Origin of the sequence: Candidatus Liberimonas magnetica, from assembly GCA_020523885.1 — a bacterium.
Classification (GTDB): Bacteria; Elusimicrobiota; Endomicrobiia; order Endomicrobiales; family JAFGIL01; genus Liberimonas; species Liberimonas magnetica.
In genome coordinates, this window is record JAJAPY010000001.1 from 230,687 (window position 1) to 346,029 (window position 115,343).

The following is a 115,343-nucleotide window of genomic DNA, read 5'->3' on the forward strand; positions in this document are numbered from 1 at the left end:
AATATTTATAGGAGATGGGGTTTCCGGGCAGGACAGGACATCTATCACGGTAACAAGAGATCAAAAGGAAAATGCGGTTTTGGCAGATCAACTTTGGTCCGCAGTGATAGATAACGGCCAAAGCCTGGCTGATGTATCTGCCGGTACGGGTGAACTTGCAGATTTTGCAAAATCGATTAAAACAATGAATATAAATGCAAAAAGAATAGGAGCGCTCACTGATGAACAGCTAATTAACCTTTTAGGCTGGAATGCGGACGCTCCTGATACACAGACATACATAACTGATGTCAGGGCAAGGGCAAAAAATGCCGGGGACAGCGGTACTGTTTCAATAACTTTTGGCCCTAATTCAGCCAATGACGGCAAAGTCTATGCCGCAGGCATTCAAGCCCAGGATGCCGATTTATTTGTTGTTGGCGGCACACGGGTTGATAAAATGTTGGACCTTACTTCTCTGCAAGCTGCTGCTGGTATAACCAGCGCCGGAGCTGTAAGTAACGTGAATACACCCGCGATTGATACAACTTTGACCGGCGATAATAATCAAACAAAAGAGGATTTATTTGTTTCTTATAAGAAACAGGCATCTTTTTCCAAAGAGGTTAATTCCGTTACCCGCTGGTATTCAGCAAACGGCAACGTTATTCTTGAAATAGATAAATCCCAAATCGCGGCTAATGGCGTAGTAACTAAAGTATATGACCAGGCCGGTAAAGTTACCGCTTTATACAAGGAAGATATACTTCAAAATGCTTACATATATAACACTGATGAAACAGTTCAAGTCATGAAATCCTTGGATAATTATAAAAACACTATTACAACTTTTTATGTCGGAGAAGGTACGGCAGGCCGGGATCAGACTGAAATAACCGTTGCAAAAGATCAGGTAGAAAATACGGCCCTTGCTCAAAAGTTTTGGAATGCCATTGCTAACGGAAACAGCATAGCGGATATCTCTTCCGGAAAAAGCCAATTTTCATCCGAACTGGCAAGCCTTGTAAAAACTATAGCCAGTATCAAAGTGAGCCCGAACTTGATTAATACCGGGGATGACCAGCAGTTATGCGCCCTTTTTGGATGGGATGTTTCAGGTACCGGTACTGCAGGATTTCTTAAAGACATCAGAAAAAAGATACAGGAGGCGGGAATACAAGGTTCTTTAATTATAAACTACAGCGTTAATCCAGGCGGCGCTATGGAACATACCTACGCCGCAAGTATAGACATAGTCTCAGGAAAGGGGCTTATCGGTACTGTAGACCTTACTACTGTGGCTTCCCATGATAAGGTTGTAGCAAAAGAATATAACAATGGGACATTCAGCGAGGCTCTTGATACACAAAAGAATATAGCTGTAAATTCATATAATATGCTTCAAGGTGCTATAGCTGATTTTTTAAATATCATGAAGTAAGATGTACAATCCAAAATTAAAGTTCACAAATATTTCACAACTTTTTCATTGATTTTTTACAAGTTTATGCTATAATGTAAGAGAAGCAAGGGAAATTCAATGAAATACTTTACAACAAAAAAACTATTTTCCATCTATTTGCCCTTGTTGTTGCTGCTCAACGCAGCGGCTCCTAAGCTAAACGCTCAGGCACTTTTTAGCGGTATGGACAGATGCCAGAAGTCACTGGTCTATTCCTATGTCTTTATACCGATTATGGAGATTAGTGTTTTGATAGCGCATTATATAATCCCTGTTCCAGATATTACAACCGCAAAAGATTCCCAAAAAAATAACGAGAGCCGCAATAAATCAGCTTCGACTGAATACCTGCTCAACCTGCCCAACAGAGTACCTATAGTATTGCGCACAATAAAAGACATAGAATTAAAATATTACTTAGATACGGTATTTAGCGACTATGACTTGCTTAAAGGTTTACTTTTTGCCCCTTCTACAGATTTTACGTTAACTATCCTTCCTTTAACTTCACTTATCTTTTTATTTAAACCTCTTATGCCGAGAAGCGACATACCTCTCCTCCTTGTCTCTGCCCTATAAGGGCCAGCGGACGGTTTTTTAGACAGCCGCAAAATGTCTATAACCAAATTTAAGGAGGAACAACAATGAAGACAATAATTAGTAAAATTTTGTGCGTTGCAATCTGCCTGATGACGTTTTCACAGGTTTCATTTACTTCCTACACAATCCAGGTAGGGGACATCACCAGAACGGTATCAGACAACGGTATTATGGTTCAGGATTTTGATGCTAAGAAAAATACAGTTACAAAATATGACGGCGTAGGCCGTTTATTTCAAATGTATGACGCTAACGGCATAATGGTGCGGCAGGACAATTACGACACCACTGGCACCAGGGTCAGCGTAATGCAGTATAACCCTACGGCAGATAAAGATAAAGCATACAGCCTGACAGTGTTTTGCGGGCCTGGCGGCCGTGACTCTATTACGGTAAGCGGTTTTTCAGCCGCAGATTTGTCTAATAATGCGGCTGTTGAAGCGAAAGTGCAGGCGGCTTACAGCGCTTTCCTTTCCGGCGGCCTGGATGCTTTAAACGCGTTGAGTGCAAGCAATGATATGGTCAAAAAAATATCCGGCCTTTCAATAAGTGTGAGCACCATGAACGGCATGAATGATGCTTCACTTGCTAAGATGCTGGGACTTAACTCCACAGCTGCAAATACTGCTGATATGAATAATCTAAGACGTGCTATGTCAGAAGCCGGTAATAATGGAAGTTTTACTCTGGGTTTTACAAGCTCAGGTGGCAAACTGGCAATCAGCACAGTTAATGTTACAGATGTAACAGGATTACCTCTATATACAAAGGATTATACCGCGCAGACAGTAGCCGATTATAATGCTACACATACTGATCAAATCAACGCACAATTGTCTGCACCGGCATCGTCCGTTATGAATGCTTCAGCTGCATTGTCTATCATAAACAATATGACTGCTGCACAGAAGCTTCTTTTTATGAATTATATTCAGGCTCTTGCATCTAACAGTGACAGTGTTACTACCAATGATACAACCTTCGCGAATATGACTAAAGAACAGCTTACAGGTGCTTTAACCGCGGCAGGTGTAACTATGCAGGACGCCGATAAAGACAAATTAATAGGTGCTATGAAAGTCGTTGGTGCGCAGGGCTGGGGCAATGCACTGGCTTACAAGGGCGGCGTAGATCTTTTCTTTGCTGGTTTTAAAGCCCTGGGAAGCTTAGCTCAAAGAGTCACAGATGCTGTCGCTAAAATACAAACAATGTCAACCGTAGCAGTGCAGGGAAATCAGATACAGCTTGATTTCTCCCAAGATGCCAGTGTTACCGGTCAGGTCGGAGGCAATAATGCTACTCAGAACGTAGTGACTATAATGCTGAGAACAACCGGTTCGACTACCGGCGGCGTTAATTTGGAAACATATAATGGTTCAACCATTATGGCTGGAGCCGCTGCCTGGAATGGTTTATCTCCCGATCTACAGACTATATTGAAGACCTGGATGACTAACAATAGAAAGACTATTGCAACCATTACCGCAGCTAATATTACTGCTGCTCTTGGTTCAGCTAATATCTCTTCCAGTCTGGCTGAATCATTAGCCAATGGACTGAATGGATTGGCGAAAATTGTAGGGACCGCAGGAACAGCATTAAAAGCTGCCGATTTAACTGATCTAAATAAGTGTTTTAACGAGGTGGCCAGATTAGGGTACCTTAATACAATTGCGAATTTGAGCACTGAGAGGATGACTGCTTTAGCCTCTTATATGATCGACCATCAGAAAACCTTTACGAACCTCTCTGTAGATGATATCGCTGCTGCTCTGACCGGGACTAATTCTATAGGAGATAAGGACGCTCAGGCTGTCAAGGACCTTTGCAAAGCAATAAATGAGCTTGGCAAACTTGGCGTAGGCAACAATTCTACAACCAAAGAAGCTTTAACCAAGGTATTCACTGACACAAAAGCCACTCTTTCATTGCTTAACGGGAGCTATGGCAATGCCCATAACCTGGGTTCCTATGACCCGCTTGTTGCAGGAAAGATACAGAGTGTTGTAAACATAAACGGCAAGAATTACGTTGTAGTAAAAGCTGACAAGATAGATATGTTTGACGGCAGAGGCTTTCAGGCTGCAGACGGCGAAGAGATCTATGTAGAAGTCGACGCTGCAACAGCTGCAAACATACAGTCTGGTTTAGCAAGCGGAAATAACGAGATAATTATTTCCGGCAACGTTCAGGCTGATGTTAACGGCCATCTCACTATGTCGATGAATGACGGCGGCTATAAGATAGGTACTAATGCAGAACAAGTAACCAGCGAATGGTTTGCCCAGAATTCCGAGTTCTATAAGAGCATGGTGAATTTTATGGCAGCAAACGTGTGGAGCCAGGTAGGTGTTCAAAGCGACTGGCGGACTGGATGGAACTTACTAAGAGGAATTGCCTCTGGACAGATCAATTTCTAAGAACCAGCCAGCGAGAAGAAGTCAAGATACATCATACTAACAAAAGCCCTGAGTTTAAAACCCAGGGCTTTTGTTTTTGTATAGGTTTTTTGATAAAAAATTTGACATATAAATTATAATTATGTAAAATAAAATAACTTTAATAAATATAAATGGGAGGAGCTAATAATGGAAGAAACAAAATCCAGGATGTTAAAGATTGTTTTATCAGGAGTAATAATAATTGCCCTTGTGGCTGGCTTAGGCCCGATATTTGTTAGTTATCTTGCAAAAAAAACTTTTAAACCCCGTAAATTATTAATTCAAGAAGCTCCTTTGAAAATAAAAGCTCACGGTACAATTTCAATTCTTGCGGACAAACTAGTTCTTACAACCCCAAACGGCATAAATAACTACATTATATATACCAAAGATAAAGATATGGATAGGCTAAAAAAATATGCGAACAAAAAAACTGAAGTCTATCTCTTTGGAAAACTTGTGAAGGCTGAAACAAATATGCTTAACAAGGTGAAAATCAGGGCAGATATTGAAGTAGAGAGTTTCGATACTAAAGATTTTAATGCCGGAGAAATAATGACTGCACAGGTTGCCCAGGCAATAAAAGAAAAGCTCAGGGAAAAGGCTGAAATAAAAGCAAAGGTGTTTGCTAAATTGGGATTGCCTAAAGATTCAATCCTGGAAGTTATAAGCGGCAAATTAAAAGTTGTGAATTGTATAGTTTTTCAGGGAGGGAGCAAACAAATTCGAGGCCTTAATCTATTGATACAGGATAAATACGGAGATTTATATGCTTTAAGAGCTGACGACCCAAAATACTCTGCAGAAAAATTTAAGAAGCTGGCAAGTGCAGATTTAGACGTAGTAGTTACGGGCCATTTAACTGTGCCTAATCCCAATTTGTTGATCCCGGGATTAAATAACTATATGATGTTTGTCGCAAAAGATATATATAATAATGATGATAAACTGAGCGAATTGAACCTCCAATAGTCCCAAAAAATAGTAATAGCAGGTATTGTGCTTTTTAAAAGGTTACCAGAAAGTTTCTTGTTATTTGTCGGTTTTCTTTCGTTCCTGTTTCCAATGGCTGGTTGTAAAGATAAGAAACCAATTATTGTAAAACCTGTTGATAAGTCTTTATTGTTTTCAAAAGTCCGAGGAGAACTTCTGATTTCAAAAGCCGGGCTATTGATAATTAATAATTTGTCTGGGAATTTTGTTTTAGAAGGAAATAAAGACGGGCTTAAGGAACTGGCAGGAAAAGATGTGTCAGTATTCGGAAAAATGAAAGTGAAAAACCCCGCATCTGTTGACGGGAAAGAGATAAAATATAACATTGAAATCTCTACATTTTCTACAGGTGAATTGAAAATAGGCGAAGACTTCAATAAAGATAACTAACATTATAAAAACTTCTTCGGAAAAAATAAATAGATATTTAATTACCCATCATTTCATTTCAATCCTGAACAATGACTCCATCTACCCTATTCCGCTCCAGGTAAATAGATCAAGCCAGAATAAGCAAAAAATGTTTATTCAATCATTTAAAGCCATATTTCGCCATTTATTACAAAACCTGCTGGCCGCATATGTTTCGAAAGCATTTTTCAAATATTTTACAGATTTCACATATTTTTCACAAATAATTTATTATTTGTTTACACGTTGTCAGTATAACTTTATCAAGACAAAAAGTCTATTTTTTATAACGCTTGGTGAATTTGGATTAAAGGTTTGATACTGTCAGAAAAAGGGGATGATATAAATGGGAACGATGGTATTGATAATTGAAGACGAGCAAGATATGGCGAACTTGATAAGGGACAGGCTTGAGAATGAGGGGTATCAGACAGATGTCGCTTATACGGGAGCAGATGCGATAAAGGAATTAAGAGAGAAAAAACCCGACATAGTGACCCTGGACCTTTACTTGCCCGATATAAACGGCCTTAACATTTTAAAAGAGCTGAAATCGAACCCCAATACCTACAAAATACCGGTTATCATAGTTTCATCGAGCGAAGAAGAAGATAATGCTATCGGCCTTGGAGCTGATAAATTCATAAAAAAGCCTATAAACTTTGTTAAACTATTTTCAGTCCTTAATGACGCAAAAACAAAAATCGCCCGGTCGAACAAAGAAAGCGCAGTAAAAAAATAAGAAATATTTTATGCATAAAATTTATTTAAAATCATTATTTAGAATATCAAAGAAAAGCCATAAGGTTACAACCTGGTTTGTTGTAGCCTTTTTACTGTTAGGATCTCTAGTGCCGGCCTATAACGCTGTAGAGATGAAGGCGTTAATGCTGAGCGCTCAAATCTTTACCGACAAACCGTTTATGGCGGAATATTATAATATATTAGAGTTCAGCCAGAATATTGTAAACGGCTTCTATATAGCGCAATGCATAGCAAAAGGAGTATCGCCGAAGGCGAGCAAGAAATCGCTGCCGAAAAAAGATATCAGAAATAATGACAGGGCGGCTGCTTCAGGTTCTATAACGCAGTATGAAAAGAATGAAAATCTAGGTTTTGCACAGGCTCAAGTTTCAGCTGCAAATCTTTTTTGTTATACAGAGGCACTGTGGCAGGGAGAGGTTTTTAAGTTAGGGGTAAGCCCCAGGGATAGTATCGAGTTTTATATATTAGTTTTATTTTTAATGTTATTTCTACTGCCCAGAGGCAGCCTTGATCCGAGTGTAATTAATTTAAATACAAATAATTTATGGATAGGAAACCCAGCTAAATAAAAAAGCTGGGTTTTTTATTTGTGGAGGGAAACATGTTTACCAGAATTAATTCGGCAAAAGAATCAATCAATGAAGGGATGAAAATCTTAAAACAAAAGTTACTTATGATCTGGGAGTACATAACTAAACTGCCCGCTTCAGCGGACCGGGCTCTGTACCGTTTTTTTGTTTCGAAATACCCGAAGCAGATAACTTCAATGGTAACGCTGGCATGTTTTATAATAAGCACAATGTGGTCAAGTGGTTATAGTACGTGGCAGGAAGACCGTGACCGTATAAAAAGACAAATGGCAAGCCAGCAGAATGTGATGGGTACACAGAGCTGGGGCTCAGTCAACCAGATGCAAAATAATAGCGGCATGACATCATATTTTGACCAGGCGAGCAACCAGGTATATAACTTCAACAAAGCCGGCCAGCTCGTAGAGATAATAGACAAAACAAAGAATTTAGTCACGACTTTTTCACCGAATTCTGAAGATCAAAATAAGACTGATACAAAGCTTTTTACCTTAAACCCCGACGGGACAAGAACGGAAATAAAAGCTCAGGGAGTAGGCGATGCTGTAGGCGCGGTTGGCCAGAACATAGGCGGCCGTTTTGCACAATGGCAAAATAATTTGAGCCGTATAATAAACACCATAACATCGCAGATGATCAATGCCTACCAATCGTGGCTGGCCAATGGCGGGCCAAATGAAGGGCAGTCCGTCCAGGGGACATCCGCAGCAGGGCCTCAGCAAAATGTGGCGTCAAACCAGAATAATACGCAGAGTGCACAAGGGTTTCAGCCCTTTGGATCCCGTATGCTTCAAGAAGCCTCAGCTTTAGTGGAAGGGTTCTCTAATTTTGGCAAGGCCGTATCCGGGCTTACAGACAAGGCAAAGGCCCAGATAACCTTATTCCTGTCGCGAATAGTAAATACAGTAATGAAGAACAAACAAAAAGACGGAGCAGACTCGCAGGTAAGCATGGAAGATATTATAAAGGCGGCGAAACATTACGGGATAGATTTAACTGCCGTAAAATCAGATATAGAAGGATTAAAGGCAGCGTTAAAGACAGGACCGGTAATAGCGCATTTGGATTTTGGAAATGGTAAAACTGAGTTTGCAATCGTCTTAAGCATAACAAACGGTAAAGTTGCCTATATAGGTGAAGACGGCAAGACTAGAAAAACCATGTCTTTAGATGAATTCAATAAATTGTGGACCAAAAAGATGCTTACGCAGGACGGGGCAGGTGTCGGCTTAGACGCTGATACGCGAAAAAATACAAAGGGCAGGTTCTATGTAGATTTATTTAAGAATATATGGTCATCTTTCACAGGCAGGCCGGACGGTTCAAGGTCCTCGCCTCAACCCGATGGTATGAGCAAGGCAGCCAAAGAAGTGATCGATCAGTATACGAAGGATGGCGTAATAGATTTTGCTGGTTTAGCGAAAGCATTACAAAGCAAAGGGGATGTGGATCTGTTTAAAGCAGTGATAAATCAGTTATCAAAGAGTAAGCCTCAACATGGTCCTGATATGGGGATTGCAAACTGGATGCCGTGGAATAGGGGAAATATGAAGGCTGTAGCGCAGCTCTTAGATAATATGACGGATGCAAGTTTTCTAAAGAAGGCCGTAGAGAGCGGCGGGTTGAGCAGAAGAGTAGAAAGAGCAATAAACAAGCGGATAGATGAGTTAGGCGGAGTAACACCTCCGATAAATGGTCCGGTTATGCCTGCGCCGATTCCGATGCCTGCACCGCAGCCTCCTACGGAACCCGGAGAGATAGGGCAGGCAGCGATAAATTTGATCAATCAGTTCACGAAGAACGGGGTGATAGATTATGCAGGATTAACGAAGGAGCTTAAGGCCAGTGGGAACACGGATCTTGCAATAGCGGTCATAAAGAGGATAGATAAGCCTGAGTGTCAGAGCCAGATGTGGGGTGACCTGTTAACAAATATTACCGATAGGATGAAAAATAATCCAGGCAGTGTTACGGCTGAAGAGCTTAACAAGGTATTAGGCGGAATAAAAGACTTCATGAATTCAGATAATTGGAAAGGGCTGCAGGGTGAAGAGAAAGGTAAGGTTATCGGCAGTTTGATCGGGGCGCTTAAAGCTGTTCTGGATAAGGGTATAAGCGTTGACAAGGAAGCATTCTGGAAGGCGTATGATGCCGTAGCAGGGTTCCTGGGCAAGAACTGGCAGAACGGGCTAGCAGGGGTGTCAAAGTCCTTGCGGGAGAATTTGCTTAAGTCATTCGTAGATTTTACCGAAAGCGTCTTGACTACTACATCTAACGTGGTGGATGGCGCGCAGCGTGCGAATGTCCTCAACCAGTCCGTGATGGTAGTTACCGTTCAGATGAGAGAGATGTATAAGGATAAAAATTACATAGGCTCTGATATACTAAAAGCCCTGGAAAACAAGATAGTTGACCTGACAGCCAATTTTATAAAGAGTGATTCCTATAAAGGGTTGAACGAGGGCCAGCAGAATGGTGTACTCTGGACATTTAACCGCTTGGCTATAGAACTATTTTGGCGTCCGCAAGATAATGATGCCAATAAAGCGTTGCAGGGGAAAGTAACGGACATATTTAAGAGTGCGATACAATCCGGGACTTTAAATCAAAAGGCATTTTTGATCAACGAGATAACGCATTTATTCCGGACAACGCAGATGCATAACGGCGCTGCAGCCGGAAAGGTAATGGATTCATTTAAAGGAATAAATGTCGGTGCTATTATAGATAACTTCATGGCAAAACTTGGTGATGGCTCTGTAAACGCGGATGAGAGGGGTAACATAGCTATAGCGTTAGGGAATCTATTGCTGCATAAGGGTGACATAGACTCGCACACAGGCACCAAAGATATTAGTTCCAGGACAAATACGATATTAACAGGATTGAACAGCTTCTTATCAGATGTCAATAATAACAAAATAAGTATTTCTTGGCAAAACCGCAACGGGCTTGTTCATATATTAGGCGGAGTACTTAACCAGATGATGAGCAATGGAACGCATAGGCAAGGGGTGGCTGCATCGCTGATGTCTCAATTTGTGACATTTGTAGATAAGAGTATGCATTTAAGCGATGCTGAAGGCGGCAATATAAACCTGCGTGTTTCTGCGGTAAATATGTTGTCCATATTTCACGATTCAGCAAAGCGGGCCGGGGATAACGCATTGGCAGGCACGATAAAAACAAAGTTATTAGGGTTGACCGGTACAGAGTTGAGAAACTTCATTTCAGATGTACAGAAGAACATGGCAGGTTTAACAGGCATAAATGCCGATGCCGGGGCCTGGTTCTTAAGTTCGCTAACAAATATAGCCAGGTTCCATATTGAATCAAAAACAGGCCAGATAACGAAGGATACTATAAGATCAATCGTAGGAACCATAAAGAACTGGGTAACAGACCCGAAGAATCTGGCTGATATGAGAAACATAGGCTATCAAATAGCTGTTTTTGCGGATCTTGATAAGTTAGTAAAAACTATGAAAGCAAGTAATATGGAGATAGGCAGAAATCTGCAGAAATCGTTGGATTCTATATTTGTCATGACAGAAAGTTTGGAGGACGGAGTCCGTGCAGAAATAGAAAAGCTGATAGGCAAACCTGACACAACAAAGGCAGCGGCTAATATAATAAGTCAATATACGAAGGACGGTGTTCTGGATTTTGCAGGATTGGCAAAGGCGTTAGAGGCCAAAGGTGACGTGGATTTGTTCAAGGCAGTGATAAACCAATTATCAGAAGGCAATAAAGTATTAAAGAGCGCGGTCCTGCGCGGCCCTGATATGGGGATACCTGATGGAGAAGTGTTTGTTGATAAAGTTGCAAACTGGATGCCGTGGAATAGGGGGAACATGAAGGCGGTATCGCAGTTATTGGAGAAAATGACCGATGTAAGTTTCCTTGAGAAGGCGGCTGAGAGCGGCGGGTTAAGCAGGCGTGTAGTAAGTGCAATAAACAAGCGGATAGAAGAGTTAGGCGGCAAGAAGGTATTTAGAACACAAACCAATGTTTCCGATAATGGTACCAAAATTGCTACAGGTGTCCAGGGCACTACCCAATCAGATGCTCAAAAGGTTATTTCAGCTATCAGCGAGTGGCTTAAAAAGTATGCTTCAGCAAGTGCTGAGGAACAGGCAAAAATGGCGGCAACTCTAGGGTTGTCTAAGGACCAGCTGGTTAAGCTTTCTGTTGATGGGGCGCAGGGGATAATCGATTACCTGCAAAAACAGGGCAAAGACATATTTAACTGTGCGATTGCGGCATTGAAAAACCTTGCTTCAGGCCAGGATATAGGCGATCTGGCGATGTCTGCTATTCTCGTAGATGTTTTAACAGGGAATTTTGGCAAAAACCTTGAAAACCCGGACCAGCAGATGCAGTTGAGCATGTTTGCAATACAGAAGACCGCAGAGAAAAACGGCATTAATTTAAGCGCCTACAATACAGATTTAAAGACAGCCCTGGATAATTTGAAGGCCGGCCAGAGTCTGGTTGTACATGTAGGTGGCGATCATTATATAACTCTTACCAGGAATGAAAAAGGAGAGCTTGTCTCTCAGGATTCAAGGGATAAAAGCACGAATACTTTCAAATCAATGGATGATCTTCAGGCCTGGATGAAAAGTAAAAACTATACGGGCGACGCAAACGGTAACTATAACGTCCTTACTTCAGGTAATTTAGACGGCAAAGCCACAAAACTTTCAACTGAACAGACAAAGTCTATCCGGGGAGCAAGAGAAGCATGTTGTTTTGCGGCAGGAACAAAGATTTTAATGGCAGACAACAGCCAAAAAAATATTGAGGAAGTAAAAGTCGGCGAGATGGTGCTTGGTTTTGACGGCACAAAGAATATGCCAGAGGAAGTGCTTGAACTAATACAGCCGGTAAGAGACCATATATATATATTAACATTTGATGAAGGGACTATCTTAAAACTTACAAATGACCATCCGCTTCGTACAGAAGAAGGCTGGAAATCACTCGACCCTAGTGCTACGAGGAGAAATTATGCCGGGTTGAGAGGAGAAGTTTTAAAAACATTGGCTATAGGAGACAGGGTACAAAAAAGCGATGGTTCATTTGGTAAATTAGTATCTATAGAATATAAACCTGGTTTAGTACAAACCTATAGTTTTAGTAAAGTCTCTGGATATAAAACTTTTTACGCAAATTTTATGCTGACTCATAACTGCGACGGCAGTAATGGGGGTAATAAGGATAAAGACAAAGACAAAGACAAAGACAAAGGCAATGGCAAAGACAAAGACAAAGACAAAGATAAAGATAAAGATAAAGATAAAGATAAGGACAAAGATAAAGGTGACGGTGGCGGCGGCGGTGGCCGCCGTAACAGTGATGATGTAGATGAAGATGCTGCAAGAAGATATGCAGCAGCAAACGGCGCAAAGGAAGGAAGCGATGAATATGAGCGAAGGAAGTGGGAGTCTATCACCTATCAACGCGACGGCAAAAATGCCGAGGGCGGACGTGGTGAAAGTAAATACAATACTACAGGCCGATTTAGTGCGGCTGCGCAGGCTGCTGTTACGGCTTTCGGCGCTGCGATGGGTAAGATCAATGATGCCTATAAGGCTTTGAAAAACCCGACGGCTTTCGGGTTCAAAGACTATAATCAGGCATACAAGGCGTATCAGGATCTGGTAAAGGAAACACAGAAACAAATATCCGAGAAATTTGGGGTAAAGGAAAAAGATGTCAAATTCAACAGTAAAGATAGAAGTTTTTCGTTTACGGCACAAGTTGACAAATTAAAACTTAATAACGACAAAGTGACTTTTGATGCTAATCAAAGCTTACATGTAACTATTGCTAATGACGGCAAAATTGAGGCCAGCGGAAAACTATACGGCTCTGCAAAGGACAGCCTCGGCAATGAACAGAAAAACTATTTTGACAATATTAAATTGGCAGTAACAAATGATGGAGTATCTTTAGCCAGGGCGGATTTCCATATACAGAAAGAGTTTTTTGTTCAAAAACCACCAGCAGCAGGCGGCGGTGGCGATGGTACCCCTTCTGAGGTAGGTACTGCAGGCAAGATTGTAAGCAAAACTATAGATGGCAAAGACGGTTGGCTTATAACCTCAGGAAAAAACATTAAAGATGCAGTTATTTCTTATATTAGTGATTCAAGCGGAGAAGGATGGAGGGTGCAGGGGCCTGGTACAAAGTATGACGAAGGCTCACAAGTGACTATCTCCGTGGGCGGCCATGACATAGACATAAAAGTCGAATCCGGCGTGCTTTTAAATGATCCTAATGGCAGCGGCTTTACGAGCGGCATTGCAGGAAGGACGGTTCAAGTATCAATGGCAGCCGGGAATTTGGACGCCTATACGGAAGGTTTTAAAGTTGACGGCCTTAAAATCGGTAAAGACGGCAGAATAAATTTTGCAATAAGCGACGGGTATGTGAATAACGCCGTAGGAATGCTTATGGCTGTTGCAAAGGCAAACACCAAATTTACCTTGACAGCCACAAAAGCAGGCTCGTTCTTCGGGCAGTTTGCCATAGATGCAGGATTTAAGGTTCAGGTAGGTGCAGACGGCATGCGTTCAATTGGGGTAAACACCGGGACATACAATAGCAATACGATAAACGGTGCCCAGATCGAACTTGGAAACGGCAAGGATGGAGCTTCCTATGCCTTAAAATTCAATGATAACCAGTTAATAGCTAATAATAAAGTAAACAGCGTTATTATAGGTATTTGTACAGCCAACAATATTAAAAGCTTTAACCTTAAACTTAAGAATGATGTTTCCTGGAGCGAGGCCGGCTGGACTATGAAGGCCGGAGAAAACTTTACTGCAAAGGCTGACGGAACTATTACTCTCTCAAAGAGTTACAACGTAAACTACAAAGGCATAAATCTTACAGTTGCCGCAGGTTCAGAGATCTCCTTAACAGAAAAAGGTTTTCAGTGCAATGCTCTTCTTAATGCCTATAACTCATACATGCAGGCCCAGCAGTTAAATGCAGCGTTTAACCAGGAAATTGATGTTGTGCCCAACGGTGTTAACTTACCTGTCGCAGGCCAGTCGGGTTTCAAATTAAATGCTACTAACGGCTGTATATATCAGCTGCAGAGCAACGGAAAATACAAAATGGTGGGAATGGTGTTTGCCGGGCAGGCGCAGATCTATGACCAGAAAACCGGCAAATGGGTTGCTGACAAGAATTTAACTGATTCATATACGGCAGCTGTTAAGAGCGCAGAAGTAGCAGCAGCAGGCCCGCACTACGCATATTCACCTGGTGTCCCGGATGCTGCTCAGGCTGCTGCCCAGGCTGCCACCAATGCAAATCCTCTATTGACCTTCTTTAAGAATGACAGCGCAAGACAGGCCTTATCCCTTGTTACGGGTGAAACGTCTGTTAAAAGCCTTTTTGGCACCATTGCCGATATCGCAGCAGGCAAGGGCATGTTTTCAGGCACTGCTACAGAAAAAATATTTATGCAGTCGTTCTTCCTTTCGCAGTCCCTGGGCATGGGTTTCAGCGTTGATGCAATTGCCAATATATCCGCGGATGTCTGGAGGAACGCAAGTGATTTTGTAAATGAGAATTTCAAGGCTCTCTCTAACCTGTTTTCCGGAGCCTCGAATATATTGTCCGGAGCAAGGGCCTTTGCCGCAGACATAGCCACCGGCAGGTTCGTTTCAAACATAAGTTCCTATAAGATAAGCCAGTGGGCTCAAAATGTAGCCACTGCATATCTGGGCGGAACCATTGCGGTTAGCGTTGTAAAAACAGCAGGAAGCCTAAAAGAAATCGCAGATTATATGGCTGTAGGTTTAGATGTCAAGTTTTCGGGTACAAACGAAACCTGGAGCTCAGGCCTTTATAATACTGTCAGGGCGCTTGAAAAATCCGGGACAATCAGCCTGCTTGACAAGGTCCTCGGGCCCGGCAGGAATTCGCTTGCCTATATTCATGTAAATGCTGACAGCAGGCTCGAACTTGATGCCAGCGCAGGTTTGACGTCAGCTATGCTTAGCACTATGCTGCCAAAAGATTCTCCCATGAAATTTGCTGCCGGCGCAGCCCTAGGCCTTGTTTTTAACAGTGACGGCTCAATGTCAGTAAAAGGAGCTGTCAGAGGCACTGCTGTTGTCCAGAGCGGGAAAGCCGGCACCGTCCCGGTTGAAGGCGATATAGATAATATTATTTTAAACGTAGCAAAAGGGGAGTTAGAGATAACCCAGCTTGATTTTCATGCAAAGCTGGGTAAAGAACAGGCTGTCAGGGTAGCGCTTGACAATAAAAACAGTGACGGTAATGCCCAGGGCCAGCCGCCTACTATAAGGACTCGCGGGGTTTATAACCAAGCGGAAGACGGCAGTTATATCGATATAAGCGGCGATGCAGCAGGTAATGTTACCATTACTATGTTAGGCGGAAAATGGGCGGCCATAGGCCTCGGAGCAGAAGCTTTAGCAGGCTCGCATTTAACTGTAGGAGGCAACAGGGTCAGTGTTGACAGCGGAAGTTTGGTTTATACATCATCCGGCTGGACAGCAGGAACACTTGGAGTTTCAGTGTCTGTCGGTTTAGATAAATTTAGCCTCGGCAATTATGAACTCTTTGATGCCAGCGGAAAAGCCGTTACTGATACTGCAATGAAAGGAAATGTTACGATTGTATTTAAGGCCGGGGAATTTATTGACCTGTACAAGGGTGTGATGAGCCATTTAGCCGGTTTAGGGGTTACAACGCTAAGAACGACTGTGGATATGAAATGGGGCGACCAGATAATTAAACAGGGCACAAAATTTAGCGTCTTTGCAGATGGATCGATAAGAACCACAGAGGAATGGAAAGGTACTACCAAAGACAAATCAAAATTCACTTTAGCAGCCGGGGCTCTAGTTACTTTCACGGAAAAGGGCATCGCAGTATTAGACGGCAATATGACTATTACCGATATGCACATAGCTAAACCCGGCGAGGGCGGCGGGGCCGGCGGTGCAGGACGCCCGAAGAGCTATCTCGTTAACGGTGTAGTCTCTAACCACAACGGAAAGAACGATTATGAAGGCTGGGACGTGTCAGGCACCATAATGCATTATAACGATGCCGAGGGTTTTTCTTCTTCGATATTTACTACTACCGGCGCAAGTTTCCAGGTAGCGATGGGAGGAAGTTTTACTTTAGGCGGGCAGACGTATGTATCTAACAGTGCTCTTGGTACAACAACGCTTCAAGCTAACTGCCTTGGCGAGCTGGATATTGTCGGGACAGGTTATGTGATGGATAACGGCAGCCTTGTCAGGGTAACTCAAACGGGCGGGGTAACAGGGAATTATGACGCCTCTGGTAATTTAACAGGATATGACGATAACAGGGTTATTACAAGAAGCAGGTTAGACTCATCGGCAGCAGTGACCCAGACAGAAACCATAACGCATGATATGCACGGCAAACTGACTTATGCCAACGGAAAGCTTGTGCAAAAAATTGAAACAGGCTCGGTCATATCCAGTGCGTCCGGCGTGCTTGAACAATACGCTGCGGCTAACGGCGGGAAAATAACTACTTATGAATATGACATCAAGGGAAGGCAGACGAAAGTCACGGTTAACATGAAAGAAGGTCTAGTTAACGGCCAGAGAATACAAATAGACAACGATACTACGGAATATACCTATAGGGATGACGGCCGTATAAGCACGATGACAAGAAACGGCACGCTGCGTAACCTGAACGACCAGACACAAACAGTAAAATATGTCAACTTTATGACCACGTATCTTGACTATGACAGCATGGGAAGAGCTACCAGGACCCTTACTACAGGGCAGCAAATAATAGGAGAGGAAAAAGCAGTCCTGAGAGTGCCTGTAACAAAAACTGATGAACACGGTGCGGTTATTTTGACCGGAGAATATAAAAATGTAAATTTTATTCCTGAAATTAAAACTTATAATGTTACTGCACAGATGAGCTATAACAGCCTGGGCCAGCTTGTTTCAAAAACCGAGGCAGGCTCTATAGATTCAAACAGGCCTGGCGGAGATGTCTTTTACGGAGGCTATGATTCAAGCGGCACTTTTATCCCAAAAACTACTACATATACATACAATACCGACGGTACGCTGGCCTCAAGCACAGAAAACGGCTTAATGACAGCCGGCGGCCATACATATCGTTTAGAAAATCATACGACAACTTATACCTACAATGACAAAGGGCTTCTTGCAAGCACGACTGAGAACGGGATTATAAGAGACCTGACTGACCCGACAAAAACTATACAATTCGTTAATTTCAAAAATACTTATTTATCTTATGACGCTCAGGGCAGGCCTACCTCCTGGACAACTACAGGGGTCAAGATAGTTGGAGAAGACACAACAGTCGTTCAAAAAACGCCTGCGGGTGGAACCGAGACAGTAACTGTAAGAGCTGTTACCTATACATATAACATCACGACAAGCGATGTAAAGTATGATGATTTGACCGGCAAGATGAAATCGAAGACAGAACTCGGATCTATAATGTCAAGCAAGCCGGGCGACAGCATTTTGTTCGGCCGTATAGGAGCGGACGGCAAATTGTCTGACGGAAAGGTGACCACCTATTTTTATGACCGTTCAACAGGAATGCTTTCCGGTGTAAAGGAAGCAGGCTACACTACTCTAGGCGCCTATCAGGACGCTTCCGGCAATTGGGCCGGCGGCCAGGTCATTCAAACCGACACTACCACAACATATTCCTATAATGCTGACGGAACGATAGCTCAGACTGTTCAGAACGGGACAGTAAAAAACCTCACCGATCAGACAAAAACAGTTACATACAAAGAGTTTACAACTACATTCCTGCATTACGATGAAAAAACCGGCCAGGCTGACGAATATATGACGACCGGAAAACAGCTCATAGGAGAACGTTCTGCGGTTGTAAATGTCCCGAAGGTTGATGAGAAAACAGGCGAACCTGTAATTGATGATAAAACCGGCCAGCCTGTAATGGTGCCGGTCGTATTTACGCCTCAGGAAAAAGTGTTTAATGTCACGACAAAACTTACTTTTGAGAACGGGCTGATAAAAACAAAGACAGAGTTCGGCTCTATAACATCGAACATCCCGGGTGAAAGCATAATGTATGACGCTGCAGGTAAAACTACGACATACAATTATGCCAATGGCGTGCTTTTAAGCACTGTTGAAAGCGGCAGGGTCTGGAAGGGCGACCTGGCTACAGGCCAAGGTCAATGGAGCGACTATCAGAACGTGACCACGGAGTATTCGTATTATGAGAACGGGCTGATAAAGTCGACTACAGTTAACGGCGTGGTTTATAACGAGTCTGACAAACGCCAGACTGTGCAGTATGAAAACTTTACGACTTATTATGCCGCGTATGATGCGTCCGGCAAACCTGTTGATGTAGTAGTAACAGGTGTCCAGTATATCGGTGTTGATGGCCAAGAGACGCGAGCTGGCAGGGAGCGGGAAGAAACAATTACGGTACAGCGCGAAAAAAAGACATACAATGTTTCAACTCATTATGAGTATTATACAGACGGGCGCATCTATAGTGAGACCAAGAGAGGCAGCATTACTTCAAGTATATCCGACAATACAGTAACTTACGGCGAAACTGTTAACGGCCGCTTGGGTGCATATAATAAAGGCTACACCACACTTTACGAATATTTTAGCAACGGCCTGGTAAAAAGAACGACCTCAAACGGTACAATCTTTGAGGGCGGCAAGTTAAGCGAGAAAGTAAATGTAACGAATGATTTTGCCTATGACGAATTCGGCAGGATGACAGCTTCCATACAGAACGGAAAAATTATATCCCTTGATTCGTCCGCAGGGGCTGAGATATATCATAACCTTACAACAGCATATACATACGGGCCGGAAGGCGGAGGAAGAGTTACCAAGATAACCGTAAAAGGAAAAGTTGATGTAGTGGTCTATGCAGGCACCAATGATGTAAGCGGCAAAAAGGCTGTAACTGAAACGCTTAATTACGATTCAATAACAACCTATACTTACGATCAAAAAGGAAGGATAAGTTCGGAACACGTGATGTCCAATACCTGGTCTTCTAATATGGTTGATGTGCTTGGAAGGTCTAGAAAAGTAGATGAAATAAATGTTTACACTTACAACGATAGTGACGGAAGGATAGCAAGCATTAACAAGACCCAGCTGGACTATGATTTAGACCATGATAAGGGTACAAGGCTGGTGTTAGCCGAATCAAAAATTGAGTATCACTACGGCCAAAATGGCAAGATCGCCTACGAGGTGAGAAACGATGCCAACGCTAACCTGCCCGGGTCAGTTGAAAACAGGCTTGACGGGACCGTTGTCGCTACGTATTACAAGAACCAGGTTACCAGGTATAACTATAATGAAAGCGGTGAACTTGTCGGCTATACAATCTCAGCCGGGGAATCCTATAGTGTCGAATTGGAAAAGATGAACGAGTATAACAATTCTGATATCAAGAATATGACAAAAGCTGAATGGGAAACGTTTGTGAGAGACAACCCGGAAGAAGCGGCCAGGCTGCAGAAAGACGGTAAAGTCTCTTATGTTGAATACAGCGATGACGGCATTTATATAGCAGAACCCTACTATAGGGTCTCTGTGGACAGAGAAGTCGTAACCAGAGGTGAAGTAAAATATGTGGTAAAAAGCAGAGAGAACCTCAAAGATCAAGTCTTTACCCGTGCAATAGTTACAGTGACAACGTTCGACAGAGGAGTAATAAATGAAAAGGTCTTCTTTGACCAGGACGGTAACAGCTCTCTTGCCTGCGGCGCAAGGATAACCAGGAGCCCTGCCACAGGAGATCTGAATTTCCAGAATATTACTATAAATTCGGACGGCAGCGTAACGGCCTTGTTGAAAGGCATTCCGGGTATGACGATTGATACTGCCGTAAAAATAGTGGATAACCAATGGGCAGAAGCAAATCCCGATTTCTTTGCAGGAGCAAGGATAGCTGTTACTAATCAAGAAACGGGCGCCTTATTAGGATTTAAGGATAGAAATGCCTTAGAAAGGGTCGGAAGCGCTTTCGGAGCGGTTGCCGGCGGTATTGGTACTGTATTAGACAGGGTCTTTACACTTGCTGCTGGTTTGGTAATGGGAATAATAGCAGTTTCGTTCGTACCTCTAACCGGTCTTGGATTAGGCATAGCAGCATTGACCGGGAATAGAGCTTTGTTAGATACCGGCTTAGGCTTATGGAGTATGTCCTGGAGCTATATTAAAGGGACAATTACAGGCGAAAATTACGGCGGCATGACAGTAAGCGGAATGATAAGCGGTTACAAACATATATCTGCCGTAGAAGACCAGATAGCGCGCGGGTTGATCGGCAATGCAGACGCCAATTTAAGAGCTATAGCCGGCAGGGCTTCATTTGGGACATCTATAGCAGCTACCGCAGGTGACATTGCTTTGTTTGCTGGTGAACAGGGTTTAATGATTCTTCTAACTGCGGGTATAGGGCAAATTGCTTCACTTCAAGCTGCTTGTGCATCAACTGCACGATCAATTGCCAGTCTTACAAGAGTAGCCGGGTTGTTTAGAGCTATGGCTATAGGCGGTTTCTCAACGGGGCTTATTGATGCTGCGCCGCAGATTATAGGTGAAGTTTTTGAAGGCTATACAAGCAAACAGGCAGGGACATACGGCCAGATGATAAACATGGGCAGCATGGCTAGGCAGGGTGTTTCAAGTTTCATGGTAGGTGCCGCTATCTCCGGTGCTTTGTTCGGGTTAGGGACTATCGTAAACGCCAGAGCAGCAGCGCAAGCAGCGGCAAAAGCAGCAAAAGCTGCACAAGCAGAAGCAAACGCAGCAAAAGGTTTACAAGCCGGAGCAAAAGCTGCCCAGGCTGCAAAACAGGCTTCTGTCCTTGCCCGGGCCGGGCAATGGGTTGGCGGAAAGCTGGCAGCACCGTTTCAAGGAATAGCCAGAGGGGTCCTTAACTTTGCCGGCAACGTTGCAGGAGGTTCTACTCTTGCGGCAGTACAGGTAGGGTTTTTAAGCGGGTTCGGAGGAGAATTTACAGGTGTTGCGTTTGCAGGAGCTACTGCAGCAGCTCAGATATTTGTCGGGGCTGTTGTTGGCCTTGTTTTTGGTATTGCATATTTAGTGACAGGGAATGTAAATAGCAGGAACAATATGTTCGTAGGCGCGCTTATGATGTCAACAGCAGTTAACAAGGTCCTGCAGAGCTCAGCTCAATTATTAAACTCATTGCATCTTTACGGATTGGCAAATTCCCTTAACAACCTTGCGCTCAGTGTTACTATGGTTACAATAAAGTTATTTAATCCTGAAATATTTAAGGCACTTTTAAGTCAATTTAAAGGGACCGATGAGGAGAAAGAAGCCCAGTTAAAGGCTGCCATACAAAAGCAGGCGAGCGGCGGGCATTTGAGTTTTCTAAACTTCGATCTTGCTGTCCTGGGAGGAGAGTTTGCAGGAATGGCCGTTGATTCCAATAACTTAGGAGACAGGCTCAAATACGGAGCCGCAGGGATATTCCTTGAAGCAAGCAGTGTTGGCATAGATATGGTCGGCATAAGCTTGTTAGGGAGAGTCCTTAATACCTCAAGGCCGGGTATGGCAGGTTTGGATTTTTTTGTAAACAGGCTGCCGATGGTATCCATGATATCAGGTATGGCTATGAACTGGGTTGATACTATAAAGGGATTCTGGGGAGACTCCAGTCTTGATAAGAAAATAGCTGTGCTTAAGAGCCTGGGCGGGCATGAAGAGGAAATAGCCGTACTGGAACATCAAAAGTCTCAGGCCGGCTGGAAAACTGTTTCCAGCTTTATAGGGTTTGCTATAGGCGCCGCATATTCAAGCGCGATGATGAAGGCGTTCGGCGAGGTAGCTCAGGAGAAGATAAAGGCAAAAGTAGAAGCTGCTGAGGCAGCCGGCACTAAAATGAGCGATGTTGAAATTAAGGAGGCCTCTAAAAATATTAAATTTAGTGCAGGCGACAGGATACAAGCTGTTATTAAAGGTATTGGATCCTTACCCGGCGGGATTCTAACTGAAATTTCAAAGCTTTTTACCCAGATTGCATTATCGGCTGTGTTAGGAGCTATTGGCGGGAAAGTCGGCTATACTCTGGGAGCTTTCTTGAGTATTGAAGGCGCTAATGTGCATGAAAAAGCTGAACAGGCCAAAAAGGTGGCAGAGGAAGCCAAAAAAGCAGAAGAAATAACCAAAGCTCAGGAAAAAGCCGCAGCTGAAGCAGCCGGCCAACACGACCAAACCCCTCAAGAAGTGACCACAAAAAGCGAACTTGAAAGCGCTTTTCAGAATATTAGAAAAATCTTCAAGGGAAAGGATAACGCTTTTGTTAAAGAGACGTTGGAAAGATACTTTACCTCCAAGGAACCAATAATCACCATAGGGGACAGGACAGTAACCCTGACTGAAGCAAGAGCGCTTGCTCTTGACTATGCTATGGAAAGAGGGATCAAGTTAGACAGGGCGCAGGGAGTTTCTCCTTTAGTTAAAAGTGAGAATAAAAAGAAGTATGAAACTTTAAGCACGCTGCTTAACAGCTTTGCAGAAAACAAATTATTGAGTGAGGAGACAAGAAGAGATGTTTTAAAATTGCTGACTGGAGCAGAAGGCCTGTCAAAAGAAAACCTGGCAGAAGCCCGGGCACTAATAGAGAAAGCTCTTGAAGGGGCGAGCGCCAGTAAAGCTGCTAAAGCCGCTATGGTTGAGGCCTATCTGGCTGACGCAAGGACATGCGCATTGCACCCTGAGGCTTCAAAAGAAGCCATATTTAGGTTTCTTGTTGCAGGAGCAGACGGCCCGACAGCAGCAAAAATGGCTGAAGTTAGAGCCAGAATAACTGCAGCAGTTGAGGGTATCCTTGGCGATACTGCCGATGCAGCTGTCAAAGCTGCCATGGTTGAGGCGTATATGGCAGATGCAAGGGCAATGTACAACGGTAAACTTGCTGCATTGGTGGTAATGGCTGAAAATAAGGGACTAAAAACCCCTGACGGCCGTTCAGGAATAACTGCAGAAGAAGCCAGACTGTTAAGTGAATATAATAAAAGAGTTGAAGGCAAAGACATAATGGAGATATCAAGGGAAGACATAATGAAACTTACCCCGGAACAACTCGGTGAGCTCTTGATAAAAAAGATGCTGCCTTCTTTTCTAGAAGATGCTAAAAATATCGCAGCCCAAGGGGCCGACTACAGGGTTAAAGAAGGCCAGCTCGGTCTTTGCGTAGCTCTGGCTGAGGCAACTATCTTAGATCAATTAAATATTAAAAGCGGAGGATCTACTATACCTACACTTCAGCTTATGGTATTGCGTACAGGCGAAGGCAAGGAATCGGCCATAGGCATAGCTGCAATGACAGCTTATGATGTATTAACAAAAAAACTAGGCAGCGCAAAGATAATAATTCTTACTTCTCAGGGCAGTCTTGTGAAGCAGTTGTTTGATAACTGTGTAAAATTAAGGCCGGACCTGGCAAAAGAAGAGATGCTTAACCTTGATGCTACAAGCGACCCGAACGCCAGAAAAATGAAAAAAGGCATAATATTCATGAGCGGCGAGACATTTGACAGGGAAATACTTGCCGGCGGAGAGGTTTTTGACGGAGCAAACTGCCTTTTTGCCGATGAAATCCATAAGCTTCTAGTCCAGACAGATACCGTGCTTGGCAAGTCCCAGGGGAAGTTTTCAAGGCTTCAGGAGGGCTACTCCAGAATTGCGGAAATGATAAGAAAATCCAATGATAACGGTGAAGCTGTATTAGAAGCCTTGGCAAAAGGTGAAATCCCTATAAACGGTTTAACTACCGAGGAAGCGCAGGGGATAGCTGTGAAATTTAAATCTAATATGACGAAATCAATGGAATTTGGCGATAGTTATAAAAAAGGCATGTCAGAGCTCGTAGAGCCGCTCTGCGACCTGTATGATTTTACCGTTGGCAAGGAAGAGATGATGCGTTCACCCCAGGATATGTTAGCCCTGGCAGAGAGGTTTTTGGAAGCTGTTCAACGGGGCGAAAAAGGCACCGAACGCTTCATGGCATTGCTTAAAGCAAAGGGCCTGTCATTGGACAACAACGCTGATTCTCAAACCCTTCTTGAAACCCTTGTTAATATATTTGGCGAGATAAAGAACATAAAAGATATGAAATTTGGCAGGGATATTTCGTTTAAACAGAACAAAGACGGGACTTATGACTATGAATTGATGAACGGCAGAGGAAGGACCCTTGAAAATACGATTCTCGGTGAAATGAATATGAGCGTGCTCGCAGTTAGGCGGGCAGCGGAAGTAGCAGGGCATATAACAACTGCTGACCACGCAACTGAACTTGCCATGCTTGACGCAGCTATGCGCTCGCAGAACAGCGCTTCTACAAACATAGCCAAAGGGCTTGCCTACTTAAGGCGCCAGGGCGTGTCAATCGCTGCAGCTACCGCAACTACGGATACGATAGACCAAAGCGCGGCTGCTCTCGGTGCTGAAACTACAAGGTTGACTCTTGAGACAAGGGCTGAGTTGAAAGACAGGGTTGGTGTAAGCCTTGTGGAGACAGTTGCAGAGAAATTTAGAGCTATTATTGACTTTGTCCTTGGTACTGAAACAGTGGACAATGTTATCGCATTTGACGACATCCAAAAAATGAAAGAGGCTTTTGATGTCTCAGTTAAAGAATTGGTGAAAAAATACAGCACGGGAGATTTTAGAGCCAAAGATATAAAGCCTGTGGACTTTGAAGTTAGAAAGACGGTAATTGTCGACGGAAAAGAGGTGGAAATTGTAATTAAAGGAGTCAGGATACAAGGTGTGAGAGACGGTAAGACCGTTGTGTTTGACGAACTGTTATTTATTGACGCTCCTAATAAAGCGACGAGGGACTTCGGCAGCCAGGTGCTTAGAGATTACATACAAAACAATAAACTTGAAACCGAAAAAGTAGTAGGCGAGGACGGGAAGATAACCTACAAGCTCAAGGAAAAGGCCAGGGGCGAAAAGCCTACTATAGGTGCTATCGAAGGCGACCCGGACGGCGGAGCTGTAAGGAAACATTATTTTGTGATAGATTTGATAGAGGGAGAAAACTTCGCTGCTAGTAAAGGAGCGGCAGAAGGCGTTGCGGAACGTGCCATTAGTTTCAGGGAAGCAGGCACTAACTCCAGGCTCCTTAACAGCGCTGACCTTGTTCAGCAGATAATGCGTATCCGCGCAACTGACGACGGGCCTATGGCAAGAAGAAAAGGAAATTATGAAATTATAGTTGCCAGAGAAGATTTGGCTGCAGATATACAGGCCAAACTTGAAAAAGGTGAAAGTTTCCTTGATATCACAAGGGACGTTTCAGGCGATGTTGACAAAAATAACCTTAAAAGGGTAGTCCAGGCTGCAAACAGCGAACAGCTCGGTGAAAGAGAGATGGATATGTATATACAAGCTATTGACGCCTTTTCATTACTCGGCGGTGAAAACGGGAGTATAGGAAAGCCCAGGGCGATGCTTGAAATTATGGCTGAGCTTGTTTCAAACGGCAGGTCTGCAGCCTGGGTAGAACAGGTTTATACCTGGGTGGGCAGCAATAAAGAATTTGCAGGCCAGACAAACCTTATTAATGCACTTACGCAGTTAAAGAATTACATTGAGAGCATGCCAGAACACCCTATGTCCATATTCGGGGATCAGGTTACGGCTTTTATTTCACAGTTGATAGCGGAAAATAAACTGACAGGAAACCAGGTGAATACTATTTATCTTGCCCTGAACCCGCAATGGCAGTCAGACAGGAAAACTCGGGCAAGTTATACGGATAACCTTATATTAGGCATGATAGCAAACCAGACCGGAATGCCTGCCCCTGTCATCACCCTTGTTAATACTGCGGAAAATGAAGCTCAACAAACAGATGTTACAGGGATAAGGCCTGTTATTTCTTCAGTTCTTGCAAATGCCGTAGGTGCAGCCGGAACCGTTGCACTACCAGGCGCTTTGAAAGGGAGAAATGAGGATGTAGTTGCCTATATTAAAGCTCATTTTGATGAGATTGTAGCATCTTTGCCCGGCGTCAGTATTTCCAGCTCTATGAAAGATTATCTTCTTTCTCTGGACTCGGGAATAATAAACTGCGCAATATCCTCTCTTGCGGAACTTTTCGGGGAAAGTAAGATCGAAGAGATAGGCGAAGGTGTCGGTATAGGCAAGCTGATTTCAGGTTTCGCAAAACTGATATTGTCTGCGTACGGCATTGATATAATGAGCGGTACTTTCCTGACCAATAATATGAATAAATCAATGCCGTCTTTAAGTATGGAGGCTATACTTGAGACAGCCGCAAGATATAACGTTAAACTTAAAGGTGTTGAAGGGATAACGGATATGTCAGTCCTTGCCGATTATGTGAACAACAACGGCAGCGCCATATTACTGCTAAACATCAACGGTGTCGGGCATTTTGTGAAAGTAGTATCCCTAGATATAAAAAATGGAACTATTACCTATAAAGATAACGGTAAAGAAGTAACAGAAACCCTGGAAGGGGAGAACGGATTTAAGTCTAAACTGTCAAAAGAGGGATTGGCTTTGTTAGGCCTGGATGCAGCTGTCGGCGGGACAGTGCTTGATTCACAAAAATTGAGGAAATATAAAGGAAGCGCTGTAGATCTTGAACCGGGTTTTGCGCAAGCGGCACAGCAGAACGCAGCAGAAACTATAACAGCCGACAAGGGCATAAATTTACATACAAAGCTAAGCGACATAGCAAAGCTCGGAGGCAGTGCGGAAGCTGTAGCAGCCAGGATAGCCGCTCTATCTGATTTTGGTTTTTTAACCGCTCAGGAACAGGGGTTGTTCAGGGCTGTCCTGACATCTTTATTAGTTACCAACGCTGAACTTGCCTCCAAAACTAAGAACAGAGGGACAATTGCCGATTCGATAAACAGCTTAACTTTAAACGATGTCTTAGACAAGATACAGGTGCAAAGTGCGATCCTTGAAGCCGTAACTGCTGTAAAAGCCGGCACAGTTATAGAAAGGTATCAGGCAGGCTCTATAACGGATTTGCCAGGGCTCCTTGCCACTATTGAACAGCTTACCGGAAATAATAAACTTGCTCTTGTTGACCGGTTTATAAATGCTGTGGAACTGCGTTCAGCAAGAGAAGGTTTCAGAGGGTTCAATCCAAAAGAGGTTCTTGCCATACAAAGCTGTTTAGCTCAGCTTGGCTCAGTGGATCTTACCGATCGGAATATAGATGTAGACAGGGTCGCAGCTTTGATCAACAGGATAACGTTATCCTGGAGTTATATCGCTTTAAAAGCGGTTAATGCAACCCAAACGCCTGCAGTCAGGACATCGGTTATTTCAGCTGATCAGCCGTTTTCAGAAGCCTCGAAATCAGGCATCGATGCCAGGCTGGCGATGGCTATATTCACCGGCAATGAAGCCCTGGATAAAGCTGTTGAAATAGTTGAAGTCAGAGCAAAGGCCGAAGGCAGGCCTGTTTCCAGGGATGAAGTAAAGAAGGATTTAAAGAGAAACCTTGCAGACATAATTATGACAGAGTGCAGAGGAGACTTAGCTAACCTTGATGTTGAGCAGAAACGGGCGATATTGTCAACAAAGGGCGTAGGTTTGCTCTACCAGCTGGCACTTATTAAAGCTTCATCATTAGCAATGGAAAGAGCAGCCAAAACAGGCGAAACCGTCAATGTTGATCAGCTGTTAATAGAGCAGTCTGTAGAAATTGTAAAAGCTCAATTAAACCTGGGCCTTGCAGATACAGCGGCTGGTGAACGTACGGGCAATATAAAAGCTGTTGATATGCCGGTCGCAGAAGTCAGTAAACGTCTTTCCCGTACGGTTGATTCTGGCATTAATGCCGGGCAGGCTATGGCTATATTTGCAGACAGGCAAGCCTTGAGTGACATAGTTGAAATCAGGGCAAAGGCCGAAGACCGGCCTGTTTCTATGGAAGTAAGGCAGGAAGTAAAGAGGAACCTTGCAGATATAATTATGGCCGAGTGTAACGGAGACTTAGCTAACCTTGATGTTGAAAAGAAACAGGCGATATTGTCAGCAAAGGGCGTAGGTTTGCTCTACCAGCTGGCTCTTATAAAATCCGCATCCTTACAAGTAGCTATCGATAAGTCGATAGAAATTGTAAGGACTGAATTAAATAAAGGCCTTGTAGATACAACCGCAGCCGCAGAAAAGAGACAGGTTTCTTCAGCTTTGCTGCAAACAGGGATTGAAGGTATCTCGTTTACCGATGCGGTAGAGTTACTTACAGAGGTGATCAGCTCTAATAAACACCCTTCAGCAGATATGCAGAGAGAAATGGCAAAGCTGGCAGAAATAATTATATCTGGGAACGGCGGTTTGCTTAACCTTACAAAAGAACAGGCGCAGGTATTACGTTCTGAACTGTCAAGTGAACAAGGTGAAGGTATATTGGAGGTGCTGGCTCTTGCAATGGCAAATAAAGGAGAAGCTGCTACAGCCAAAGCGGCTAAGGATAAAATATTGTTCCAGTTGGACGCCGCAGCTCTAAGGGTAGATTTTTACGGGGCAGCTGCCAGGGCTGAAGTTTTATCAGCCGAGAAACTGGCGGCAGATTTGGCTCTGCCTGAAGCTCAGAGACAGACGAATATTACCGCACAAACAGCTATAGATATCCTTGCAAGTAACGGGATGCTGGCTGTTGTGGCCCGGGCAAAAGCAAAAGCTGAAAGCATGACTTTTGAAGCAGCCCTAAGCGATGTAAAGGCAAAATTGGTGACAATAGTGCTTGCGGAAAATAAAGGCAATTTGTTAGGCCTTACCCCTCTTCAAGCTGCAGCGCTTAGGTCCTGCGAAAATGAGCTTGCAGATGCTGTTTTGGGCCGCGTCCCTTCACTTGAGACAAAAGCTCAAGCCAAAGAATGGATTGAAAAACAATTGAGCAAGGTAGCGGAAAGAACCGGGCTGGCTTATCAGTCAAATTTACTTATGAACGAAATACTTGCTTCGGAGCAGGTCGAGCAGACAGAGGCCAGGGATTTGTTGAGAGCAGATATTTTAAGAAGGGCGAATATAATTGCCTCTGATGTTTTAAAAGATGCCTCTAACCTTAATAATCTGATAAATTTACAAACTATTATAACGGCATTGATTAATTCGAAGTTAGCGGATACACAAACTATTTCTTCGCTCATGTCCGGATTTACTTCTGCAATGTCCAGGCATGAGGAATCCGGCGGCGCCAAGCTTATGAATCAGCTTGCCATGGTAAGTATGTTCATGAGCGACCAGCAATCCCAGACAAAAATTGAAGACTATGTGCTCTCGGTAAATAGGTTAAGCGCCGGTGTCCTGGCGCTTTCGCGGGCTGTGCTGCAAATGGGCAACAACGTGGAGTTAAAGGTTTTATTGCATAAACTCCTTGCCTCGGTTAATATAAGCAATTTAGGAATGCAATACTGGGAAGCAGTTTTTGCAAAGGAAGCCAGAAACGATTCGGAAAAAACAGCGTTGTTAGCGCTTCTTACAGAAGAAAACGCGGAGATTGCAAAAGAAAAAATGGAAGAAAAGAGGGTCAGGGAAGTTGAGGTTGCAGCAAATTTAGGCGCTGAGGCAAAAGGCAAAGCATACCAGGGCGATTATGCAAAGGCTATGATGGAAGACGCAGCACTCGCAGGGAATATAGTAGAAGCTACCGGGAAAGATCAAGTAAAGGCCCGGTTCATCCTGGTGGGCAGTAAATGGTTTAGAGTTGAGCAGGACAAAATCTCGGTTTTGAAATATAAGTTGGTTGAGGTAGCCGATAAGGGGTTGTCAAACGAGCTTGCTCAGTCCTTTGGCAGGGCCACTCTGGCTGCGGCAGAAGAGGCAAAACAAGCAGCAGAAAGAGCCTCAGCAACAGGGGTGCAGAAGGGAGCTGCCGTGTCAGAAGTTGCGGCAGGCGCAGAAGGACAAGTGGCAGGGGCGCGTGAAGAAATTGAGGCTGGCATAAAAGAAGAGGTAAAGCGCGCCAGGGAAGACGTACGGCGCTATAATCCTTCTCTTGAGTCTATTGATGATAAAACGTGGGCTTGGCTCGCAAGGACTCCCGTAGGCAGGTATGTGTTGGCTGTATTAATTGAAGCCAAGTGCAGGGCTCAATTCGATGAATTATACAAAGGGGCGCCAAGGGATGCAAACGGAAAGCGTGTATATAAAATGGATGACTACATGCCAGGCGGAAGCCAGGAGCATACGCCTCTGGGCAGGGCACTTGAAAAAATAAATGAAGCTGCCAAAGAAACAGAGGCTGTTTTGAAAATAGCTCAAGCAAGTTATCAGGATGGAAAGGCCCAGGGCCAGGAAAGAGTTGTGGAAATGGTAGTAGATTATTTTGTAGACGTATTGGAAAAAAATAAAGGCGCTGATGCTGCCGGCATAATTGAAAATATTAAGCGTGCGCCGGAAAAAACCGTAGAAGTTGAAAAAGATAAAAGGGAAGAAAAGAGGGTCAGGGAAGTTAGGGTTGCAGCAAATTTAGGCGCTGAGGTAAAAGGCAAAGCATACCAGGCTGATCATGCAAAGGCGATGGACGACGCCTTACTTAAGGGAAATATAGTAGAAGCTACCGGGAAAGACCAGGTAAAGGCGCGGTTCATCCTGGCCGGTAATAAATGGTACAGAGTCGAGCAGGACAAAACTTCAGTTTCAAAATATGAGTTGTTTGAAGTAGACGATATGGGGTTGTCAAACGAGCTTTCTCAGTCCTTAGGCAGGACCACGGTGGCTCAAGAAGAACTTGCAAAAAAAGCTCAGGAGGCGGCTCCTGTTCAGGCAGGCCAGACAGTTTTAAAAGCAGCTGACAGGGAAGCTGTCAGTGCCGTTGTCCAAACCCCTGAAGTTCAACAACAATTGGCTGCGAGAATAGAGTCTCTTGCAGGGCGTGCAGGCAAAAACAGCCTGGACACCTGGGACGCATCGAAATTAGACGATAAGAAGGCAGAGGCGCGTAAAAATAATTTAGAAATTCAACACGGCAAGTTTGATCTGATAGACTTGGCTTTAGGCGGGACTGCCCTGGCTGTGTTGCAGGCAGCTGCAAAACAGATAGCGGCAACCTATGATTTAAGAAAAGATTCCGTTGAAGGAGAAGCAACAGGCGCAGTAGCAGAAGTGCGTAAACGGCAGAAAGAGGTGGTTGGTTTAAGAAGCAAGGAAGAAATACAAGCTGAAGACTATATTACGCAATTAGCGAGAGCAGGAGAAAAAGGACAACCCACTTTGGAAGAGATGGCGCAGAAGGAGGAATTTTGGGACTTCATGGCAAATAACGAGATGAGTTTAGGGCTTTGGGCCAGTTTACGGACAGCTCTTCTTAAAAAGTATCAGTTGTCAGAAAATGATATTCCTAACGCGATAGCCTTAAACCTTGCAGCAAAATATGATGTAGCAGGAGACGTAACGGTTACGGCTAATGGAGACGGCACCTACAAAGCAAGTTATGTGAAAACAAATAGAGCCGGCACAAAGACTGTGGAATTAACACTGTTAGAAAAAGATGTCAAAGGCATAGTAGAGCAGAGAGAGCTTGAGCTAGCCTTAAAACCGGCTATTGATTCAATGGTAGAGATAGCTACGAAAAGGCTTGAGACCGAAGGGACATCCCCTGAAGACTTGACTATGTATTATATAGCTTTAATGGTGATGCTGGCTAATTTTATCACGGTAGACTATATGCAAAAAGGTTTGCTCTCTGAACAATCCTGGGGCGGCTCTGTAATGGCAAAGGACGGCGGCGCAACCATAATGTTCCGTGCAGGCGGCGGAAAAACAGCGACAGGGGAAATAGCTGTTGCCGCAAGAGCTCTTATGTGCAAGGCAAGGCACGAAGGCAATGTTATTTCATTAACCGCGATGAGCCCGCTGATCGACCAGGGAGTTGCGGATATAAAACCTGCTCTTTCGATGCTGGGCATACATGTAAAAGCCCTGCATAATGAAGGCGACGATGCCCCGCAGACGTCGAAAGAAAAACAGGAGTATTTCTCAGAGCCCGGAGAAGTTATTGTTACTGATGCCGCGGCTGTCATTTACACCCGTGAAGATGAAATGAGCGAAAACCTTGATATATTCCAAAAGCATATCCACGTTCTTATAGACGAAATAGATTTAAGCGCAAGAACGCCTACTTCTTATGTGCGCGCCATGGCCTCTGACCTTGTCTCGACCGGAAAAGAGGCAACGGGGGTATTTGCCGATATCATAGCCCAATGGCTGCTTGACGGCGGGATAGGAGATGTTTATAAACGTGCTGTAGAGCAGGGTAAGTTTACTGAAGAAGTAGAAAAATCCTTTGCTGAAGCCAGGGCCAGCCAGGAAAAGAAAGCAACGACCTTAATCGGGGAAGGGTGCCTTACTTTCGATGTGGCCGGCGCAGGCGAGTTAGGCGATGTCAGGCTTACAGATATGGGGAAACGGCGTATAAAGAGAATGTTTGAAGAAGGCAAGAAAGGAAGAGAGGCTGGGACGTGCATTATAGGCGAAGATGTCACTCTTGAAAAATTTGAAGAACAGGTACTTGAGCAATTAAGGGTTAACCTGGCTGTAAGGGCAAATAAAAATATAACGATTATTAAGGAAAACGGGAAGGATGTAGTTAAGCTTATAGACAAGACCGGCGCCATAACAAATCAGACTCCGGACTGGATGACCGCTAAGCAATTTAACCTTATGAGGACAAGTAACGGTTTAGTTACTCAGGCGTTTGAAAAAATGCGTACGACCCAGACAGGCACTTTTGACACATTTATGAAAAGAGTACGAGATGGCGGTAAAGAGTCTTCGGTCATGGGTATGACAGCCACTTATTCAAGACAGGCCTTGGATGAGCTTGCAACACTTACAGGTTATGATAAGTCGCGCATCGGCATAGCGCTTCCGACAACTTTCCCGAGCATAATAAACTTTGACGGGTATATAAGCGCAGCTGATTCGAAACGGCTTGCCCCTGCAATAGCTGGCTGGATCACACAAAAAGGCCGCAGAGACGGAAGGACTATGCTCATCCCTCTTTCTACCGTAGAGCAGGTTAACGGGCTAACAGATGATTTAAGGAAAGACCTGCCTAAAGGTTACAAAAAAATAAGGGTTATAACCGCAGACACAAAAATAAAAGACAGTATTGACCCTGTGACAGGCGAGAAAATACTCGGAGCAGACTCTATACTTGCCGAAGCAAGGGCAAACCCGGATATTCTTGTCATAGTACAGTTTACTTCTGCTCTTAAAGTAAACAACAGCGGTATTGTAGACGGGGAGTACTTAAGAAAAGTAGGTTCTTTCGGGACAGGGAACATCGTGGTTATAGGTGACGCAAGTTTGGGCAGAGGCATAGATATAAAATTGCTGAAACAAAATAGAAAGAGCCCTAATTTTATAGAGTTGGCCGCTCAGCTCAAAGCTGCAGGGTTTGTAGATACAGCCAAACTGGAAAAGCTTCAAGAAGCTGTTAAGGCAAAAGCCGGCAAAGATAAAATAGCAGAACTTCAGGCGGAAGTAGACGTACAGGCTTATGAATTTGTAGACCCACTGATAGATATGTTCAATATTGTTGACGATGACAGGAATGCCGCAAACCGTCAGAAAAAAGCTGAGAAAATAAGCGAGGCATTCAGCACCATGCAGTTAGCGATACTGAATAAGGCACTTAGAGCGGAAGGGATTACCCTAGATAGGTTGCTAGAAAGAGAAAGGGATCAAAAAAGGTTGGACCTTGCCGAAAGGCAGGCATTATTTGCTTATATTGACGCACTGCAAAAAGGGGAATCCCTTGAAGCCAAAGGTATTGATGTGCCGACCGCAACAAAAGCTCTGAAAAAGGTTTTAACGGATACCCGGGCACAGGCTATCGCAGAGGCGTCATTCAAGATAGATCTTACCAGAAGAATATTGTTTACTACAATTGTAAGCGGGTATGCCAACCTTGTGCTGCCGAGTTCTCTTTCCATCGGCGAATATATACAACAGGTATTCAGAATCGGACGCTTCGACAGGCCCGGAAGCTATTCAATATTAATTAATATGGCCGAGAATGAAGGTAAAGACGCTAAAATATCTCCTTACGCGTTTATACAGCAGAATTTAGAGGCCAGGATGCCGGGGGTATTCCAGGATAAAAAATTCGCAAACAGGACACTGAAGGAAGTCCAGGCTGTAAGAGACAGGTTCATGGCTTTATGCGATGCCTTTGATAATTTAAGAGCAGGCAAAGATTTGGAAGAATCAGCCGGACTATTGCTCGATAAATTAAGCGATGAAACGGAAAGTTTCGAACTGCTTGAAAAAGGCATAAGGTTGATGATCAAAAACAAGAGGGATGTCAATGTATCCCGCAACTTGACCAAAGAAGAGATCGAGGAATTAAATAGAGAGATAGAAGAACTTCAAGCTTTCAAGGATTTGCTTTTCTCTGAAGACACCGCAGAAAAAACTAAAAAGCTGCAGGAAATGAGGGAAGAAATACTTGGGATTGACGCTCAGCTGGCATCTGAACTGCAGGATCCAACTAAACCCTGGTCCGAGGATAATAACCCTTCTTTGTCGCTTGAAGATAAGGACCGTTTAAAAACTAGAAAGACATTACTTGAAATTTTAGCCAATGATTTAGACAGGAATATAAGGTTACAGGGGTTAAGAGACAGCTATGCAAGAACTGAAAATAAGAAGGGTTTTGCTGCTGATGCGGAACTTCAGGCTATCGTTCAAAACGAACTGACCAAACTTAATGCGGCGTTTTTTGAAGGATATAAGATCGCAGCTGACAGGCAGGATACCAGGGACACCGACTCAAGGCGGCAGGACGGGCCGCTTTCTTTTGTAATTGAAAGTTATGCAGCAACATTTAAACGGTTTGAAGACGCCATTCATTCCGGAAAGATCAAAGGTTTTGACGAACACAGCATCGCAGTGCGGATGGTCTCTGACATGCTTAAGAAATTTGCCGAAAAAGAGCTTACACTTGAACAATTAAAGATGTCGCTCTCTGTATTATTCGGCAATTTGAACCTGGAAGGTTTCACGAAAGAGATCCTGGATACAAAAACAGCGGAAGATCTGGTAGATACGTTTACACGGCAGCTTTCCAGGCAGGGCAGGAAAAACATCCTGGCAGAGGGCCTGCTTGACCTGATGAAGAGCTATAACGCTTCAAATTTTGTAAAGGGCGGCCAGGACTGGCAGCACAGGTTAGGTGCCATGCAATTGCCAAACGGGAATTTTAGTATTCCAAGTGTTAAGGCCGAGTCGACTATAGGAAAAACCGTAAGAGGTTTTATAGGTTTTGTGAGGGGGAAGAATAAGTTTAGAGATATACAAGCTCCAAGCCTCAATTTTAGTAAGAGCAGAATTGATGTTAAACTCAACCTTGGCCAGGGAATAAAGGTCTTTGTAATGGCAATTATAGGGAAAATATCGGCTGTATCTAAAACAGGAGAGCTGTTAAGCGGGTTCCGCATTGAATTTATTAGCAGGCGCTCTATAGATGGTGTATTAAAGAGTTACATAAAAGAACAAGTTGCAAATTTGAGCAGTACCGCGGGCGTTGTAAAGTCCTATAACGATAAAGCAGTACGCGAACTTGCTTATGATCTGGACTTTTTGGCACAAGCTATAGAGGAGGCGCAAAAACGGGAAGTAGGCTTGGCAAAAGACTTCCTTATCATGTGGGCTAGATTAAAACATATAAAATGGCTTGAAAAATACGCTAAAACGTTAAAAGCAGACGATAAAGTTGTGGACGTCCTGGTTGATTTAATAGAGAAGAAAAGAGAAGAAATTGCCCGCTTAAAAGTTGAGTCCATAGAAATGCTTGAAGGCAGCGTGGCTATAAAGAAGGGGAGAGACGGAAAATTGCATGCCGAGGAAATAGAGAAGGCGGTTGTACGCGAAATAGAAGCCGAGTCAAGCAAGAAGCAGTCAAGAACGGAAAAGTTTTCAATGTATGCTCAGATAGTATTTGATGTTTTAAGAATAAAATTATTCCGTTCAGGATTAAGTGTGGTTGAGGGTACAAACCTGAAGGGGCATACTTCAGAAGTTATAGATACTTCCCCTGCAGGGAATGTGAAAAGAGTTGAAAACGTTGAACAATCCGGAAAGCGTACGGCAGTGGCTGGTGATGGCGTTAAGTATGATTATAATGAGGAACTCCTCAATGCTGAAGCAAGGAGGCGTGCAGATGCTGAACTTACCATTGATCTAAGGGCCAAGGCTGAAGCCGCTAAGCCTGAAGAAGCTAAAGATAAAAAGAAAGAAGCTAAAGCAGTAAAATCAAAGGCCGAAAAGACGCGGCAAATGACTTTGCAGAGCGTTGAAGGACAAGCCGAAAATAAGATGAAAGCGCAGGCACAGGCACAAGCACAAGAGGAGGCACAGGTACAAGTGCCGCCGGAGCCGTCTAAAGAGCAAATCCTAGAGAATGCAGAAGTAAGAAGCCTGGCCAGAGGTGAAATTGTCCAGCTGCTTGCAAAAGTGAAAAACAATAATAACAGGCTCAGTGCATTAGATGCGGAACAACTTGAAAGGCTTACCAATTTGTACCCTGATCTGGTAAAGGAAGTTGCACAGGAACTTGGAAGAACCCAGTTTGAGACACATAAGGAAAAAGGCGGCCTTGCAGGTCTTATAAAGAAGGTTTCAGGGTTCTTAAAAAAGTTCTTTGATTTTTCAACTCCGGCTGCAGGCGTTAAGTCGGTGGCAACCATAGCTGGAGTTGGGTTATTGTTCGCTTTTGGAGGGCCTATAATAGGGTTATCCGGCCTGTTGATACTTGCTTTCTTGCAGGATACGCTAATGGGTTTATTCGGCGGAGGCAGTCTTAAGGACAAACTTCCGTTCGGCCTTGGTAAAAAGCTCGGAGGGCTGTTGCCTGGCGCTGATTCCGGGAAGCAGGTTACCTGGGGTGCGGCTATTGCTGCAGTAACGTTTACGACCATAATTTTGACATCTTTAATACTTACAGGCGGGCTTGGCCTTTTTGCAGTGCCGATACTTCCTGCAATCTTTGGGCCTGTACTGCATGTAGGCGCTGTATTATTAGGGCCTGTAGGGAATATAATTGCCGCATTCTTAGGGCATATACTAGGCGCCGGAACACTTGCATCTTTGGGTAATATACTGGGTGCCGGAGCGTTTGCATCCTTAGGCCATACGCTGAGCGGAGTGGTTGCAGGCATAACTGGCCAAACGCTTGCAAATATCGGTATGATGTTCCTTCCGAAAGTCCTTGATAAGGGATTGGAAATAGCGAAGTCGAAAGTTGGTGATCCTATTAATGCTAAAGTTATAACTCCTATAAAAAATAAGCTGGGTATAGAAGATAAAGCAGATACAAAGGGAGCAGACGAGGCGTTAAAGAACGGCGTTGTTTCAGCTTTAAAAGCTTTCGGTATAACAAAAGAAAGCACTCCTCAGTTGTTTGAGCAGTACACAAAAAATCCGGATCCGAGGATCCCTGCTTATCTTAACTGGTTAAAGAAACAGGGGCTTGAGCCGTCTATTATTTTGTTTAGCGAAAAAACACTAAAGGATTTTACTGAAGCAGCGAAAATTATTGGCTCTTTTAGATTAAATGTGACTGACCTGAACCTTGGCAGGTTTAAAAAGACATTGAAAACTAACGCTAAACTTAATGCGCTTATTATTGAAAAACTCGGCATTAAACCTGAACAACTTGATACACTTACAGAACAACAGCTGGTGGATGCCTTAAATGGCAAGATTGATACGCTTACAGACGAGCAGAAACAGCTGGTGCAGGTATTAAATAAAGCTATTGAGGGGCTTAAAAGGAAACAACTGGCGGATGCATTGAATGAAATGCTTTACCTGGATGATTTGTATACGAAGATTGGGCAAGATGCCGCATTGTCTGACGAAGAAGCAAATAAGATATTGATAAAAGCAAGGAACAATCAAGCGTTAACAAACGATGAGAGGCTATCATTGAACATGGCTATTTTATGCGAATTTTACCCGAAAGAAATTAAGAAGACCCAGACTAAATTGCTGAAAACCGAAGTTCCGGCAGATGAAACAGGCATTGTCTACGCCGATTATGCTGCAGAAAACATTCTTGAGCAGGCAGGCAGTTACGGCACGGTTTCACAAGCGTACATTGACCTTCTTATATCGTCGCTTGTAAGGCTTCAGGTTATAAGTGCGGAAGATGTAAAGAACAAAACGCTGCAGGAAATAATGTCAATTGCCAAGAACAAGATTGCGGAAGCGAAAGGTTCCATAAAATTATCCGGTACCACAGAAGCTCTTATAGCTCTGCTTGCAGACCCGGGTCAGGACAAGGCACAGGTGTTTAAGATCGCAAGAGAGCTTGCAAAGATAAAAGAAAAAGAAAAGGGCGGAGCCCTAGACCCGCAGATGTTGAAGCAATTTGGAAATAATCCTCAACTGATGCAGATGATGCAGCAGATGCAGCAGCAGCAGCCCTTTGAGTATACAATGGCGCATGTTGAACAGGTTATTGATGTTATGGACCGTAAAGGCGGGAAAGGCCCTGAGCCTGAGAAACGGCGCCTACAGTTGGAAAATACTGTCTTGCTTCTTATTTTAGGCAGCGGGCAGCGTTTGGTTGACCAGGCAAAGGAGATAATCGAAAGCGAAGGAAAAGAGGGCGGCCTTCTGGAAAACATGGCCAAGACAAGGGCTTATCTCTGGTATGAAGAATACAAACAAACAGGCAAGACTCTTGCTCCAAACCCTGAAGACAGCACAGCCCAGTATTTTGAAGCTTTGAGGCAAATCAAAGAAGAGCAGCAGAAGATCATTGATGATCAGGGAAAACATAGTGCGCAGGCTATGATAGAGACTCTGAAAAGAGAATTTATAACGGCCAGGAATGAATACACGGATTTCTATCAGAAATATTTTGATGCAAAACGCGACTGGAAAAAACAACCTTTCGGCAGCCTTGATACTGATAAAGAGTATTTAAACGGCATAAAATTGACACCCGGGTTTGATTTTGCGGAATATCTGAAGAAGTTCTTTGCAGGCCATCGTATGGACAAACCGGCAAAGGGCATAGCTAGTGTTGTTGACGCCATGTTTAAGGGGTTGGCTGAAAAGTTCGCTGGCTCCGCCGATATACTTGCGTCTCTTAATGCACTTATAGCATCGTTAAAATCCATGCCGTTTGAACTTAAAGAGCCGGCCCATTACGGCCAGGAACCCGCCAAAGACAGGAACTTCTTCCAGTTTATAGATGAAGACACACAGATACAGGCATTGATAGCTGCTGTGCAAAAAGACTTTAATCAGGCTAATGTAGAACAGCTGGTTAAACGTTTAAGCGATCTTATCCAGCAATACCCTCAGGATAAGTCCCAGTGGGACCCTGCAGAAGGTGTAAAAGACGGCTGTATTTCGGCTACCCTGCGCACATATCTTGCAGCTCTTATGCTTGAGACCTGGGCGGATAAATACAATTGGAAAAAGGTGAGTGTCGACACCGTTGAAGTTATGATGGCCGGTTCTGAAAAGGTCTCCAGAAAAGCCCTCACGGTTTCGGTCGGTAATGATACTACTGTTGTTGATTTTGGCAAGGCATTGCGTCTGGGCAGAGTAACGACAGCTAAAGCCTTTTACGGCAAAGAAATAGAGATAACTTTGTCGGTACCCGAAGAGGCCAAGTTCACTATCCTTTCAGGTAAGACTATTGGACAGAACCTGCTGTCTGCTCATTTAAACAATGTAGCCGTAAATCAATTATTTCTTCAAAAAAAGACACAAGAAGCTGAGACTATGTTAAATCTGGTTATAGGCATGGGCGGCGATATATCTTTGGCATTAGGAAACCTGTTTATAATGTTAGGAGAACAAGGGAAGTGGGATGAAGCGATGGAGTTGTGGGAACAGTATGAAAAAAAGATACCTCTTACGGCTCCGTATGCACAGCTCTATGAACAAGCAGCCAAGATCTATAACAGGCTGGCTGGTATAGCTGAAAGGAATGAAGATTATAAGGAAGTTTCTGCTTATTACGCTAAAGCCGAAAAATGTGCCAGTGCAGCTATCGCAAATGCTGCTGATAAGAAAATAAAATGTTTAGCCTTAAATGAATATGCAACTACGCTTCGCGGCCTGGGAAGGCTTGAAAGTAAGCCAGAGAAATATTCCGAATTATTCAAAAAAGCTAAGCAGGCTGCAGAGGAACTTATAGCGTTAGGAAAAGAAATACAAAATGAGGAGGCGGAGTTAAGTGGTTATGACTCAATGGTATATATATTTATCGATGAATATCATAAGACTGATGTCAGATTGCCGCAAGTAGAAAAAGAGATAATGAAATATATAAACCTGGCTACTCCGTTGTGTAAAAAGCTCAAGAGAAATGAAGACCTCGGCAGAATGGCGGCTTCTCTTGCGAGCATTTTGTTAGGGCAGGGAGATTATAAAGGAGCTGAACAACAGTACCGCAAGGCTTTGAAATTTGGGTATACGTCTGTTGAGATATGGAATAATTTGATTATCGTTATGCTGCTGCAGGACGAGAGCCGTTCCCGGGATATAAAAGATGTGGTAGCCCAGGCTTTTCAGGGCGGGTTCCTTACTGAAAAGCATTTATCTTTGCTTTTAAAGAGGATAGCTAATAGTGACCAAGCCACAAAGGACCACTTAGTAACAACGGCTCATTGGGGCGAAGATTATTTGAACGCTATTGCCTTATTGTTCGAAGAAGCCCAGGAGAGCGGTTTTGAACCTTCTAAATTGCAGCCTGTGCCGGCAAAGAAGCTCCAAAAGCCCGCAGAACCCGAGCCTACACTTAGGGAAAAGTTAGTTGATGCGTTTATTTATGCTGTATCTTTGCGGGATGAAGGAACCGAGGATAAGGAATTCCATAAAATTGTAGCAAAGTATTCCGGTGCGCCTGATATTATGAAAAATGCACAGGTACAAATGGCTTATTTAAGGTTCAGCAGGATAACGGATGCAATGAATAATGCTTCAAGTAGAACTGAACAGAATATGCTGCGGCCTCAATACGAGGCTGCACAACGTGCTTATTTTGGAGCTATTGCAGATGTTATGATCGCAGGAAAGAACGAAGGAATAAATAAAATTATACAGAAATATGAGCAACTCAGGCCTAAGGAAACCCCTACTGATGAAAAGCTGCGCGGTATCGCTGACAGGTGGATTGTTGAGGCAGTAGCGGATTATGGTTTCTCAACTATGTATTCAAAACAACGGCCGGAGGATATTCTAGATCAAATTTTTGATGCCATTAATGTGCAAAATGAATTTCCGGGTTACAGTGATTATGCCAAAAGAAATATTGCAAAAAGGCTTGCGGTAATTATAGCAGCTCAGGAAACAGAATATTTTAAAGAAAAGAGGCTTGATGCCAAAGGCCTGGATGAGATTCTTGGAAAAATCAAGGCTAAAATACCTCTTACTCGTGACAATGTTGAAAGCATGATATATCTGTTCATTGAGCAGATAGATTTTATAAGGAATGACGGCCATGTCATAGCTATGGAAGCATTAGAATTCTTTGTAAAACTTAAAGATGAATTAGACAAATTAGGGCCGCAAGACAAAAAATTATATACGGGTGCATTGGGCCAGTTTATTGCGGTTATGGAAGGATATCAATATTCAGAATGGGTAATTAATTTTAGGTCAGCGCTTGGTATCCCGACAGGCGAAAACATACCGGATGGTTTGGCTAATTTGCCCAACGTTGATTTTAGCAGTATAATGCAGGGTACTAGGGTCGCATTTATCGGAGAAAATGCTGCGGAGCTTTCAGATTTGTTTTATGTGATGAACATGGTTGAAAAATTGAAGGAAGCAGGCATAACACATCTGTTTTCTGGAGGCATAGCAGAAGGCGGTATACCTGCTTCAGACATACAGACTCCGGCCAAACCTTTACAATTGTTGTATAAAATTGCAGAAGAACAGGGTATAAAAGTCGTTAGCATAGAAATACCTATTGAGCAATATAGGGCTGCATTTAAAGAGGCTGCTCCGGACCTTTATGATGCGCTTGGAAATAACCCTACATTTAACCAGCTTACTAATGCTAGTCTTAGGATTAAAGCTCAGGATATGGCTCTAAGTTTTAGGATTCAGGCAAAACTTTTCATGCATCCAGTCTGGGCAGATGCGATCAAGGCTGAATTGGACCAGGACCCGAGGGCAAAAGCTGTTTGCTTCATAGGGGCAGGTCATAACATGAATCCCATAGAAGTTTTTGAACAACAACCTGTAGCCAAAGGGCAGGAAGCGGCAAAAGCCAAAGCTATAGCAAAATTAGAACAGGAAAAACTGCAGGCTCCTTTTGAGATATTAAATGGAAAAGGTATTCCTGTAGTAAGAATTAACTTAAAGGCAACAAGCAGCAATGAAGTTGGGAGTGAAGGTAAATATAAGGCTGCTACAGGTTCAGGTATCTCTACTATCTATGTGAATAGGCAGCTTTCAACGGATGATGCCACTATCCAGAAAGTAGTTGAAACCGCCAGAAAGCTTGCACAGGATAGAGTTAAGGCAAAAATAGTAAAAGCTGTTGCTAATGCGGTATCAGGCTCTGTTCCGGGTGCACCATCGACAGGCAAAAAGCCTGCAGTAGCTAAGACAGGGAAGCAGGCAGCGGATGCAGCTGCTGTTGCCGTTTTAGATACAGTTCCGGGCACAACCCTTGTTGAAGATGTTCAGGGCGCTACTATGCAGGTAGGAGAACTGATAATACCGGTTAGGTTCCTGCATAAAGAAATAGAGATTACAGCTATGATCATGAAATTAGCTTATAGGACTGATGATGAAGGGGTGAAGGGCCTTACAAATGATGAATTATTATACAAGTTTGACCAGGATAGGAGAAGGACGATAATCCGCGCATTCTTCGGAGTTACACAGCCTAAAGAAGTAAACTCGGTTTATTTAGAGCATATGACCAAGATATTTAGCACTCAAGATCAGCTGCTTAAAGAACTGGGAGCTGACTCTTTAAATGAAGATGAGATACTTACTAAATACATCCTGAGAACGCGGCTGGTGGAGACGATGCTTAAAGATGGCAAGTTTACCGCACAGGAAGCGTTTGTACAGATGGGTTACCTAAGGACCATAAGGAACCTCTTGTTAACTGACGGTGCGGTTGTTAAATTCTTTGCTGCGGGGACTGATATAACGGAATTAGCTGGAGAGATAAATAAAAATGATAGTAAACTTGAAACAAAGCTTGGAGCTATGGACGTAACAATACCTAAAGTCGTAGGCGCTGAAGTCCAGGAAGAAACATTTAATCTGGCGTCCCTGCAGGAAGCGTTGAGCAAGGATAAAACCATGTCTGAAAAATTACAAGATTTTATTTTTGATGCTATCGGGATGAGCGGTTCCGAAAGGATAGATGATGTAATTGAAGACAGGCTTAAAGACCTGGATAAAAAGTATGGCAAGCCTATGACGCCGTTTGGAGCTAAAGGCATAGTTGGTGCGGCATAAAACAGTGCACGGTGGCAGGTAACTAGTTGCAAAGGACAGGAATTTGTATATATTTGAAAGGTTTCTCAATGTGGGCATATAGGACAAGAAAACATGTTCTATGGAAAAGACTTTCATAAAGATAACATCCATTTGACTTAATATTTATGTTTTGTTAAAATAAAAACTGCATGGATAAAAAAAGAGTTTTAGCTATAGATGACGATGCAACGATAGGAGAACTGCTGAAAACAGGGCTTGAGGCATTAGAGTATGATGTAGATGCAGTATCAAATGAACCTGAGCTCTGGCAATCTATCGAAAAGAATAAGCCGGACGTAATTTTGATGGATATAGCTATGCCTGGAATTGACGGCATAAGGCTCTGCAGAAATATAAGGCTGCTGCCCGAACTAAGGAATATTCCTATCATTATGGTCAGCGCATTTAGCGATAAGAGGACATATCACGATGCGATGCTCTTCGGAGGAGATGACTTTTTATCAAAACCTTTCGAAATTTCAGATGTCCAAAAGAAAATAGAAGATTCGCTCGCTAGATTAAATACGAAAAACGATAAAAATATAATACGATAAAATTAATCTAAAGAGGTAATTTATGTCAATTGTTTTAATTATTTGCGCAGTTTTATTTACAGTAGCGATTTCCGTGGTAACGGTATTTTTAGTAATAATGCTGATTCAGGCGCGGCGCACAGCACATGAGGCTGAAGCATTACTTAAGAATTTGAATGAAGAAATGGCGGTAATAAAAAAGATTACAGGTGTTTTTTCTTCTATTTTCGGAAAGTTTAATTCACCGATTTTTAAAGTTGCCTCATGGGTAGCAGCGCTGGCGACTATGGCCTTTAGGAAAAGAAACTCAGAACAAGAAGATAATTCAAAAGAATAAATACGCCGCAGCCGAGCTGGCACTGTTTATCCGGTGAGAGTTGGGCGTGGATTTGTATAACCGTAGAAAGGAGGAATGTATGTCTGAAAATAATTCCGGAGAAGTAGTTTTATCGTTTATTCTGGGTGGCTTAATAGGTGCAGCTGTCGGTATACTTTTTGCGCCGAGTGCAGGAAAAGAAACAAGAAAAAAACTGAAAGATATGGGCGAAGATTTTAGCGAAAAAATGGGGCATTTGAGCGAAGAATTGAAAGATAAGGCTGAACATGTTATCTTAGATGGGAAGGATAAGGTATTGACGCAGAAAGACCGTATAGAAGCGGCCTTTGAGGCCGGAAAAAAGGCTTACGAAAAAAAGAGTAAGGTTGATTGATTTTTAGAACCGGCTTGATTACACAGCTTATAAAACCAGATTACACAGAAACAGCCATGGGGCTTAATCTGTGTAATCATTTTAAAATCAGTGTAATCAGGAATTGTTGGTGTTTTTCAACAATCTCAGTTTAAGTTTATTCTGCCACATTGATTAACTTTAATGTGGCTTTTTTGTAAACCCTGTGTTTTAAGAGGAGAGTTTTATGGCAAACTTTTCATTTGATGTTGTTTCAGAAGTAAATTTTATGGAAGTAGAAAATGCTGTTGTCCAGGCACAGAAAGAACTTGCACAGAGGTTTGATTTTAAGAATAGCAAATCTTCGATAGAATACAATAAAACAGAGAAGAAAATAACATTAGTAGGCGATGATGATTTTAAACTGCGTTCAGTTACGGATATTCTTGAGGGAAGGCTTGCCAAAAGAGGAGTATCGGCAAAATCTCTTGATAAAAAGGCACCTGAAAAAGCATTTGAAGGCACTTTACGCCAGACAATAAGCCTGGTAAGCGGCCTGCCCATAGAGAAAGCAAAAGAGCTTTCAAAGCTTATTAGAGATAATGTTAAAAAAGTGCAGGTGCAAATTGAAGGAGAAAAACTGCGGGTAGTGTCACCTAAGAAAGATGACCTTCAGGCAGTGATAGCTTTTTTAAGGGGCCAAAATTTTTCCCTCCCATTGCAATTCGTAAACTATAGATAAAACAGTCTTTGTTTGACAAAAAACAGTCAAATTGCTAAAATTCAAAAGCCTTTTTAAAAAGTAATCGCTGTTTTGTAGTAGTAGTTGTTATGGTCACTGATTACTGGTTACTGTTCACTGTATTAATTGCTGGGGTAGCTCAGTCGGTAGAGCAATGGTCTGAAAAACCATGTGTCGGCGGTTCGATTCCGTCCTCCAGCATTCTTTATTTTGAGTGCGCTAAAGGATATGTAATATGAAATTAAATTGCTGGGAATTTAAAAAATGCGGAAGAGAACCGGGCGGAGCAAAAGTAAACGAATTAGGTATCTGCCCTGCAGCCACCGATGAAGCTACAGATAACATAAATTGCGGCAAAAAAGGAGGCCGGGCATGCTGGGTAATTGCCGGGACTCTGTGCGGCGGACAAGTGCAGGGTACCTTCGCGTTAAAATACGAAAACTGCATGAACTGTGAGTTTTATAAAACAGTACGGAAAGAAGAAGGGAAAAATTATAGAGCAAGCAGTGATTTATTGAAAATTATTCAAGAAAATAAGGATAAAAAAAAGTAACGAATCAAATCACCTAAAATGTTACCGCTGCACTTTTTGTTCGGTATAAAAGTTGACAAAAAATAAATAATAAAATATAATCGAGTTGTAAAGATGTTTCTTTGAAATTTAATCTGTAACAGACCGAGGAAGTCCCGTACAGCCTTTGTTCAAGGCCATTCGGGCACTGCCCCGCAACGGTAATTTAAAGACAGTTATGAGTAATTAGTTATTAGTTTGTAGAAAAACAAAGGTGTGTCTAATAACTACGAACTCCAAACTCAGAACTGTATTTAAGAGTCCGGTCTACGGTTTGTTAAATAGCGCAACTTCGCGGGAAGAATTGATCCTTACTTCTTCTTCGAGAGTGGGGATTTTTTTATTTGTGACACAAAAAATAGATAGCACTACTTTGTTAAGTGAGGTTTGTCATTGCGAGCCAGTGGCGAAGCAATCTCGACGTTTTGGAGATTGCCACGTCGCTTCGCTCCTCGCAAAGACACCGAAGAAGAAAGACTGTCGTACGATATCGACTTAACGAAGTAGTGATAGGGCTTAACGAAAAATTATAAATATTGACTGCTGAAAACCAATTAAGCTGTCATTCCTGCGAAAGCAGGAATCTATGGTTTCTGTAAATAATGGATTCCCGATAAAGGCATTCGGGAATGACAAAGAGGCAAAAAATGAGGATCAAGGAAATAGAGATTTTGAAGTTAAATTTGTATTTTGCAATTTGCACTTTGCATTTTGCAATAAAAAAGGTTTTTAGGAGTTAATTATGCTTTGGGTATACACCGGAAACGGTAAGGGAAAAACCACGGCTGCCATAGGCCAGATAGTAAGGGCTCTGGGCCGTAATTTAAGGGTTTGCCTGATACAATTGTTTAAAGGTAAAGAGTTTTACGGCGAACAGAAAATATTGGGTAAGCTAAAGAACCTGGATTTTTACTCCTTTGCACCCAGTCACCCGTTTTGTTTCCCCGACACAAAAATAGAGGGTGTAAAGCTGCAGTGTGAAGATGCTTTAGAATGCTTAAAAAAAGCTCTTAAAAAAAAGAAGCGGTATGATCTTATAGTATTAGAAGAGTTTAATATAGCCATAAGAGACGGTTATTTAAAACAAGACGATCTGTTTAAGATGCTGGATAAAAACAAGGATATTTATGTATTAATTACCGGAAGAGGCGCACCAAAGGAATTGATAGATAGGGCTGATCTTGTAACTGAAATGAAAGAAATAAAACATCCCTATAACAAAGGGGTCAAGGCAAAAAAAGGAATAGAATTTTAAACCCATGAAAACAAAGAAAATCATTCTTTTAACCGGAAGCGTAAGGTCAGGCAAAAGCGGTTTCGCATTAAAACTTGCGGATAAAATAGGCGGGAAGATCGCATTCCTTGCAACCTGTGCTCCAAAAGACAAAGAAATGAAAGAAAGGATAAAACTACACAAAAAATCACGGCCAAAGACCTGGCAAACCGTTGAAGCATATAAGGATCTGGCCGCAGCAATAAAAAAAACTAAATTAAAAGCCGATGTCATAATTATTGACTGCATGACCCTGTATGTTTCTAACCTGATGGCATTAAACAAAAATGCAAAAACTATCATAAATGATGTTTCTAAAATAATGGAAACAATAATAAAGAATAATTTGTCCGCGATAATAGTAACCAACGAAGTAGGGTGGGGAATAGTGCCTGCAAATAAACTTGCAAGAAATTTCAGGGATATGGCAGGCAAGGTTAATCAGTTAATGGCAAAACAGAGCGATGAGGTTTATATTATGATTTCAGGTATCCCGTTGAAACTAAAATGAAAATATAAGGGAGAAGGATATGCTTTATGAAACAACTAAGAAAATTAAGGATTTAGATGAAAAATCAATGCAAAATGCACAAAAGCGCCTTGATAACCTTACCAAGCCGCAGGGAAGTTTAGGAAGGCTTGAGGAGCTGGCTAAACAGGTTGCGGGAATCACAGGGATGATATCTCCAAAGCTTGATAATAAACTTATTATAACGATAGCAGGCGACCACGGAGTTGTAGAAGAAGGTGTCAGCGCTTTTCCAAAAGAAGTAACCCCGCAGATGGTCCACAATTTTTTAAGAGGCGGAGCAGGTATTAATGTATTAGCGCGTCACATCGGGGCAAAGGTAGTTGTGGTTGATGCCGGTGTTGCCTCAGATATTAAGCCAGAACTAGGCCTTATTATAAATAAGGTAGGGTATGGCACCAGAAATATGGCAAAAGGCCCTGCAATGACAAAAGAAGAAGCTGTTAAGGCTATCGAGTGCGGGATAAGTATAGTTGAAATGAATAGCTCTGTAAGCATCATAGGAACAGGAGATATGGGTATAGGAAACACTACTGCTTCAAGCGCGATAGTTGCATCTATTACAGGCCAAAGTGTTGATAAAGTAACAGGAAAAGGTACAGGTATAGATGATAAAACTTTGAACCACAAGATAGCGGTTATTAAGAAAGCTCTTGATATAAACAAACCCAATGTCAAAGACGGTATCGATGTCCTAAGCAAAGTTGGAGGTTTTGAGATCGGTGCCATAGCGGGTGTAATCTTAGGAGCTGCTTCAAAAAAGATACCTGTTGTAATAGACGGTTTTATTTCCGGAGCAGGGGCATTAATAGCTTATTTAATAGAACCAAAATCAAAATATTATATGATAGCATCACATTGTTCGGTGGAACAGGGACACAAGATAGCTCTTGATTTCATTGGCCTTAAGCCTTTGTTCAATCTTGATATGCGTTTAGGAGAAGGCACCGGCGCCGCGTTGGGCATTAGTTTGGTAGAAGCTAGCGTAAAGATACTGAATGAAATGTCAACATTTGAAAGTGCTGGTGTTTCAGAGAAGGAAAAATGAAATTTTTGGTAATTGCGTTGCAGTTTTTAACGGTCCTGCCTGTTAAAGTAAAAGAATTCTCAGATAAAGCGGATTTTTCAAAAGCTCTGGTTTGTTTCCCTGTTGTAGGATTTTTACTTGGACTGTTCCTTGCAATAATGAACAGTGTATTGGCAAATGTTTTTCCTCATTTACTCTTAAATGCGATTTTGGTTCTAATTCTTACGATACTTACCGGAGGATTACATCTTGACGGGCTGGCTGACACGGTTGATGGTATCTGCAGTATGAAAGAGAAAGAAAAAGCTCTTGAGATAATGAGGGACAGCCATATAGGTACAATGGGGGTCTTAAGCTTAATATTTATTATTTTATTTAAAGTTATCTTATTAGATAGCATTTCTTTAAGCTTTAAAACACCCGTACTTATAATCATGCCTGTTATAAGCAGGTGGAGCATGCTTGTCCCTCTTTATTTATTCAAGTATGCCAGGCAGGAGGGAAAAGCAAAAATATTTTTTGACAGCATGAATTTAAAAACATTAATAATGTCTGCAATAATTTTGTTTGTGCTTGTTATTTATTTCTTAAAGTTAACCGGATTTTATACGGTATTGATTATTTTTGCATCAACATTTATTATCGCCAGGTTCCTAAATAATAAGATAGGCGGTTTTACCGGAGATATGTTAGGGGCTGTTAATGAAATAAATGAAGTATTGTTTCTTTTTATTATGGGAGTTTTATGAAAAAACATGTAAATAAAGTATCTTTAAGAGAAAAACTTAAAGAAAACAAAATATACTTAAATGATATGGTCCAAACAGCCATGTCAATGTACATTTATGATCCTAAAATTGGAAGCCCTGAACAAGTAAGAAAAAAAGTGAGAGATGAATTTAATCGGGTATTAAATGACATCAATATTGCAAGTATTGTCTATGCAGGTTTATATTTAGAACAAACCGGTAAAAAAGGGCTGATACCGGGTATATGTAAAGAGAAATTTGAAAGCGACCCTGTAGACCTTATAGCTGATGAAATCTTGGGACAGGCGATTGCGGTTTACATAGCAGGTACAAGGGCTTTGTTCGAGTTTGAAAGGCTTGATAAACAAAAACCCGGAATATTGAAAAAACTGCCTCCATTCATGGATGATATAGTTGCAGGCCTCATAGCAGGAGTAATAGTAAAGGTCTGTTCCGCATAACCATATCCCACCTACGCAGTGGGACATGGTCACAAAAATATGAAAAAGATACTATTTATTATATTATTATTTTATCCGTTATTGTGCTTCGGCAAGGGCTATGAGAGGATAGTTTCGCTGGCTCCCTCTGTAACCAAGAACCTTTATCTTTTGGGAATGGAAAACAAGGTGATAGGCATAACCGTCTATTGCCCGGAAGGAGACATTAAGAAGGAAAAAATAGGGACACTGCTTGAGCCGAACATTGAAAAAATAGTATCTTTGGCGCCGGATCTTGTTATAGCATCGAAAGAAGGAAACATAAACAACAGCGTGACAAGGCTTAAGGAACTCGGGATAGAAACCTATATAATGGGCCCATGTAACAATTTCAACGATATCTGTAGTGGTTTTCTATCTCTTGCAAAATTTCTGGGTAACGAAGATAAGGCAAACGGTATTATAATGGAGGCAAAAATAAGGATAGAAAAGGTAAAAAACAAAGTAAAGGAAAAGAAAAAGGTAAGCGTTTTCTGGGAAGTAGGTGCCAACCCTCTTTTTACTATAAGCAGAAAAAGTTTCGTAAATGAATTCATTGAGATGGCCGGAGGTAAAAATATATTCGATGAGATAAAGATAAGATACCCTCAAATCAGCAGAGAGGAAGTCCTGCACAGGGACCCTGATGTTATCATTATAGCGGCTATGGGAGAGAACCTTGAAAAAGAAAAAAAATATTGGCAGAACTTCAAGACCCTTAAAGCTTCAAATTCAGGCAAGATATATACCCTAGGGGATACTATTTTTACTGATCCGACCCCGGAAGCATTCGTACGCGGAGTAGAGAGCGTTGCAAATATCCTTTATAATGTCGGACTGGAAGATAATATTAAAAATGAAAAATGAGGCTGTTGCCTAACTCTATTTTATGTCATCTTCGGGCTTGACCCGGAGATCTACAAATTCTTTATAGTCGAGACTGGATTCTCCTGTCAAGCAGGAGAATGACGAAAAGAGGCAAAAGCTGAGTTCGGCAACAGCCTCAAATAATCATTTTAAAAAGTCTTTATGAATAAAAAATCCTATATATTATTGAGCTTATCATCGTTGCTTTTGGTGTCCGCAGTTATATCTCTTATGTTTGGCGGGAGCAGCTTAACTTTCGCTAAAGTCTTTAATGCTTTAATTCACACGGGAAATACAGATATTACTTCAACGATAATATGGGACATCCGGTTCCCGCGTATTTTGCTTGCGATACTTGTTGGGATGGGGCTAGCTTCAAGCGGGTGCGTGTTTCAGGGGATGCTCAGGAACCCTCTTGCAGATCCCTATACGTTGGGGCTTTCCGGCGGCGCTGCTTTCGGTATAACTCTTGGCATTTTTTTGGGGCTTGCAGCCTTAAGCCCTTTATTTATACCTCTTTGCGCTTCTATAGGGGCCTTATTCAGCATAACGATATTATATTACGCGGCTTCAAGAAAAAACTTCTCGCTTTCTACGATGATACTATGCGGAGTCATCATCGGCTTCCTGTTTTCATCACTGGTGCTTGTCATAGTATTCCTTTCGGATGCCCAGAAGATACACACGACTATGGTATGGCTTATGGGGGACCTCTCTTCAACTCAAGGTCCCATTATAAGATATGTTTCTGTTTTTATATTGCCGGGTATCGTTATATTGTCATTTATGGGGTTTGAATTAAATATCCTTACGCTCGGAGATGAGAAAGCATCCTATCTGGGAATCGATATATTCACTATAAAGAAAATACTTTTTGTTACTGCTTCCCTTGTAACCGGAGCCTGTGTCGCAGGTTCAGGTATTGTCGGATTTGTGGGGCTGATAATACCCCATGCCACAAGACGCTTTGTCGGGCCGGATCATAAGATTTTGATACCGGCATCAGCCCTGTCCGGTGCGGTATTCTTAATATTGTGCGATATTTTTGCAAGGACGGTTTTTGCGCCCGTAGAGCTTCCGGTAGGAATTATAACAGGCCTTTTAGGCGGAATATTTTTTCTGTTCTTTTTGCTGAAATCCCGCCGCGACAGAATATTTTAGCTAACGAAATTCAAAATGCAAAGTGAAAAATGTCAAATTAAGGTGTCCGCTAAAGCGGACTTTATTAAATTATTCACCAAAGGTGAATTCCGTAATTTTGCAATTTGCAATTTACAATTTGCAATTAAGTTAGCCGTTTTAGGAGGGCTAACTTGATGGATATTTTAGAATTACAGTCCATATCTTTCGGATACGCAAAAAATAAAGTCATAGATGCTATGTCGTTTGCTGTAAATGAAGGCGAGTTTCTCGGTATAATAGGGCCGAATGGAGCAGGCAAGACCACTCTTTTTAAGCTAATCCTGGGGCTGTATAAACCCTGGGATGGAGATGTTTTCTTTAAAAATGAACCCGTCTCCCATATACCGAGGTATCGCTTTGCACAGAACGTCGCTGCAATGACCCAACTGGCAGATACTCAATTCTCTTTTTCGGTTGAGGATTTTGTCCTGATGGGAAGATATCCTCATCTTAAAAGGTTTGAAACACCCAAAGAACGTGACGTTAAGGTAATTGAGGAAAGCCTATCCGTGACAGATACTGCCCACTTAAAGGATAGGAACATAAATGAACTCTCTGGCGGCGAGAAACAGAGGGTGCTGCTGGCTCAAGCCCTTGCCCAGGAGCCGAAGCTTCTTCTTCTTGATGAGCCGACAGCATATCTTGACATAACGCATCAGGTAAGTATTCTGGATCTTATAAAGAGACTGAATAAAAGCCTTAATTTGACGGTTATAATAGTTTTACATGATCTGAACCTAGCGGCTGAGTATTGTGACAGGCTGATATTGATAAACAATGGTCGAGTGTATAAAACAGGCACGCCCTGGGAGGTTTTGGAATATAAAAACATTGAAGAAGTTTACAAAACAGTGGTAGTTGTAAAAGAAAATCCGGTTACAAAAAAACCGCATGTGTTGATAGTACCTGAACAGGCGCGGAAATCAAGGGAACAATAAAGGCAGAAAAGGACGGTGAAGAAATTTGAAATTGCCATAGTTTTCATTAAATAAATCAGAAATTATTTGGGTTTTTCAAAAATCTCAGATAGCAAAACTACCTGTATAGATAAAGGAAATGAAGGTGAAATCCCTTCTGTTGCCCGGCAACGGTAATAAAAAACAGTGACCAGTAACCAGTGACCAGGAACCAGTTAAAAGGAACATAATAATTGGTAACTGGTAATTGGTAACTGTTAACTGAGTTTTTGAACCCGGTCTATTGTCTATGACAGTAAATATTCTCCAGGGAGGAGAAGGAAAATGAAAATAATAAATAAAGTTGTATCGTTTCTTTTTGTAATATTTTTGGCTGTATCGGGTTTATTTGCAGAAAACGGAGGTGTATTCTTAAGCCTTACAAGAAAGGCGCAAAGCATGAAAGACCTGCCTACAAATACTTCGGTCATTACTGAAACACAAATAAAGAATATGAATGAAGGCACACTCGGCGATGTTATCCGTCATGAAGTCGGGCTAAACCCGAGCCTGACCGGCACGTTCGGCGCAGAAAGTAACCTGATGATACGCGGTGCAGCATCTCCTCAGGTGCTTGTCCTTATTGATGGACGAAAAGTTAATGCGCTCTCATCTGGTATTGCAGACCTCAGCACTGTACCGCTTGATAATATAGAAAGGATAGAGATAATAAGAGGAGCGGCCTCTGCCATATACGGAGCAAATGCCATAGGGGGGGTCATAAACATAATTACAAAAAAACCAAAAGACCCTGAACCTGTGGTTGCTATCGGTTTATCGTACGGTAGTTTCAGTACGCAGTCTCAGTCAATAAATATAGGGACAAAAAAAGAAAATACCTCGTTTATGATAACAGGCTCCAGGAACCTTTCGGATGGGTGGCGGGATAATTCCGGTTATGATTCAAAAGATATGTTTTTGGACCTGGGTTATAACACTGTAAATTTTGGTAATTTTGATTTTTCAGGAACTTATTTTACCTCGAGCCTCGGTACCCCGGGCCTGGGAGTCAGCCTTGATAAATATGACGGGAATATTGAGCTGCTGGCCACAACACCCGAGGCAAAGCAGACCGAAGAGAAAAAAAATGTGAGCCTAAAAAACGAAAAAAAGCTTGGAGAGAACTTAATAAAAACTACCCTCTATTTTTCAAACGAAAGAATAAATTTTAAAGACCCTCTTAACCTGGATTGGACTACAGGCGCAGTCTCTCCCATTGACACGGATTATAAGTCAACCATTTACAATGGCGAGGTTCAGGTAAATACTTTGTATAACATCACAGCTGGATTTGAATGGTCTCTAGAACGGTATCAACAAAGTAACTTAATGACTAACTTAGACGAGATAAGTAACAGCAGGGTTAATTCTGCTGTATATGCACAGGATAAAATAAATGCCGGCAGCTTGACTATCCTTCCCGGCTTAAGGTTCGATTCGAACTCTTCTTTTGGCAGCATCTTAAGCCCTAAAGTGACACTAGTCTATGCTATAAACGAAGCCCTGAAGGTCTCTGCAAATTCAGGAAGAGCCTGGCGCTCTCCGACTTTTAATGACCTGTACTATCCCATATCCGGGAATATAAACCTTAAACCCGAAGACGGCATATCTTCCGATATCGGCATTGAATATAATAAAACAACAACAATGGCCGGAGTAACGGTTTTTTTGACCGAAACAAAAGACCTCATTGAATGGGCGCCGTCTGCGTCTAACCCAAATATCTGGATGCCTAGCAATGTCTCCACAAGCAGGCAATCCGGTGCAGAGTTTGTGCTGAAATATAAAATATTTACCGGATTTTTTCATAAACTAAATTATACATACCTCTGGGCGCTGGACACCACACAGAACACCGTCCTTTTTTACAGGCCCTGCAATACGGTCAACTCCGCGTTCACATATCTTTTCCCGTCAAACTTGAAGTTTGAGCTTGATACTAAATACGTCAGCTCACAGGAGACAAACTCTGTGCCAACTCAGCTTCCCGCGTATACTCTATATGATTTTGGCTTAACAAAAGAGTTTGGGCCTGATGCGCAGCTGTGGGCAAAAGTAAAAAATGCAACGGACGAAAAATATCAGACACGGCTTGGCTACCCTGTCCCGGGCCGAACTGTTTTTGTAGGCATAAAAATAAAGTTTGTTGATTAAATTGACATAAATTTAAAAACTGTGGTATGCTTATTTAGATTCTCTGAAAACTTCCGGTTTCCTGCCGGGGGGAGGAGGCTTATGATAGTGACTTGCGTGTCGGTAAGCGTAAAAAAGGAAAATGTCGGCGAATTTATAAAAGAAACTATAAAGAACCATGAAGGTACAAGGAAAGAACCGGGAAACTTACGTTTTGACGTGCTACAATGTGCGGGTGATGAAACAGAATTCATCCTTTATGAGGTTTTTGAATCCCGGGAAGCGGTCAATGCTCACAAAGAAACTCAACATTATAAAAACTGGAAGGAGACAGTGGAAAAGTGGATGACAAAACCGCGTAAAGGTATAGTTTACAATATTATTACACCGGAAGATAAAAACCAATGGTAATGAAATCATTTAATTTCACTAGAACACCGCAAATATATTTTGGCCCCGGAACAGTCAAGGAGTTGCCCGGTCTTGTTTCGGAGAAAGGGTCCAGGGCATTGTTGATTACGGGGTTGGGCTCATTAAAAAAATCAGGGAAACTTGAATTAATAGAAAACTCTTTTAAGAAAAACGGTATAAACGTATTTCATTTTAATGTAAACTCGGAGCCGTCGCCTGAAATGATAGACAAAGCTGTCCTTGAGTATAAACACAAGAGCATAGAAGCCGTGATTTCCATTGGCGGGGGAAGCGTTATAGATGCAGGGAAGGCTGTTTCTGCGATGCTTCCTGTAGGCGGCTGCGTAAAAGATTATCTGGAAGGTGTTGGTACTAAAAAACACAGCGGCGCAAAAATCTATTTTATAGCTGTGCCTACTACTGCGGGGACAGGGGCAGAGGCTACCAAAAATGCGGTGCTAAGCAGTATAGGCAAAGACGGGTTTAAGAAATCTTTAAGGCACGATAATTTTGTGCCTGACCGTGCCGTAATTGACCCTGAACTGGCATTAAACTGCCCGGCAAAAGTACGTGCGTCATGCGGGATGGATGCTTTTTCCCAACTGCTTGAATCCTATGTGTCACCCAGGGCTTCACCCGTAACAGATGCTTTGGCGTTGAGCGGTTTAAGGTATATAAAAGAAAACCTTGTTTTGGCCTGTGATTACAGTTCCTGTTCGGTTGATGTTATGGCAGGTATGGCATATGCATCTCTTGTTTCTGGGATAACGCTCTCGAATGCGGGCTTGGGAATAATACATTCTTTGTCGGGCATAATCGGCGGGTATTTTAATATCCCTCATGGTGTCATCTGCGGGTCGCTTCTTGGGCCGGGGACCAGGATAAATATCCAAAAATTAGAAGAGAATAAGGATATCGCTTCATTGAAAAAGCATGCAGAGATAGGTTTTATGTTCTCTGGTAAACATCCCGGGGATATTGAGGAAGGCTGCTGTTTGTTAGTAAATAAAATTGAAGAATTGACAAAAGCGCTTGACATACCTTATTTGAGCGATTATGGAATAAGGCTTGCGGATATCGATGAAATCATAGATAAAGCAGAAAACCGCAATAATCCGGTAGAACTTGATAAAAATGACATCAGGGAAATCCTGGTTTCCCGCATTAAGAAATGAAGCTTCAAGGGCAAGCCCGATGTTCCTGATTAATTACCCTCCTGCGCAAGGCGTCCAATTGATTAACAAGCCTATTCGGCTTATCAATTGGACTGTTTCGGAGGGTTATCCGCAACTTTTTGAAATTGTGGCATTTGCCGATGCATTAAACTAATTTATCCATGAGCAAACTGGGATTTTATACGAAGGCGGATAAAAATGATAAAGATAGGAACTTCAGGTTTTTCATTCCCAGACTGGAGGGGTACGGTATATCCTAAAAAGCTTCAGCCAAAAGATGCCCTTGCCTACTACAATAATGAACTAGGGTTTGACTGCGTTGAGATAAATTCTACATATTATACTCTTGTCTCGGATAAGTCTTTTGAAGGCATGTAAAAAAAACAAAACCGGGTTTTACCTTTGTTGTAAAGGGCTATAGAGGCATAACCCACGACCCGTTTGATGAAAGGCTCGGTCTAAAAAAGCCCGAAATGAGAAAAGCACAAGAGGACATCGATAAGTTCTATTATTCGATCTTGCCGTTAAAACAAAAAAACAAACTGGGTGCTGTGCTTCTGCAGTTTCCGGTATTTTTTTATCCGGGTAACGATGCGAAAGACTATATCCTTAAATGTAAAGAGAAATTTCAGGATGTCCCGCTTGTTATAGAATTCAGGAACGGCAGTTGGGCAAAACCTGAAACTTTTGAGTTTCTTAAAAATAATAATATTGCTTATTGTATGGTTGATGAGCCAAAGCTTCCGAGGCTTATGCCCTTTATTAACGAAGTGACCTCTGACATAGGTTACCTGAGGTTGCACGGAAGGAATAAGAATTGGTTTAATGCTCCTCTAAACCAGAGGTATGATTATTTGTATTCAGACAAAGAGCTGGAAGAGTTCCTGCCGGAAATAGATAAAATAGTTAAACACTCAAAAACCGCCTATCTTTTCTTAAATAACTGCCATGCAGGTTCTGCCGTAAAGAATGCCCGCAAGCTTAAAGAGATGCTTGGTATCCCGGTCTTAAAATCCGATAAACTATTTTAGGAAAATACAACCGCTTAACAAACTATTTATTAGATGTAAATAATAAAGCCACTTCTGGTGAAGTATCGGAAGTGGCTGCGTTTTATATATTTCTTATATTTATTTCTATTTCTGCATTTTTTCAAGTTTTTTCAAGATTATTTTAAAGTTATCTTTACATTCCTGTAAATCTTTTTTCATAGCTTCTATGGCTATCTCTAATTTGGCTATGTCCTTTATAGCTCCGTAACTGGCTTGCGGTTCTGTAACTTGTTTCTCGCCAAAGAAATATGAAATTGGCTTACCCGTAATTTCGGATATTTTCCTTATTGTCTCTATAGCAGGTTTTATGCCGCCTGACTCCCATCTTGATACTGTTACATTGGAAACATTAAGCATTTTAGAAAGTTTATTTTGCTTAATATTTGCCTCTTTTCTTGCGATCTGGATTTTTAAGCCAATATTATTTTGTATGTTTTTTTGGTAAATTAATTTTTGTTTATCCATGGATAATTCCCGGCATCTAAGCTAAGAAATAAACTTGACAAATATTTATCTATATGTTAAAATATTATCGGAATAAGTAAATTTTATACACAAAACGCTACTGGAAAGAAATCAAAACATAAAACCCCATTCATAGATGGGAGGGGTCTCTGTTCCAGCAGCCGCTTAATCCATAATGAGCCATGCAAGTATAAAAAAAGCAATCTTAGCGGAGAGGCTTTTCTTGCGTGGTTCAATTTTCTCATTTTCAAAGAGTTTTGTCAATTATATTCTAACAATTTTATTCATTTTTTTGAAGTATTTCTTGGTTTTTGGTAAGTAAAAAATTGAAAATCATCAGTTTGTTTACAGAAGAAGTACCTATTGCAGGTTTGATTATTGTGTCCCATGCATGGTGCGGGGATTTAAATAGCCATTACTGATGTCGGTTCAGCAGTGGCTATTAATATGACTTGACAGGTATACAAATGTATACTATAATAGTTTGTGTAGCCGGCACCCTTTTCTATTACTATTTTAATCTTTGGCTTACGGCTTTGTCATATTTCGGCTTATGTAGCTCTTAATTGCTACACAGCGCCGAAATCTTCCTTGCCTCAGCTCAAATCTTAAAATATCATAACGAAAAAATGCCAGCTACACAAACTACTATAAGGAGAAAAAGAAAATGAATAATTTAACTGAAAAGCAGAAAACTATACTGGAGTTTGTTTCGGATTTCTCGGCTAAACATGGATTTAAACCTACGTTCAGGGAAATAGCCGGTCATTTTGATGTACATGTGGGCGCGGTGCAAAAACATATAAAGGCCCTGGTAAAAAAAGGACATTTGACACATACACCGAAAATATCAAGGGGGTTATCCGTTGCCCAAAACAGCGAGCCTTCATTTTTTAAAGACATTATTGCTGTCCCTGTGCTGGGCAGGGTTGCGGCAGGCATACCCCTGGAAGCGGTTGAAGATATAGAAGAATATGTGCACATAGATAAGGTCGTGGTCAAGGGCGGCAAGCCTTTTGCGCTTAAGGTCAAGGGCGACAGCATGATAAACGCAGGAATTAACGAAGGCGATATAGTAGTTGTCCGCAAGCAGGAGACAGCGGAGCATAATGATGTAGTTGTCGCCATGATAGATAACGAGGCAACCGTAAAGAAACTCTACCGGAAAAATCATGAAACATACCTTGTTCCCGCAAACCCCGCATACAAACCGATAAGAGCCGATAATATCACAATCCTTGGGAAAGTAGTGTTCTTGATGAGGAATATATAACAGCGGATAGCATTTAGCATAGAGCGTATAGAAAAAACGGGAGGGAAAATGGAAACAAGAATTGCAGTATTTAGAGGTAAACAGGTAAGAAGAACACTTTACAACAATGAATGGTGGTTTTCAGTTGTTGATGTGTGCAGTGTTCTTACAGAAAGTGTTAATCCTGGTTCATATTGGAGAAAGCTAAAACAAAGGCTTGTTGAAGAAGGAAGTCAGGTCGTGACATTTTGTCACGGACTGAAATTGGAAGCTCAGGATGGCAAAAAGTATGAAACTGATTGTTCAAATACCAAAGGTATTTTTCGTATTATTCAGTCAATACCGTCACCTAAAGCAGAACCTTTCAAACAGTGGCTTGCAAAAGTAGGTTATGAACGGGTGCAGGAAATAGAAAATCCGGAACTTGCAATGCACCGTATGCGTGCTTTATACGAAAAAAAAGGATATCCCAAGGAATGGGTCGACAAGCGTGTGCGCGGTATTGCCATCCGCCAGAGCCTGACAAAAGAGTGGGATAACCGCGGCGCACAAACAGATTTGGAGTATGCCATACTTACCAATGACATTATGGAAGGCGCTTTTGGCCTTAAGGTTGATGATTACAAGAAACTTAAAAAAATTGACCGTGAAAATCTTAGAGATCATATGAATGATATAGAGCTTATTCTTACCATGCTTGGAGAAGCGGCTACAACAAAAATTACCCGGGACAGAGATTCAAAAGGTATGCCGAAACTTCGCAAAGACGCACAAGACGGCGGCGCTGTAGCCGGAAGAACAAGAAAAGACATAGAACTCCAATCCGGCAAGCCAGTTGTTTCAAAAGAGAATTATCTTGGTACAAGAAAAAAGAAAAAACTTGGGAGAGGGTAAAATAATGAAAGAGATTTTTGTTTTAGGTGCAGGGGCATCTAAGGCTGCGGGTGGAATTCCATTGGGTAAGGAACTTGGTTGGAAGTATTTAACCCCGCAGCATTGGGATGACTATCCAAATGATAAAAAGATAGAGTTTATTACTTTTTTAGTGAAAAACTTCCCTAAAAAGTTTGATATGGAATTAGAAAAGATAAATAGCTATTCTGATTTATACTTTCCACCTTCTATAAGCAAAGATTTTTATATAGATGAACTGTTGAGGAAAATAAAAGACAAAAATGACATAAATTCAAAAAAAATGATAAAGACTTTAATTTCAAGACATATAATAGAAAGCTATTCGGAAAGTGAAACTAATTTATATAGAAAATTTTTATCTAATTTAAAATATTGTGATGATGAAGTAGTAATTATCTCTTTTAATTTTGACACTCTCTTAAATCATGGGAACTTAGGTGATAATGTTGGAATTACATATCCTATTGATTTTTATAGTTTGCAAAATAATAATACTAAGTATGGGGCATATGACATTAATATTAAGTGTTTCAAATTGCATGGTTCATTGGATTGGGGAATATGTCTTAAATGTAAAAAAATCGTTTTGCTTTCATGGTCATTAAATAACTATTCTTATAATAGCGTTCAATGCAAAAACTGTAAAGGTAAACTTGAGCCGTTTATTTTTGTTCCTCATGAAGAAATTACTGACAAAAGAATAAAGAAGTTATGGGAAACGGCAGGAAATGAATTAGGAGAAGCTGAAAAAATAACATTTATTGGTTATTCTTTTCCAAGTTATGACGAAAAAGCATTTGATTTATTTCATGATAATTCGAGCAATAAAGCAGCAATTAAAATTATTGATTATAAATCATCGAAACAAAGTGAGAATATTGTAAAGAAGAGATGTGAAGAGGTGTTTGGTAATACGAATATAGATTATAATTTTAATGGTTTTGAAAAATATGTTGAAACCATGTAGTTCCTATACGCTATCCGCTCCACGCTAAAAGTATAATTATGCCTGAATTTACAGCTGAAACCATAGAAGTCGGGGCAGTGTTCGGAAAAAACAAGATAAAACCTAAATGGTTTATCCGAAGCGGTCACAAACACGACATAAAGGAAATAACCTACCTCTGGCGGAGCAGGGAGGGGGATGCTGTTATAGTACATTTTAATGTAACTGACGGCGCAAACCTTTTCGAGATATCCTTCAACCAGAAGTCTATGGTTTGGACATTGGATGAGATACAATAAAACGCAAGAACACCAGAAAGAACTCGAAAACCGACAACATGAAGAATGAAATTGTCAATAACCTTGACCATTACAATATAGAGTGCTACAATGTTGTTGTTGATTTTATTTTTTAATAAATAAATAATTAATTAGGAAAATTAATATTATGACAAGAGTTTGTAAAAAGGACTGTAAAAATAAAAAAGATAATGGAAATTGTTCCTACATAGGTGAAGATACTTTGCCTGTGCAATGTATCGGTTCTTGGGGCGAAGATAAGTATTATTTTTTAGAGAGATATTTAAATGCTACTTGTGAAGCTCGAAGAAAGTTTGCTGATAATGACAATGCTGTTTTTATAGATTTATTTTGTGGTCCTGGGAAATGTATTATTAGATATGATAAAAAGGAAATTGATAGTGGAGGATTGAGAGCAGTAAAACTCGAAAAAGTGCCATTTAATGAATATATATTTTCTGATATTGATACAGAGAATATATATTCTTTAAAGAATAGAATAAAAGATAGAAAAGGATATATTTTTAAACAAGGTGATTCCAACGAAACAGTAAAAAAGATAGTTCTATATCTAAAGGAAAAAGATTACAGATATCATTTCGCTTATATAGATCCTTTTGCTCCCTCGCATTTAAAGTTTGAAACACTTAAAGAGTTGGCACAATTAAAACGAATGGATATGTTTATTCATTTTCCAATAGGTGCGATAAAGCGTAATATTGATAATTGGCAGGATAAATCTGATACAATTTTGGACACATTTTTAGGTACGTCTATATGGAGAAATAAAGTTGCTGATGCAATAAAACGAGGAAAACAAAATATATATCATCCTGTTATTGATGTTTTTAAGGAACAATTGAAATCCATTGGATATCCGGAAAAAGGTTTAATATTCAAAGAATCAAACAATGCTTTACCTTCTGTGCCTGTGAAAAATACACGAGATGTAAATTTGTATGTTTTAATTCTTGCAGCTAAGAATCCACTAGCACAAAAAATATGGGACAGTGTTATTAAAGTTGATTCAAAAGGCCAAAAGGAGTTCAATTTTTAATGAAATACATAGAAAGGAAATCATTGCTTTATAAAAGTGCTGTTGAATACGCTGATTTTTGTTTAAATCATGTTGAAGGGTGCAGTCATGGGTGTAAATATCCTTGCTATGCTTATATGATGAAAAAGAGGTGTGGAGTTGTCAAAACATATGAAGAGTGGTGTAAACCTAAAATAGTTTCTAATGCGTTAGAGCTTTTAGATAAAGAGATCCCAAAATATAAGGATAAAATTAAGTATGTTCATTTATGTTTTTCAACAGACCCTTTTATGTATGGGCAAGAAGAAATATGTGACTTAAGCTCAAAAATAATTGATAAATTGAATATTAATGAAATCAGATGTACTGTGCTTACAAAAGGCGTTTATCCTGTAGAAATTGGGAGAAAAAATGGACACAGCAAAAATAATGAATATGGCATCACCTTGGTTTCTTTAAATGAAAAATTTCGAAAAGAATATGAACCTTATTCTGCAACTTATAAGGAGAGAATAAAATCTCTCAAATATTTGCATGATAAAGGTTTTAAAACATGGATAAGCATGGAACCTTATCCTACCCCAAATTTAATAGAACAAGACTTGAATAAAATATTGAAAGCGATTTCATTTGTAGATAAAATTGTATTTGGGCGGTTGAATTATAATGTAAAGTCTTCTGAATTTAAATATACAAAAGAATATTATAATGAATTAACCAAAACCGTTATTAATTTTTGCAAAGATAATGGAATCAGTTATCATATAAAGCAAGGAACTCAATCCTAATAATCCAATCTCTTTTATTAATTGTCTAAAATCTTAATAATTTTTATATAGGCACTTATTGTTATTTTAAAATAATTCCAGAGGCATGCCGTATTCTCGCCGCATAGGATGCCTCGCCCAAAGCGGTGGATGAATGTTATGATGGCGGAATGTCACGTTATTTAAGGAGCTTTTGGCTCCTGCTGAAGGGGTTCCACATGTTCTTAAATGATAAATTAGCGACCAATAATTTTTGCCCTGTTCAGAATAATTTTACTGATAAAAATGATGACAGGGTTGTTTTTCTTATAGATATGAACTCCTACTTTGCTTCTGTCGAGCAGGCGGCTAATCCCGCTTTGCGGGGAAAACCTGTGGCTGTTTGCGGCAAGGGAAGGACTGTGATCGTTTCGCCGTCGTATGAAGCAAGGAAATTCGGTGTAAAGACAGGGATGAACCTGTATGAGGTAAAGAAGCTTTGCCCGGGTATAACCCTTGTACAAGGCAATCTGGAAAAATATCTTGATACGTCATATAAGATACATAAAATATTGCTTGATTTTACAGACCAGGTAGAGGTTTATTCCATAGATGAATGCTTCCTTGATGTTACGCATCTTGTAAAAGGCGGGAGGAATGAAGTAGCTATAGCAAAGGACATAAAAAAAAGGATAAAACAGGACCTCGGGCTTTTGTGTTCGGTAGGCATAGGCCCCAACAAGATGATAGCCAAGCTTGCAAGCAATATGCAGAAACCTGACGGGCTTGTTCAAATTAAAAAGGAAAATATTCCTATCTTGTTTTCAAAGCTTTGTGTTGAGAATATGAAAGGCATAGGGATAGGAAGAAAACTTTCAAAAGCTTTGGTCGTTCTTAATATTAATACAGCAAAAGATATGGCGGATGCTCCAATAAGTTTGTTGACTTCCCATTTCGGAGTGCTCGGGTACCACTTAAAAAGAATGGGGAAAGGCGAAGACGATTCCAGGGTCAAAAGGTATTCGGAATCTGAACAGATAAAATCTTTCGGGCACAGCCATACTTTGGCCAAAGATACATTTAACCTTAATTTATTAAGGTCGTACCTTAGGATGCTGTCTGAAAAAGTCGGAGTCAGGCTGAGGGCTGCGGGGTATACAGGAAAGGCCATAACCTTAACGGTACGGTATTCGGATTTTTATACTTTTACAAGGAATAAAAGCCTCAAGCATTGTATTAAATCCGGCTACGATATATATACCTGTGCCTGCAGTATCTTTGATAAGCTTCTGCCTCTTAAGAAACCAGTGCGGCTTTTGGGGGTCAGTATCAGCAGCCTTATAATTGACGGCAAACAGTTGTATCTTTTAAAAGACATAGATAAACAGCAAAAAATCACCTGCGTTATGGACAGCATAAATGACAAATACGGAGAATTCACATTAAAACCTTTGTCGTTATTGAAAATTGATTAAATATCAATGATTTTGCTATACTTTTCAAATACAAGTAAAAACTTTTATGTTTATAGTGTTTCTGGATGAATCGTTCTTATAAAACCATCAAAATACAAACTGACCGAAAAATCTGGGCAAATAAATGAGATACATAAACAGAGCCATCAAATTTATTGCTTTAGTATCGATTATATTTTTACTTTTTATCTTGTTTCACCATAACAAAAGATATATTTTTATAGACGCCGGGGCCTTCGAAGGAAATCTATCGCGGAAATTCACTAAAACTGATCTTTACAAAAAATACAAATGGGAGATATTTGCTTTTGAAGCAAATCCGGACACGGTACGTGTCCTTAAAAAAAACCTCGAAGACATTCCGAATCTAACGGTCCTAAATAATGCTATAGGTATAAAAAATGGCAAAATACTTTTTTACCTAGCCGGTATAGCAAGCAGTGAATTTAAAAACAAAGATTATCATATTGAAAAAGAAGTTAACGTTGAATCAGTTGATTTTGGCGGTTGGTTAAAAAGGAATTTTAGAAAGAAAGATTATATTATTGTGGCAATGGATATTGAAGGGTCAGAGTATAGTGTATTAGACAAGATGACAGATAATGGCACAATTAGTTATATTGATTCGCTTTATGTTGAGTTTCATGATTTTACTAAATTGGGATTTACTAGAGAAGATACGGATAGATTAATGAAAAAACTAGATTTAGCAAAAATAAAATTCTATGCCTGTGATGTTGAAATTATTACTGACAGGAACCTTCTGCCAGAAAACGCTGATTAGAAAAGCAAGATGTGTATTTTTATTAACTATAGATTTTGCTATACTTTTCCCATATTGCTTATAAATACTAATTCTATAATGGTACTATAGGTAAAAATATTGTATAACAAAAATAATATATCAACTATAAAGTATAAACACCAACCTGGGCAAGCACTTCCTTTTTTCCTTTCCATGATGGTTATTCTTATACTTTGCTGGGCTATGATGATAAACATAGCGAAATTGCTAAAAGACAGGATGATGATGCAAAACGCAGCAGACAATGCAGCTCTTTCCATGGCAACTAATCAGGCAAGAACAATAAATATTCTAATGGAAGTAAACGCCATGATAGCCCGTCTCTGTTATGAAGGAGAACCTATTGCAGTCCCCAATGTTGAAGAAAAGTACGGGCCTATTGGTCTTGGTTCACTCTATCCATTTACACCTATGGGAGTAAGTGCAGGGTCGTACGGTCAATGCTACATTAATGCGGATCCAATGTTCCCACAAGGAATTGGAAGATATGTTACTTCGTTAGGAGACAATGCCTCAAAAATAACAGGAACTTTAGATGTGATTGAAGGTATAAATCTCTGTTACCATGGTATAGTGCCATATAGTGATGGACTACAGATAAAAACTCAGACTGAGATAATACGCAGTACTATCAGATTACTTGCCGGCAATGAAGTCCAGATAGCTATTGCCCGTCTTGGCCCGTTTAATTCGTGGAAAGTTGCTAGACGAGTCGCTCAATATCAGGAAATAAATTCTAAAGGAGAACCGTCAGGCGCTGATGACGCATATCCAATTTATCCACTTCCTAATCCGATGGAATTATATTTTAAGCGAAATACTTTAACATTAAAATTTTATGCAGCAGCGCATTATTTTTTTTCAATCCCTCCGAATCCATTGTTGCCATCAGGATTGCATGGTCACTATGTGTCTCCTGAGTTGATAGGAACAGAAACGAAATCATGGTATTATGCAGACCAGGACACCTTTTATAAGAAAAAACTTATTCTCATTGCAAGAAAAAGCGGGGATTCGCCCTCAAACAGCGGATACCCGATTTTCGGAAAATGGTTCGGTATCGAGTGGCCTGAAATAGAAACTATTGCAGCTGCTTCATATTATAACAAAGGCGGCCCTGGTTTTGTGCTTAAAACGTCATTTAACGGAGAAAGAATAAAAGAAAACATTGATGCATACTGGGAAGCTAAAAAGGACAAAAACGGTTGGTATGCTCATTTAGTTCCAGTAGGGCAAACTCCGATTTTGCATTAAATAAATGAAAACTTACAATAAAGGCACATTAAAATCCATAAAAGGACAAGCTTTAATAGAGAATGTTTTATTATTGCCGGTATTAATAGTAATTATTTTCATGATAACTTTTTTCTCCAGGCTTGTTTTAACAAAACAGCAGCTTACCGTAGCTGCCCGCCTGGGCAGTGACCTTATTGCATATACTGAGATGGATGAAGAAGGCATTAAAAACGAGATAATTGATTACCTTTGTGGAAAAGACGTTTTGGGAAGAAAACTTGACAAAGATAAATTAAAAATTAAAGTCAATATAGATCGTTTTCCAAAACTTGATATTTCAAACGTTAATAAACTCTTTGAGATACTTGATAATTTTTATAACCCATGCGATCATACTTCCTCAGTTGAAATACAATATGAATTTTATACACCGAAGATATTCTCGGCCTGGGATACATATATTCCTGGAAAAAAACTTGCAGATAAAATTTGTGTTTCTGCAAGATCAGAAGTTCTTGCAGGAACAGGAGCCTAGTACATATTTTGAAAATATAAATTAATTTAGTAAAATAAATCCAGTTATAAGTAAATAAAAAGGAGGCATGTTTTATGCTTAAAAGATTTTGGAACGATGAAAGCGCTCAGGGTATGGTTGAGTACATCCTTATTGTAGCACTTGTTGCGGCAGTAGTAGTAGTTGCGTTTAAACTATTTGGTACAAAAATCAGAGATATGTTTAGTGACACAACTAAAAAATTAACTCAAGAATAGAAAAATCTATTATAGAATTGAAATTTTCCAAAGTCTATTTAATGATTATGCACTTGACGGCATTAAATTTAATATTTTTTGTATATCATAGCTGTCAGTATTAATAAATCATTTATAAATCAACTATGACTCAGGTATTTGGTGGTAGCATGTGCATAAGCATGATTGATATTATGGGTCCGGTTTAAAAAAATGTCATTCCCATGAAAATGGGAATCCAGTAAGTGAAGTGTCCAACGAAGGATTAGATTCCTGCTTTCGCAGGAATGACAAAATCAGGCTTTTTAGAGTGAACTCATATTATTAATTTTATCAACCGGTTATATAATCTGTGTAATCGGCAAGTTCCCAAAGAGATTAACTTGTAGCATAATAAACTTTAAATATGAATATTGAAATAAATGGGCGTTGAAATCATGGAAAATAAAAAGACATTTTTATACAAGGCTGTTCATGGCTATATTTTATATATTGTTTTAGCTGTTATAGCAGGTATAATTCTTGCATTATCAATTATAGGCCCTATTGAGCCTGGTAAGAAGAGTGCTAATATTGAAAGAAGAGATGTATATAAAATAGATTCCGATATAAATAAAAAGGTAGAAAACGAGCTGGGTAATATTAAAAACTTAAATCAAGAAAAAGATTTTAATAAAATTGAAAAAATATTAGTTGGCCTTGAGAATAAATATCCGAATGACATAAGAGCTTTTGTCATACTCGCCGATTTCCATGTCAAAAAAATGGAGTATGACAAGGCATATAAAGAACTTGAATATGTTACCAGGATAAGGCCTAATAACACTTGGGCATTAAAAATATTTGGGAATTTATATTTCAGTAAGCAGGAGTATAGTAAAGCGGAATCCTATTATTTAAGTGCAATTGAGTGTGAAGGCCAGGATGAAGATAAAGCCTGGACCTATCATGATATGGCGCAATTATATCTTGTAATGAAAGATGTAAAGAAAGCATTTAAATGCCAGAAGAAAGCACTTGAATATTTGCCTGAAAATACCGTTATAAAGGAAATGTACGAGGAAATAAGCAAAATATTAAAAAGGGATTGACAAATCTTCTGATCTATTGTTTGGAGGAAAAATGAAGAGGGCAATTTTAATTTCGGTCATAATGGGTGTAATTGCCGCATTATTTTCAGCAATGTATTTAACTTCTCTAGAAACAAAATATAAAAAAGGTGCACAAAAAGTTAACGTTCTTGTTGCAAAAGATTATATAGATCAGGGTACAATGATAGCTCCTCTGATCACGGAAGTAATCAGTGTCCCAAAGGATTATTTACAGCCAAGGGCTCTTCAGTCCCAGAAAGATCTATTAAACAATGAAGCTAAAACTATTTTTATGTCTATTGTTCCTATAGAAAAAGGCGAACAGATCATGACAACTAAACTTTCAATGCTCGGTATTGACACCGGCATATCTGCTGTCATTCCTACAGGCAAAAGAGCTGTAACACATGTTTTTGACGGTTCTATAATATCTGGTATCATAAAGCCCGGCAACAAAGTAGATATTATAGGAGTATTTGAATATCCGGACAAAGACGGTCATATGGAACAGGTTTCAAAGACCATACTTCAAAATGTGTTAGTTCTTTCTGTAGGTAAAGATGTTATTGGCGCGGTAAAGAAATCAGGTATAAAAAAGGGAGAAAAGGACCTTGTTTTAGAACCCCTGGAAAGTAGGATACCTATTTCGTTTGCCATTACTCCTGAAGAGGCCAATTTTTTATCAATTGCTTCTGAAAAAGGAAACATTACCATTGCATTAAGGTCAATGGGAGATGATGTTATCGTAGAAACAAAGGAAACAAGGCTAAAAGACATATCAGATAAAATAGTTCCTGATATAAAGGCAAACCCGCAGGATAGCAAGATCCCTGGCCAATACATAAAGGAGATGGAGAAAAGGCAAAAGGAAGCCCTTGAAATGTTAAAAAAATACCAAAAAAAATGAAGCTCCCTGGTCTTACTACCATGGTATCTTCATTTTCTTCGGCAAAATCCCCCGAAGCATCCGCCTACGCTAAACACGTTGCCAATAGACACGGCTATTCGCCGCATTGACAACGCAGCTTCGGCGGATCCCCTTCTTCGTATTCATCTGCGAAGGGGGATAAAGACACAAATTATGAAAGTAATCCTTACAAAGCCGAATTATAAAAGCTTTTTTGTTACGCCTCCCCTGGGTTTAGGTTATCTGGCTTCTCATTTAAAAAAAGAAAATATTGATACCGTAATCATTGACGGTTTGAGGGAAAATCTTGGATTAAAAGATTTAACTGACAGGATACTTGGTGAGAAGCCGGATGTAGTAGGTATAAACTGTCTTTCTGACTATTACAAAGAAGTTATTCAATTATCTAAACTAATCAAGCAAAAAAATATTCCATGTATTATCGGAGGCACCCATCCGACATTCCTGCCGTATCAAACCTTATTGGAATCAAATGCAGATTACGTTATTTGCGGCGAAGGGGAAATACCGTTATTGAAACTGATAAAAAATAACCTTGTCAATGACAATATCCCCGGAGTTATTTCAAGAACAAATTGGGAAAACAGCACGAATATAAAGACAAAGGCAGAAATAATAAAAAATCTGGACGATGTTCCTTTCCCTGACTGGGTACAAATAAATCCTAATAAATATAGTGCCGCACCTCTTGGATTTCTGATAAAAAATTCTCCTCTAGCTGCGCTTGTTACCTCGCGCGGCTGCCCTTATGGCTGTACTTTCTGCGCCACTCCGAACTTTTACGACCATAAAATAAGGTTCCGGTCTCCGGAGAATGTGATTGAAGAAATTAAATATCTAACCAGGACTTTCGGAGTTAAAGAAATACATTTTATAGATGACAATTTAACGTTAGACCGCAGCCGTATACTAAATATCTGCAGATTGCTAATAAATAATAATATAAAAATAAGCTGGGTTTGTTCAAACGGGATCAGGGCTGACACGTTAGATGAAGAATTAGTGGCTTTAATGAAAGCATCAGGGTGTTATTTTGTAGGGATAGGTATTGAATCAGCTAATCGCAATATCTTAAATAATATTAAAAAAGGTGAATCCTTGGACACGATAATTAATGCTATCAGACTTATAAGCAAGCATGGCATACAGTGCCAGGGCCTTTTTATTATTGGATTACCCGGAGAGACAATAAATACCGTAAATGAAACTATAAATTTTGCTAAGAAACACCCTCTAACCAGGGCAGACTTTGGAATATTAAATTTATTCCCGGGTTGTAAGATATGGGAAGATTTACCAGAAGACCTTAAAACCAAAAGTTATAAAGACAGCAAATTTAATTCACTTAGTTTGTTTACCGATTTAGACAGGAAATATCTAAAAAATATTTTTAGAAAAGCTTTTATAAGTTTTTATTTCAGGCCGCGGATACTATTTGCTGCAATTAGATATTTAAGGCTCAGGCAATTGAAATATATTTTCAGGATGTTATTTAAAGAGTACTTTCTCATTACATAGTAATAAATGTTTCATAGGAGTAATATAATGGGGAAAGTTATATCTATTTTCCAGGTAAAAGAAGGCCTTTACCAGACCATACTTTGCCTGAATCTTGCAATATCTTTGGCAAAACAAACAAAAGAAAATTGCGTAATTATTGATTTAAGCTTTAGCGGAAAAAATGAGTTTTCTACGCTTATGGATTATAAGCCGGATAAATCTATTTTAGATATAGTTCCGCTGTTGAGAAAATTAGACAGCAAGCTGATAAAAGGGTATATTTCTTCTCATTCTTCAGGAATATCCATTATAACGGGGATCGAAAATCAAAAAAAGTCATTACTTGAAGCGGGTACTATAGCCGAATTAATTTTTTTAATAGCTTCGGTTTATCCTTTTACGCTGATCACAACGTCATTCGATTATGATAACCAGTTAATTTCTATACTGGAGTCCTCAGACCTTGCTTTATTAACCGTGTCCCCAAATTTGCTCTCTCTAAGCCATGCAAACACTTTATTAGATGCATTAAAGCTTTGGCATTTTCCTTTAAGCATTGTAAAACCGGTATTAAATAAGCCGCAAAAATATGACATGGATATAAAGTATGTTGAGGGACATTTAGGGATGCAAATTTTTCATGAATTAGCTTATGATAAGGATGCAATTAATATATCTATTAATGAATCAAAGCCCATTGTCCTGTTGTGGCCAAACAATAAATTTTCTGTGGATATAAATAGTCTTGCAAAAAAGATGCTTTCAAGTGAAACCTATTCAGGAATAGTTAAAAGGGAAAAGATGATAAGTAATGAAGCGATTCTATCTGGAGGAGCCGATGTAAATACTATAGGGTCATCAAACAGCAGTATTGACTATATTGAGTTAAAACAAAAAATACATAAAAAACTTATTTCGAAGCTTGATCTTAAAAATACCGACCTTGAGAACTTGGCAGATAAGCATAAAATGGAAGAAGTAAAGGATAAAACCAGAAAAATTATACAGGATCTTTTGGCGAATGAAAAAAAAGACCTGTCGAGAGAAGAACGATATAATCTTGTTGAAGAAATGATAAATGAAGTGTTAGGGCTCGGTTGTTTGGAGCAATTCTTAAATAACCCTGACATCACGGAAATAATGGTAAATGGCCCGAATGATATATTCGTGGAGAAAAAAGGTAAAATTCATTATACAGGAGAGAGGTTCAGCAGTGAAGAACAATTAAGAGTCATTATTGATAGAATAGTTTCTCCTATTGGAAGAAGGGTTGATGAATCCTCCCCTTTGGTAGATGCCAGGTTATCTGACGGCTCGCGTGTTAATATCATTATACCGCCGCTTTCTCTGATGGGCCCTGCTATAACAATCAGGAAATTTTCTAAAAAGAAATTAATCGCAGATGATTTAATAGGTTTTGGCGCTTTGACAAAACAAATGGCCGAGTTCCTTGAAATGTGCGTAAAACTCCGCAAAAATATAGTTATATCCGGCGGTACGGGTTCAGGGAAAACTACGCTTCTAAATGTAACGTCCGGCTTTATACCCGAAGATGAAAGGATTGTTACAATAGAAGATTCTGCTGAACTTAAACTGCCGCAAAAACATGTAATAAGCCTTGAATCAAGGCCGCCCTCTATCGAAGGAACCGGAGAGATCTCTATAAGACGGCTTGTAATAAATGCTCTCAGAATGAGGCCGGATAGGATAGTGGTCGGGGAATGCAGGGGTGGAGAGACCCTTGATATGCTGCAGGCAATGAATACCGGACATGACGGATCTCTTACAACAATCCACGCAAACTCGCCAAAGGACGGCATCTCCCGTATCGCAACGATGGCCATAATGTCAGGGACAGAGCTTCCGGATAAAGCTATCAAAGAACAGATAGCCTCGGCTGTACAGGTCATTGTACAGCTTAACCGCCTATCCGACGGTTCAAGAAAGATTACTGAAATATCAGAAATTACCGGTATTAAAGATAATGAAATTATGCTTTCATCTATATTTAAATTTGAGCAAACTGGAGTAAGTGATGGTAAAGTGCTGGGAAATTTCATTTCAACAGGCAATATTCCGACATTCATTGTGCAAGTAGAAACGCACGGTTTAAGAATAGATAAGAATATTTTCAATAAGGGAAAATTGCTATGATATTCCTATTTAAAATAATAATTATTATTTCAGCCGGCGTTGGGGCGGCAATTTTGACATCTATTTTTATGAAGTTAATTTCTAATACTTCCGCTAAGAGGATTAAACCATCTGCCCCTAAAAAGACAATTAGCATTAGTAATGAATTAAAAAAAGCATTCGCCACATTAGCTGAAAATCAAAATTCGAAATCATCTAAGAAGATCAGGATAATTTTTGCGTTATTTATTTTTCTTTTGTTTCAAATGCTTTTGAACAAGGCCTTATTTTCTTTTGTGACCGCAGGCGGGGCTTATATTTTAATAGGGAGTTACTTCGCTAGAATAATTCAAAAAGAGAAGGATAAGTTTGAAAACCAGCTCATAGATGCCCTTGGAATAATTACTAACTCTGTAAAATCAGGGCAATCCCTTTTGCAGGCACTTGAAAATATGATAAATGAATCAAAACCTCCTATTGCGCTTGAGTTCTCAAAGGCAATGCAAGAAATAAAGCTGGGTATTCCTATAGAAAAAGCTTTGCTTGAAATTACCAAAAGAGTAAAAAGTAAAGACTTTAAAATAGCTATAACGTCAATTAATCTTGCCAAAGAAACTGGCGGGAACCTTGGTGAAATATTAACGCGCCTTTCTGACACAATGCGGGAAAGGCATAAGCTTCAAGGAAAAATCAATGCCTTAACAGCACAAGGAAAAGCCTCTGGCCTTATTATAGGCTGTATACCATTTTTATTGTTGATAATACTTTACTTCCTGGAACCAGGCATGTTCGGACTTATGTTTACAACTACTCTTGGAAATGCACTTTTAGTTATGGTTATTTTTATGGTATCTATAGGGTTTGTATTTATAAATAAAATAATAAAAATAGACATATAAAAAATGTATACTTTAATTATATCATTATTACTAGGCGCCTCATTTTCAATTTTATCGTTTGCTTTGATTGATTATCTTTCTAAATTTGCGTTTAACAAAAAAATGAAAGAGAGGCTTCATAATTTATCTGATTTTAATTTTAAGGGGCTAAGCGGGTTTATGTTCTACCTTGCGGATAGAATCGGTGAAAACTTAAAAAAATTTAGGATCCCGCTTCTCCAACAGATGTCAAAAGTTATTGAAGAAAGCCTTGAAATACTAGGTAAACCATACAGCACGATAAAGCCCCAAACATTTATAGGCATTCAAATTTTATCAGGGTTTGGTGTGTTTTTATTTTTACTGCTTGTGTTTGAAGTCTATGACATACTTTTACTTTTAATATTTCTTATTATGGGATTTTATCTTCCTCTTATTACGGTAAAAGAAAAAGTGAAGGCTAAACATAAAGCGATTTTCAGACAACTGCCCGATACTTTGGACCTCCTTACATTAATGGTAGAAGCAGGGCTTGATTTTAATAATGCTTTAAATAAAATAATCGAATCTGAAAAAGGAGAACTAATATCCGAACTGCATTTGGTGCAGCAGGAAATAAAACTGGGTAAATCAAGAGATGAGGCATTTAAGGATATGGCAAAACGGCTGCAATATAAACCTCTTAGTTCAGTGGTAAGTTCACTAACTAATGCTTTTACCCTGGGAGGGAGCCTTGCGCCGATTTTAAAAATCCTTGCCGATCAATTCAGGGTTGAAAGAACACAATTAGCAGAGAAAATGGCTGGAGAGGCCCCGCTAAAACTGATGTTCCCTCTTGTGCTGTTTATATTCCCTACAATATTTATAATTATATTTGGCCCTATAGTCCTTTCCTTTATCTCGTCCGGAGGGTTTTAGTACTGCCCGCATTTATTAAATGAAAGACATAATGAATAAATTATTTACTGCAACAAAAATACTCGAAAGCAGGTACAGTGTTGCAGAATTTAATAGAATTAAAACTTCCGGAGGGCATATAAACAAACAAGGATATTATCAGGTAGGCAAAAATCTATTCGAACACATCCTGCAACATAACCTTATAAAAAACTAGTGGGAAAGAATTTCAGATGGTCAATCAGCTGTAATAATAGTGCCCAATATTTCTTTGCTGCTGTTTCCTACAGTAATCAGCTTTAGGGGTTTATTATCTACGCTGTCTTCGACCGTTACGTTGAGGTTTTCTGTGGATTTTTTCAATACATCGATAAATTGCGGCTTGTCCAGTACATCTAATATATGTTTACCTATGCAATCTTCCTGCTTTATGGATAATATGGCGCTTATCTCTTTGTTTAGATAGATGACCTTATTATCAGAATTTGTAACTATAATGCCGTTTTTTAAATTTTCCGACACTGCCCGGATAAGTAACATATCATTTTCTTTAAGCTGGCTTATTTTTGCTAAAACTGTTTTTTCCTGTGTTTTATATTTATCGATTAATTCATTGATCAGTAAGGAAATCTCCGATACTTCATTATTATTATCGATTTCTATTCTATCCATGGTTCCTGCATTTACGGACGTCAGCAACTCTCCCAAATTTTTAAGTTGCAGCCTAAACTGAACAATTAAAAATAATGTAAAAAAAAGCATTGCCAGAACAAATATAGTCAGGGAAACATAAAGCGCATTTTTCTTTATCAGGTCATACCTGGTATCTGTCTTGTAGGTTGAAATGCCTATAATCAGGGTTTTAGAGGAAATAAGAGGTGTTGCATATAAGTATCCTTCGCTGGATTTGTATAAAGAAATCTTTCTATTCAACAATATTTTTTTAGTAATAGCGTCCTTATAAACCTTGCCCCATTCACCTGTCCTGTCATGGCTTACTACCGTTCCGGTGCTGTCTAAAACGTAGACTGTGCTGATATCGCTTACCTTCATCATCTTTTCGATTTGGGACAAGAGGGAAATGTCGTCCTGGTTCCTTAAAGCTTTGGTTATTACTGGTTCAGAAAGGTTGGAAATCGCATTAACCTTTTCAAAAACATTATCTTTTAGAGCCTGTTCTTTTAAAGGCAGTAAATAAAAGCCAAATATATAAGCAAGTATAATAATAATGATAACCGCAAAGAAAAGAATAGTTTTATAAAAAATACTTCCGCTTGTGAGGTATTTCATTTTATTTCCTTTTAGGGACAGTTAAAAACTGCAAAATCCCTGATAGTACCAGGCTGGCTAATTATAGAATAAATTACAGCATTTTTCAATTCATTTCATTTTTTATATAATATTTAAATGGATAACCGCTTCAAAACTCTTTTTATAAATGGGCGCAAAACAGAGTATAACATAAAAGTTGCCGGATCTTTCTTTGAAAAGCTGGTTGGTTGGATGTTCATAAAGGTACCCTCAAGCGAGGGCTTGTTACTGTCACACTGCAACAGCATACACACTTTCTTTATGAGGTTTCAGATCGATATCATCTTTCGTGACAAAGAGGGCAGGGTTGTCAGGATAATAGAAGGTCTTAAACCTTATAGAGTTGTCCTGCCGGTCAAAAATGCATGCCAAGTGCTTGAATTGTCCTCAAATACCGTAAAAGCCGTGGGACTAAAGATGGGAGATATAGTGGAAATAGCCTGATGCAATGAAATTTTATAGCAGGATTGACAAATTTTTGTTAAAGATTTATAATTGACATATTATTTTGGTTGAAAATAAAAAATAGGAGGAAAAACTCATGGACGAAACAAAGATTTTGCTGTCTGAAAAAGAAATACCGGATAAATGGTACAATATTCAGGCGGACCTTCCAAAACCTTTACCTCCGGTTATACATCCTGGCACAAAAAAACCGATCGGGCCTCAGGACCTGGCGCCTTTATTCCCTATGGAGCTTATAAAGCAGGAAGTAAGCACAGAAAGATGGATAGAGATACCAGAAGAACTTAGGGATATAATGAAGCTCTGGAGGCCGTCGCCTCTGATGCGGGCTAGGAACCTTGAAAAATTCCTTGATACACCGGCCAAGATTTATTACAAAAATGAATCGGTAAGCCCTCCCGGGAGTCATAAAACCAATACGGCAATCGCACAAGTTTACTATAACAAACAGGAGAAAGTGAAAAGAATAGCTACTGAAACAGGCGCCGGGCAATGGGGTTCTGCCCTTTCTTTTGCCTGCAATATATTCGGGCTAAAATGCACGGTCTATATGGTGAAAGTGTCTTATGAACAGAAACCGTACAGGCGTATCATGATGCATGTTTGGGGTTCTGAGGTATTTGCCAGCCCTACAAATAAAACTGATTCGGGCAGGAAAATACTTGCTGAAAACCCGAATTCTTTAGGGTCGCTGGGAATAGCTATATCTGAAGCAGTTGAAGACGCAGCCAAACATGATGACACAAAATATTCTTTAGGAAGCGTGCTTAACCATGTCTTAATGCACCAGACAGTTATAGGTATAGAAGCGAAAAAACAGCTTGAGAAAGCAGATGCATATCCCGATATAGTCATAGCATGTGTCGGCGGCGGCTCAAACTTCGGAGGGGTTTCTTTCCCGTTCTTAATGGATAAACTGCAGGGCAAAAAGAAAGATTTAAGGGTCATTGCTGTTGAACCAGAGGCTTGCCCTACTTTGACAAAAGGCCCGTATGCATTTGATTACGGAGATACCGCGTGCATGGCCCCGATCGTTAAGATGTTCACTCTCGGTCATACTTTTGTCCCGGAAGGCATACATGCAGGCGGTTTGCGCTACCATGGAATGTCGCCGATAGTTTCTTTGCTGAAAAATGAAAATATAATCGAAGCCGTTGCAGTTCATCAGAACCCTACTTTTGAAGCTGCTATTACTTTTGCAAAAACAGAAGGGATAATACCTGCCCCGGAAACTTCTCATGCAATCAAAATAGCTATCGATGAAGCTCTTAAATGCAAGAAAACAGGGGAAAAGAAAACCATCCTTTTTAATTTTTCAGGCCACGGGCACTTTGACCTTACAGCTTATGAAAAGTACCTGAACAAAGAATTGACCGATTATGAGCATCCTGAACATAAGATCAAGGAAGCTCTTACTCATTTACCGAAAGTCGAAGTGTAGTTATGACTATAGAAAAAGAATATGATCTAATAGTTATCGGCGGTGGGCCCGCGGGTTACAGTGCCGCCATAAGAGCATCACAGCTGGGGTTGTCAAAAGTTCTTTTAATCGAAGAAGAAAAACTCGGCGGTACCTGCCTTAACAGAGGGTGCGTGCCCACAAAATTTATTTGGGAAGCGCTGAACCTGGCAAAAAGGATCAAGAACTCAAACTCCTTTGGAATAATCTCAAATATGGAGAAAATTGATCTTTTAAAAGTTATTGAAAAGAAAAACAGAACCGTTGAATTGTTATCAAAAGGCATAGAAAAACTGCTGGAAAGCTATTCAATTGGAATAGTAGAGGGAAAAGCCAATTTTGCAGGTCCAAAAGAAATCGAAATAGAGATCAGTTCACAAGGCAAGATCAAGACAAAGGCAAATAGGATTATAATTGCTACAGGTTCTTTGCCAAAGACTATCCCTACCCTTGCAATAGACCACAAAAAAGTTTTGGATTCAACCGATATACTAAATCTCAAAGAAACGCCAAAATCTATGCTTGTCGTAGGCGGCGGAGCGATCGGGATAGAGCTGGCTACGATCCTTTCGGGGTTTGGCTGTGAAGTAGAACTGGTTGAAAAAGAAAAACAGCTTCTTCCAGGTGAAGACATGGAACTGGTGGAAGAAGTTAAAAAGATCCTTCAAAGGAACGGGATAAAAGTAAATGTCGGAGTTGAATCTTTAAGTGAATACATAAACAAAGCCAAACAGGTACTTGTTGCTATAGGAAGAAAACCCAATATTGAACCGCTCAATTTGGATGCGGCAAAAATAAATTATAACAGCCGGGCGATAGAGATAAATACGCACTTTGAAACTTCACAAAAAGGTGTTTATGCCTGCGGAGATGTTGCAGGGTTAGCTTTTTATGCCTATACGGCACAGGCTGAAGGCGTAATAGCTGTTGAAAATGCATTAGGAAAAGGGATTCAGTCTACTAACCCCATAGTTCCAAGAGTAGTATTTAGCAATCCCGTTGTAGCAAGCGTAGGCAATGTTGCTGCTTCAGATGCTGTAGCCATAGGCCGCTTTCCTATTTCTGCTAACTCCAAAGCATTTATCTTAGGAGAACGGCAGGGCTGGATAAAAATTACTGCACAAAAAGGTACTGGCTTAATATTGTCAGGGCATATTGTCGGCCCTGATGCCGAAAACCTGATAACCATAATTGCGTTTGCAATTAAAAATAAAATGACGGTAAATGATCTAGTAAGAGAAAGTTTTTTTCATCCTTCTGTAGCAGAAACGATACACGGCGCGTGCGAGGATTTACTGAACCAAAGTGTTGATTTGCCAAGGAAAAAACAATGAATCAAACTATTATGCGTACACCATTATACGAACAACACAAAAAATCAAATGCCAGGTTTGTTGAATTCGGCGGCTGGGAGATGCCTGTTATGTATTCATCAATAATAGATGAGCATAATGCGGTCAGGAACAACTGCGGGTTGTTCGATGCTTCTCATATGGGCGAGTTTATAGTATCAGGAAAAATGGCTTCTGATTTCTTAAACAGAATGACCGTGGCAAATGTTCCGGATATAAAGCCTTATCAGGCTAAATATTCTCTTTTCTTGAATGAAAACGGCGGGATCATTGATGACCTTATAATTTATAGAAGAGAAAATGATTTTATGCTCATAGTAAATGCCGGTAATATAGAAAAAGATTTTAACTGGCTAAAGAAAAATATATTTAAAAATGTGACTCTTGAAAATATCAGCGAGAACACAGCTCTTTTGGCGCTTCAGGGCCCGTTATCGGAAAAAATTTTGCAGCCTATGATAAATGAAGATTTAAAGGGGTTGAAGAGTTTTAATTTCATGATACCGGCATTTAAAAGCTATAAACCTGATTTTGCAGTTATTTCAAGGACGGGCTATACAGGTGAGGATGGTTTTGAGATACTGGTCTCGAACTGTGAAGCACCTATGATTTGGCAGGAACTTGTTTCAAATGGTGCCAAACCCTGCGGACTTGGGGCAAGAGATTCTCTGCGCCTTGAAGCTGCGATGAGCCTGCACGGCCATGAGATAAATGATGAAACAACGCCTCTTGAAGCAACTCTCGGCTGGACTATATACTGGGAAAAAGAATTCATAGGGAAAAAAGCGCTTCTTAAACTGATAGAAAAAGGATTAATCAGGTTTTTAACTGCTTTTATTTTGGAAAATGGGATCGCGCGCGAAGGCGCTGATATAATGATGAATTCAACTAAGATAGGCAGGGTTACCAGCGGAAGTTTTTCGCCGACTTTGAAAAAAGGTATATGCCTTGGCTATGTAAATCAAAAACTTGAGCCGAATACGATCGTTGAGATTATAGTACATCACCAGCCCAAAAAGGCTGCGGTAGTTAAAAAGCCATTTTATAAAAGAAAAAACAGTGGACAGGTATAAGGGCTAAGGGATAAGTAATGACTTTTTTACTTACACCTTATACCTTACACCTTACCCCTATAATTTAAGGAGATAAAGATGAGCAATATACCAAAAGAGCTTCGTTATACGAAAACACATGAATGGGCGAAAAACGAGAACGGTAAAATAAGAGTCGGAATAACCGATCATGCCCAGCATGAAATAACCGATGTGGTGCACGTGGAACTACCTCAGGTCGGGAAAAAATCCGAGAAAGGAAGCCCCATAGCTGTTGTGGAATCCGTAAAAGCTGCTTTTGACATATACAGCCCTGTTTCAGGAACAGTAATTGAAATAAATAGCAAAATAGCTGACAACCCTGAACTTGTCAATAGTTCACCATATAGTGATGGTTTCTTTTTTATTATAGAAGCATCTAATAAGAGCGAGTTTGACACACTTCTGTCAGCTGATGAGTACCAAAAAACATTAAAGTAGTAGGGAGTATGGAGTTGGGAGTTCGTAGTAAAAATCTGACTATAACTACAAACTCCGAACTAATCACTCCGAACTAAGGATTTAAGTCAATGAATTACATCCCTGTAACGGATAAAGAAAAGCAGGAAATGCTTGCTAAAATAGGCGTTAAAACATCAGATGAACTATTTTCGTCAATCCCTAAATCTGCAAGAATAAAAGACCTGAATATTTCAGCCGGCATTTCAGAACAAGCCTTAATAAGACTGCTTGAAGATAAAAGCAAGAAGAATTCATCCCTAAAAGATTTTCTTAATTTTAGAGGAGCCGGGATATATGAACATTTCATTCCTACTCTTGTAGAAGAAATAACTTCAAGATCGGAATTTTCCACTGCGTATACGCCGTACCAGCCGGAAGCAAGCCAGGGCACTTTACAGTCAATATTCGAGTATCAGAGCATGATAGCAGAAATTACCGGTATGGATGTTGCAAATGCCTCTATGTACGACGGCGCAAGTGCCACGGCTGAGGCAGCTATGCTTTCTTTAAGAAGTTCAGGAAGAAGAAAACTTATTATTTCCGGCCTGCTTCATCCGGAATACCAACAGGTGCTTAGGACATACCTTCAAGGAACAGATGTGGATATAGAGGTAATCCAGCAAGTTGACGGCATAACATCTCTTTCAAAATTAAAAAACTTTGTGAATAATGAATGCGCATCAGTAATTATACAATCGCCGAATTTTTTTGGCAGTATAGAAGACTTAGATGAGATAAGGAAATTAACTACAGAACACGGAGCACTTTTGATACAAGTATTAAACCCGTTATCTCTGGGGATATTAAAAACGCCGGGTGAAATAGGCTGCGATATCGCTGTAGGAGAAGGCCAGGTCCTCGGAAGTGCAACAGGTTTTGGTGGTTTTACTTTTGGTTTTTTTGCCGCAAAGAAAGCTCTTGCCTGGAAGATTCCCGGAAGGATAGTAGGGCAGACAATAGACACAAAAAACAGAAGAGGTTTTGTGCTTACCCTTCAGGCAAGGGAACAACACATCAAAAGGGAAAAAGCTACTTCCAATATCTGTACCAATGCAGCGTTAAATGCGCTTTCAGGATGCGTCTATTTATCCGGCTGGGGTCCTCATGGCTTAAAAGAACTGGCGGGATTAAATATACGCAAGAGTCATTATGCCTACGATAAAATATCTAAAGTAAAAGGGTTTGAACCGGCTTTTAAAAATCAGCTGTTTTTTAATGAGTTTGTTCTTAGGACAAAAAAAAATATTGATGAGATAGAAAAAAACCTTCTTTCCGAAAACATTATCGGGCCATTTGCTCTTAAAGGTTTCTATCCGGAACTTTCGGATTGCTTATTATTTTGTGTGACGGAAACAAAAACAAAAGAAGACATTGATAAATTGGTGGCTATACTTGGCAAATAAAATGGAAAAAATATTAATTGAATTGTCTCAGGAAGGGCAAATCGGATATTCAGTTCCGGAAAATGATATGGGGGAAACTGATATATCCAAAATCTTGCCTCAAAAATATATGCGGGCAACTATCCCGAAGTTGCCTCAGGTAAGCGAACCTGACCTTAGACGACATTTTACTAAATTGTCTCAGCTGAACTACTCTTTAACAACGAACTTTTATCCTTTAGGTTCTTGTACTATGAAATATAACCCTCCTGTTAATGAAAAGATCGCAAATCTGCCCGGATTAAGGTATTTGCACCCGTACCAGCCCGAAAACACCGTACAGGGTATGTTAGAGATACTTTATGAACTTCAAGATGTCTTCTGCCAGATAACCGGCATGGATAATATGACCTTACAACCCTCAGCAGGTGCTCAGGGAGAGTTTACAGGGCTTTTGCTCATCAGGGCATATTTTAAATCAAAGAATGAAAGAAGAAACAAAATAATAGTGCCTGATTCAGCTCATGGAACAAACCCCGCATCTGCTAAAATAGCGGGATTTGAAATACTGCCGCTTCATTCAGAACCTGACGGGCATATCGACCCGGCAAAGCTAAAAGAAATATTGACGGACGATGTCGCCGCTCTTATGCTTACTGCTCCGAATACGCTCGGTGTTTTTGAAAAAGATATTTTGATCTTAACCGATATGATGCATAAGAACGGCTCGTTATTATACTATGACGGCGCTAATTTAAATGCCCTTATGGGCCATGCAAGGCCTGGCGACCTCGGTTTTGACATAATCCATATAAACTTGCACAAAACCTTCTCTACTCCTCACGGCGGAGGCGGTCCCGGAGCTGGGCCTGTGGGTGTAAAGAAGGCATTAGAACCTTTCCTGCCGAAACCTGTAATTAATAAAAATAAAAACGTTTATTCTTTTATATACGACCGCCCAAAAAGCATTGGGAAAGTGCGCTCTTTTTACGGAAATATCCCGGTGCTAATAAAGGCTTATTGCTATATAAAAGCTTTGGGCAGAGAAGGTTTAAAAAAAGTAAGCGAACAGGCAGTGATAAACGCAAATTATTTGCTGGCGATACTTAAAGAAAAACTTCCTGCTCCTGCCGGGGACAGGTGTATGCATGAGTTCATCCTTTCAGGAAAACCTTTGAACAAATGCGGGGTAAAAACCCTTGATGTGGCAAAAAGGCTTCTCGATTACGGATATTATGCGCCGACCATATATTTTCCATTGATAATTGAAGAAGCTATAATGATAGAACCCACTGAAACAGAGTCAAAATCTACCCTTGATGAATTCGCAAGGGTTCTAATAAATATACTGGAAGAAGCCCAAAATACTCCTGATTTACTTAAAAATGCCCCGCAAAACACGCCCGTAAGCCGCCTTAACGAAGTAGAAGCAGCCCGAAAACCCATCCTTCGCTGGTAATCGAAGAAGTTTGTAGTTGTTAGTGATTGTTAGTTGATAGTTCATAGTAAAATCCTAAAAGCTATAAACAGTTTTTTTATACCTAAAACTATCTTGAAAAAGTAAAATATTTCTGATATACTTTGTACGTCAATTTACATAAAAGAGGTCTGTATGTCAAAGAAACAAACATCAAAAAAGCAAAATGAAGAGCTTTTAACCCGAAAAGAATTTATTGGGATACATGAGGAATTTAAAAAGGATGTCAATCAACGATTTGAAAAAGTAGAAAATGCTCTTCAAAATCAGGCTAAAGCGATTTTAAAAAACAGTGATGACATAAAAATAATTAAAGAAACGATGTCTACTAAAGATGATGTTGAAAAGATACTTACGGCTATTGACAGTTTTGCTTAAAAAAGCCAGGATGTAGAACGCAAGTCAATTGTAAACACGCATAGGATAAATGAAATAGAAGAAAAAGTCTCAAACCTTGAGAACCGTGTAAGCAGTCTGGAATCAACCGGTCATAAATAGCATCCAGGCAATTTTATTTTTAATTGTACAATCAGACAGCAGTGTCAATTTTCCCACTTGACATTGTTTTTATTTTCATAATATACAATATAGGTCAGGAAACATAAGTGTTTCTTAGCCCTAAAACTTATCTAACAAGGGGGCTTTCAATGGCAGACACCGTAGTAACGTCAAATGAAGGATACCGCATAGACATTGACAACGCCAGCGCTTACAGCGATAAAGCATTCAAAGTATCTCACGACAACGGCACAGAACTTTTCAGAGTACAGGAAGACGGTAATGTTGGCGTCGGTGTGACTAGTCCGACATATCCGTTTCAGGTATCAAAAGATGGGACGGAACTCAAAAATCCGGGCAAATCGGTAGGTTTATTTACAAATGCTGCGGTCAATCTTGGAATACATGTGGGTTATGATTCAGATAATGGCGGTGTAATTGCATCGGCAGGGGCAAATAAACCAATTACTTTCTGGACATATTATCCGGATTATGCAGAACGAGTAAGAATTACAGGAAACGGTGCAGTAGGAATAGGTACCTCGAGCCCGGGAGCGAAGCTGGATGTAAGCGGTGATGCAAAGATAAGCGGGAATCTCGCGGTTGATACGAATGTTTTATTTGTTGATACAGCAAATGATAGAGTGGGAATAGGTACAGCAAGTCCGAGCAGTAAACTTGATGTTTCTGGTGATATTGAAATAGGAAGCGGGGATGCTATATATATTGGAGATCCCAATACAAACAACAGTTTGCGCATTCAGCAATACACTAATGCTTTTAGTTTTGAAAAACGGATTGATGGCAATTGGAATATTAGTACTGCTAGTATTGGAGTGGATGTAATAAGTGCAAATCAAATAAATGTGCCTACAGTAAATGCATCTACTCTTAATGTTGGAGATATATCAATAGATGGGGTAATTCAAAACACCTCTGCATCTCCTGTTACTAATAAATTTTTGCGTATTTATTCAGATGATGATGAAAAGTACTACTATATACAATTATGTGCAGTATAATATTTTTGAAATTAACCTGGAGGCAGTATAATGACTAGAAATATATTGATAACAATAATTTGTTTTCAACTGGCATCAGCAATTTTGCTTGCAGAAGAAAATACAAAATTTTATTTCGTTCATAAATATCTCTTTTCAAATAATAATACATTAAGTGATGAAGTCGCATATTCTAACTCCAATACCAGTATTTCTTCGCAAAAAGGGAAAGGCTACAGCTTGAACCTTTACGGGATAGGTATTAAATATAAAATTATATCCAATAGTTATCTGGATTTTGCCTATACGATATTGCCTAATAAGGTTACTGTTACTAATAAAAGGTTTATTGATTATACTTATAATACTGATTCTATTTCAAATTATGACATAATTTCACTGAATGAAATAGCGCTAGGATATATTTATGATTATAAGATTAGAAATAGGTTGTCAATACCTGCAGGAATAGGAATGAATTTTACAAGAGGCTCTATGTGGATTAATAGTTATGACAATTATTTGGCCAATGATTTTTCTCCATATTTAAAGTTAGGCATTAATTATAATCTTGCAAAACGTTGTGATGTTGGAATAAATATCTCATATAATTGGCGAAAAAATCTAGATTTTCAAATAAATGAATCACGATCTTCGTCATCGAACATTAATATTGACATAAATCCATTATCAATTGAAGCAGTATTATTACTGTATCTCTAAAAAGGAAAAAGGAGTCTTTCTCGCTAAGAGGGATTTAACCTATTTAAATTTATATTGAGGAGTTCAACATGTCCGACCAGCAAAAGGCTGAGCTTACAAAAGAACAAATCTCGATTCTTCTTCAAATCATCAATAAAACCAGTGTTATAGGCGAGCAGGTAGAAGTAATAGCTCACCTCAAACAAACCCTCGTTCAGATGTTTAACGAAAAAAAGAAAAACAGTTAATATAGTTTGGAGTAATTGGTTCGTAATAAAACCATTAACTATGAACTCTTTGCTTGTTATTGTTTTTTCTGCTTAATCCTTAATTCTTACCGCTTAAAACTATTGTAATCCGTTTTTTCAATAAATCTTGACATGGCCATTTGAAATGACTATAATGACAATAGGAGGTGGTTGTATGAAAACCATGAATGTAACAGATTTTAAATCCCATGCTCTTCAGATAATAAGCAAGGTGGCTGAACTGCATGAGACAATAATCATAACGAAACGAGGCAAGGCCTTGGCTGAGCTAATCCCATTTAAACCACATGATAAAAAAGCTTCTTACGGCAGGCTTTCATCGGCATTGATAAGTCAAAAAGATATAGTAGCGCCGATAGACGAAGAATGGGAGGCGAACAAGTGAAGTATCTGATGGATACGCACGTGTGGATTTGGTGGCATATGCAGCCTGAAATGCTTTCCAAAAAAGCAAAAGAAATTATCAGTGATACCCGCGGCTATGAAGAAATGCTTGTATCGGCTATCTCAATATGAAAAGAGGGACGTAGATGCGATAAAGCGATAATTGACAAATGAATATTGAAATGATAGAATCGGAATATGCCAAGACAAGGAAGGATAAATATAGAAGGTGGGATATATCACGTAATACAACGTGGAATAGAGCGTAAAGCGATATACAAGGACGACGCAGATCGTGAAGAGTTTCTTTACAGGTTATCTGAAGGGCTAAAAGAAACTGGACACAAATGCCATGGTTGGGTGTTGATGCCCAACCATTTTCATTTATTGATAAGGACGGGTCTAAAACCACTAAGTGACTTGATGAGGAAATTACTGACAGGATATGCTTTGTATTTTAATAAGAAATATAAGCGGAGCGGATATTTATATCAGGGTAGGTATAAATCGGTTTTATGTCAAGAAGACAGTTACTTGTTAGAACTGGTAAGGTACATACATTTAAATCCATTGAGAGCAAAGATAGTCAAGGATATGAAGGGATTAAGTAATTACAGATGGAGTGGGCATTCAGTGATAATGGGGAAAACGAAGGCGGAATGGCAGAGCAGCGGTGAGATACTAGAATATTTTGGGAAACGGGAATTGGATGCAATTAGGAAATATGAAGAATTTGTATCAGAAGCAAATGGGCAGGGGAAACGGGAAGATTTGACTGGTGGTGGATTAATAAGGAGTGTTGGCGGCTGGAAAGAGGTGCTAAATTTAAGGCGGTCAAAAGAAAAATGGTCAGCAGATGAACGGATTTTGGGTGATGGTGATTTTGTGGAAAAAGTATTAAAGGAAGCGGAAGGGATATTTATACAACGAGACAGATTGCAAAGAGAAGGATGGTCGCTTGAAAAACTTGTAGATGATGTTATAGAACATTATAAAATAGATAGGCTGGACTTAAAAAAGAAGGGGAGAAAAAACAAGATATCAGAAGCAAAATCTGTTATAGCGTATTATGGGAATAAATACTTGGGAGTAAAAAGTCTTGAAATAGCAGAACTATTTGGATGTGAGCGTTCTACTGTAACCAGGCTGGTTCATAAAGGCGGAGCGAATGCGAACATGATTTCATTTAAAGCATTATCGTAACAACGTCCCATATATCCCTTTTAAATTTACGTTAAGGAGTTCAACATGGTAGACACCTACATTCAGGATGCTGATCAGGACACCAAAGTACAAACCGAAGCTAATTCCGATGAAGATAAAATAAGGTTTACTACAGCGGGTACTCAAAGAGCGATAATTCTTAACACAGGCGATGTAGGTATAGGGAAGAATCCTACAAGGCGATTAGATGTTCTGGGTGATATTTGTTCGGATATTGGCGAAGCTAGTGCAAGCGGTTTTATGTGGGGTTCAGGAGGTGGTAACAGGTTCAAGCTTACTTATGACGGGAAACTAAAACTGTTTTCAGATGCACTTGGAGACGAGTCCCCCATAATTACTTTTATAAGAGCTGATGGCAGCGTAGGAATAAACACAGCAAGCCCGAACGCGAAACTGGATGTGCGTGGTAATGCGGTTTTTAATGAAGACGCTGGAAATTATGATTTTAGGGTAGAAGGTGTTACAAATGCCAATTTATTATTCATTGATGCTTCTGAAGACAAAATAGGTATAGGGAAAGGGAATCCTACGAGGCGATTAGACGTTCAAGGTGACATTTGTTCGGATATTGGCCAAGATAGTGCCAGGGGTTTTATATGGGGTTCAGCAGAAGCTAACAGGTTCAAACTTACTTATGATGGGGCTTTAAAACTGTTTTCAGACGCACTTGGTGACAATACCCCTATAATTACTTTTATAAGAGCTGATGGAAAAGTAGGCATTAACACAGCAAGCCCGGGAGCAAAACTGGATGTAAGCGGTGATGCAAAGATAAGCGGGAATCTTGCGGTTGATACGAATGTTTTATTTGTGGATACTTCGGGTGATTACGTTGGAATTGGAACGAATACCCCGGGAGCGAAGCTGGAGGTATCTGGCGGAAACTTAAAGATGACGAGCGGCAATATCATGCTTAATAACAACTGGCTAAGCGGGGACGGTGGCAATGAAGGGATATACATAGATTCTTCTGGACAAGTTGGAATCGGAACGTCAAGTCCTAATATAGCCGGTGGCGATTATAGGGTACTTACAATAGCTGACACTACCAATTATGGTGCAAGCTTAGAGCTTCTTTTTGGAAGCGGTGGAGTAGGCCTGATTTCGTTTCATAACTCGCAGGCGCAGCAAAGCGGAAAAACAATAGCGTATATCCATGGTGGCCCCGATGGTGGGAGCAATAACGCCGGAAAGATATCTTTTTGGACAGTAGATTCTTACGAGACAGGCCATAATCCACTCGTATTAAGTAATGATGGAACATTAAGCATCACCGGGACAACCTCGGGCACAAATCCAAAGGTTACAATTGGAAATTCAAGTGATTATGTTAAATGTCTTGTCATTAACCAGAACGTAGATTCGCCCACGTCAGGAACAAGAGGGCTTGATATAGTTTACGGTGGAGCTAGCGGAAGGACGAGTGATAATACAGAGTTACTTCGCCTTTATGATGCAAACAATGCCTCATCAAAACCTATGCTTAACGTTCAATATGCGGGAACTGGGACGAATGTTCCTGTGGCAGTATTCCAGGGCGGCAACGTGGGGATTGGGACAACAAATCCTGGGTTGTTACTAACATGTAATGGGTCTTTAGGATTTCCCGCTTCATCAGGTTCTACCCAAACAGGGATATTCAGAATAGAAAACACGACGAACAATACCGTAATAGATATGGGAATAGCGAATAATTATACACCTTTCGGTGCATGGATACAGGCTGTTGACAAGAGTAATCTTGCAACCGAACGTCCACTGATTTTAAATCCTAATGGAGGTGCGGTTGGCATCGGTGTGACAAGTCCTGCGGAAAGCCTTGAAGTTAATGGAAATACGATAATCAGTGGTGGTCTTGATGTTCATTCTGGCACTATATTTGTGGATCCTACCAATAATAGAGTTGGAATTGGTACTATTACCCCTAGTGAAACCTTACACTTAGATAGCGGCTCAATTCGTATCGATAGTATTGGTCAAGGTGATGTATATACTGATGCAAATTATACTTTGAGAACATCATCAGACGAAAGGAATAAGCGTGTATATGGTGACGTGCAATATGGATTAAAGGAAATCATGAAATTAAAACCAAAATTCTTTAATCTGAAAACTGACCCTCAAAATTCTGCTCGTAATATAGGATTCATAGCCCAGAATGTTGTTGAAGCCGGGATTATTGAAGCTGCTCCAAAAGATGAAAATGGATATTATAGCCTTAACTCCAGAGGAATTATTGCTGCTTTGGTAAATGCTGTAAAAGAACAACAAATTCAAATTGAAGAGCTAAAAAAGGCTAAATAAATTATGAGAGCCTAAATCTGTTTTATGGAGAACTACTAATGAACAAATACTGCTTTGTTCTGATGTTTCTTTTTGTTACATCCGTTGCTTCTGCCGAAAGCAAATGGACTCCTTATACTTCTATTGGATATAGATTCATCCCGGGGAAATATTATTATGTGCTAGTGAGTGGAGAGAAAAGCGGTGGAAGCGCAACTTCAATTGAGTATAGCCAACATGAGAAAAACGCAAACCTGGAACTGGTAGCGGCAAGATTTTCGCTTATGAAATCTTGCGGCTCGTTTCAATTCGGGTTTGAATATGGATTGGATTTTTCTGGTAAAAATACAAGTAATGAATGGAGACTGGCAAAAGATGTTTCCGATGGAGCGTTTGAGTATCTGCTGTCTGATGGTGGGCCATCACGCAATTCTGAAAAGACAATCATTAAATCAATCGAAACCATGGCCATACCTTTGCTTGTTAACTGTAGCTTCAATATATTTGAAAAAAAAGAGTATGCATTTAGAACAAGGTTGGGAGCGGGTGTTTATATTATCAATCAAATGGAAGACAACAGTATAAATCCAGACGTGCTTAGCATAACTGGTTATAACTGGGATTGGAGAACTACAGATAGAGAAAATATTTTAGTGATAAATACTATTTATGAATTTAGTCCAGAATTTATTTATAAAATATCAGATAGTTTAGATTTAGGCTTGAAATGCGATATTGCATATATCCCCAAATATAAACTATTTAATTTTGAAGTGCCTGCAGGTAAAACCGAATATGAATTCGGAGGAATTGCTTACGGTGGCGGAGTATCGCTAAATTTAAATTTCTAGTAAAGGAGCCTTCCAATGTCCGATCAGCAAAAGACTGAACTTACCAAAGAACAAATATCGATACTTCTTCAAATCATCAATAAAACCAGCGTTGTAGGCGAGCAGGTGGAAGTAGTGGCGAACCTCAAGCAGACCCTCGTTCAGATGTTTAATGAAAAAAAGAAATAGCTGAATAAGTTCGGAGTAATTAGTTCGTAGTTTGTAGTAAAAACCGTGAACTAAAGACTATGAGCCAAAAATCTCTTTGCCTGACATTGAGTTTCTTATCGCTTAGAACTATCTGTAATCAATTTTTAAACAAATCTTGACATGGCCATTTGAAATGACTATAATGACAATAGGAGGTGGTTATATGAAAACGATGAATGTAACAGATTTTAAATCCCATGCTCTTCAGATAATAAGCAGGGTGGCTGAACTGCATGAGACAGTAATCATAACAAAACGGGGCAAGGCCTTGGCCGAACTAATCCCATTTAAACCACATAATAAAAAAGCTTCTTGCGGCAGGCTTTCATCAGCATTGATAAGTCAAAAAGATATAGTAGCACCGATAGATGAAGAATGGGAGGCGAACAAGTGAAGTATGTGATGGATACGCATATATGGATTTGGTGGCATATGAAGCCTGAAATGCTTTCCAAAAAAACAAAAGAAATTATTAGTGATACCCGCGGGTATGAAGAAATGCTTGTATCGGCTATCTCAATATGGGAGTTTTGCAAACTAATCCAAATGGAGAGGATTGTTATTTCCTGCGACACGGAAGAATGGATTAAGAAAGCTATTGACATGCCGAAATTCAGGATTGTCCCTTTGTCAACAGCAATTTCAATTAGTTCAACAACACTGCCTGAAGGATTTCACAGTGATCCTGCAGACCAGATAATAGTAGCAACAGCACGAGAAGAAAATGCAACGATATTGACATCGGATAAGAAGATTATTTCCTATAAACATGTTAAATCAGTTTGGTAATATGAATAGTTATTAGTTCGGAGTAATGAGTTCGTAGTCTAAAGGCGTGATTAACTACGAACTAAAAACTTTTTACTAATAACTACTAACATTGAGTTTCGTAATTCTTACCACTTAATCCTTATCTTTCCGCTTAAACTCATCTGCAATTCATTCACTGTCTACCAGCTGCTGTTTATGAAAAATTTGACTATAGAGAAATAATTTACTATACTAATTTCTCATAAACACAAAGGGATTTCAGTGGAAAAAATAATAAAAAATCTTGAAGATTTTTTTAATAAAGAAACAGTTGTAGGGTACTGTTTTATCCTGCCTAATTTTATCGGTTTTTTGATATTTACATCTCTTCCTATAGTCGCCTCTATGATATTGAGTTTTACCGAGTGGGACATATTTTCTGCTCCCAAATTTATTGGTTTAGAAAACTATTTTCATTTATTCTGGTTTCACGTACGCCATGGAATGACTTTTTCGTCGTGGTTTGACTATATCGCCGTATGGAGATATATTGAAGCAAATGACCCGGATTTCTGGTATTTCCTTTACAATACGGTCTTTATGATGATAGGCATACCTTTGGGGATGATAGGCTCGCTTTTCCTTGCGATTATAATGAACCGGGCCTTGCGCGGGATTTATTTTTTCAGAACGATATATTTCCTCCCTACGGTTTCTTCGGCGGTAGCTATAGCCCTTCTCTGGAGATGGATATACAATCCGGATTACGGTATGCTTAATACTATGCTTGCTTCAATCGGAATAATCGGGCCGCCCTGGCTCAACCATCCTGTCTGGGCAAAGATCAGCCTTATAATCATGGGGTTATGGACATCAATAGGCGGGTATAGTATGTTGTTATATCTGGCGGCTTTACAGGGTATACCTCAGCATTTGTATGAAGCGGCAGACATCGACGGAGCAAATTTCTGGCAGAAATTCCGGCATATTACAGTACCCCTGATATCGCCTACAACGTTTTTTATCTTTATTATGGGCGTGATATCAGGTTTTCAAGGCGGTTTTCAAAATGCCTATCTTATGACAAGAGGCGGGCCTGCGCAGGCAACAACTACTATCGAATATTACATATATAACAATGCTTTTGTCTGGTTCCATATGGGTAAGGCTTCGGCGCTTGCCTGGTTTTTGTTTTTAATAATTTTTGTAGTTACGTTGTTTAATTGGAAATACGGCGGCAAAAAAGTAACATATACATACATTTAAAAAATTTAAGGAAAAGTGAAAAATAAAAAATGATATATCGCCTTCGGCGAGTTATTTTAATTGTTTCGCAAAAACAAAACACCATAATTTTGCATTTTGCATTTTGATTTTTACATTAAGGTTTAAAAATGACTCTAAGCCAGATAAAAAAATTAAGAGATTTTATTAACAACACGGTAACGTATGCGATCCTTTGTGTTTTTGGGATCACGATGTTATTTCCTTTTCTGTGGATGTTTTCAACATCGTTAAAAGAATCATCCCAGGTTTTTACAGCATCGCTTGACTTATGGCCAAAACCCTTTGTTTTCAGGAACTATTTAGATGCCTGGAAGGTAATTCCTTTTGGAAAATTTTATATAAACAGTATATTGGTTGCATTATGTGTAACAGTCGGACAGACCATAACAAGCTCAATGGCCGCTTATGCGTTCGCACGGCTGAAATTCCCCGGCAGGGACAAGCTTTTTTTAGGCTACCTTGCAACCATGATGGTGCCCTATATGGTAACTACCATACCTGTTTTTATTTTGATAAAAGAGCTAAACTGGCTCGATACTTACAAGGCGTTGATACTTCCTGCGATGTTTACTGCCTACGGCACTTTTATGCTAAGGCAATTCTTTATGACACTGCCGTCCGAGCTTGAAGATGCCGCAAAAATAGACGGGTGCAGTTTTTGGAGGATCTATTGGCAGATAATACTCCCTTTATCAAAACCTGCCCTTGCGACCCTTGCAACTTTTACTTTTCTTGCCAACTGGCAGAATTTCATATGGCCGTTGATAGTAACGTCGTCTGAAGATATGAAAACGCTTCCTGTCGGACTGTCGTATTTTCAGGACCTATACACCACGAACTGGACACTGCTTATGGCGGCTGCCATAATTGTGCTTATTCCCGCATTGCTGGTTTTTATTTTTAACCAGCGCTTTATAACAAAAGGTATAGCTTTGAGCGGGCTTAAAGGTTAATGTAAATAATCATATACAACTTTGGAGGCTTGAAAAAGTATGAAAAAAATAAGTGTTTTATTAATTACGGGCAGTATTTTATTCTCAGGGTTTATAGGATGCGGAAAAAAGAATGAGGCAGCTAAATCCGGCGAGGCGCAGCCTCCTGAGATCCGGGTAGCTTTCTGGGGAGCTGTGGAGGAAAAGGAAATTATAACTACTACTATCAATGCCTGGGAAAAAGAACATCCGAACATTAAGGTGGTTTTACAGCATATCCCTGCAGGTTCCTACAGCGACAAAATACTTACGGAAATAGCCGGCGGCAACCCTCCGGACATCATTTTTTCCGATGTGGATATATTTGTAACATTCATAAATAAAGACGCACTTCTTGACTTGACGCAGTTTTTGAATGCTGACAAAAGTTTTAACATATCGGATTTCTTCCCGGGGATAGTGGACAGGTTCACGGTAAACGGTAAAATATACTGTATACCAAGGGATGTTGCCCCATTCGGGGTGATCTTTTATAATAAAACCTTGTTTGACAAGCTGAAAGTCAAATACCCTTCCGATGATTGGAATATGAACGATTTCGTAAAGACTGCAGAAAAATTAACAGTTGATGAAAACGGTAAAACCCCCCTTGATAAAGGATTTAATCCGAAAAAAATACAAAGATACGGGTTTTGGGGATGGTCGATACATAATTTCATTTATTCTTTCGGCGGGAAATTCGTTGATGATGTAAAAAATCCTAAAAAATGCATTATAAATGAGAAACCGTCTGTAGACGGGATGCAGTTTTTTATGGACCTGTCTGATAAATACTATATCGCCCCTATGACAGGAGCTTTGACGAATATGGGTATGAGCATAAACCAGCTGTTCTCTATGGAAAAACTGGCCATGTTCCAGTCCGGTATCTGGGAAACTCCGAATTTAAGAAGATTGATCGGTAACAGGTTTGACTGGGATGTAGTGATGTCTCCGAAAGGGCCGGACGGTAAAAGAGGGTTCGGGACAGGCGGTTCAGGCTACGCCATCATGAAAGTCACCAAACATCCTCAAGAGGCATGGGAAGTGCTAAAGTGCCTGGCAGGAGATAAAGGCCAGGAGATGCTTGCAGATAACGGCCTTGCCCAGCCTGCAAATAAGAAAATATCCGAAGGCCCGTTCTGGGCCGGAAGTCCTAAACAACCTGCAAACAAGAAAATGTTAAACGAGGCGGTACAATATTCAGTATATAACCCTTTCCATCCTAAATGGAGGGAAGCCTGGGACAAGTTCGTTTATCCGCAGATAGACCTTATCTTCAATAAGCGTATAACCGTTAAAGAAGGGTTGGATAAAGCTGCCGAGAAAGTCAATTCTGCCTTTGCCGGCAACGAGTAGGTATATCTAAAATAATTAATGCTTTAAAGAAGATATTTAACGGTCTTGCTGCTTTCTGTTCTTCGTAATTATAAAACCTATGCAAGAAAAAAATAAATACCGCAAAATATTAATAGTTTTTTTAAGCTTATTCATTATGCTTGCCTATCCTTGTAGCTCATGGACAAAGGTCTCAAAAGGAGCGAGGATAGGGGAGAAAATATCCTTTAAAACTAAGGACGGCGTAGAAATACAGGGGCTTTTTGTAAAACCTGCCAGATCAAATATCAAAACTTTTGTTTTATTACACGGCCTGGCAAGCAGCCAGGATGAGTGGCAGCTGTTTGTCCATCAATTGTTAAAAAAAGGATACGGTTTTTTGTCTTATGATGCAAGAGGCCACGGTAAAAGCCTGGTGATAAAAGGCGGCCAGAAATTTACTTACGAAGATTTTGGCCCGCCTGGAGATAACTCGAACTGGGATAAGATGGTTTCAGACCTCAAAGAAGCCGTAGAATTCCTGAAAAACAGCAAGGGTATACCGTATCAAAAAATAGGAATTATAGGCGCAAGCCTTGGCGCAAACGTTAGTTTGATCTATGCCGCTTCAAACGATAAGATTAGTCCTGTTATTCTTCTTTCCCCCGGGCTCAACTATGCAGGCATGGAAATAAGCCAGACCATTCTCTCCTTTACGTCGAAAGAAAACAAATACAGACCTATCGCCATCGTAGCATCTCCGAATGATACCTATGCATTTCAAAGCGGGTGTTTTTTATATAAACAAATCGAATCCAATAAAAAAGCAGTCTTAATACAGGGACAGAACTCAAACCACGGTGTCCAGATGCTTGATAAAGCTATGATACGTAAGCTGTTTTTGTGGATCAGCCAGCATTAATTTGATCTCAAATGAAATATCCAGTAAACCCTCTGAAAGAAAAAAAACTTGACGAACGAATGTTCAAATTTAATATCCTTGAGAAAGACATTCAGGAAAAATTTGTTCAATCTGGAGGCAAGGGCGGGCAAAACGTAAATAAATTGTCCACTTGTGTATACCTGAAGCATCTTCCTACGGGTATAGAAGTGAAATGTCAGAAAGAACGCTCTCAAAGTTTAAACAGGTTTTTTGCAAGAAGGATTTTGGTAGAGAAAATCGAATCTTTATTCCTTGGCAATTTAAGCAAAGAACAGCAGAAAATAGAAAAGATCAGAAGACAAAAACGTAAAAGGTCAAAACGTGCAAAAGAAAAGATGCTGGAGCTTAAAAGAATCAAAGCTGAAAAGAAATCTTTAAGAAAGCCGGTATCAGATTATAATGATCAATAGGGCCTACTATGCCTCTAATTTCTAAGCGAAAGAATTCCAAACAAACTTATACAGGACACAGAAAAAGGATCAAAGATAAATTTAAAGCAGGCGGCATAGAGTCCTGGCTTGATTATGAGATACTTGAGTTTGCCCTTTCCTACGCTATCGCAAGAAAGGACACAAAAACTCTGGCAAAAGAGCTTGTCCATAAATTTAATTCTTTTAACGGCGTACTTGATGCTGATTATAAAGATCTAAAGTCCATAAACGGGATATCCGAACACACCGCTCTTTTTATAAAGCTTTTAAAAGAAATAACAAAGTATTATTCTAAAAATACAATAGCTAAAAAAAACCTGCTTGCTTCTCCTGAAGGTGTAGTTAATTTTTTAACAACTGTCCTGAAAGGTTCATTTGACGAAGAATTTCATGCGGTTTTTTTAAACAGGAGCAACAACCTGATAAAACAGGAACTCCTGCAAAAAGGGACTATTGATAAATCTATTGTTTATCCAAGGAAAATCGTTGAACGTGCCCTGTATCACCATGCAGTTAACGTAATTATCGCTCACAATCATCCCGGAGAGACTCTAAAGCCTTCTAAGAATGATATAGAGGTGACGGATGCTATTAAAACTGCTCTCAAAACAGTTGATGTAGATTTATTAGATCATATTATAATAACTGGCAGCGGTTATTTTAGTTTTAAAGAACAAAATTTACTTTGATGAAAGAAAAACTGTGCCTTTATTGCTGGACAGGCAAATGCCCATCTGAAGAGTAAGAGCATGAATGTACTTGTAATAATCCCTACCTATAACGAGAAAGATAATGTAAAAACGATAGTTGAGGGCATTATGGGCTTTGACTGCGATATTTTGTTTATTGATGACAACTCGCCCGACGGCACAGCCCTTGAAATTGAGAACATCAAGAAAACGAACAACAAGCTGAAATTGATAAAACGGCCCGGTAAAATGGGATTAGGGTCAGCATACATAGAAGGTTTTACTTATGCTCTTAATAATAATTATGAAAAGATAGTTATGATGGATGCTGACTTATCTCATCCATACGCCAAAATACCCGAATTGATAGGTGCTAATTCGGATTATAGTGTCGGTTCCCGCTATATCCCAGGCGGTAAAATTGAAGGCTGGCCTCTCTACAGGCACCTGCTCAGCAAGTGTGCGAACTTATATGCATCGACCATTTTGAATATCGGTGTCAATGACCTGACAAGCGGGTTCAACTGTATGGGAAAGCGGGTTTTAGAACAGTTAGATTATAGGAACTTGAAGGGCGAAGGATACGCTTTTCTTATAGAATTAAAATACCGTGTTTTTCAAAAAGGGTTTAAATTAAAAGAAGTACCTATAACATTTAAAGAAAGAGAAAAAGGAAGATCCAAAATAAGCAATAAAATAGTCTGGGAAGCTTTCTGGCTCGTTCCGAGATTAAAATTGTTTTCTTGAAATATCAATGAATTCATATTATCGTTGACAATCAATATATAGTTATATATAATAAAAAATCAGTGATAAGGGATAAGTTGTAAGTGATAAGATAAAACGAGATTTTTCTTACGACTTACCCCTTAAACCTTACCCCTGAGTTACGGAGGGAAAAATGGCAAAAGATGAACGTTTAAAAGCTCTTGATCTGGCTTTGACACAGATTGAAAAAGATTTCGGCAAAGATGCTATAATGAGATTAGGTGAAAAGCATGCAAAGATGCCTGTTTCGGCGATACCTACAGGGATTTTGCCTTTAGATATTGCAATAGGAGTAGGCGGTATACCCCGCGGACGGGTTATAGAAATATTTGGCCCTGAATCCGGAGGCAAGACAACTCTTTCACTCTGTATCGTATCTCAGGCTCAAAAACTCGGCGGTATAGCCGCATTTATAGATGCCGAACATGCCATGGACCCGGATTATGCTTTAAAACTCGGTGTAGATATAGATAACTTGTTGATCTCCCAGCCGGATTCAGGCGAACAAGGGCTTGAGATAGCGGATAAACTTGTCCGTTCCGGTGCTGTTGATGTGATCGTGATAGATTCGGTTGCGGCACTAGTACCTAAAGCTGAAATTGAAGGAGAGATGGGCGATTCGCACATGGGGCTTCAGGCCAGGTTGATGAGCCAGGCTCTTAGAAAACTTACTTCGACTATTTCAAAATCAAAGACCTCTGTAATTTTCATCAACCAGGTCCGTCAGAAGATCGGTGTCATGTGGGGGAATCCCGAAACTACGCCCGGCGGCCTTGCTTTGAAATTTTACTCGTCAGTACGTCTGGATATAAGAAAAATTGAGTCCGTTAAAAAGGGCGAGGAAGTGATAGCCAATAGGGTAAGGGTTAAAGTTGTAAAAAACAAAGTTGCACCGCCCTTCAGGCAGGCTGAGTTTGAAATAACTTTCGGGCAGGGCGTAGACCGCTTCGGCTATTTAATAGATATGGGTATTGAAGAAAAGATCATTGATAAATCCGGAGCCTTCTTTTCTTTTAAAGACCTCAAGCTGGGACAAGGGCGTGACAACGTGAAACAGTTTTTACAAGAGAATCCAAAGACAACTGACGAGATTGAAAGCATAATAAGGCAAAAATATTTTCCTGCAGCAGTTCTTAAAACCCAAGATACTCAAGAAAAAGCTGAAGCAAAAGACGATAAACCTGTCCGCGCTGGTAAGAAATAAATTTTTTAAGCGTATTTAATTTTAAAAGAGATTGCTTCATGTTCTGAAACAATCTCTTTTTGTTCTCTATGATTTTTGCATGAAGATTCTATTTGCTTCTCATTCACTGGTTGAAGAAGAATACAGGAAATATCTAAAAGAGCTTTCAAATCTTGGATTTGAAATAAAAGCCTTATGCCCGGATATATGGAAGGAATGCGGAGAAGATAAAGTTGTTAAAGAACCTGTCGAAAAAGACGGTTATGTGCTTTATCCAGTCCCTGTAATATTTAGGAATCATATTCGCAGTTTTTTCTACCGGAACGATAAACTTGTTAAAGAACTGGTAAGGGATTTTATGCCAGATTTGGTCCATATTTTTGAGGAGCCGTATTCTATCTCTGCTTTTCAATTAATAAATGCTTTAAAAATACTTAAAAACCGCCCTAAGGTCGTGATTCAGTCATTTGAAAATATATATACCAGGCAGCCGTTCCCTTTTTCCTGGATAGAAAAATACAACCTGAGATTTGCAGATGCAATAATATCAGTTCCTATTGAAGGGAGAGGATTATGGCAAAAAAAAGGTTTTAAAAATAAGATTTTTAATTTGCCGGTCGGTATCGACGATGAAGTATTTTATAAAAAAGAAACTGTAAAAGAAGGTATAATAAAAATATGCTATATAGGCAGGATAGTTAAAGAAAAAGGTATTCCTATATTGGTCGAAGCATTCAATAAACTTTCTTCTAAATATAAAAACATTGAATTGTCTTTAATTGGTAACGGCTATCTCAAAAAAGAACTGCTCCTAAGAAATAAGAACCTTAGTATAAAATTCATAGACTCTGTTTCTAATAAGGAGCTTCCCGCCTTATATTCAAAAATGGATATTTTAGTATTGCCTTCCTTGACCACAAAAAACTGGAAAGAGCAATTTGGAAGGGTTTTAATAGAAGCAATGGCATGTGGTGTTGCAGTAATAGGTTCTTCAAGCGGTGAAATAGCGAATGTAATAAGTGACTCAGGAATAATCTTTAAAGAAGGCAGCCAGGAAGGATTAAGTGCTGCTATGGAAGAATTGATAGAAAACCCAAAAAGGCTTGAAGAGATGAAAGCAAAAAGTTTAGAAAGAGTGAAAAATAATTATACCTGGGCTAAAGTCGGGATAAAACTGAAAAATATTTATGATGAAATCACGGCAAAATAAAAACAGGTTAAAAAATGGCTATCATTTTCAGCGTCTTTATGCGAGACTGTTGTTTATCCTCATTGATTTTGCAGGTAATCTGATTTTACGCCCGTTTATTAAGAAAGCACTGCCCCAAAATAGTTCTCATCGTAAAGTATTGCTTTGTAAAAATGACCATTTAGGAGATATTGTTTTGTTTTTGCAGGTACTTCCTGAAATAAAAAAAGTATTTTTAAATGACGAACTGCACCTTGTTATAGGGAGTTGGTCAAAAGACCTTGTGAACGGCAACCCTTATATTAATAAAGTTATTTATTATGACAATTATTTTTTAAACCGGGGTAAGAATATTGTTAAAAAAGTATTTATCGATATAATTTCATCAATAAATTTTGTAGAAGAGGCTCTAAAAAACAAATATGATATGGCCATAGATTTTAGGGCTTATTTCCCGAATATGATACCGCTTTTGATTTTTGGCAATATTAAATACAGGATAGGGTTTACGAGCGCAGGGCTCGGTTTTTTGCTGAATCATAGCGAAAAATGGAAAGAAAATATTCCGGAAACAGAACATTTCCTAGATTTAATCAGGATATTCTCGTACGGACCGCATGAAAACAAAACAGATGCGTTAGACTACCTTGTGGATATCGATAAAGCTGAAAGGTTGATGAATAATTACCGCATAAACACTGATAAAAAGCTGATACTCGTTCACCCTTTCGGAGGAAATGCTACGAAAAAGTGGGAAATAAATGCCTGGAAAAAAGTTATAAGAGAGTCTATCAAGAATAATTGTATTGTAATTTTAGTAGGTCAGCATCCGGAAAACCCCTTTGTTGATCTGGTTGACAACCAGAATGTTTTTAGTGCAATCAATAAAACCGATATAAAGACGCTTGCCGGGTTGATTAAAAAAGCTGAGTTAGTAATAGGAATGGATTCGTTCCCAGCCCAGTTTTCAATAGCGCTAAATAGGAAAACTATCGTAATAATGAGCGGGATTGAAAATCGATCGCAATGGTACGATAAAAAAGACAATGTTTCAGTATTGCAGAAGGAAGTCGACTGCAGTCCGTGTTATAGAAAAAATGGATGTGAAAAGATGTCCTGCCTTGAAATCGGTTCAGATGAAGTAGTAAAGCTTATCAATTCTTATCTTTGACATTAAAATAGAATGAGAAAATTAAGAGATATAAAGATTGCAATAGTTCATGACTGGCTTACCGGAATGCGCGGCGGGGAAAAGGTTTTGGAGGCATTCTGCGAGTTATTCCCTGATGCGGATATTTATACGCTTTTGTGGGACAAAGACAGTGTGTCAGATACAATTGAAAAGCATAGGATAAATACTTCATTCTTGCAGTATATCCCGAAGATCGAAAAGAACTACAGATATTACCTTCCTCTAATGCCCTTTGCCATATCAAGTTTTAACCTTGACAGATATGACCTGGTCATTTCATCAAGCCACTGCGTCGCAAAAGGGGTAAAAACAAAAAAAGAAATCCCTCATATTTGTTATTGCTACACTCCTATGCGTTATATCTGGGACCAGTATGATGAATATTTTAATGCCAAAAAATCCGGTTTTATAGTTAATTTACTGATGTTTATGGTAAGGCCTTTTCTTCAGGATTGGGATGTTGAAAGTTCCAGGAATGTAAAAGAATTTATCGGTATATCTGAACATATAATAAATAAAATAAAAAAGTATTATAACAGGGATGCAAAAGTAATTTATCCTCCTGTAGATGTTGAAAACTATCCAAATGCGTGGGATGGGAATTATTATTTAATGGTGACAGCAATGGTACCATACAAGAGGACAGACTTAGCGATAGAAGTTTTTAATGAGTTAAAATATCCTCTAAAGATCATAGGAAAAGGTCCAGACGAATCCAAATTAAGGAAAATGGCCAATCCTAACATTGAATTTCTCGGCTGGCTTTCAGATGAAGAGATTAAGCGTTATTATTCAGGATGCAAAGCTTTTATATTCCCTCAGGAAGAAGATTTCGGCATAACAGCTGTTGAAGCCCAGGCAGCCGGCAAACCTGTAATAGCCTTCGGCAAAGGCGGTGCCGCCGAAACCGTTATTAATGGACTAACAGGAGTATATTTTAGTGAGCCAACACATGAAGGCTTGAAAGATTGTATTTTAAAATTTGAGAAAATGAATTTTGATAAAAACAAGATACGAGAAAATGCCTTGAAGTTTTCACGCGAACATTTTAAAAAAGAGATAGTTTCATTTTTTTCAAGATACATTGAATTCTAAAATGCCTGTCATTCCCTAAAGTAGTAATCGGGAATCCAGCCGAATAAGTAATGTTTGAAAAAGGATTTTAAGAAACAGTTAGTGGTATGCGGAAGCATTCAGGAATTTCCTTTTCGCTAATAATGCATTCATTCGTATTTTTCAGGGGCCGATAAATCGGCATTCCATTTAAGTAAATAGAGGAAGTCACTGCCGGAACTCGGTCTTCGGCTTCGCCAGGAATGACCTCAGACAGTCCTCGCCGACTACTTCCTGAAAAACACTCATTCATAGCCGCATTAAACCCGCTCAAAGAAAATCCCTGAATGTTTCAATGAATGGTGTTGTGTGGAGTGGACACTGCAAGGGTTCGCAGACTCACCAAACCCGCTAAAAGCGTGCTTAATTGCCTCCCGGCAATACTTGCAGTGCGAAAACCTGACATAAGATACCACTACTTCGTTAAGTGAGGTTTACCATTGCGAGCCAGAGGCGAAGCAATCTCGACGTTTTGGAGATTGCCACGTCGCTTCGCTCCTCGCAAAGACACCGAAGAAGAAAGAGTGTCGTATGATATTCGACTTAACGAAGTAGTGCTATAATAGTCAAAATATTTAAGCCTCTTATGTTGGTTTTGTTATAAACCCCATTTTGGCTGGTAATGAGAGAGTATTTTTCAGGGAATTATTCAAGGACTGTCCGAAGCCCTTTCTGGCGAAGCCGAAGGGCAAGTTCCGCAGAATCCTGAAAAATACGAAAGAATAGCCAAGGGGGCGCCTTTCTTTTGGTTCGTTTTCTTTGAGCGGCCAAAGAAAATGAACTCAGGGGTGCGGGGGCGGAACAGCCCCGCAAACAATAGCTTAAAGCTTGCAATTTCCGTCAAATATTGATAATATACCAAAATATGAAAATCACCGGCATTAAACCAATTATCGTAGTTACATTGCTGACATTGGATGCAGCGGTCATTTGTTTTGCGTTTTATTTTTCATATCATATGAGGTTTTTCTCGATAGTAACGGATGTTTTCCCGCTTGAGAGGGGGATCCCCGAATGGATTTTTTACAAGTACCTGCTTTATTTGATAGTACCTCTTTACTTATTTGTATTCTCGCAGCACAGTTTCTACAGCGTTTATTTTACACCGTTTTTAGATGAGTTATTAAGAGTAGCCAGGGCAGGAAGTGAAAGTTTCTTTTTCCTTGTAATGGCAACATTTTTTTATAGGGATTTCTCTTTCTCCAGGCTAACTTTTCTGTTTTTTTGGATAAATTCAATATTATTCATATTTATAGCACGGGAAATCTTTAAAACAACGACAACTTATTTTTTATATAGGATTTTGGGAAAAGAAAGAATATTAGTAATAGGAAAGGAAAACAAAGTTTTAAAAAAAATAATAAAGCAGCATCCGTATATAAAGGTGACTTACTACCCGTATGACGATCTGCCTAATGCTGAAAAAATAAAAAGTATTATTTTAGATAAATCGATAAACCAGGTTATACTTACCCACCAAAAATGGCCTCAAGACAAACTGCTTAATTTTTATGACATGTGTGAAAATTTAAAAACTGATTTGAAATTTGTCCCTGACATAGTGCAGATATGCAGGGGAGAGATAATCATCGATTCATCTCTAGGGATACCAGTTTTCCATTTAAAATCGGTTTCATTAGACGGGTTCAACTTCTATTTTAAACGCGTAGTTGATCTGATACTTTCAATAATCTTTATATCTTTTTCCTGGCCGGTGCTGCTTTTTATAATTTATTTAATTAAAGTTGATTCTTCCGGAAGTTTTTTATACTATCATAAAAGAGTTGGTTATCGTGGGAAGATATTTTCATTTTATAAATTCAGAACGATGGTAAAAAATGCAGATGCGCTGCTTGAAGAAGTAAAATCTCAGAATGAACGCCAGGGTCCGGTTTTTAAAATGTCGAAGGATCCAAGAATAACAAGAGTTGGTAGGTTTTTAAGGCGGTACAGTCTGGACGAAATACCTCAAATAATTAATGTGTTGCGTGGTGAAATGAGCATTGTCGGGCCAAGGCCCCAGGTTTTATGGGAAGCTGAAGCTTATGATGACTGGTCAAGAAGAAGGCTGAGGGTGCTTCCAGGAATTACAGGGATTTGGCAGGTATCGGGCCGGGCATCCTTGAGTTATGAAGAAATGATAGAACTTGATATATTCTATATAGAGAACTGGTCGATGGGATTGGACCTGAACATAATATTTAGGACTATACCTGCAGTTATTACCAAGGAAGGGGCTTACTGAATGAAGATATTGGTAACCGGAGGTGCCGGTTTCATCGGTTCAAATATAGCAGATGCATTTATAAACGATAGGCATAAAGTAATCATAGTTGATGACTTGTCATCCGGAAAGAAAGAAAACCTTAACAACAAGGCGAAGTTTTTCAACGTTGATATACGTGATAAAAACAGGCTTTCAAATTTATTCAAAAAAGAAAAGATAGATGTTATATGCCACCATGCCGCACAGATAGACGTTAGAAAATCAGTAAGTGACCCTGTTTTGGATGCCGGTATAAATGTATTGGGAACAATTAACCTGATGGAAAATGCCAAAGCCTTTAAAGTGAAAAAAATAATATTTGCGTCTTCCGGCGGGACCATCTATGGCGAATGCGGTAAATCTGCACCGGATGAAAATTATATCCCAAGGCCGGATTCACCGTACGGTATAACAAAACACTCGGCAGAACTCTATCTTCAGTATTATTCAAAGTTGTTCGGAATAAGCTTTACTTCTCTTAGGTACGCAAATGTATTCGGCCCAAGGCAGGACCCGCAGGGAGAAGCGGGTGTTGTAGCTATATTTTCAAACAGAATGCTGAACAGCGAAACTGTGGTAATTTACGGAGACGGCGAACAAAAAAGAGATTATGTTTTTGTTAAAGATGTTGTAAAAGCGAATATTCTGGCTCTTCATAATGGGAATAGTGAGATCATTAATATCGGAACAGAAAAAGCAATATCAGTAAATGAACTTTTTAAAAGCATGGCTGATATTTTAGATTATAAATTAAAACCAATGCATAAACCAAAACGAACAGGTGAACTTTTAAAAAGTTTCCTAAATGCGGACAAAGCGAAAAAAGTGCTGGGCTGGGAACCGATATACGATTTTAAAGAAGGTTTAAGGCAAACGATAGATTATTTTAGATCAGTAAATAGCAAGTAGTGAATGGAAATAATTTAAAACTATTCACAAATAACTGGAGGTTTTTCAATGAAAGCTCTCATTCTAATTGGAGGGTTAGGGACGAGATTAAGGCCTTTGACATGTTTTACTCCAAAACCTCTATTGCCTATTGTGAATGTACCATTTTTAGAATACCAGTTTAAATTACTAAAACAGCATATGATAAAAGAAATAGTCCTTTGTATTGCCTATTTACCCGACGAATTTAAGAGGCATTTTGGAACCGGAAAGAAATGGGGCCTGAAAATTCATTATGTGCACGAAGATCATCCTCTTGGGACAGGTGGGGCTGTTAGAAATGCTGATAAGCACATTAATGAACCTATAGTAGTTTTTAACGGTGACATGTTTACTGATATCAACCTAACTAAAATGTATGAGTATCATAAAAAGAAAAAAGCTTATGTGACCCTAGCTTTAACAAGAGTTAAGGACCCTACGCTTTTCGGTCTTGTAGAAACCGATAAAAACGGCAGGATCGAAAGATTTTTGGAAAAACCTTTCTGGGATGAAATAACCTGTAATACGATTAATGCAGGAACTTATATTTTTGAACCGGAAGCTATTAAACATATTCCGGAAGCTGTGAATTATTCATTAGAAAGGGGACTTTTCCCGAACTTATTGAATAAAAAATATAACTTATACGGCTATATATTCAACGGTTATTGGCTGGACATAGGCACGATTGATAAATACTTACAGGCGCATCATGATATGATTTCAGGCAAAATGCAGTTCAATCTGCCAGGGCATAGGGTGTTTAACAATGTCTGGGCAGGGAAAAAACTGCAATGGGGTAAAAATATAGACTTGAACGGCAGGTTGGTTTGCGGAGAAAATGTAAGGATAGGGGATTTTGTGCAAATAGTAGGTAATGTATGCCTCGGGGACAACATTAGCCTCGGAAAAGGCTGTTACATAAATGATTCCGTTGTAATGGATAATACGAAAATCGGCGAAGGTGTAAGGATTGAAACGGCTTTGATCGGGAAAAAATGCTGTATTGAAGCAAATAGTGTATTAAGTTCAATGGTTACGCTTGGCGATAATTCCGTAATTCAAAAATACTCAAGGCTTTAAAAAATATTTTATTTTTTTATTAAAAAATGCTACAATCACAATTCATTGTTTATTATAATTCTAAAGGAGGAAAAAAATGAGTTCTATAAGTAAGGGCAAAGATTTTGTTTTTACATCAGAATCAGTGACTGAAGGCCATCCTGATAAAGTTTGTGACCAAATATCCGACGGGGTACTTGACGAAGTCTTAAAACAAGACCCCAGAGGCAGGGTAGCTTGCGAAACTTTCGTGACTATGGGGCTTTTGATCGTGGGCGGTGAAATAACCACGCACGCATTTATAGACATTCATAAAATGGTACGAAATATAATCAAAGAAATAGGCTATGTGCATCCAAAGTACGGGTTTGATTATGAGACTTGCGCTATATTGAATGCAATTCATACACAATCCCCGGACATAGCTCAAGGAGTAGATACAGGAGGGGCAGGTGACCAGGGGCTGATGATAGGTTATGCATGTAATGAAACGAACGAACTCATGCCTCTTCCTATAATGCTTGCTCATAAATTGACGCTGCAGCTTGCCAAAGTAAGAAAAGAAAAGATCCTGAAATATCTTGGGCCTGACGGAAAATCACAGGTCACAGTCGAATATAAGGACGGCAAACCTCTAAGAGTAGACACGGTTGTTATTTCGTCCCAGCATACCGCTGATATTCTGGATAGAACCGGCAAAAAGATAACGAACAAAGCAAAAGAAGAGATCATTGCAAAAGTTTGTATGCCTATAGTTAGAAACTGGGTTGATAAAAAAACAAAATATTTTATAAATCCGACCGGTAAATTCGTTATTGGCGGTCCTCAATCCGATACCGGCATGACAGGGCGAAAAATAATCGTTGATACGTACGGCGGAATGGCTGCGCACGGCGGCGGCGCTTTCTCAGGCAAAGACCCGACGAAGGTTGACAGAAGCGCATGTTATATGGCGCGGCATATAGCCAAGAATATAGTTGCGTCAAAACTGGCAGATAAATGTACAGTACAATTGGCCTATGCTATCGGAGTCGCAGATCCCGTGTCCGTAATGGTTGATACGCATGATACAGCGCGGATACCTGAAAAAGAAATCGATAAACTCGTAAGAAGATATTTCCCGCTGACACCGAAAGGGATAATTGAATATCTGGATTTAAGGCGCCCATTCTATAGAAAGACGGCATCCTATGGGCATTTTGGGAGAAAAGATAAAGATTTCTTATGGGAAAATACTAATAAAGTCAAAGAACTGCAGAAACATATATAGCGTTCAGCGGATAGCGTAGAGCGTATAGGAAAGTCAAAGACTTTAACTATCCGCTAAACGCTGAACGCTATACGCTATAATTTAAAGGGAGATTTTAATGAAATATGATATAAAAGACATAAAACTAGCAGATCATGGCAAAAAGCGTATAGAGTGGGCAGAAAGAGAGATGCCTGTTTTAAGACAAATAAAAGCCCGTTTCAAAAAAGAAAAACCGTTCAAAGGCATAAGAATGGCCTGCTGCCTCCATGTGACAACTGAAACATCGAACCTTGCCATCACGCTAAAAGAGGGCGGTGCTGATGTAAACCTGTGTGCTTCAAACCCTCTTTCTACACAGGATGATAATGCAGCGGCTCTGGTTAAACATTACGGTATTTCTACTTTTGCCATTAAGGGCGAGGACAACAAAACTTATTACAAGCATATAAACACGGCTATTGAAAATAAACCTCAGATAACCATGGATGACGGGGCGGATACAGTTTCTCTGATACATTCAAAAAGAAGGGACCTCCTGGATTATGTTATTGGAGGAACAGAAGAAACAACGACCGGGGTTATCAGGCTACGTGCCATGGAAAAAGAAGATGTTCTTGAATACCCTATTATTGCTGTTAATGATGCACTGACAAAACATCTTTTTGACAACAGGTACGGAACAGGACAGTCTTCGATTGACGGTATTTTAAGAGCGACAAATGTCCTGTTGTCAGGGAAATTTTTTGTTGTAGCCGGCTACGGCTGGTGCGGCAGGGGCGTTGCGATGCGGGCAAAAGGAATGGGGGCAAATGTCATAGTAACTGAAGTAGACCCCTTAAAAGCGATAGAAGCGACGATGGACGGATTTTTAGTTATGCCCATGTCAAAAGCTGCCAGGCTCGGAGATATTTTTATTACTTTAACCGGAGATATAAATGTGATAGCTGAAAGTCATTTTAAAGTAATGAAAGACGGTGCGATAGTATGTAATTCAGGCCACTTCAATTGTGAAATAGATATTGAGGCATTGAAAAAATTGTCAAAGTCTACCCAGAAGGCTAAGGATTTTGTTGATGAATATAAGCTCAAGAACGGCAACAGGATATACCTTTTAGGAGAAGGCAGGCTTATAAACCTTGCTGCGGCAGAAGGCCATCCGGCAAGTGTCATGGACATGTCTTTTGCAAACCAGGCTTTGGCCGCAGAATATATGGTAAAAAACTGCAAAAAACTTGAGAAAAAAGTTTACTCAGTACCTGAACCTATAGATAAAGAAATAGCCCGCCTTAAACTTAAAAGTATGGGTGTCGACATAGATAAACTTACACCGGAACAAATAAAATACCTTGCTTCCTGGCAGGAAGGGACGTAATTTATAAAATTTCAATAACCAAGAAACAATAACCAAACTAAAAAGAAAAATGATAAATCCCAAAGATTGGTTATTGGGATTTGAATATTAGTTGGTGATTGTTTCTTGGTTATTGTTATTTTTAGAAGCTAAATCATGAAAAATAGAATATGGTCTATCGTTTTATCTTGCTGGTTTCTTTTAATATTCAAATTGCCGCTTTTTGCAGTTATACATATTAATGGTACAGACACTGGCCCAAAGGAATATACAAGACCGGCAAAGAAATATGATGAACAAACCTTAATAAAAATGGGTTATGCTCCCGAAAAGGTCATGGGGGTAGTAGCGCCTGCAACCGGGACTAAAAAAATTGCAGTAATACTCGTACAATTTACAATAAGCGGTTCTAATACTTCCGGACAAAATACCTTAACTTCCGGCGATATTGTAGGTTTTAATAACACCCTGGACTATTTGAAGAATTTTTATAATGAAGCCTCTTGCGGAAAATTAGTGCTTGATATAACGTATTTCTATAATAATGGGACGGCATCTGTTTTAACAGGGAATGAAACTCCGTACAAGCTTAGCAGTTCGATGGCCAGCTATGGTGCTGATACAGAAGCCAGCCTTAGCCAGCTTATTCTGGATAGCTTAAACATGGTAAATCCGTCTGCCCTTAATTCTTCGCTCTATGACGCTGTAATTGTCGCACATGCAGGTTACGGCAATGAATCTACCTCAAATGCAGGAGATATCTGGTCTGCTGCTGTAGGGCCGTTTATAAACTCATCTGGTAATCAGGTGTCAGCAAACGGTTTTACGGATGGCACGAATATACCTGCAAGAGAAAGCAATGCAAGCCCGATAGGTGTAACCTGTCATGAATTTGGCCATATACTGGGCCTTTTTGACCTCTACTCAACAACTGATTCTAGAAGCAGGGTAGGTAAATGGTGCCTGATGGATTACGGCCCATGGGTAAATAACGGTTATACACCTACGCATCCAAGCGTGTGGTGCAAAAAATATCTGGGTTGGGTTAATCCAATCAAAATCACTAATGATGAGACAATTTCAGCTATCCTTCCGGTACAGATTTCATCAACTACATCTTATCAGGTTCCGATACTTGGAAGCACACAGGAATATTTTCTAATATGCCATTCAACTGCATCAACTTATGACCCTAATACCCCGGGCGGGGGTATAATGATCATGCATATAGACGAAGGAATAATTGACGGAAGTTCATTTATCGACAGGATGGCAAATAATTCTCTTAATAATTATTCCCATAATACAGTAGGTATCGAACCGGCAGGCAATAGTGATCCAAGTAATCCTCCTTATGGAAATCCAAATGATCTTTGGCCGGGCATAAAAAAAACGTTCGCTTCTCCAGATTCTGATTCATATTCGGGCAAAGTATCAAATATCACAATATCAAATATCTCGTTCTCAGGAAATAAAGCAGGTTTTGTAACGACGAACCTTTCCATGACAGATGTTGCGAGCATCCAAAGCATCGTAAATTACCCAAACCCTTGTGGCCAGGGATATTTCCATCCAAGGAAAAATACAGGTGTAATCACTACTTTTGCCTTAAAACTATCAAAGGTTACAGATAATATAGGCTTATCCATATATAACCTGGCAGGCGAAAAAATTATAGATGTAGCGGGCAATAATTTTCAATTTAAGGTCACTCAATCATCGGATTATAAAATAGTTTATGAATATGACTGGAATGGAAAAAATCAGAATTTCGAAAATGTAGCGCCTGGTATTTATTTCTATAAATTCAATGTGGGAAATGAAACAAAAACCGGTAAAATGGCGGTCGCAAGATAAGGCATAACTAAATAAATCCAAACCGAAAAAATCCAAAATATTTTACTTCTTAACTTTAATTAGCAAAATAATCCCTATGAACCCAAATACGATATTCCCAAGCCACGCAGCTAATATTGGGGATACAACCTTATTCTCTCCCAAAGACTGCCCGATAGCTTGTACTGCCCAATAGAAAGAAGCAAAGATCAATGCAAAAGTAAAACTCAGTATCTTTCCGTGTTTACTTCCGAAGCTTAAAGCAAACGGGATACCTAAGAACATAACGATAAGGTGGCTTAAAGGTAAAGCCCATCTTAAATGCATAAGAATGACTTCCTTTTCAACAGGGATCCCGATGTTTTTTAAGCGGCTTATGTATTTTTTCTGTTCTTTAAAAGACATCTGCTCTGGACGTTTGCCGACATGAATGAAGTCCTCTGGTGTAAAAGGCAAGCCAATGATTTTTTTTGCAAAATATGCCTCGCTGAAACGATTGCCGTTAAAAATACGCTCTACTCCATTTTCCATATGCCAGTTCTTCCCGTCAAAACTTCCTTGAGGAGAAACTAACTGTGAAACTAATACAAAATCTTTGTTGTAATAATCTATAACGATATTTTCTACCCTGCCCAAATTGGCATTTAAATAACCTATGGTCATTCTGCCGTTCTCGGGTAAGGAAATTACAAGGTTGTGATGCTCGAACTGTGTTTCGATATTTTCTTTTTTTATCAAGGAAATTCTTATATATTCAGCCCTATTGGTAGTATAGGGTATTATCTTTTCTCTTAAAATAACATCTATTAAACCAATAACTATTCCGCAGATTATAAGTAATCCGATTATGCGCCATAGATTTATACCGGCTGCTTTTATTGCGGTTATTTCGCCGCTCCTAGCAAGCCCTCCTAATGAAAACAGGACCGCCAAGAGTACTGCTACGGGAAGTACTTGAATTATCCACCAAGGCAGGTTAAGAAACAAATATTCAAAAACGTAAACGAATGAAGCCTTTTTTTCAAGGTAAAAATTCAATTCCCTGAAGAATTCCGACAATAAAACCAGCCCGCCAAACACAACAGAGCTGAAGAGCAGGGGCTTAAGGAATTCTTTGACTAAATAACGTGTGATTATATTCATCTTCTAAGACTATTTTTTCAACATATTATGCCAGAGCCAGCCTCCTAATACCAAAGAAATAATGTTTGGCATACACAACATTATTGCTGGCGGTACGTAACCCTTTTCTGCTATATTTAGACCTGTTATTAATAGCATGTAATAACTAAAAAGTATCAATAAGCTGAACCCAAAACTAATGGATTTTCCGCCTTTCTCAAGGATAATGCCTAAAGGCATGCCTAGGCCGGCAAAAATAAAAGGCGCAAAGGCTAATGTTAATCTCATCCAGTATTCGGTTTCTAAAAAATGGATCGGCAAATTCTTTTGTTTAAAATTCTTAATTTCTTCTAAAATTGCCTTCCCTTTCATTTCCTTTAAGGATTGGCTAAAGGGCATGGTTTTTTCTGTGATAGGTATAGTAAACATGTAATTTGAAAATTTCATATGGACCAGGTTCTCGGGGCGGACAGGGTTGGGTTTTTGCCAATAGCCGTCTTTAAGGTTGAATACTATTTCTGAGGGTGTCACAGAAACATATGAAGTTTGAGCTCCTATGCGCCAGAACGATGAAGCGTCATCTTTTGTGTTCGAAAACTTATAGATATTTATGCCTTTTATAAGGTTATTCTTTTTATCGACTTTGTTAACGTAGACCTTGTACTCGTCTATATTTATTATAGCTTTTTCTTCGAATTTGATTAATGGTTTTTGTTCAATGATCTCTTTATAGATCTTTCTAAATTTATTGTGAGTAAGAGGGGCGATATTCTGGTTAAAGTACACTAAAAAAATACTCAAAGAAAGTATCAACAATAAAACTGGGGAAGTAAAATCCCAATATTTAAACCCTGTTGAGCGAAGGGCTGTTATTTCATTGTCTTCAGAAAGCCTGCCATAGGATAAGAGGATCCCAAACAAAACAGCCATGGGTATTGTTAACGTTAAGATATTGGGCAAAACCAGAATAAAAAGTTTTAAAACAGTCAAAGAGGGTATCCCCTTTGACAAAAGCAGGTTTACAAGTTGAAATACCTGATCTATTAATAAGATGCAGGAAAACACCAAAAGGCCAAAAATAAATGATTCGACAAACTCTTTTAAAATATATTTATATATTATTTTCATATTTAATTTTCAATTATTTATCTCTATACGATATATAACCTGCGAGATTTTCTATTATAGCAAAAATTCTGGTAAAATCAAATAAAATTAGCTATAATAATTAAAAATTTGCTGACAAAACCAAAATGTTTTAATTTACTGCTTTTTTGCAGTTTATCATAATTTATTGTTTAAAATCTTTATTATTTTAAATTAATCAATGAAAAAACGCATTATATTATCACTGTTTATTTTATTTTCCCAAATGGCGGTAATCCAATCATTGCATGCTCAAAATATTCTAAACACAAAAAAGAAGTTTTCTATTTTGCAGGACAATAAAGAAATATTGCTTTCAATCTCAACATCTCCGGCAAAAAGTACTCAAACTTACCAGACTAAAACCTCGACTTCACAGGCAAATAACGTCACAATATCTTCCCAGACAGCGAGTATAACACCTACTGAACAAGCCGGCAAGGAATTATTAAATTTTCTTGAACAGAAGAAAATATTATTTTACAGTAAAGAAAGATGGCTTAAAATGCGCGAGCGTATTGAAGGAACCGGAGAATACCAGCCAGGAGGGGTAAGTGTAAGTACAGCTCCAAAGGCTGCGCCTGCACCATTGCCGCCCGGTCTGACTGTCGAACTCCCGTATGAATCCCAGCTTTCAAT

At 39.8% G+C, this 115,343-nt stretch carries 84 protein-coding genes, 1 tRNA gene and 1 pseudogene (2 of these 86 running past the window's edge); 82 read left to right on the top strand and 4 right to left on the bottom strand.

Going from position 1 to position 115,343, the window contains the following annotated elements; translation table 11 throughout:
* The 27 genes and pseudogenes from LHV68_00630 to LHV68_00760 form a co-directional block, all read left to right on the top strand.
* A protein-coding gene (locus LHV68_00630) for a hypothetical protein (protein MCB4790372.1) crosses the window boundary here: on the top strand, nt 1-1,420 show its 3' end. The gene continues 1,436 nt to the left of window position 1, outside the view; 1,420 of the gene's 2,856 nt are visible here — the last part of the coding sequence; its start codon lies off the left edge, out of view; its stop codon occupies nt 1,418-1,420.
* 99 nt (nt 1,421-1,519) lie between these two features.
* Nucleotides 1,520-2,020: a hypothetical protein gene (locus LHV68_00635; GenBank protein MCB4790373.1), complete on the top strand. Its 501-nt coding sequence runs from the start codon at nt 1,520-1,522 to the stop codon at nt 2,018-2,020.
* A gap of 65 nt (nt 2,021-2,085) precedes the next feature.
* Nucleotides 2,086-4,461 (top strand): hypothetical protein, encoded by a 2,376-nt coding sequence (locus tag LHV68_00640; protein MCB4790374.1) that lies wholly within the window; start codon nt 2,086-2,088, stop codon nt 4,459-4,461.
* A 168-nt stretch (nt 4,462-4,629) separates the two neighbouring features.
* Nucleotides 4,630-5,454: a hypothetical protein gene (locus tag LHV68_00645; GenBank protein ID MCB4790375.1), complete on the top strand. Its 825-nt coding sequence runs from the start codon at nt 4,630-4,632 to the stop codon at nt 5,452-5,454.
* Between the two features lie 27 nt (nt 5,455-5,481).
* Nucleotides 5,482-5,865, top strand: coding sequence for a hypothetical protein (locus tag LHV68_00650; GenBank protein ID MCB4790376.1), 384 nt, complete (start codon nt 5,482-5,484; stop codon nt 5,863-5,865).
* Nucleotides 5,866-6,232: 367 nt separating this feature from the next.
* Nucleotides 6,233-6,628 carry a response regulator gene (locus tag LHV68_00655; GenBank protein MCB4790377.1) on the top strand — a complete coding sequence of 132 codons (396 nt, stop codon included), beginning with the start codon at nt 6,233-6,235 and terminating at the stop codon, nt 6,626-6,628.
* Between the two features lie 10 nt (nt 6,629-6,638).
* On the top strand, nt 6,639-7,220 hold the full coding sequence (locus LHV68_00660) for a hypothetical protein (protein MCB4790378.1): 582 nt from the start codon (nt 6,639-6,641) through the stop codon (nt 7,218-7,220).
* A 32-nt stretch (nt 7,221-7,252) separates the two neighbouring features.
* Nucleotides 7,253-43,786 carry a hypothetical protein gene (locus tag LHV68_00665; GenBank protein MCB4790379.1) on the top strand — a complete coding sequence of 12,178 codons (36,534 nt, stop codon included), beginning with the start codon at nt 7,253-7,255 and terminating at the stop codon, nt 43,784-43,786.
* Between the two features lie 170 nt (nt 43,787-43,956).
* Nucleotides 43,957-44,361: a response regulator gene (locus tag LHV68_00670; GenBank protein MCB4790380.1), complete on the top strand. Its 405-nt coding sequence runs from the start codon at nt 43,957-43,959 to the stop codon at nt 44,359-44,361.
* Nucleotides 44,362-44,383: 22 nt separating this feature from the next.
* Nucleotides 44,384-44,677: a hypothetical protein gene (locus LHV68_00675; GenBank protein ID MCB4790381.1), complete on the top strand. Its 294-nt coding sequence runs from the start codon at nt 44,384-44,386 to the stop codon at nt 44,675-44,677.
* Between the two features lie 79 nt (nt 44,678-44,756).
* A complete protein-coding gene (locus tag LHV68_00680) occupies nt 44,757-45,050 on the top strand; it encodes a YtxH domain-containing protein (protein MCB4790382.1) in 294 nt (97 codons plus the stop codon).
* A gap of 205 nt (nt 45,051-45,255) precedes the next feature.
* On the top strand, nt 45,256-45,750 hold the full coding sequence (locus LHV68_00685) for a YajQ family cyclic di-GMP-binding protein (GenBank protein ID MCB4790383.1): 495 nt from the start codon (nt 45,256-45,258) through the stop codon (nt 45,748-45,750).
* 128 nt (nt 45,751-45,878) lie between these two features.
* Nucleotides 45,879-45,951: transfer RNA gene (locus tag LHV68_00690), tRNA-Phe, on the top strand.
* A gap of 34 nt (nt 45,952-45,985) precedes the next feature.
* Nucleotides 45,986-46,303 (top strand): hypothetical protein, encoded by a 318-nt coding sequence (locus LHV68_00695; GenBank protein ID MCB4790384.1) that lies wholly within the window; start codon nt 45,986-45,988, stop codon nt 46,301-46,303.
* Nucleotides 46,304-46,907: 604 nt separating this feature from the next.
* Nucleotides 46,908-47,054 carry a hypothetical protein gene (locus tag LHV68_00700; GenBank protein MCB4790385.1) on the top strand — a complete coding sequence of 49 codons (147 nt, stop codon included), beginning with the start codon at nt 46,908-46,910 and terminating at the stop codon, nt 47,052-47,054.
* A 9-nt stretch (nt 47,055-47,063) separates the two neighbouring features.
* The gene (locus LHV68_00705; protein MCB4790386.1) at nt 47,064-47,576 is read left to right on the top strand and encodes a cob(I)yrinic acid a,c-diamide adenosyltransferase; all 513 of its coding nucleotides are present in this window, start codon (nt 47,064-47,066) and stop codon (nt 47,574-47,576) included.
* A 4-nt stretch (nt 47,577-47,580) separates the two neighbouring features.
* Nucleotides 47,581-48,105 (top strand): bifunctional adenosylcobinamide kinase/adenosylcobinamide-phosphate guanylyltransferase, encoded by a 525-nt coding sequence (gene cobU / locus LHV68_00710; GenBank protein ID MCB4790387.1) that lies wholly within the window; start codon nt 47,581-47,583, stop codon nt 48,103-48,105.
* A 19-nt stretch (nt 48,106-48,124) separates the two neighbouring features.
* Nucleotides 48,125-49,171, top strand: coding sequence for a nicotinate-nucleotide--dimethylbenzimidazole phosphoribosyltransferase (cobT, locus tag LHV68_00715; protein ID MCB4790388.1), 1,047 nt, complete (start codon nt 48,125-48,127; stop codon nt 49,169-49,171).
* Nucleotides 49,168-49,899, top strand: coding sequence for an adenosylcobinamide-GDP ribazoletransferase (gene cobS / locus LHV68_00720; GenBank protein MCB4790389.1), 732 nt, complete (start codon nt 49,168-49,170; stop codon nt 49,897-49,899). The genes cobT and cobS overlap by 4 nt, the downstream gene beginning before the upstream one ends.
* Entirely contained in the window at nt 49,896-50,360 is a 465-nt protein-coding gene (locus LHV68_00725) for a phosphatidylglycerophosphatase A (protein ID MCB4790390.1), read from the top strand. The genes cobS and LHV68_00725 overlap by 4 nt, the downstream gene beginning before the upstream one ends.
* 39 nt (nt 50,361-50,399) lie before the next feature.
* Nucleotides 50,400-51,245 carry a helical backbone metal receptor gene (locus LHV68_00730; GenBank protein ID MCB4790391.1) on the top strand — a complete coding sequence of 282 codons (846 nt, stop codon included), beginning with the start codon at nt 50,400-50,402 and terminating at the stop codon, nt 51,243-51,245.
* Between the two features lie 162 nt (nt 51,246-51,407).
* Nucleotides 51,408-52,406 carry an iron ABC transporter permease gene (locus LHV68_00735; protein ID MCB4790392.1) on the top strand — a complete coding sequence of 333 codons (999 nt, stop codon included), beginning with the start codon at nt 51,408-51,410 and terminating at the stop codon, nt 52,404-52,406.
* A 155-nt stretch (nt 52,407-52,561) separates the two neighbouring features.
* Nucleotides 52,562-53,365: an ABC transporter ATP-binding protein gene (locus LHV68_00740; protein MCB4790393.1), complete on the top strand. Its 804-nt coding sequence runs from the start codon at nt 52,562-52,564 to the stop codon at nt 53,363-53,365.
* A gap of 303 nt (nt 53,366-53,668) precedes the next feature.
* Entirely contained in the window at nt 53,669-55,537 is a 1,869-nt protein-coding gene (locus LHV68_00745) for a TonB-dependent receptor (GenBank protein ID MCB4790394.1), read from the top strand.
* Nucleotides 55,538-55,618: 81 nt separating this feature from the next.
* Nucleotides 55,619-55,927: an antibiotic biosynthesis monooxygenase gene (locus tag LHV68_00750; protein MCB4790395.1), complete on the top strand. Its 309-nt coding sequence runs from the start codon at nt 55,619-55,621 to the stop codon at nt 55,925-55,927.
* Entirely contained in the window at nt 55,921-57,102 is a 1,182-nt protein-coding gene (locus LHV68_00755; protein ID MCB4790396.1) for an iron-containing alcohol dehydrogenase, read from the top strand. The genes LHV68_00750 and LHV68_00755 overlap by 7 nt, the downstream gene beginning before the upstream one ends.
* 198 nt (nt 57,103-57,300) lie before the next feature.
* Nucleotides 57,301-58,133: pseudogene (locus tag LHV68_00760) on the top strand (DUF72 domain-containing protein).
* A gap of 105 nt (nt 58,134-58,238) precedes the next feature.
* Here LHV68_00760 and LHV68_00765 read toward each other — a convergent pair.
* Entirely contained in the window at nt 58,239-58,619 is a 381-nt protein-coding gene (locus LHV68_00765) for a helix-turn-helix domain-containing protein (protein ID MCB4790397.1), read from the bottom strand.
* 667 nt (nt 58,620-59,286) lie between these two features.
* Between LHV68_00765 and lexA the strand changes: the two genes are divergently transcribed.
* The 18 genes from lexA to LHV68_00855 all read left to right on the top strand — a co-directional run bounded on the left by lexA (nt 59,287) and on the right by LHV68_00855 (nt 75,723).
* Complete coding sequence (gene lexA / locus LHV68_00770) at nt 59,287-59,892, top strand: transcriptional repressor LexA (GenBank protein MCB4790398.1); 606 nt, start codon at nt 59,287-59,289, stop codon at nt 59,890-59,892.
* A 48-nt stretch (nt 59,893-59,940) separates the two neighbouring features.
* Nucleotides 59,941-60,765, top strand: coding sequence for a phage antirepressor protein (locus LHV68_00775; GenBank protein ID MCB4790399.1), 825 nt, complete (start codon nt 59,941-59,943; stop codon nt 60,763-60,765).
* On the top strand, nt 60,728-61,753 hold the full coding sequence (locus LHV68_00780) for a hypothetical protein (protein ID MCB4790400.1): 1,026 nt from the start codon (nt 60,728-60,730) through the stop codon (nt 61,751-61,753). The genes LHV68_00775 and LHV68_00780 overlap by 38 nt, the downstream gene beginning before the upstream one ends.
* A gap of 38 nt (nt 61,754-61,791) precedes the next feature.
* Entirely contained in the window at nt 61,792-62,031 is a 240-nt protein-coding gene (locus tag LHV68_00785; GenBank protein MCB4790401.1) for a hypothetical protein, read from the top strand.
* A gap of 148 nt (nt 62,032-62,179) precedes the next feature.
* Nucleotides 62,180-63,088, top strand: coding sequence for a three-Cys-motif partner protein TcmP (gene tcmP / locus LHV68_00790; protein ID MCB4790402.1), 909 nt, complete (start codon nt 62,180-62,182; stop codon nt 63,086-63,088).
* Complete coding sequence (locus LHV68_00795) at nt 63,088-63,855, top strand: radical SAM protein (GenBank protein MCB4790403.1); 768 nt, start codon at nt 63,088-63,090, stop codon at nt 63,853-63,855. Before tcmP ends, LHV68_00795 begins: the two co-directional genes overlap by 1 nt.
* A gap of 149 nt (nt 63,856-64,004) precedes the next feature.
* Nucleotides 64,005-65,288: a DNA polymerase IV gene (gene dinB, locus LHV68_00800; protein MCB4790404.1), complete on the top strand. Its 1,284-nt coding sequence runs from the start codon at nt 64,005-64,007 to the stop codon at nt 65,286-65,288.
* Nucleotides 65,289-65,412: 124 nt separating this feature from the next.
* Nucleotides 65,413-66,072, top strand: a complete 660-nt coding sequence (locus LHV68_00805; protein MCB4790405.1) for an FkbM family methyltransferase — start codon at nt 65,413-65,415, stop codon at nt 66,070-66,072.
* Between the two features lie 99 nt (nt 66,073-66,171).
* A complete protein-coding gene (locus tag LHV68_00810; GenBank protein MCB4790406.1) occupies nt 66,172-67,347 on the top strand; it encodes a Tad domain-containing protein in 1,176 nt (391 codons plus the stop codon).
* A gap of 4 nt (nt 67,348-67,351) precedes the next feature.
* On the top strand, nt 67,352-67,864 hold the full coding sequence (locus LHV68_00815; protein ID MCB4790407.1) for a pilus assembly protein: 513 nt from the start codon (nt 67,352-67,354) through the stop codon (nt 67,862-67,864).
* Nucleotides 67,865-67,938: 74 nt separating this feature from the next.
* Nucleotides 67,939-68,100 carry a Flp family type IVb pilin gene (locus LHV68_00820; GenBank protein ID MCB4790408.1) on the top strand — a complete coding sequence of 54 codons (162 nt, stop codon included), beginning with the start codon at nt 67,939-67,941 and terminating at the stop codon, nt 68,098-68,100.
* A 416-nt stretch (nt 68,101-68,516) separates the two neighbouring features.
* Nucleotides 68,517-69,170, top strand: a complete 654-nt coding sequence (locus LHV68_00825; GenBank protein MCB4790409.1) for a hypothetical protein — start codon at nt 68,517-68,519, stop codon at nt 69,168-69,170.
* A gap of 31 nt (nt 69,171-69,201) precedes the next feature.
* Complete coding sequence (cpaB, locus tag LHV68_00830; GenBank protein MCB4790410.1) at nt 69,202-70,077, top strand: Flp pilus assembly protein CpaB; 876 nt, start codon at nt 69,202-69,204, stop codon at nt 70,075-70,077.
* Between the two features lie 174 nt (nt 70,078-70,251).
* A complete protein-coding gene (locus LHV68_00835) occupies nt 70,252-71,616 on the top strand; it encodes a B12-binding domain-containing radical SAM protein (GenBank protein MCB4790411.1) in 1,365 nt (454 codons plus the stop codon).
* A gap of 27 nt (nt 71,617-71,643) precedes the next feature.
* The gene (tadA, locus tag LHV68_00840) at nt 71,644-73,752 is read left to right on the top strand and encodes a Flp pilus assembly complex ATPase component TadA (GenBank protein MCB4790412.1); all 2,109 of its coding nucleotides are present in this window, start codon (nt 71,644-71,646) and stop codon (nt 73,750-73,752) included.
* The gene (locus LHV68_00845) at nt 73,749-74,630 is read left to right on the top strand and encodes a type II secretion system F family protein (protein ID MCB4790413.1); all 882 of its coding nucleotides are present in this window, start codon (nt 73,749-73,751) and stop codon (nt 74,628-74,630) included. Before tadA ends, LHV68_00845 begins: the two co-directional genes overlap by 4 nt.
* 3 nt (nt 74,631-74,633) lie before the next feature.
* Complete coding sequence (locus tag LHV68_00850; protein ID MCB4790414.1) at nt 74,634-75,527, top strand: type II secretion system F family protein; 894 nt, start codon at nt 74,634-74,636, stop codon at nt 75,525-75,527.
* Nucleotides 75,528-75,558: 31 nt separating this feature from the next.
* The gene (locus tag LHV68_00855) at nt 75,559-75,723 is read left to right on the top strand and encodes a hypothetical protein (GenBank protein ID MCB4790415.1); all 165 of its coding nucleotides are present in this window, start codon (nt 75,559-75,561) and stop codon (nt 75,721-75,723) included.
* 20 nt (nt 75,724-75,743) lie between these two features.
* On the opposite strand, the gene LHV68_00860 is transcribed toward LHV68_00855, so the two are convergent.
* Nucleotides 75,744-76,796 (bottom strand): PAS domain-containing protein, encoded by a 1,053-nt coding sequence (locus tag LHV68_00860; protein MCB4790416.1) that lies wholly within the window; start codon nt 76,794-76,796, stop codon nt 75,744-75,746.
* A 117-nt stretch (nt 76,797-76,913) separates the two neighbouring features.
* Here LHV68_00860 and LHV68_00865 point away from each other — a divergent pair, with 117 nt between their 5' ends.
* The 36 genes from LHV68_00865 to LHV68_01040 all read left to right on the top strand — a co-directional run bounded on the left by LHV68_00865 (nt 76,914) and on the right by LHV68_01040 (nt 112,457).
* Complete coding sequence (locus LHV68_00865; GenBank protein MCB4790417.1) at nt 76,914-77,261, top strand: DUF192 domain-containing protein; 348 nt, start codon at nt 76,914-76,916, stop codon at nt 77,259-77,261.
* A gap of 97 nt (nt 77,262-77,358) precedes the next feature.
* The gene (locus LHV68_00870; protein ID MCB4790418.1) at nt 77,359-78,723 is read left to right on the top strand and encodes a TrpB-like pyridoxal phosphate-dependent enzyme; all 1,365 of its coding nucleotides are present in this window, start codon (nt 77,359-77,361) and stop codon (nt 78,721-78,723) included.
* A gap of 2 nt (nt 78,724-78,725) precedes the next feature.
* On the top strand, nt 78,726-80,075 hold the full coding sequence (locus tag LHV68_00875) for an NAD(P)/FAD-dependent oxidoreductase (GenBank protein ID MCB4790419.1): 1,350 nt from the start codon (nt 78,726-78,728) through the stop codon (nt 80,073-80,075).
* Entirely contained in the window at nt 80,072-81,166 is a 1,095-nt protein-coding gene (gene gcvT, locus LHV68_00880) for a glycine cleavage system aminomethyltransferase GcvT (GenBank protein MCB4790420.1), read from the top strand. The genes LHV68_00875 and gcvT overlap by 4 nt, the downstream gene beginning before the upstream one ends.
* Before the next feature lie 78 nt (nt 81,167-81,244).
* Nucleotides 81,245-81,625: a glycine cleavage system protein GcvH gene (gcvH, locus tag LHV68_00885; protein ID MCB4790421.1), complete on the top strand. Its 381-nt coding sequence runs from the start codon at nt 81,245-81,247 to the stop codon at nt 81,623-81,625.
* Nucleotides 81,626-81,714: 89 nt separating this feature from the next.
* The gene (gcvPA, locus tag LHV68_00890) at nt 81,715-83,049 is read left to right on the top strand and encodes an aminomethyl-transferring glycine dehydrogenase subunit GcvPA (protein ID MCB4790422.1); all 1,335 of its coding nucleotides are present in this window, start codon (nt 81,715-81,717) and stop codon (nt 83,047-83,049) included.
* 1 nt (nt 83,050) lies between these two features.
* Nucleotides 83,051-84,487: an aminomethyl-transferring glycine dehydrogenase subunit GcvPB gene (gcvPB, locus tag LHV68_00895; protein ID MCB4790423.1), complete on the top strand. Its 1,437-nt coding sequence runs from the start codon at nt 83,051-83,053 to the stop codon at nt 84,485-84,487.
* A 153-nt stretch (nt 84,488-84,640) separates the two neighbouring features.
* The gene (locus LHV68_00900) at nt 84,641-84,883 is read left to right on the top strand and encodes a hypothetical protein (GenBank protein ID MCB4790424.1); all 243 of its coding nucleotides are present in this window, start codon (nt 84,641-84,643) and stop codon (nt 84,881-84,883) included.
* A gap of 269 nt (nt 84,884-85,152) precedes the next feature.
* Entirely contained in the window at nt 85,153-86,025 is an 873-nt protein-coding gene (locus LHV68_00905) for a hypothetical protein (protein MCB4790425.1), read from the top strand.
* A gap of 30 nt (nt 86,026-86,055) precedes the next feature.
* Entirely contained in the window at nt 86,056-86,727 is a 672-nt protein-coding gene (locus tag LHV68_00910; GenBank protein MCB4790426.1) for a hypothetical protein, read from the top strand.
* Between the two features lie 68 nt (nt 86,728-86,795).
* The gene (locus LHV68_00915; GenBank protein MCB4790427.1) at nt 86,796-86,954 is read left to right on the top strand and encodes a hypothetical protein; all 159 of its coding nucleotides are present in this window, start codon (nt 86,796-86,798) and stop codon (nt 86,952-86,954) included.
* 175 nt (nt 86,955-87,129) lie between these two features.
* A complete protein-coding gene (locus tag LHV68_00920) occupies nt 87,130-87,360 on the top strand; it encodes a type II toxin-antitoxin system Phd/YefM family antitoxin (protein ID MCB4790428.1) in 231 nt (76 codons plus the stop codon).
* Complete coding sequence (locus LHV68_00925; GenBank protein MCB4790429.1) at nt 87,357-87,491, top strand: DNA-binding protein; 135 nt, start codon at nt 87,357-87,359, stop codon at nt 87,489-87,491. The genes LHV68_00920 and LHV68_00925 overlap by 4 nt, the downstream gene beginning before the upstream one ends.
* Nucleotides 87,492-87,557: 66 nt before the next feature.
* On the top strand, nt 87,558-88,562 hold the full coding sequence (locus tag LHV68_00930) for a transposase (GenBank protein MCB4790430.1): 1,005 nt from the start codon (nt 87,558-87,560) through the stop codon (nt 88,560-88,562).
* A gap of 45 nt (nt 88,563-88,607) precedes the next feature.
* Entirely contained in the window at nt 88,608-90,887 is a 2,280-nt protein-coding gene (locus tag LHV68_00935) for a tail fiber domain-containing protein (GenBank protein MCB4790431.1), read from the top strand.
* A 38-nt stretch (nt 90,888-90,925) separates the two neighbouring features.
* Nucleotides 90,926-91,717, top strand: a complete 792-nt coding sequence (locus tag LHV68_00940) for a hypothetical protein (GenBank protein MCB4790432.1) — start codon at nt 90,926-90,928, stop codon at nt 91,715-91,717.
* 15 nt (nt 91,718-91,732) lie between these two features.
* Nucleotides 91,733-91,885 carry a hypothetical protein gene (locus LHV68_00945; GenBank protein MCB4790433.1) on the top strand — a complete coding sequence of 51 codons (153 nt, stop codon included), beginning with the start codon at nt 91,733-91,735 and terminating at the stop codon, nt 91,883-91,885.
* Between the two features lie 184 nt (nt 91,886-92,069).
* On the top strand, nt 92,070-92,300 hold the full coding sequence (locus tag LHV68_00950; GenBank protein MCB4790434.1) for a type II toxin-antitoxin system prevent-host-death family antitoxin: 231 nt from the start codon (nt 92,070-92,072) through the stop codon (nt 92,298-92,300).
* Entirely contained in the window at nt 92,297-92,695 is a 399-nt protein-coding gene (locus tag LHV68_00955) for a type II toxin-antitoxin system VapC family toxin (protein MCB4790435.1), read from the top strand. Before LHV68_00950 ends, LHV68_00955 begins: the two co-directional genes overlap by 4 nt.
* Nucleotides 92,696-92,938: 243 nt before the next feature.
* Nucleotides 92,939-93,922 carry a sugar ABC transporter permease gene (locus LHV68_00960; protein MCB4790436.1) on the top strand — a complete coding sequence of 328 codons (984 nt, stop codon included), beginning with the start codon at nt 92,939-92,941 and terminating at the stop codon, nt 93,920-93,922.
* 128 nt (nt 93,923-94,050) lie between these two features.
* Nucleotides 94,051-94,896 carry a carbohydrate ABC transporter permease gene (locus tag LHV68_00965; GenBank protein ID MCB4790437.1) on the top strand — a complete coding sequence of 282 codons (846 nt, stop codon included), beginning with the start codon at nt 94,051-94,053 and terminating at the stop codon, nt 94,894-94,896.
* A 39-nt stretch (nt 94,897-94,935) separates the two neighbouring features.
* Nucleotides 94,936-96,273 (top strand): sugar ABC transporter substrate-binding protein, encoded by a 1,338-nt coding sequence (locus LHV68_00970; GenBank protein ID MCB4790438.1) that lies wholly within the window; start codon nt 94,936-94,938, stop codon nt 96,271-96,273.
* A gap of 79 nt (nt 96,274-96,352) precedes the next feature.
* A complete protein-coding gene (locus LHV68_00975) occupies nt 96,353-97,153 on the top strand; it encodes an alpha/beta fold hydrolase (GenBank protein ID MCB4790439.1) in 801 nt (266 codons plus the stop codon).
* 11 nt (nt 97,154-97,164) lie between these two features.
* Entirely contained in the window at nt 97,165-97,584 is a 420-nt protein-coding gene (locus LHV68_00980) for a peptide chain release factor-like protein (GenBank protein ID MCB4790440.1), read from the top strand.
* Nucleotides 97,585-97,592: 8 nt separating this feature from the next.
* A complete protein-coding gene (gene radC, locus LHV68_00985) occupies nt 97,593-98,294 on the top strand; it encodes a DNA repair protein RadC (protein ID MCB4790441.1) in 702 nt (233 codons plus the stop codon).
* Between the two features lie 60 nt (nt 98,295-98,354).
* Nucleotides 98,355-99,041 (top strand): polyprenol monophosphomannose synthase, encoded by a 687-nt coding sequence (locus tag LHV68_00990; protein ID MCB4790442.1) that lies wholly within the window; start codon nt 98,355-98,357, stop codon nt 99,039-99,041.
* A 154-nt stretch (nt 99,042-99,195) separates the two neighbouring features.
* Nucleotides 99,196-100,266 (top strand): recombinase RecA, encoded by a 1,071-nt coding sequence (gene recA, locus LHV68_00995; protein ID MCB4790443.1) that lies wholly within the window; start codon nt 99,196-99,198, stop codon nt 100,264-100,266.
* Nucleotides 100,267-100,345: 79 nt separating this feature from the next.
* Nucleotides 100,346-101,455 (top strand): glycosyltransferase family 4 protein, encoded by a 1,110-nt coding sequence (locus tag LHV68_01000; protein ID MCB4790444.1) that lies wholly within the window; start codon nt 100,346-100,348, stop codon nt 101,453-101,455.
* Complete coding sequence (locus LHV68_01005) at nt 101,433-102,605, top strand: glycosyltransferase family 9 protein (protein MCB4790445.1); 1,173 nt, start codon at nt 101,433-101,435, stop codon at nt 102,603-102,605. Before LHV68_01000 ends, LHV68_01005 begins: the two co-directional genes overlap by 23 nt.
* A gap of 12 nt (nt 102,606-102,617) precedes the next feature.
* Nucleotides 102,618-103,721, top strand: coding sequence for a glycosyltransferase (locus LHV68_01010; protein MCB4790446.1), 1,104 nt, complete (start codon nt 102,618-102,620; stop codon nt 103,719-103,721).
* 883 nt (nt 103,722-104,604) lie between these two features.
* On the top strand, nt 104,605-105,984 hold the full coding sequence (locus LHV68_01015) for a sugar transferase (GenBank protein ID MCB4790447.1): 1,380 nt from the start codon (nt 104,605-104,607) through the stop codon (nt 105,982-105,984).
* Nucleotides 105,985-106,914 (top strand): NAD-dependent epimerase/dehydratase family protein, encoded by a 930-nt coding sequence (locus tag LHV68_01020; protein MCB4790448.1) that lies wholly within the window; start codon nt 105,985-105,987, stop codon nt 106,912-106,914. It begins immediately after the preceding gene.
* Nucleotides 106,915-106,962: 48 nt separating this feature from the next.
* Nucleotides 106,963-108,018 (top strand): NDP-sugar synthase, encoded by a 1,056-nt coding sequence (locus tag LHV68_01025; GenBank protein MCB4790449.1) that lies wholly within the window; start codon nt 106,963-106,965, stop codon nt 108,016-108,018.
* A 76-nt stretch (nt 108,019-108,094) separates the two neighbouring features.
* Nucleotides 108,095-109,267 (top strand): methionine adenosyltransferase, encoded by a 1,173-nt coding sequence (metK, locus tag LHV68_01030; protein MCB4790450.1) that lies wholly within the window; start codon nt 108,095-108,097, stop codon nt 109,265-109,267.
* 97 nt (nt 109,268-109,364) lie between these two features.
* Nucleotides 109,365-110,621, top strand: coding sequence for an adenosylhomocysteinase (gene ahcY / locus LHV68_01035; GenBank protein ID MCB4790451.1), 1,257 nt, complete (start codon nt 109,365-109,367; stop codon nt 110,619-110,621).
* Between the two features lie 135 nt (nt 110,622-110,756).
* Nucleotides 110,757-112,457 carry a M6 family metalloprotease domain-containing protein gene (locus tag LHV68_01040; protein MCB4790452.1) on the top strand — a complete coding sequence of 567 codons (1,701 nt, stop codon included), beginning with the start codon at nt 110,757-110,759 and terminating at the stop codon, nt 112,455-112,457.
* Nucleotides 112,458-112,499: 42 nt separating this feature from the next.
* On the opposite strand, the gene LHV68_01045 is transcribed toward LHV68_01040, so the two are convergent.
* Together LHV68_01045 and LHV68_01050 are read right to left on the bottom strand one after the other, a co-directional pair.
* Nucleotides 112,500-113,579 carry an LptF/LptG family permease gene (locus LHV68_01045; protein MCB4790453.1) on the bottom strand — a complete coding sequence of 360 codons (1,080 nt, stop codon included), beginning with the start codon at nt 113,577-113,579 and terminating at the stop codon, nt 112,500-112,502.
* Between the two features lie 9 nt (nt 113,580-113,588).
* A complete protein-coding gene (locus LHV68_01050; protein MCB4790454.1) occupies nt 113,589-114,686 on the bottom strand; it encodes an LptF/LptG family permease in 1,098 nt (365 codons plus the stop codon).
* 199 nt (nt 114,687-114,885) lie between these two features.
* On the opposite strand from LHV68_01050, the gene LHV68_01055 reads away from it, so the two are divergent.
* Nucleotides 114,886-115,343 carry the 5' portion of a hypothetical protein gene (locus tag LHV68_01055; GenBank protein MCB4790455.1) on the top strand. The gene runs 4,972 nt beyond the window's last position, so the window shows 458 of its 5,430 coding nt (coding positions 1-458); its start codon is at nt 114,886-114,888; its stop codon lies beyond the right edge, outside the window.

Bases quoted from the DNA above. Each gene is read 5' to 3' on its own strand.
- LHV68_00635 (MCB4790373.1), top strand. From the start codon at position 1,520: ATGAAATACTTTACAACAAAAAAACTATTTTCCATCTATTTGCCCTTG.
- LHV68_00640 (MCB4790374.1), top strand. From the start codon at position 2,086: ATGAAGACAATAATTAGTAAAATTTTGTGCGTTGCAATCTGCCTGATG.
- LHV68_00645 (MCB4790375.1), top strand. From the start codon at position 4,630: ATGGAAGAAACAAAATCCAGGATGTTAAAGATTGTTTTATCAGGAGTA.
- LHV68_00655 (MCB4790377.1), top strand. From the start codon at position 6,233: ATGGGAACGATGGTATTGATAATTGAAGACGAGCAAGATATGGCGAAC.
- LHV68_00660 (MCB4790378.1), top strand. From the start codon at position 6,639: ATGCATAAAATTTATTTAAAATCATTATTTAGAATATCAAAGAAAAGC.
- LHV68_00665 (MCB4790379.1), top strand. From the start codon at position 7,253: ATGTTTACCAGAATTAATTCGGCAAAAGAATCAATCAATGAAGGGATG.
- LHV68_00670 (MCB4790380.1), top strand. From the start codon at position 43,957: ATGGATAAAAAAAGAGTTTTAGCTATAGATGACGATGCAACGATAGGA.
- LHV68_00675 (MCB4790381.1), top strand. From the start codon at position 44,384: ATGTCAATTGTTTTAATTATTTGCGCAGTTTTATTTACAGTAGCGATT.
- LHV68_00680 (MCB4790382.1), top strand. From the start codon at position 44,757: ATGTCTGAAAATAATTCCGGAGAAGTAGTTTTATCGTTTATTCTGGGT.
- LHV68_00685 (MCB4790383.1), top strand. From the start codon at position 45,256: ATGGCAAACTTTTCATTTGATGTTGTTTCAGAAGTAAATTTTATGGAA.
- LHV68_00695 (MCB4790384.1), top strand. From the start codon at position 45,986: ATGAAATTAAATTGCTGGGAATTTAAAAAATGCGGAAGAGAACCGGGC.
- LHV68_00700 (MCB4790385.1), top strand. From the start codon at position 46,908: ATGGTTTCTGTAAATAATGGATTCCCGATAAAGGCATTCGGGAATGAC.
- LHV68_00705 (MCB4790386.1), top strand. From the start codon at position 47,064: ATGCTTTGGGTATACACCGGAAACGGTAAGGGAAAAACCACGGCTGCC.
- cobU (MCB4790387.1), top strand. From the start codon at position 47,581: ATGAAAACAAAGAAAATCATTCTTTTAACCGGAAGCGTAAGGTCAGGC.
- cobT (MCB4790388.1), top strand. From the start codon at position 48,125: ATGCTTTATGAAACAACTAAGAAAATTAAGGATTTAGATGAAAAATCA.
- cobS (MCB4790389.1), top strand. From the start codon at position 49,168: ATGAAATTTTTGGTAATTGCGTTGCAGTTTTTAACGGTCCTGCCTGTT.
- LHV68_00725 (MCB4790390.1), top strand. From the start codon at position 49,896: ATGAAAAAACATGTAAATAAAGTATCTTTAAGAGAAAAACTTAAAGAA.
- LHV68_00730 (MCB4790391.1), top strand. From the start codon at position 50,400: ATGAAAAAGATACTATTTATTATATTATTATTTTATCCGTTATTGTGC.
- LHV68_00735 (MCB4790392.1), top strand. From the start codon at position 51,408: ATGAATAAAAAATCCTATATATTATTGAGCTTATCATCGTTGCTTTTG.
- LHV68_00740 (MCB4790393.1), top strand. From the start codon at position 52,562: ATGGATATTTTAGAATTACAGTCCATATCTTTCGGATACGCAAAAAAT.
- LHV68_00745 (MCB4790394.1), top strand. From the start codon at position 53,669: ATGAAAATAATAAATAAAGTTGTATCGTTTCTTTTTGTAATATTTTTG.
- LHV68_00750 (MCB4790395.1), top strand. From the start codon at position 55,619: ATGATAGTGACTTGCGTGTCGGTAAGCGTAAAAAAGGAAAATGTCGGC.
- LHV68_00755 (MCB4790396.1), top strand. From the start codon at position 55,921: ATGGTAATGAAATCATTTAATTTCACTAGAACACCGCAAATATATTTT.
- LHV68_00765 (MCB4790397.1), bottom strand. From the start codon at position 58,619: ATGGATAAACAAAAATTAATTTACCAAAAAAACATACAAAATAATATT.
- lexA (MCB4790398.1), top strand. From the start codon at position 59,287: ATGAATAATTTAACTGAAAAGCAGAAAACTATACTGGAGTTTGTTTCG.
- LHV68_00775 (MCB4790399.1), top strand. From the start codon at position 59,941: ATGGAAACAAGAATTGCAGTATTTAGAGGTAAACAGGTAAGAAGAACA.
- LHV68_00785 (MCB4790401.1), top strand. From the start codon at position 61,792: ATGCCTGAATTTACAGCTGAAACCATAGAAGTCGGGGCAGTGTTCGGA.
- tcmP (MCB4790402.1), top strand. From the start codon at position 62,180: ATGACAAGAGTTTGTAAAAAGGACTGTAAAAATAAAAAAGATAATGGA.
- LHV68_00795 (MCB4790403.1), top strand. From the start codon at position 63,088: ATGAAATACATAGAAAGGAAATCATTGCTTTATAAAAGTGCTGTTGAA.
- dinB (MCB4790404.1), top strand. From the start codon at position 64,005: ATGTCACGTTATTTAAGGAGCTTTTGGCTCCTGCTGAAGGGGTTCCAC.
- LHV68_00805 (MCB4790405.1), top strand. From the start codon at position 65,413: ATGAGATACATAAACAGAGCCATCAAATTTATTGCTTTAGTATCGATT.
- LHV68_00815 (MCB4790407.1), top strand. From the start codon at position 67,352: ATGAAAACTTACAATAAAGGCACATTAAAATCCATAAAAGGACAAGCT.
- LHV68_00820 (MCB4790408.1), top strand. From the start codon at position 67,939: ATGCTTAAAAGATTTTGGAACGATGAAAGCGCTCAGGGTATGGTTGAG.
- LHV68_00825 (MCB4790409.1), top strand. From the start codon at position 68,517: ATGGAAAATAAAAAGACATTTTTATACAAGGCTGTTCATGGCTATATT.
- cpaB (MCB4790410.1), top strand. From the start codon at position 69,202: ATGAAGAGGGCAATTTTAATTTCGGTCATAATGGGTGTAATTGCCGCA.
- LHV68_00835 (MCB4790411.1), top strand. From the start codon at position 70,252: ATGAAAGTAATCCTTACAAAGCCGAATTATAAAAGCTTTTTTGTTACG.
- tadA (MCB4790412.1), top strand. From the start codon at position 71,644: ATGGGGAAAGTTATATCTATTTTCCAGGTAAAAGAAGGCCTTTACCAG.
- LHV68_00845 (MCB4790413.1), top strand. From the start codon at position 73,749: ATGATATTCCTATTTAAAATAATAATTATTATTTCAGCCGGCGTTGGG.
- LHV68_00850 (MCB4790414.1), top strand. From the start codon at position 74,634: ATGTATACTTTAATTATATCATTATTACTAGGCGCCTCATTTTCAATT.
- LHV68_00855 (MCB4790415.1), top strand. From the start codon at position 75,559: ATGAATAAATTATTTACTGCAACAAAAATACTCGAAAGCAGGTACAGT.
- LHV68_00860 (MCB4790416.1), bottom strand. From the start codon at position 76,796: ATGAAATACCTCACAAGCGGAAGTATTTTTTATAAAACTATTCTTTTC.
- LHV68_00865 (MCB4790417.1), top strand. From the start codon at position 76,914: ATGGATAACCGCTTCAAAACTCTTTTTATAAATGGGCGCAAAACAGAG.
- LHV68_00870 (MCB4790418.1), top strand. From the start codon at position 77,359: ATGGACGAAACAAAGATTTTGCTGTCTGAAAAAGAAATACCGGATAAA.
- LHV68_00875 (MCB4790419.1), top strand. From the start codon at position 78,726: ATGACTATAGAAAAAGAATATGATCTAATAGTTATCGGCGGTGGGCCC.
- gcvT (MCB4790420.1), top strand. From the start codon at position 80,072: ATGAATCAAACTATTATGCGTACACCATTATACGAACAACACAAAAAA.
- gcvH (MCB4790421.1), top strand. From the start codon at position 81,245: ATGAGCAATATACCAAAAGAGCTTCGTTATACGAAAACACATGAATGG.
- gcvPA (MCB4790422.1), top strand. From the start codon at position 81,715: ATGAATTACATCCCTGTAACGGATAAAGAAAAGCAGGAAATGCTTGCT.
- gcvPB (MCB4790423.1), top strand. From the start codon at position 83,051: ATGGAAAAAATATTAATTGAATTGTCTCAGGAAGGGCAAATCGGATAT.
- LHV68_00900 (MCB4790424.1), top strand. From the start codon at position 84,641: ATGTCAAAGAAACAAACATCAAAAAAGCAAAATGAAGAGCTTTTAACC.
- LHV68_00905 (MCB4790425.1), top strand. From the start codon at position 85,153: ATGGCAGACACCGTAGTAACGTCAAATGAAGGATACCGCATAGACATT.
- LHV68_00910 (MCB4790426.1), top strand. From the start codon at position 86,056: ATGACTAGAAATATATTGATAACAATAATTTGTTTTCAACTGGCATCA.
- LHV68_00915 (MCB4790427.1), top strand. From the start codon at position 86,796: ATGTCCGACCAGCAAAAGGCTGAGCTTACAAAAGAACAAATCTCGATT.
- LHV68_00920 (MCB4790428.1), top strand. From the start codon at position 87,130: ATGAAAACCATGAATGTAACAGATTTTAAATCCCATGCTCTTCAGATA.
- LHV68_00930 (MCB4790430.1), top strand. From the start codon at position 87,558: ATGCCAAGACAAGGAAGGATAAATATAGAAGGTGGGATATATCACGTA.
- LHV68_00935 (MCB4790431.1), top strand. From the start codon at position 88,608: ATGGTAGACACCTACATTCAGGATGCTGATCAGGACACCAAAGTACAA.
- LHV68_00940 (MCB4790432.1), top strand. From the start codon at position 90,926: ATGAACAAATACTGCTTTGTTCTGATGTTTCTTTTTGTTACATCCGTT.
- LHV68_00945 (MCB4790433.1), top strand. From the start codon at position 91,733: ATGTCCGATCAGCAAAAGACTGAACTTACCAAAGAACAAATATCGATA.
- LHV68_00950 (MCB4790434.1), top strand. From the start codon at position 92,070: ATGAAAACGATGAATGTAACAGATTTTAAATCCCATGCTCTTCAGATA.
- LHV68_00965 (MCB4790437.1), top strand. From the start codon at position 94,051: ATGACTCTAAGCCAGATAAAAAAATTAAGAGATTTTATTAACAACACG.
- LHV68_00970 (MCB4790438.1), top strand. From the start codon at position 94,936: ATGAAAAAAATAAGTGTTTTATTAATTACGGGCAGTATTTTATTCTCA.
- LHV68_00975 (MCB4790439.1), top strand. From the start codon at position 96,353: ATGCAAGAAAAAAATAAATACCGCAAAATATTAATAGTTTTTTTAAGC.
- LHV68_00980 (MCB4790440.1), top strand. From the start codon at position 97,165: ATGAAATATCCAGTAAACCCTCTGAAAGAAAAAAAACTTGACGAACGA.
- radC (MCB4790441.1), top strand. From the start codon at position 97,593: ATGCCTCTAATTTCTAAGCGAAAGAATTCCAAACAAACTTATACAGGA.
- LHV68_00990 (MCB4790442.1), top strand. From the start codon at position 98,355: ATGAATGTACTTGTAATAATCCCTACCTATAACGAGAAAGATAATGTA.
- recA (MCB4790443.1), top strand. From the start codon at position 99,196: ATGGCAAAAGATGAACGTTTAAAAGCTCTTGATCTGGCTTTGACACAG.
- LHV68_01000 (MCB4790444.1), top strand. From the start codon at position 100,346: ATGAAGATTCTATTTGCTTCTCATTCACTGGTTGAAGAAGAATACAGG.
- LHV68_01005 (MCB4790445.1), top strand. From the start codon at position 101,433: ATGATGAAATCACGGCAAAATAAAAACAGGTTAAAAAATGGCTATCAT.
- LHV68_01010 (MCB4790446.1), top strand. From the start codon at position 102,618: ATGAGAAAATTAAGAGATATAAAGATTGCAATAGTTCATGACTGGCTT.
- LHV68_01015 (MCB4790447.1), top strand. From the start codon at position 104,605: ATGAAAATCACCGGCATTAAACCAATTATCGTAGTTACATTGCTGACA.
- LHV68_01020 (MCB4790448.1), top strand. From the start codon at position 105,985: ATGAAGATATTGGTAACCGGAGGTGCCGGTTTCATCGGTTCAAATATA.
- LHV68_01025 (MCB4790449.1), top strand. From the start codon at position 106,963: ATGAAAGCTCTCATTCTAATTGGAGGGTTAGGGACGAGATTAAGGCCT.
- metK (MCB4790450.1), top strand. From the start codon at position 108,095: ATGAGTTCTATAAGTAAGGGCAAAGATTTTGTTTTTACATCAGAATCA.
- ahcY (MCB4790451.1), top strand. From the start codon at position 109,365: ATGAAATATGATATAAAAGACATAAAACTAGCAGATCATGGCAAAAAG.
- LHV68_01040 (MCB4790452.1), top strand. From the start codon at position 110,757: ATGAAAAATAGAATATGGTCTATCGTTTTATCTTGCTGGTTTCTTTTA.
- LHV68_01045 (MCB4790453.1), bottom strand. From the start codon at position 113,579: ATGAATATAATCACACGTTATTTAGTCAAAGAATTCCTTAAGCCCCTG.
- LHV68_01050 (MCB4790454.1), bottom strand. From the start codon at position 114,686: ATGAAAATAATATATAAATATATTTTAAAAGAGTTTGTCGAATCATTT.